The sequence below is a fragment of the Halostagnicola sp. A56 genome, from assembly GCF_000691505.1.
In the GTDB taxonomy this organism is placed as follows: Archaea; Halobacteriota; Halobacteria; order Halobacteriales; family Natrialbaceae; genus Halostagnicola.
The window spans coordinates 1-115,343 of the sequence record NZ_JMIP02000025.1 but is presented as its reverse complement, the minus strand read 5'-3'; the positions used below and the strand labels follow the sequence as shown (position 1 = coordinate 115,343).

The following is a 115,343-nucleotide window of genomic DNA, read 5'->3' as shown; positions in this document are numbered from 1 at the left end:
ATCTATGCTCTTCTACGAGAGTTGTTTCGTATGGAATAGAACATCATTGAACGGAATTTCATTTTGAGTTTTAGCCCCGGACTCAGCGTTATCATGGCAATGACATTTTCCGGAGAATGGATTGCTATTATTCTGTTAGAATTCGGTGTACCATACGGGGCATGGATTGGTGTCGGTATCGGAGTCATTGTTGTCTTTACCGTATTTGCAGCAGTGTACACTCGCCTTGATTCAGTCTACGGAGATAGACTGTAACTAGCACTCGTTCATTTAGTACCTATACTGACCGAACCGGAATATCCTCGATCTCCAGTTTTGACTCTACAGATCATGTGGGATCGGATAATCAGATTTTAAATTGTATCCAACTGTGAACGAGATGTCCTCGAGGACCGTGTTCGCGGACATCTGTATCCGCCACATATAGTGTCTCGCAAGCACCCCGTATATGATGAATTCCCCAATCATACAATAATACATTATTTCTCTTCTAACAATTATTTGTCTTTATCTATTGTCGGATCAATCAAGTAGTTAGAAAATGAGTGAGGATCATAATCCAACGGAACCAAGAGAGGACGAAAAAAGGAATTTGGGAGGAGACTAATGACCATGAACTTGTCGTGAAGTGTATCCAATCATTAGAAAGCATCGGCGTAGAGTATCTTGAGAAACTGCAATCACCGGTCGATGACGACTTCATGAGGGAACTTAATGATCAGTTTGAATTCCTTATCCAAAGTGCGAGTGAAGAGTACACCAGTCAGAAGTATCTTGGACCGCTCTGTGAGTCTCTTGGACAGCTGTCGCGATCTACATTTGTTCATACTGAGAATCAAGCGCAGACATCGATGTGGCTTCAATCCTTGAAAAATGTCTTTAAGCAGACTTACCCAGATAACGATCGAACAGAGGCTATAGGAAAGTCGGTCAAAGAAATCAATCGGACTGTAGTACTATCCTTGGAGCAGGAAACAGATATCGGGACTAACCATTACTGGATCTACTCTGGAGATATTGAGGACATAGCCAAAATCGGTGCTCGAAACGCTGCAATCTTTCCGTTACGGAAATGTCTGGGGGCGTATCGCTGGCATTTTATTGCGATGTCGAACGCTCTCATAGCTGATAGGCGGTATTTCCAAAGTCAGGTAAATTATACAGTCGCTGGGATTCATACCCAGTACAAATAGTTCGAGAAACGTCCTTTGACGGTTCTTCTCCGTGAAGGATATAATTCAGAATCTCTTGTTTGACATCTATTCTGTTAACCACAGAAGTATATGGACTCGTATACCAGCCAACGAGCGCCTCACCGAATTCTTCTCCCATCCCACGACCGGGTAACTGGTCTACTATTGATTCAGGCAGGCGAAAAGACGGTTGAAAATCCGTTCGTTCATCAACATCTACTGCTGCCGCAGGGACAGCAGCATTAGCTTCCTCAGCAATTGATTCGGAAGCGATGCGTTTAAGCTGTTCTTCAGAACGCTGGCGGACTTGGATATTATTAAGTTCATATGCAAATCCATCCCGAACTAACTCGTCCAACTGGCTATCGAGTAATTCTTCACATTAGATGAAAGTATATGATTTTATTTATTTATTTATATACAGATAGTTTGCAAAGTTATATATACTCTGCTCTCCCTAAACTACCTGTGGGATCAGCCAATGCTGGAAATACTCAGTTCGACCTCTGGCAAAGAATGGTACAGTCCACAGTATAACCAATAAAAGACAAGACAATGTCCGAATCAACCACTCAAGAAGCAAAAGACGTTACAGAGCATGAAACACTTGTTGACTGTGATGTTCACTTAGCGATACCACCTGGTGAACTTCAGGCGTATACAGCTGAACCATATAATAAGCGGCTTAGTTCAACTCGAATCACTAGTCCTCTCCCACGGGATGGGTGGGACCGTAGTCTTTTTGGGAAAATTGATCAAAAAGAAGAATTAGAGAATGTTTCTACTGCCGAGAGACTTCAAGAGTCACTAGTCGTCGAAGTCGCCACTATTCCAGCGTTCGACGTCCTCGATCGGTTCGTCGAAGAGGTAGTCCGTCGACTTCGAGAGGCGCTGGGAGAACGCCGCAGGTGAGGACGCGTTCTCGGTGAAATCAGTGCTCGAGAGGTTCTCCTGATCCATGTCTTCCGACCACAGCAGCTGAAACCGCGACTCGTTGACGCCGTAATCAGGGCCGTCCGCAGGGAGAGCTGTACTCGAGGTCGCATCTGATGAGTTGGCTGCTGCGGTGCCCATCAGTCCGATGGCGAGGCTACTCATAACGAGGAGGACGACGACGATCACCGGGCGGAGTGTAGCCATCGACAGGAAGTGAGGGAATGTCAGTTTCAATTGTGGCAGGTCTCAGAAGGGCTGCACACAACTGGAGAAGTCAAATCCCATCTGACTTCCAATGTTGTCGATGAGTTCGGGTGAGATGAGCGCGAGAACGATAATCCCAAACCCGAGCCCCGACATCACCAGCCTGAAATGCCCATTCTCGGTCGATTGTTCGGTCGGTTTCAGTCTGATGGGCTGAGCGAATCCAAACGTGACCAATTCAAAGAAGAGAAGCTCGAGTCGCGACTCTCCCAGCTTCGGCGCGGTGGCTCGTCGCTCTATCGATGTTCGATCAACCCCGTCGACGCATACGACCTTGCACGGATCACGAAGGAGTACTGGACGTGCCAGCCAGAGGAGTACGACGATATCTCGAGCGCGCTCGGGACGTTCCCGGTTGTCTCTCATGGGATCAGCGACGGTGTGCCAGCCACGCCAGATCCTGAGGATGTCGTTGGTGCGATGGACGACAGAAGTGAAGAAGCAGAGGACTGGGAATACTCCCTTGAGGATCTCGACTCGGACGAAACTGAGGAGGGAGACGATGTCTCATCAGTGCCCGCAGAAGACCGTCTTCCGGACACGTCGACGATGCACCAGTCGGTTATCGCCCCATCGACGATTGATTGGGAGACGACCTACGCCGTGATCAACGACGAAACGTTCGTCCGCACCTTCTGGATCGAACAGTTCCCCGAAGAGCCATCGGATGGACTCCTCGAGCGATTGCTCCTCGAGACCGAACTCAAGACGGATATCAGCATCCACCTCGATCCGTTCGATAGCCAGTCGGCGCAAGATATGATGGCCGACTGGATCTCGGATCTAAAGATCAACCAGCACGATTCGAACAGTCTCAGAGCCGAAGATCTCCAAGAGGACATCGACCAGGCGAAGTACATGCGGTCGCTCGTTCGGGCGAACAAAGCCTCGTTCTATCGCGGCGGCGTATTTATCCGCCTCGCTGCCGAGAGCCAGCAAGAACTTGAGAATCAAACAACTCGGTTACGCTCGATCATCAAAGACGCACCAGCCAACTGTACGCTGAAAGTCGCGAGTCGATGGCAAGAGCGAGGACTCGCGACTGTCTCACCGCTCGGACGGAACGAACTCGGTCGTGACCGAATGTCGACGCTGACGAACCAGGCCATCGGTGCGATGTTCCCGTTCTCGTCGAACTACCAGATGATGGACGACGGCATCGAATACGGCTATCACGGCCACAACGGCTCACCGATTCGAATCAATCCCTGGGAGCTCGAGACTGGTCACAGCGAACTCGTCGTTGGAATGCCCGGTGCGGGGAAGACGTTCGGCGGGATCTTGCGCCATCTGCGGATGATGAAACGGCGTAACGACACGATGCTCGTGCTTGTCGACCCCGTTGGTGGCTTCCGCGGGATCGCCGACGCGCTGAATGCCAAGACGATCACTGTCGGTGGCGACACGAAACTGAACCCACTCGAGATCCGCGAGACACCACAGCACGTTCTCGACTCGAGTGACGGCGTCTCTCCACTGTCGGCGAAGAAAGACGAGGTCTCCGCCGTGCTCGAAAACTTCCTCGAGGCGCGTGATATCGAACTGGGGACGGAGACGGGCGTCCTGTCGTATGTGATCGACGAAGCCTATCGGCAGGCTGGAATCGTCGAGGATGACGTCTCGACGCACACGTCGGAGAACTCACCGACGATGCAGGACGTCCATCGGATCCTCTGTGATATCGCCGAAAACCCAGATGACCACAACATTGCAGAGTCCGAATCCGCTCGCGAACGTGCTGCCCAGTATGCCGACGAACTCGCGATCGCCTTTCAGCCGTTCCGTGAGGGTGGCTCCTACGAAAATCTCTCTCACCACTCGGAGATCGATATCCTTGAGGGTGACAACAAGGTCGTCTATATCGATCTGGGTCAGATCGAGGGCAGTGCCTCAGGGATCGATCGCCAGACGTTCCTGATGCAGTTGCTGCTGTCGACGATCTACCAGCAGGCGAAAAACACCCAACGCAATGTGGAACTCGCAATCGACGAAGCCCACTATCTCTTCGACGATCAGGCCAACCTCGATTTCCTCGAGACGGCATTTCGTCACCAGCGCCATGCTGGGCTTCGAATGGTACTGCTCTCGCAGACCGCCCAGGAGTTCTACGAAACCGAGCAGGCCGAGAAGATCATCGGGATGGAACGTATGCAACTGAGGCACCGGCCTGTTTATTCGTGTTCCATGGAGGGAACTGATGGAACTCAGTGAAAATGAACTCACGGTATCACGTGAGCTTTCAGAACTCGACAAAGACGTATTAGCATTTACACAGATCCTCAACGCTTGCGACGTTAATTACGTCATTGTCAGTGGGTATGTCGCAATCCTCACTGGTCGATCTCGGTCAACAGAAGACATCGATGTAATTCTGGAGTCGCTGTCCGAAACGGAAACCAAGCAGTTGGTTGCCGAACTCAAAGACCGGGGCTACTGGGGAATGGCAATGCCACTTGATGAGATGTATTCAATGTTGAGCGACGGGAGCCGCATTCGAATTGCCGAGGATGGTGAGATGTATCCGAACTTCGAGACGTGGTTCGTCTCAAACGATGTCGAACGCGAGGCGCTTTCGAACCCACTCACCGTCACATTCGACGAGGGACAGATCGAGATCAGCTCGCTCGAACTGCAGATTGCGTACAAACTCCGACTCGCGAAAACTTATCACAAATACTACAGTTGCTTCTAACTGATCCTCCAAAATGGAGAAACTTAAAGCTAAGTCTATACTGACCTCGGTCTTTCACTACATAATGGCCTTTATCCAGCGTTTTTAGATGTTTATGTACTGAACTTTTTGATTTACCCGTATAGTTCGCTAAGTCAGTTACACCAGCTTGTCCAAGATGATCAAGAGCTTCGATAATTGTAAATAGGGTCTGATCAGACTTTACAATTCCTTGGTCAATGTGGTCAGTCATAACACTATAAACATTACAGGTACTCTATCTACTTAGTGTCCATGGCTCTAATCGTTCTTCATCTGATATATTGTTACAAATTCATTCGTTCCGATGGTCTCGTCTTCGGGCCCGTTCTGTCACGGGTAAAAGGATCAACTTCGATTATTTCGATGATCCCGACTCGGAAGAACTGCTTTGTCTCTGCAACTTCGGTCAGAAGCCGATTGCTGAACTTGCTCAGGCTTGAGGTAGTGTAGATCCTCTTTAGATTTACGGCTTTTTACTGTCGATTTATCATTGGGCGTATAGCTCGCTCTGTCTGCCGGAGTCTCGCGCACCCAACCTTGTGCATCAATCCTGCCAGCTTGAATCAGTTTGTTCAACTCGGTGTATGCCGACACTAATGCGGCATCGCCTTTGCCAACACTTGATGCATTAGTGTACCGTTCATCCAACTCGGCTAACCAGTCTTCAATATCGATTGCGTCTGCCTCTTCGAAGACCTTTGGCTCGCGGATATATCCATCGTACTCGAGAGTTGGTTCACCGTAATTCATCCACTGTCTAAACTCTCGAATCTTCGGGATGTAAGAATGCTCGTAAAATGGCTGAGCGAAAAATCGACACCCACAGCGAGGAGCTTAATGAGAAGATCCGCGATCAGTTCAACGAACTTGTCGACGAGGATGTTTCTCTTGAGGAATTAGAGGAGTTCTCACCGTTTCATTGGGTGCTCGAGTTCGCGACAGTCTATCGTGAAGGCGGCTTTGATGTCATCATTGGGAACCCACCGTGGGATGAGCTGAAGCCATACCGGACGGACTTCTTCCCAAAGTACGATACTGAGTTTCGTAGCCACCCACCTGGTGAAAAGGACAAGAAGGTGGAGGAGCTCTTAGAGAACCCTGAAATCGCTGCCGAATGGGAGAAGTTCCAGCATGACAAGGAACGGCAAGCGACCTATATCAACCAGAGTGGAGAATACGAGTACCAGACGCCAAGCGTAGAAGGACAACAGGTTGCACGGACGAACGACCTGTCCCTACTGTTCTTTGAGCGAGTCTATGATATCGTCAGAGACGGTGGTTATGTTTCACAGCTGCTTCCTGGTCCGTTCTTCAATGCCGCCGCTGGGAAGGATTTGCGAGTACATGCCTTGGAAGAGTCTGAGATTCAGAATATCATTGGATTTGAAAATCGCGGTATATTCTCCGATATAGACACTAGGTATAACTTCGAGACGACATTCCCGCCCGCTACGAGGTTCAGGGACAACTCCCCGACCTCAAAACGTGGTGGGACGACCTCGGAGACGTTCACTCGAAAGTCCTTCAGATGGTCGTCAAGCGCGTCTACGACAACCTCTCCACGCTCAAAGCACAGAAGGAGAACGGACGCGCTGTTGGGATGCTCAAGTGGAAACCGCCTCGGGAGTATCGGTCGCTCACCTACAACCAGTCCGGCTTCAAACTCAAGAATACGAGTGGTCGGCTTGTCTTGTGGTTGAGCAAAATCGGTGAGATACCGATTCACCTCCACCGAGACATCCCCGAGAATGCGACCATCAAACAGGTCACGGTCAAACGAGAACCCACGGGCGAGTGGTATGCCACGTTCGGCATCGACGTAGAGGAAGCCACGCCTGAAAAACCAGAGACGCCCGAGAAGGTCGTTGGTATCGACGTGGGGATTCTCAAGTACGCCCACGACACCGATGGGTACGCCATCGAAAGTCTCGACTTCGGCGACGAGMRMGCAGAGCCGACCAAAGAAGCCCAGTGTATCGATGGAGTTTTACGCTGTGTTTGTTGCCCGCAATACTTTTATATACATTCCGATTTGAAGTGTTAGCGCTCTTCGGATCCGAATTTGCTCATGGATCGGTCATATTGTCGTTATTCGTCGTAGGTCAGGTAACCCGCAGCGCAGTCGGACCGAGCGGATATATGCTTATGATGAGCAACCACCAGTATGTCGTAATGTTCAACCGCTGGTTCCTCGGGATCGCGAACGTAGTCGCGAATTACATTATGATCACTAGGTACGGCTTCACGGGAGCAGCAATTGCGTCCGCTCTCACACTCGCCCTAGTCAATCTGTTCCGTATCCTCGAGCTATGGAGTTTGGAACGGTACTACCCGTATACACGGAGATATTTCAAACCGATTTTAGCTGGCTTGGTGGTAGCAGTATTGATGGGTCCAATACGGACTGAGTTACTCAAATACGGGATTTCTCAGATACCACTGCTCGTATTTGGAGGCATCATCGGAACCGTGAGTTACGTCATTATCATCTATCCATCCGAATGCAGTCAGAACTCTACAGTGAGATGATGGAGCTGGCAAACTCGGCGTTCACTGCGATGATATCAGAATCTGACCGTTTACTGGAATTCATCCACGAGTGCGGTGACAGTCTGGAGCAAGCAGATAATCCATTCTTCGTCGCTGCGTGGTACTCGTTTGCCGCTCATGTCTTCAGAATGTTCGCTCCAGACGCGGACTCTACCAAAGAACTGGAGGAAGCTGCTCAACACTACGCAGAAGTACGTATGGAGTATGAAGAGGCACTCGAGAACTCCATCTACGAGATTGAGGAGTTCGAAATTCACGACGTTGACTTCCCGGACCTGATGAACGAGATCGCGGATAGCGACGGAGACCGTCGACTCACAGAGTAGAGTTCCCAACCTAAGATTGTTGATATCGATCTTCATAGAGGGACCGGAACAGAAATTAATCGTTTGGCCGTCCAATGATCTGATTAGAGAACCGACTTGCACCGGTCGATCGCCGGTGTTCTCGACGGTTACGGCCGTCGTTTCCCGCCCTTCGTTTATCACGACCGGTTCGTCGGCCGGCTCGAGTTCTCCCGGGACGATCTCACTCATTTTCGGTCACTCTCGATCCGATGAATGAAAAACGCTTGGTCATCACAGAGAGAATTATACGCACAATCAGTGTAAAGATACCCGTGTCTAACAATATTTGCCCACCCACTTCAAACACGAGTGCGTAATTGTACGTATTCTCGAGAACTCAAATACAAAGTCACTTAATCCGTATTAAGATCGTTCATTCCGCCAGATATAGTCGGATATAACGTATTCGTAAAAAACCTCGAGCGTCGAGTGCTTGCCTGACGTGTTTTTCCACATCAGCCGCAGAAGTCGGACGCGTGCACTGACCTGTCCGGACAGCGCTTGTGGGGAAAGCGCGGTTCGTCAGCGATCGGAAGCGTTCGAATTCGGCACACGGTCGGATTCGATTCGTTCCACAACGTTCACGGAAAGAAATTTGACGGTTGAACATCCGATATCCAAACAAGGGAATGGTCTTCAGATTCAAGTCGTAGATTCTTGCTTTCAGATACTGTTTGGTGAGACGCGAAATAGAGGCGATAGTGTTCAGTACCGACAACAGCACGGAGAATATCATTCGCGAATTCCTGACTGATAACTCCTTCATCGTTATGTTTTGCGAACACCACGTCTCCGTTGTCGGCTTCTCCTTCGAATTTCTGTACATTGGACTCGGACAACTCGACCCTTGAGCTGTGTTCTGTGTACGCTGTTTCATTACCGACAAGGTTCCGGTAGATGCGGCTAGCTGTCAGCCATCCGTGCTTGAATTGAATGACATCGCGTTCAAATTTCGAAACATCTTCGCTCCGTGTAAGTCCGAACCACCCTCCTTCAAAATTGTATTCCAGCATATGAGGTTCGCCTTCGAGTGATTTCTCAATCAAGAACGGTTCTTTTTCGGCGTCCTCTTTTAACTCTTTTTCCGCAATACTCTCTAACTCTGCGAGGAGGCGCTCTTTTTCTTTCTCGGTGAGATCGTAGTCAGCGCCATCATCGCTTTCACCCGAGCTGGCAGCGCCAACTGATGAAAGTGCGATGCTCGAGCCGAGAACCCCGTACCCTGTTCGTTTGAGAACGTTTCGTCGATTAAGATTGTCAGTCTTACGCGACATGCCATCTAATAGAGATAACCAATGGTACTTATAATTTTCTGCCACTTGTCCAGTGGTTACTTCCCGGAACACTCGTCGAAATAATCAACTCTACTCAAGTCAGCCGACGACCACGCGTTGATTTTGCGAGTAGTTTCTCGCTCGAGACGTTCCAACCGTCGTGACTCGGTCGGCAGATTCGTGATTTTTCTCAATCGATTTTCTCCGAACGGCCCTAAGACCTACTCAACACATGTTCATATTGACTCAAATGCCTGAAATCAACACTTTCAGAAAAGGCATGAGTCTGACTCACATGGGATAATCAATTGAATCTGTAGTTGGATAGAGCTTGGTCTCATCCGAGCCACTGCTAATATAGTGAAAAGCACCTATACTATACGTAGTAGTATACTACTATACTACCTACTAACTGTATTATTATTAAATAATAGTAATAAGTGTTGTAGTGTTGTTGTAGTTTTTTCGGAGTCGGATAGAGCCGTTTCCAACACAGCCCAATTCTATAGTGGCGGTAGGAGTCCTAACGCAGTGTTTTCACATTCTAAGCAATAGTCCTTTAGAGCCGTTCGGAGAAAAACAATGTGGGTTCAGCGGGGCTGTGATGCGTGGTTTCGGACGAATCGACGAGCGGAATCTGCTTTAGATCCTTCTCCCAACGAGTATTCTTGTTGAGATGAAAACTAGTTCGGAGTATTTTCGCGGCCACGAACAGTGTAGCCACTCAGACGCCACGCTAACCTAGAATGAGTGCTTCTCTACCCGATTCCGGTTTCCTTCTTCAACAGGGTAAGCGTATTGTCGGCTGTCACAATGGGCGAATGCTCGTACTCTCCGGTCAGTTCCACCTGTACGAGTAGATCGACTGCTCGCCAAATCGAGTACAGCAGACACGCGAACGCGAAGTAGAAGAACCGCAGTACGAAATTCTTCGATGTCGTCGCCGCCATGAATCGCTTGATACTCTTGTAGCCGCTCTCGATCTCCAGCGCGAACTATACTTGCAGATCGTTCCCGCTGGGATGAAACGATAGAGTACCGTGCATTGAGAGTATCAGTCTCAACTTCTGTTGTCCAAAGCAAATATCGCGGATAGCGCTTTATACATTTCTTGAGCCTGTGTTCGCGCGCAAGCGTTTCAACACGCTTCCACTGGAAGTACGATGGATTCCGCTGATATTGAGCTGGCCGGGTTCCTGTTCCTTCCCACGTCGCAAGATAAAACGCCGATTCAGATATTCATTGTACTTGGTGCGACTGGAATCTTCGCAGGGCTACTGACGTATTTCCTGACTCCGGAACAGTTCGTCGCTGCGAGTGTTGGCGAACGCGTGTATGCTGCGTGTGCCAGCCGAGAAACAACAATTGCCGAAGAATTGGGACTCCAAGGAGAATCCGTGTATATCCCACGCGAGGAGGGTGAAGCAACGCAACTATTTGTCCCGCTTGACGCCGATTACTCGCTTCCTGATGAACACCGAGGTCCACTCGTCCTCGAATCGGAGACACGCGGGCTTCTCGTTGAGACAACTGGTGGTGCGCTCTTCAAAGACTTCGAACAGACGGTCTCCGGAGAGCTTAGTACACGGCCAAATAACCTCGCGGTCCAACTCTGTGATGGCCTTGTTGATGGTTTCGAACTGGCAACGCGCGCAGAGCCAGATATCGATACAGAGAATCACCGAATCACGGTCGCGATTACAGAGAGCGCATACGGGGCAGTCGATCGGTTCGACCACCCCATCAGTTCTTTTCTCGCTGTTGGATTCGCAATTGGACTTGATCAACCAGTACGTCTCACCATCAACCGTGGGGGTGAACGATCGGACTGGCTAGTTACGTGTGAATACAACATCGATACAAAGAATTGATGGCGAGTGACTCGAGCTAGCTTTTTGTCTCTGATCTTAGCTCGCGGATTTCGGCCGCATCAGTATCTGGGAGTTCAACGCTGTTGACCACTTCTTCAATAATCGTTTCAGGTCTGATATCATTTAATTCGGCATCTACGACGGATCTGGTCCTACCTGGACGACAGCTGTCACTGTCATCGGTTCTGTTCCTAACTCGCTGCAGTCTAGCGACCCTCCCGCACCACTCGTCTGGTAGATTTGGCCAAACGAATAAGCAGTCGTCTCTCCGGGCGGTAACCGCGTCTCATGGTGATACGAGACTGTATCGTCGCGGCCTAACTTGGCGGCTGGTGCACCTTTCCACCGAAGTTCAGTGAGTAAGGAGGGAATCGTCCCCTTGTTCTTTATAACAACTGCGGCGTATTCATCCCAGACTGGCGAATTCTTGTCCCAGTCCATATCCGGATTCTCGGCCGCCCAGAGCACGTCGGTGATCGTGCACGCTGCATCGAGTGTGATTATCGTCGAGTCAATTGGATTATTACTCTCGGAATTCTCGAGGGCAGTGAGTTCGTACTCGCCAGTGGCGATATCGTCTTCATATCTGCCGAGGATCTCAAATCCAACTTCGGTGTCGCCCTCGAGACTGGCTTGATCAACTATCTCATCGTCCGGATCCCGGAGGGTGATGACTTCGGTTGCGCTCTCTTCAGTTACTGCGACCTCGAGTTTCTTGTCGTTCATTTCGACGTTCGCGAAGACCTCGCTGTCTTCGGTGTCGAGGCCAGAGCCGTCCTCTGTACTATTGTTCGGGGACTCTGAATCTGTGTTCGACGTGCAGCCTGCGAGCCCGACAGTACTGAGTCCGATGGTCGCAAGCACTGATCGGCGGGCGATACGACTCTCGTGAGTAGGGGTGTTATCGGTCATTGTTGTCTGTAAATCCAAGGAACGTGCCGCCAGACAGGTAGTCAAACCCGTAGACGGCCAGGGCAACTGGCAGGAACCACAAGAGCGTCACGAGCGCAAGTTGGACGAGCTGGGCGAACTTCGGATACGTCGGTGGAATCTTCGCTCTGTCTTCGGCTGCGGCATACATCGTCTCCGCATCCCACCAATCTGCAGCAACGTACCTCCCATCAACGAGTAGCGATGGCCGCTCCTCGAGATGGAGGCGAGCCATGCCACTGGCGTTGACGGAAGCCAACTGGTTGCCGACTTCGACGCGCCCAGTCGTCACTGGCTCGCCAGTTGCGGTTTCGGTAACTGCTGCTTCGACGACCGCCCCCGAAGAATTGGCCTCGAGCACGGTCAGTTCGAGATTCGTTTCGTGAACGATGCCTTCCTCCTCGAGCGAGACTGTGTCTGACTGGCCACGAACGATCCCGTGAACGGTCACTGAGTCGAACGAATCTGCTGCGAGGGATTCCGACTGCAGTGCAACGGACGTCGCGTTCACGTACTGATCGACTGGGGTAACGTCGATCTCATCACCGAGGGATGGTCCCTCGTGTACGCTATCGAGAGCAGATATCACAAGAGAGACGCAGCAATCTGGGGCAAGAAGCCGAATAAGAGAAGAGAACTTCCAGCCCGAAGATACCACTCGCGGGCCCGCTGTTCAAGCTGGTGAACGTGGCGTTCGATATATCGATCGACGAGTGTTCGAGAGATTCGTCCGTCACGAGCGTGAATCGAATCCCCATCGGTGTGATATCGAACTTCGACAGCGTCGGGCTCGTCCTCCAGGCTTACGACGACGATCTCCTTTATTGGGCCATGTACCTCGACTCGCCCGTCGAGTGCCTCACACACAGCCTCAAATCCTGAATCATCCGAGGTCAGTTTCCCTTTGCTCAGGAGAATTACCCGGCCCTATTCGATTTGTTGGATTTCACCCTCAGGTGTTTTGTTTGCCCGAAATTGTTAATTCATAATATTTCTTCCCAACGACATCACGAGAGAACTTCTTTAAGGAATCAACAGGAAGTGACTCAAATTCACATACTGTTTCTACAAAATCAGATTCCATCTGGAAGGTATTTTCAGTCACGTACGAAATGTCTCCAACGTCACGGGCCACGACAGGCAACCCACATGCAAGCGCCTCGAGCACTGCCCGAGGAACTCCCTCTGTAAGCGAGGGATGGACAAGGAAATCTGCTCCCCTGTAGTACTTGGGTATTTCGCTAGGTTCAACCGATCCGATAATCGTAACGCGGCCCTCGAATTTTGATGGAAGATGGAGTGATTTATGTTGCTTTCCCACGAAAGCAAACTGAAGATCGGGGCGCCTCTCTAGTATTTTGGGGATATTTCGTTCTACTGTTTCTTTTCCTTTTCTCCGGGTAAGTGATACACTGGACAAACTCACCGCAGTCAAGCGGTCTACCAGATTGCCTGACGATGCCTCGCCGGAGAAGGTAATCCGCGTAATGGCAAACGCGCACCTGATTGAGAACGGTGATGCGGACGAGTTGAGCAAACTAAAGCAGGAGAAAGCGGAAGCAGAGGCAAAGCAGGATGCACTTCGGGAGTGGATCAATGGCAACAGTCGTGGTAAGTAATGGATGAATTTGCACTTTCTCAAACGGAAACTGAGCAATTGTCAAACACTACAATGTCCTTGCTCAAGAAGTATCGCACCACTCACCCAGAGCTTGGGAGAGACGATCCCCTTGATAAAGTGATTGCCGTCTCCCTCCGTGAGAATATGCAAGGCAAAACGGTTGAACAAAATTCGCAAGACGTGGCCGAGGCTCAAGCAAAGCTCAAGGCCAAGATTCTTAGCAATCAGCGGTAACCCTTTTCTTACAGTCGCAAATGATGTTCAGTTCGGCCTCTCTTCAAGTATTGTCACGCAGAATCTCACAGAAGCAAACCAGTTTATTGACGACATCGAGGCAGGTGTCGCTAAGGTTAACGAGAAGACAACTGGACTCGAGTTACATGTTCCATTCGGAGGCTACAAGAACTCTTCAACGAATACGTATCGGGAACAGGGTGACGCGGGGCTTAATTTCTTCACGACCACGAAAACAGTCCATCTAAACTACTAACGTCAACTCGAAGCCATAAGGGCATAGTACACCGTCTCGAGATAAGCTAATTGCAGGCAAAGCTGAACGATTTGAGCCACTCGTCAGCTGTTTCGGCTTCCTCAGAGTTTACCATCAAGACGGTCAAGGATGAACAAAATCCGCTCAACGACTTCGATGTCGGAGGAGTCCGCAGACTACTACAATTTGCCCACGTCCTCGTCTTCCGCTGACCGGGTGAACAATCATGAATTGGGTGGTCCATAGAACTCTTGCTGTTTTCTCTAGATTATGTCACGGTCAGCAAGCTCTGTGATCATCTCGTCGTCATACCCGAATTCAGTGAGGATTTCTTTGGATTTTTCATCGATGGTCATAGCTTCCTAATTGTTCCCACATTTCATTCTCTTATGTTCCAATAGATTTATTATGAATAGCGGATTCTAATAGAACGGAGCGGATTGTTGGACATAGAGACGTAACTGTTTCCCGCTCCCACTTCTCCCCTTCCAGTCGGAACATCTCCGGTGACGTGAACGTCACCTTGCTGCTATGCTTCCCCAGTGACGGTTTATCAACCAATAATCTGCTTCAAAAGAGCGTTCTTCATCCTGTTCGGGTTTGGATTGATCAATCTCACAGTTCGGTGCCTATTGATACGTGATCTCACTCAATCTCTGTTTGTTGATTGACGCTCTATGGGCTCAGTAAATTTCATAGAACAACGCTCCTACAGAAATCATTCTACGTTTATAGTAAATTGCTCTTCGATAGAGATAAGCGCTCTCAGTGACCGATTCTTCGAATCACTTGCAGAACTTCAACAGTAATTGATAATTCCTCGACCAATTTCCAGCTCCATCGGTGAGAAGTCATTTCTAAGTTACTAGGGCTCACCCATCGAAGCCCAGACATGGTCGCAACGATAGCGATCATCAACACGAGTTCGACCAGACTCACCATCCCATATTTTTTGTTCAAGGAGGCAAGCCGCTCGTGATTGGTCTAAAAAGTGATTGACATAGCGTTGTGTGAACGGCCTCGGGGTCAAGTAGTTCGCGAATCTCCGATTCTCGTCATCACGGAGATCTTCGATTTCCGTACGACCCCGAGACACTCGCCTTGTTTCCTCTGTCGAACTTCCGTATCTTTGAACGGCTATTAACTACGTGTCACGATTGGGGGGTTTCATCCACATTGAGACGGAACAAAAACATCGGTTGCCTGTGGAAATGGTTTGTAGCATAGGGAGATTAGCATTGAATGGCGGTCAAGATGCAGTAGCAATTCGTGTCATACAACTCGAGTATATCACTGTTGAAATTCTATTATCCAGATCTATCTGAGCGTGAAATACACACACTACAGATGCGAACCGAGTAGAGTCGTCGGCACCGTTCACTAGGCGCGATAGAATATCCCTGTAGATGGCGAGGAAATGCCACAAATACTTATCCTTTCGAGGGGCACCTATTCACACATGTCCTCCATCGACGAAACCGTATTTAGCGAGCCTTCTGGCGGTCTCTTTGCACTGGTTCAGCTCTGTGGAGCATTCCTTCTCTCGGGTATCTATGTATATTACGTGATTATGGGAAATTCGACAGTGGGCAGTTGGGTGCTATTTGCGATAGTTGGGACTGCCTTGTCCGGAATCGCTGAGTCCCTTCCGAAATCCCGAGGACGAGCGGCTGGTGTTCTGCGACTCACAGCAATTTTCGTACAGGTGGGGCTTCTCGTTGCCCTCTTCTTCGCCCCTGAACTTCTCATCGGGTGAGAGTAGCAGTCGGACTGAATTCGGGCACCGCAACTCTTCTCCGAACTTGTCCCTGGCTAACTTAACAACCGAACACGTAGCCGGAGTTGACGGATCCTCAATAATCCATTCGACACTTCGAATCTGGTGTTTTATCTCCGGCCATGCCTTTTTCCCCCTCTCCGTGAGACCATAGTATCGCCCGACAGTCCGCCCTTCAGGAACCCGCAGCTCAACCACGTCTTTCTCCCGGAGTTCCGCCAGCGCTCGGGAAATGTGTGATCGATGGACATTGACGCTATCTGCAATCTCTTTTGGCGTAGCTCGAACTGTTCCAGCAAGCTGCTCAAGTGCACGCGACCGATACTTAGAGCTTAAAATGTAGTACTCCACCTTCTCAGGACCGTCAGTATCGCTCATCTTAGAAAGTACGGACCAGAAGCCCGTTGAAAGTGGTGGGTCGTACCAATCTCGTACCAAAACCTTATCCTATCCTGATGAGACTTCACGGGCATATGAGCGTGATTCCCAGAGAAACCCCTATTCACGTCCTGCACGTTGACGACGATCCGATGTTCAGCGATCTTGTAGCAAAGTACCTTGAGAAACTAAGTGAGAAGATCACGGTCCATACTGAAACCGACCCGCAAAACGGAATCGAACAGCTTGATAACGAGCCGATTGATTGCCAATGACCTTGCGGAAGAAGATTGTTAAGTTAGTCAAATCAGTCAATATTGCTGAAACCAAATTAGGTGGTTCTGGTTTCGCTCTGCCTGTATATGTATATTGAGAGGAGGTTGTTTTTGTTAGCGGTGACGTTGCTTGTTCCTTTGGTCTTGATGGTGATGATGAGGGAGCTAGTTGGTTATTATGTATAGCACTGTGACATCCACGACACATTGTTTTTATATTGGTTAGCTTGTGTGTTCCTCCCTTACTCTTCGGGACAATATGATGAGCATGCAATTCTGCATTTCCAGAGGGTCCACCTTTAGCACCGCAATTTTGGCAAGTATAATTATCTCGTTTGTAGACCGTCTTCCGTCGGGTGTCCCAGTCCGACGGATATCCCCCTTGCATATATCAATAATCGAACTAGTGGTTCATATTCCTTCTAATGCGAGTTCGCTAACATCACTATCGCCAATGTCTAAATCGAGGGATTCGATTCCAAATTGCTCGTCGACTTCGACTATCTGAGCTGCGAAGTTGTCGTAAATAGATGGATTCTCAATTTGCGCAGCTACCGCTTCGTGTGCTAACTGAAGCCCTGTCTTTCGATGCTCACGCTCATACCCGTAGCGATACAGTAATGAGCGGAAATACGGCTTTGTTGGTCTATCGGGTACAGAGTCTCTGTACTCTTCATCAAGCTCTGAAAGGGTGTTAAAATCAGAGGGATTTGGGAGTATTGAACGCTTGACCATCAAGACGAACAGGCCAAATCTGATATCATCTGGGTCGGCATCCGTTTCAATAGAATCTGCACTTAGCAGGTCGTCTATAGTGTGCCAAAACGTATCGCTAGCGAATCTAGTGAGATAGTCCTCGTATTCGTATCCACCCTCTTGCAGCGTACCCTGTTCTATGTGCTCGTAAATATCTTCGAGAAATTCGATGATATCATCCGGATTGTCCCGAGCGACAACTCCAAAATCATCGAAATAATCGTCCTCCAGTTGTTGAATGGGCCTAAGCGACATATGTTCACTCCTGCTAACTCGACAAATTCACCGGAAATCGGCCGCCTGCTGCCAATTCTCTCCTCGAGACGACCTGATCTTATATTCTTAGTTACACATTTAACATAAAACATCTATGGGTATATAAGATAAATTTATTACCAATGGAAACTACTATTGGAATGCAATGTCCACAACAGAAGCCACGAAAGACTTCCTCGCATCGCACCCACGACTACTCGGCGCGCTGTTCACGCTCGTGCTGCTGCTCGGGCAGGCAGGAATAGTAGCTGGGGGGACACACACTCAGGTAGGTCCGTAGGTTTTGGATAGGAGAAGACCGGTTACCTAATTCTTCATTACAAACTAACTAGTTGAAATTGATTGGGTACTTGATACTTAATCTACATATACCTCAATTTATTGGCAATGGGCCAATGCCATCGTTCCATTCCAACTTACCATCGATTAAAACGGGCAACTCGGTCCACTAGATAATGACTTTGATGGGCACTGTCTAGTTGAGTCAGTTTGAGAAGTGAGCAGGTCGTTGAGTTTCTTGTCCAAAGATGCTCGCAGACCTGCTCAGTGAGAGCTATGCGGCGGATTTAGAAGAATCTTGGGAGAACGAGCGGACGGCGACGCCCATCAGGGCGTTCGCCGTCCGCCTCCACGAAACAGGTTGTTCTCTTCGAGAGACAACAACGATTTTAGCTGAATTAGGCGTTGAACGCTCACATGGAGCGGTCTGGAATTGGGTACATCGGCTGGCTGACAGCGGGTGCGACCCGCCGACGGCGAAGCCGTCAAGGGTCGCAGTTGACGAGACTGCTGTCAAAATCAACGGCGAGTGGTCTTGGTTGTACGCTGCAATAGACACCGAGACGAAGCTGATTCTCGATGTCGCGTTGTTTGGTCGGCATGGCACCGATCCGGCAGCTGCGTTTCTGCATCGACTCGACGAGAAATACGATCTCTCCGACACCGTATTTCTCGTCGACCAGTTCGGCTATCGGACTGCCCTTGCTCGATTAGGATTGAGCGGTCGGGTCAACTACACCGAGCGAAACCTCATCGAAAAGTGGTTTCACACCCTCAAAATGCGGATCGACCGCTTCCATAATTCGTGGGTGGGCAGTCGGGCGAGCGTCCGCGAGTGGCTTGAACAGCTTATGCATTACTACAACCATCAAAGACCGCACCAAGCTCTGGACGGAAAGACGCCGATCGAGGAGGTGCAGAACTAGACAGTTCCCTTTGATGTATACTGTCTACAATATTAAGCGTGTTATGAGTTAGCCAAATCCAATCCTCTATCGTGGTTTCTTACAGCAATTGAAGTGTAATCACTTAAAACGCAAATATCGGCGCAATCTGTACGCGCCGGTTTGCGTAATGTTCGGCAGTTCATGGTCACATTTGGGAGGATGACCAGACTGCTGGTGTTGGCGATTGCCAACAAGACACTATTGTGTACAATCCACATTAAGTGTTTCTTCTTCCGTTGACAGAATTGTGCATAGATATTCGAATCTGTTCGAAGTTAATTGTTTAGAGGGCGCTTATAGGATGAAAGTCTGGCAAGTCCCCACGTATGGATGAAGAAGGGAGGTGTCAAAGGCTGACACTACTGGATCAGTTAGAATAATTTGTCTTATCAGAGTGGGATTGTGGGTTATGAGACTGACGCCAGTGGGTTCAAAGCGTTGATGAAGTTAGTGAAGGCGGTTGAATCTCAACCCGTGTTCTTGGCCTACGTGTTCGGAGCAATGGGACATGGGAAAACAGACTTCTCAGCCCTCATGTTGGAAGTATTCTACTTCATCTACCGTGACCAAGAGGTCATCACAGCGGCTAATATGAAGTCTGACGACATTGATATGGAGATTACCCGCTACTCTCGGTTGGTCAATATCCTTGAAGAACGACGAGAGAAGATGCAGGCTGGAGAAGACCTCCCGCCGTTTGTGATGATAATCGACGAGGCGGCACAGATTTTCACTGGAGTTGGAGCTGACCAACATCGTGCGAAACAGTTAGCGAAGGTCTTGAAATTGGCCCGGAAATCCAACGCACATATGTTCTTGATAGGTCAGGAGCTTTGAGGCGATCTATGTGGTTCCAAATCGTGCATTGATCTCTGAGGTTAGCAGAAAGTTATCAAATAGACACGAGGATGTTGAAGTCCGGACTGGTGCGTATTTCGATGATCCAGGTCTTGATAGTCCCGATGAGACCGAGCCTGATTCATTCTTAGTGGTTACGCCTGAACGATGCTCACGGCTCATCGATCCAGAGACTCGATATCAGATTGATCCAAGTCTGGTATTCCTTGACGAAGTGCAGAACGTAGAAGACGATCAGCGAGGGGTTCTGTTTGAGAGTATCATTGAGTCTTTGACTGAGTTTTACCCAGAGGCCCAGATCGTGGCTGCGGGACCCTACTTAGATAACCCAGCAAGTACGCTTCAATCGCTTACTGGTAGAGAGGTTGGAGAAGTCACGACAGCATTCACACCAATTCTCCAGCTCAAGACTACAATCCGGTTTATAAGTCAAAAAACATCGAGAGAATTCTTCGTGCGGCGGTACAGTCTTATCATTAGTAAAAGCGTTGACGAACTGCAGGCAAGCAATTCTCCCGACGCACTTGAGACAGCTTGGTCGTTTTGGAGAGTAACATTTGATCGCGTGCAAGAGTCACTCAAAACAGCGATCGAAGCCACCGACGGGGAAACGTACTCGGAGATCATCTCGAAGCTGACTGACATCCATCACTATGATATCATCTCACCACGTCGCCAAGGGGGTGTTGATGGATCAGATAGTGAGGGGGAATTCTTAGAACGGAAAGCCGAACTCGGAAGAACCATTGAATCCGAAGTCTCCGTGCTGACATTCGTGCTGACTGGCTGGGCGTTCCGTCGATACTGTGAGGGCACGCTCTCGGAAGAACAGTATCAGGACATCGCGACCACGACTGAGTCCCAGCGGAACTCGATAGCAGCCGTCGCGGACGTTTACTATGATACGATCCGTAGTGATGGCCGGTTGGGCTACTGGGTGAACTGGAACCTGAACGAGGCCATGGCTGAGACCATGGGGGTTGCAACCAGTGCACCCGCAGCATTGTCGTGGCTACTGTCGTTTTACTGTGCAGAACTGCTCCGCCTCGGATCCCAGTCCTTCGAGGGCGGTGAGCTTGCGCTCGGTGAACTACCCATACCGGTCTCGAAGGCAGTGGTCTCCGAATCGGACCGGATCCGTGAGGAACTGGAGTCGCTTCAGGAAGAATCGATTGCGGGGGCCCTCACCGATGCTGGAACGAATGTTGACGGGTTGATCGATGCGATAGTGCAGCTGCATGAAGAGGCCGAGGAGACGTATCAGGACCAACTACGTGAAGATATTCATGAAGCGGAACTCGACAATGAGGAGGTGAATGCGTTCAAGCAGTCTGTCCAGTCGAACTTCGTCGATAGTTGTACCGTGCGGACTGTGCTGCGTGATATCGGGATCATCGCAGATGGTTCGTCCGAGGAGGCGGTGGAGGCTGAGTCACGAGAACTTGGAACACTTCGCGTTCCCCGTCGTGCGCTTGTTTCTGTCGACGATATCCCGCTTCATCTGTCGATGCAACGGTATGTGAATCCGATAGAGGACAGTTACCGGGATGTACTCTTTGAGAATCTCGATGTTGGACGAGAGAGCGTCACCTCTCAGGAGGAAATGCTTGAACGTATCCGGGAATACGTCGATTCACGTGATGTTGCGGCGATACTGACGACACTCGGGTCTAGAGGGGAATCCGGCGACGAATGCTTCCAGTGTCCTGTGTCTGGATCCGATCCAATCCAGTGTCCAACTTGCGGATGGACGGGCGCACAGTCTGAAATTGAGAATACAGATAATGGATCCGTTTGCCCCGTTTGTGGCGAGTCTGTGGTGATCGAATAATTTCGAGAACGTCTTCGATAGACACTCAGCGGCTCCTATTCAGTACCGCCAGAAGAGTGATTGATCGCCATCACTGATCCCCGTCGGTAGCGACTGATTGAGTAGCAATTAGATTTGTGGGGGGATCGTCTTTTGTCGACTCGAGACAGGACCAGTTTTCTTGCCTCTCAGCACTTCAGCGCTGCATTAGCCATCATTTCTGTTGGAAAAGACTTCTCTAGAGGTCCTAAATTACCGAAGTAATAAGATAAGTTTAAGATAAGAGTGGGGTCGGAGGGCCCGCAGTCCTGCATTTATCGATAACACCCTTCCTAAATGTAACTCATGAACAATTGAATATCGAAAACTGATGTTTACTAGGGAGCCGCAGTTCAAAGCCATTCAGGATCAAATGGAGTGTTAAGACGAAAGTGACATAAAGTCCGATAGCAAGATAGAGAAAAATTTCCCCGCTCGTCAGAGCCGTGCTGATAACTGCCAGAGATAGCAGTATGAGAACTGAGATTCCGCCATAAAGGTTCTTCTCTGCCATACGTGAAGTGCTAACCCCTATCCCCTTATAGTATCTTGATTGAGACGCTCATCCCGTAATAGACCATGGATCTATATTAGTAGCTGTAACAATGTCACTATTAGTCCAATCTAAGCACAATGCCACCTCACAAAGCCTCAGTCAGTGTTATTGTTCCTACTTATAATCGACCAACCAAACTTAAATCCGCACTCAATAGCATAACGAATCAAACATTCAGTGATTTTGAAATTCTTGTTATCGATGATGCCTCACGAGTCCAAGCACTGACTCGAAATCGACTTGACCAGTATGATTCTCCAAGTCTTGCGTGAATCCCATTAGACTCGAGTCATTGTCGATCGCTGTAACCCCATCAACTCCCGTGAGAGTGGACTCGAGTTGAATAGCGTCTTCCGAGAAGTTATTACTGTCTGGTTCTTCTGTAACCTTGATTATTGTTTCTTGATCAAGGAAGGTGTCTTCATGATATAGTGCGATCCCATGTTCAACGCTCCCATCTGTATCGATGTTGTCGGCCTCAAAGGCAAGCGTTTCTCCTGGTTCTGCTGACGATGGATCCTCTACGTTTGAGGATTCATCATGTACCATGAAGCCATTGACACCGAGAATCGTTGTTTCACCGGTTACCTCGAGATTGCTATCGTCGTCAACGGTGAATCCGTTACCGTCTTCGTCGGTTGTTGCCACAAACGCGACGTATTGACCTGCCTCATTTGCATCATACGCCCCGGAGAATTCTCCGCTACTATTGAGCTCTATTGACTCAACTTCAAACTCAACATTGTTATTTAATTCAGCTATGCTATCTCGATCGAATGATGTGAGGAGTTCGCGATCGTCTATCGTTAATTGAATGTAATCAGTTGGTCACTGGGAGGTATTTCACTCGAGGTCATACTCGCATTCCAATCTTAAATTGTAGCTTCTGACCACCTATCATCTGTAACAGCTCTCTGTAACAGACATCTATAGTTACGTTTCAGCGAGGAGTTGGAAACGCTTGCAAGCGAACGTGCGGACCTTCATCTGTACATGCCAAGGGAACTCGAAGCTACCTCTATGGCGATTTGAGACTGTGTTCCTGTTTGCGTCAATACCTCAAGTCAAGCTATTAGACGTAATTGAGAACACGTCATCAAAGCATCCTTCCCATAATCAAGCTCATGATGGTACAGATTTATGAAAATTGAGCTGGCGATTCCTGTGGCTGCAATTCCGCTGAGAACGCGGCGTCGGTCGAGCGTCGGTTCACGTGAATTAGTTTGTGAGGTCATCTGTTATTTCTCCAATTCAGTTTTAACTTCTATACCCTATCTGAATTTCATCGTGCAGTTGGCCAATTCATCCAGCATAATTACGCCATTCATATAGGGTATAATCGTTCATGTTATACTACAACACACGTACCTCTGTGCGGGTATAAATAAGTTCTCATTACCGATCGCTTCGGCGACTCTATTGTGTAGATCTTCGCATTCGAGACCGATAGTTACTGAGTCTGTCCACGGTCTCTATGAGAAACCCGAGAGAACTTTCTTGAAGTTTTCTGTGTATTAGTGCCCATATTAGCCCATACACAGCCATAACCGGATTCGAACGGACAATCTCGTTCATCGACACCATCCCTCACGCGCGGTTCGGTCCGATACCGATACAACGCTTTTTGATAGCCTCTTCCACGAATGCAGGGGAAAATAGCAATCGTGTCGGAAAGTGGCTTTGAACCTCGAGGAGACGGTCGTGCTCGCTTCGCTCGGAACTGCGACTCCGCTGGTTCAAACTACTCGTGCTATGGATACCGCTCGCGGGTTTGCTCGTCGCAAAACATAGCGGGAGGTAGATTTGAACGAGAGAAGACCGGAGTGAAACGACGGTCTTCGCGTTGTTCAAATCTACTCTATACGATTCTCGAGGGTCACAATACTCGTCACTTCGCTTCTCGTTGTTGTTCGCCTCGAAAAATAGCGGGAGGTAGATTTGAACTACCGGTCTGCGGGTTATGAGCCCGCCGGAATCTCCTGGCTATCCCATCCCGCTATCACATCATATCGGGTTTGAAAGAAGCTCTGGAACCGGGATAGCTTATCTTCAAAATGTAGCTGTCTCACTAACTCAAGCTGGAACTCAAACTGGACATTGAAGGGTGAGATCGTAGTTGAATCCGATCGCCCTTCCTCAGTATTTCAACGACTAAACGACCAGCTATCAGATCCCAGCCACCCTCTGCTTCGAAATCATCCCTCCCGACCAATACGGATTGAGCATACCTTGCACCGTGCCTCGACAAGCCCTTCGGGTACAACTCCCGAAGAACATCTTCATGCCCCTCTGGACCCTTCGTAATAAGATCATCAGATAACTGTGTGGGCCATTCTAAATCCATGATTGATCCGACTTCTAATCCGCCACTTCGGTCGACGTGATAGAATTATTCAGCCATACTGGCGTCCAACACAACTCACCAGTAAAGAGATGATGGAAATAGAGCAAATGCAGAAAGGTGTAGGTCATAGAAGGTCTTTAGTCAGGAATAAGTATGGACCTATATTTGGCATATCTGGTGGTATATTCGCATTTGCAACATCTATTGGGTACGAAACTGGAAATATTCTCGGCACAATATTAGCTCTTCAAGCAATCTTTGGGTTCGGAAGCATACCGGTCTGGGGAACAATCGTCGTTGCATTAGCCATCCTCCTTCTCGTGCTTCCTGAGCTTTATGATAGACTTGAGAGTTTAATACTTATTCTTATTGCTGTAATGCTAATTGGTTTTGCGGGCACCCTTGCTATTGTCGGCTTCTCCCCTGCAAAGACAACAACTGGATTGACACCAAGTTTTCCCAGTCTTGAGAGTTTATTTCTAGCGGTTGCGATGATGTCAATATATTTCAGTCTCTATGGGGGGCTATACCAGAACTACCTTGTCAGAGAAAAAGACTATTAATTTCCTTTCGGGTTGTCTGTACCCAATACCGTTATTGATTGATAAACTGGCTCGTAACACTCTCATTATGCGACCATATATAAGATAAGTTATAATTTAAAAATGGACTATATAGATATCAATTCTAGCTACAATCTATATTTGTAATAATATAAAAATTTAATAATTAGAACATGTGACTGTTGGCTATGCCAATAGGAAATAGCAGTCGTCGTAACGCACTGAAACTGTTCGGAACTGTTGCGATGGGAGGTATCCTGTCTCTCGGAGCAACACCAGTCCAGGGAACAAAGGCTGTGAGTCGCCCTGTTCGGGCCAGAGGGGTGCGTACCATTCGTCGGATTCCCCAAGCGGATGGATATACTCGAGAAGTCAAATTCAAGGTTGAAGAAACTGATCCAATATCAGTTGATTCGAAAGATGAATCAATTATGATGAGTGTCGAATCCGGTAGTTATAACATTGCCCGAAGATGCCGAAAACTCTCTGAAAAAGGGCTTCTCAAACATCTCGGGAATGGGGTTTACATTATCACTGACCAAGGAGAGGCCTACCTCGCCGGCGATCTCGATACAGAAACCTGGACCGCTGTCTGTCGGAACAATAATAAAGATAGCTCAGCTACAGGTAATGTATCTAACTCGACTTAGGTGACATGTCGTGAACCAACGTCGGTCAGCCGCTTGGATGGAGCAACTCGACGATCGTATCCTCGAGCATCTGAGAGAGGAATCGTGGTCGTCTGTATCTGTAATGAGTTCAAGGGCAGTATTTCGTGCCTCAAAAGCTCGTATTCGCGAGAGGTGTGATATTCTTGCATCTGCTGGACTTATTTCACCAATTCACCACGATATGTATGAGATTACGAAGTGGGGTATGCTATACCTTGATGGGGAAATTGATGCCGAGAATCAATTGCAATAATTAGATTGTATACACTGCGGGGGTACCGAACTATATTGAAATGGATAAATAGAGGCAATTAGTTAGGATACGATAATATTCTACACGCTCGTGGCTGTATTGGAGAGTAGTTGGACGTGTGTTTACATCGAAGCGGCGATCGAACGAGAAAAGAGACGCCGCAAAGGCATAGACGATTGATTATCACTGACCGTTGACTACAATTCTGGCGGCCCAACGGCTCCTTTCACGATTTCCTTGGGTGGGAGCAAACACGGATCCTGCGGCCGTAGCGAACGTGACCTATTCTCTAATCACTCGAGTATCCGCTCGAGAGTTGTCGAACTACCGAAGTTGTGTTTCTACAGTTCGAGTTCGAGGAGGGACGAACGGATATCGGATGTTCAACCGTCAAATTTCTTTCCGTGAACGATTGAATATGCTCATGCTCACGCCTCGTGTACATCTTAGCAGCAGAGGCAACAGAATCAGGGAACTTTCGATCAATGTTTCCCTTGAGTCTTCGTCGACCCGTTTGTAGTCCGCTATTGGATCGTATCGCTTGCTTCCAGAGCACGGAGATATGACAAGGACGTTCATTACCATCGTCGCTATTACTGCAAGCAAGAGAGCCTTAGCATGAAACTCTTTGTATAGTCACCTAAGAAAACTATACCTATGAGACGAGGAGAAGACCTTGATCGATTCTATCAGCTAATAGGCGATCTCGAGGATCAAGTTGGAGGAAAACAGAAGCTCGAGGATTGCACTGGGCACATGGACTGGCCTGACCGTGGTGTCTACTTTTTCTTTGCTTCTGACGAAACTAGAGACTCGAGTGAGCAACTTCGAGTAACTCGTATTGGACCCACGCTGTTTCGGAGGAAAGCAGCACGTCACTCTGGAACCGTCTTCGAACTCATCGACTGGGTGGTCAGTCCCTCGATCAGCTTCAGTGAGCGGTCCTTATCGATTTCCTCCTGGGATTCGCGGACGTGTTCTTCGCGAACTTTCTCATCACCACGTTCATCCGCGAGGTCACCGGCACCGCGGAATAGGTCGATTGCCTTTCGTGCGTCTCCATGGCTTTGGGCTGCGAATGCCGACACGAGCGGTAGTACGTCGTCAGTTAAGGTATCGGACCGGAAGGCGTCACGACGGTTCTCGAGTATCTGGCGGAGCTGGTTAGCGTCGTAATCAGGGAAATAGATATCCCGTGGATTAAACGAACTCTCGGCACGACCGTCGATGTCCTCCATGAATTTTGGGTCGTTTGTCAGTGCTGCAACTGAGACTTGTCCCTCGATTTCGTTTGTATTACTCGCTCGCGATAACTGATAGAGGAGTTTTGAGTACGCGGGTTCGGTTACGCTCTGAGTGATTGAACGCTCGCCATTCTGGCCCTCGATCAATTGTCTCTTCCTCGAGGATCAATCCACAGTCCTCGCAACTTACTTCGCTCTCGTCAGAACTTCGAACAAGCGAACTTGATTCCGCACTCGGGGTTACGAACTCCATTCAGGCCGCTGCGTCCGGGTTTTCTTCTTCACTTGTTTTCTTCCTACTCTTGCTCTTTTTGCTGGGGAACACAATTTCTGAAGTTAATCTAGACGCTCGACTCGCAGACCATCTCCTTGGATCGGAAGACTCGCCTACACGTGCACTTCGTTCGTTAACAACGACACTTCTCCCTCTGGCTGTCTTTATGCCTTCTGCTGCAGCCCGGACCGTAGCTCTGATCCCTGTCGTGCGTCGTCTCCGAACTTCATTTGATCTATCCTTCAATTCTGACTTTTCACAAACAGCCTTTTTGATTCTTGGTCAAGTTAACCCGCTTGCATCCGTCGGTCTCATGACCGGCGGTGGAATGGCTGTTGTCACTGCTGAACTTATTCATTCGCTTGTTGGTCCCGTAACTTGGGTTCAATGGGCACTGTACATGGCACCCCCCGCAACTGCTCTATACCTACTCGGTGCTATTTCCATTTTCGCGCTCTATCCACTTGATTACGCAGATATTCCAGAACCGAAGGACAGAAATACCACTACTGGTTTCAACCGTGAACAACGAATTGTTGCCGCTGTGATGTCCGGGACAGTTCTCGCTTGGATCATCGGATCTTTTTTTACACAATAGACGGAGATTCCGAGTCTGCCTTTCTCCCATTCTGCGCATTTGAAGATGTGCTTGAGGAAAGTCTCCCGATCAATTTGTGTGTGCGCCTTCCACGGATCTTTGGGAGAGTCTGTGTTGCTCATTCTGACAGCTCGATTGTTTGTGAGGTGAACATATCACGGTATAATACTTTCGTATAGTTGGGAGGTAGATTGAGGGCCTGTGTTAGCTAAGGGTGCAAACCGACCAGTGATTTCGGGAGAGAGATGTGGAGGGTCGCATGAAGAAGCTCAATCAAAGGAAGTACTACGTAAACAGTAGTAAGGCACTTGAGCGAAATTCCAAGAAGTAGTTAATGATTTGTCTATGGATGATGCACTGTTAGACATTTTCATGTAATAAACATAATTATAACCGAGATCTCTGCTTCTGAGAATATCTGGCCGAAATTCTGTCACGCTCTTGACCGCGAGGACCTAACTAACGATGAGCGTTTCGAAGTCAATGCTGATCGTGTCGAGAATCGCGTGGAGCTTGATCAAATTCTAGACGAGGAGTTCGCACAGTATTCAACCGCCGAGGCTGTCGCACGGATGGAGGACGCCGGCGTCCCGGCCAGTCGCGTCCGCGACATGGAAGACGTATTCGAAAATCCACAAGTTCAGGCACGGAATATGCATCAGACCGTCGACCTCCCCACTATCGGATCCATGGAAATGGCAGGGAGTCCAATGCACTTCTCACGGACGCCGACCGTAATTGAGCGACACCCGCCGCTACTTGGCGAGCACACCAAAGAAATCCTCACTGAATTCGGGTATGACGACGAGATGATCACAGAGCTTGCTGACCGTGACATAATCTAGAGAAAACAGCAAGAGTTCTATGGACCACCCAATTCATGATTGTTCCAAATAGCGAAGAAGAAGTCCGAGAATCACTTTCCATTGTCTCCGAGACTCTGCGAGAGCTCGGCATCGAAGTCACTGAGACACCTACCATCGAAATTCAAAACATCGTCGCAAGCGTCGACTTCGGCACCCGGTTTAATCTTAACGCGACCGCCATCGGGCTTGGTCTCGAAGACGTCGAGTATGAGCCAGAGCAGTTTCCGGGATTAGTGTACCGTCTTGAGGACCCATCGGCGGTCGCACTCCTGTTTGGCAGTGGAAGAGCCGTTATCACTGGTGCAAAGACCACCGATGCAGTAGCCCACACAACGAACGCCGTTGAAACAAGACTCACAGACCTAGGCTTATTCCAGTAACTACGATCCCGACATTCACTTGCACTTGCTCTCGAGGGAATCGTCTACTCGTATGATCTGAGACGCTACTCGCATCTATGAGTGGGGTTGTTTGTGGACTTCCAGTCTGCTGATCCAGATGGGATCGGATAGGTGCGTCCCGTTCTTGGTTACCGTTCCAGATGTAGGGTGCGTTGACTATTGCCACATCCTCGAGGGACGTTTGTCTTCAGGTACAGTTAGGCAGTATGCATATGCACTGCTCAGTTATCGTTCAGTTCAACAAACGAGCCGTTCCCACAGCAACAAACTGATCTATTTCCTGCTCGAGTTAGCTTTCCACCAGGGAGTCGGAGCGCTGGATAGATCGCCCCACACTGTGCACATTGAATGGCGAAACTGGATTGACACCAAGTTTTCCCAGTCTTGAGAGTTTATTTCTAGCGGTTGCGATGATGTCAATATATTTCAGTCTCTATGGGGGGCTATACCAGAACTACCTTGTCAGAGAAAAAGACTATTCCAGAAGAGACCTCGGGGATGCAATATTTGATATCGTATCTGCAATGGTGGTTACTGGATTGCTTTACGCTATTATCTATATTACCTCTGCAGCTGTGCTAAATACAGCAGGAATTATCCCAAGCACCATGGCCGATATGGCTAGACAACTTGAACCACTAGCTGGGCAACATGCATCAATGTTATTTGGTATTGGTCTGCTCGCAGCAGGTATCTCTTCTGTCATTGTAAATGCTTTAGCTGGAGCTACACTGTTCGTTGATGGTGTTGGCCTCCCATCGGGTATGGAGACTGATGATACTACTGCATTTGGCCTGAGCCCAGTAAAGATCACAGCGATAGGCCTCCTAATCATCGGATGGCTGACTGCAGTCGTTCCTGTTGTTTTAGGAGCTAGTGCAATAGATACGATTATAATTGCTGCAACCTTCGCCATCATTGGACTGCCATATTTTGGGTATATGATTATTCGAATTGCGAATGATGAATCTATCATGGAAGAATATTCTAATACTATGACCCGAAATATACTCGCCATACTCGGATATTTGGTAACTGTGGGGATTGCCCTCAACTATCTATACCAGAATTTTATATAATAATTCGATCTGAAACTGGGCTATCCTCCGAAACTGTGCAACTTCCAGTAGGGGAATTCTATATCGCGAGCTACGGTTTATAAAAGTCTATTTTTGGAGTAGAACGTCTCTACCTTCAGACATCTTGTAGTAGCGAGTTTTTGAGACTCACTTCGTTAAACACCAGTTTAACCAAGTGAATTTATGTGAGTCGACACTGTACCCCACAAGTGAATGTCTGAATCCACTGATCGCCGGGCTGCTCGCGGGGGGAAGACCGTCGAGGAGGCGGTTTCGCGCTATCTCGGCTCGCTCGACTCGGGCGGTTCCCGGTCAACGATGCGGTCGCCGCTGAACGAGTTCGCTACGTTCTGTGATGAAGAGGGGATAGAGCGAGTCGACGCACTCGAGACGAACACGCTCCGCGAGTACGGGATGTACCTTCGCGAACGTGCCATTGACCAAGAGCTGGCAGCGTCGACGGCGAATACATATTTCAACTACGTGCGCGCGTTTCTTTCCTTTTGCGTCCGCGACGAGCTGTTAGACACGAACCCAGCGAATACCCAGCGTGCAGAAGAGTTTCTTCCCGAGGACAAAGGCGATCGTAACCGCCAGTTTTGGGATCCAGAAGACCGCCAGCAGCTCCGTCCGTGTATGGTACAATGTTTTGTTTTCTCTTTTTATCCAACCATTGTACAAATGAGTCAACCGTGTTATCCGGTTGGGTAATTAAGTCGTTGCTCGAGTTGTCTGGCCAAAGCTCACCAAACAGATTGCCTTGTCGTGGTATCTCAACCGTCTCTGGCAAGTCGTTAATCAACTCACGTCCCTCTCTGTCAAGATTACCCGCACTTGTCACATATCCCTCTGCCTTGGCTTGCTCAACCACCTCACTTCGGGGTATTGTATCGCCAGCCACTTTCCCTAAATATTTGCCACTTTCCACAGTGAGCCTATCAACTGCCTCGCTCATGTATTCATCAATAATAGTGCCCCGCCAACAAATATAATTATTAAAGTTACCATCAACATCATACCAAAACCACCATTACTACAAGCGCAAAGTATATAATTGTAAAAGCAATGCTACCGGCAATATTAAACTCTCTATTGTTGTCGTCTTGCATTTTAATCCATAGGTATACGGATGGATGCAAGTAGCAAACTACCCAAAGATTTAAGTAGTTGCGTCCCCAATAATAAGTTAGGTTGAGTGTGTTCTGCGTATCTTCTTCCGTCTCTGTTTCTGGTTCTGCGAGAGGGATTCCCCCGAGGTTAGCGAGAGTTCGACGGAGATCATCCGCTGTGAAATCTGCGATCTCTTCCATCTCCCAGTGGAATAACCGATCGCCACTGCCTCTGAAGAGTTCCTCTCGAATCCGATCAAACTGCCCGAAGTAGTACTCCTCGAGTAGCGGCAGGATCTCGTACCTCCAGGCGTCTAGAACCTCTGAGACGTTCTCAGGACCCATTAGGTATGAGTGACCAATCTGCTTTCCTTTCCCGAGATCCGGCGTATCTACGATCTGGTCATTGAGTTCACGAAGAGCCAAGATCGAAAGGGCAACCAAACTTCGGTAAGGATTCGAATCAGTTTGAGCCGTCTCCCGAACGTCCTCTAAGTCTTCGAAGTCATCGTAGTAGTCGATGAGAGCGGTGTAGTTTGGTGGGAACGAAATGAACCGGAATCGTCGTCGGAGAGCTGCGTCTACGAGTGCAATCGATCGGTCTGCCGTGTTCATCGTTCCAATAACGTAGAGGTTCGGAGGAACGGCGAACGATTCTCCAGAGTGAGCTAACGTAATTTCGACTTCGTCTTCCTCCCCAAGCCGTTTATCCGCCTCGAGTAGCGTAATCGTCTCTCCGAAGATAGAGTATTTTACAATAGTATGGTTGTAATTCGATGCCGGTGCATCGTTTATTACAGGATTGTTCCTGAAGAATACGCCCCGGCACAGTACCCAGCCCAGTTTCTAAGTATCTTAGACGGAGATTTACACGAAATCACCAACCGGATGGACTGTCTCCGGAGCCTCCAGCGTTCGAGATCAATCGGTCGGCGTAACTCTCCCACTAGACGGCGAAACACAGGCGTTCTATACAGAGGTTCCAAAGATATATGGGATCGAAACACGCAGATTTACGTGATGACGATTGACACGGTGAGACGAGTCGCGGTTCTCGGCGCGGGAAGCATGGGACACGGCATCGCGGAGGTCGCCGCGATCGGCGGCTACGAAGTTACGATGCGCGATATCGAAACAGATCTCGTACAGGACGGCTACGAGAACATCGAGTGGAGCGTCGAAAAGCTCGCGGAGAAGGGCAATTCGTTCTTCGATATCATAAGCGATACCCTCTGTTCGGATTTCTTTGAGTTCATCTTCTAAGTGATTGCGATCGGTGATTGTGTTCTCAGTCTTTTTCGGTAGTCCATGGCGCTCAATTATCTCTGTTAGTCGTTCTTCTGGGAGATATGCGAGCACCGTTTTGCCTAATGCAGTTGTGTGAAGATGGACGGACTGTCCCATGTAGGAATCAATGTTCACGGCGTTACTTCCTTGTTCGCGCAAGAGGAAAATACCACGACCGTTCTCTTCAACAAGTAGATTGACAAGTTCTCCTGTCTCCTCTGCGACTTTTTCGATTTCGGGTTGTGCAACATCGAACAGAATCTGTTTCTGTCGGGCGAACGCACCCAGATCGAGCAGTTGTAGGCCGAGTTCGTACGTCTGTCCGTTTTTCACGACATATCCCTCGTACTCAAGCGTCTGGAGGTGATTGTATGCACTGCTCTTTGGAAGATTAAGGTAGTTGGCTATCTCCGTCGTCGTAGACCCATCAAGCGATTTCAGTGCCTCGAGAATTCTAAACGTGGTACGAACAGTCTTAACATGCGTCCTATTCTCATTGTCTGAGGATTCCATATCATGGTTTAGAATTCGTAAACAAATAACTGTTATTCGTCTCTTGCGAACAGGTAGCCAGAAAATTAAACACTGGACGTAGAACTTATTAATTTCAACTGAACCAACTAGATCGTCCCGAGGCGAGCCGAGGGCTTCGTCGAAATGTTCGACACGACGGTGAAGCGAACAACACGAAACATCAAGTTCACCGTCTAACTGGCGGATAATCATCGTGAACCGGAGTAACGAGTAGAACGTGAACAACAGCTTATAGAAGCCAATCCTCGCGTGTGCGAAGACCATCTTCGTATCGTCGTTGAACGAGCGTCCACGATTTTTACAGCGATGTCGTTGATACACTCGAGGTCCTTCATGCTTGATCACTGATTCAGATCGGCAGCGCGATCACTCGAGGCTCTCACGGCACTCGCATTCTGGCAGAAGACTTCAATTGGGAACATATAGACTGATGCGTCAACAGCACCCATGTCTGCTACGCTTTCACAGCGCCACCTCTGTTCGACCCCCGCCGTACTTCCGGAGAGCGTTCATCATTAAGCGGTAGTAGATAGCGCGCGATATTAATTCAGTATACTTTTCATCGAATACTATCTGCACCAGTATATTACGTCCCTCTGGGAAATGCATCCATGTTTATTCCTGAACTATAACATATGTTAATTATGTGCGGCATCGTGAATCGTCAAAATCCGCCGATTTTGGGCTCAAACCACCGCTAATCCGAAGAAGCGTATCCATTTATTGATCATAACTATATTCGCGATGGTGTTGGATAATTATGTATTAATGAAGATAATATTCATGGTCTTTAGTAACACTAACTATATGCGAGTCGTATAAATAAGTAGATGATGGAAAAAAAGTGTTATGGGGCTCGCCAATCTGCTCAGAGGAAACAGGTTAAGGTAGATGGCGAGAAAAGTAGTTGTACGCCGCAATCGACACAGAATCGAAGCTATTCCTTGAAACCGACGTGTACAGGCGCCACAGAGTCAGTCCTGCGGCGCCGATTCTCCATTAAGTCACCGAGAAACACGAAATGGACGAGACAGTGTTTCTCGTCGATACTGGCGGCTACCTGACTGCCCTCACTCGCCACGAATGGCGTGATCACCTCAACTACAGCGACCGAAACAACGTCGAAAAGTGGTTTTAGACCGTCTCACTGCGAATAGATATCTATATAGTGATTTTACATTATGTAATTCAAATTTAGTTAATTATAATACCATCCAAAGGCAATAACTATATGCAATGTCGAAACATAATACCCGTCGAAGTGTGCTAAAAATCGTTGGAACAAAGATAAGCTGACCAAGCGAGAGCAAGCTGAAATAGAAGTTGTAGAAACTGTTGGACCTTACATGGCATCTGAGATTCTAGAGGAGATCGGAGAGCTCGCGGAGATAATGGCGGCAGAAGCGGAACACACAATGACAATAGATAGGCTGTCGGAAAATTTTGGAACTAAACCGGATCATCAACCGTATCAATAATCTCGACAGGTGGATCCATCACCACCTCCCACGTCGATCCATCAGAACCAGCGTTTCCAGCCCAGTAATCTCGGCCCTTAGAAATGATGTTACCAAACCAGCTCCCCCCTACCAAATCCATATCTCTTACTTCAAAATCCTCGCACTCCACCTCAACGATATCCACATCCCCACCCCTATGGGCCTGACCAAATTCAATAGCATCATCAAGCTCCTGAAACGCAAAGAAGCTCTGGAACCGGGATAGCTTATCTTCAAAATGTAGCTGTCTCACTAACTCAAGCTGGAACTCAAACTGGACATTGAAGGGTGAGATCGTAGTTGAATCCGATCGCCCTTCCTCAGGAAGCGCTTCACTTACCCAGAATCAGGTCTTACATTACAGGATTTTGAAGAAGAAGTGTCAACATCAAAATTCATCAAGAAGGCTCTCAATCACCAAGAACCAGTTCAATCTTTGCTCAATGGCATTCAGTATAAATTGGCAAAGATAGGTTCACAAGATCCACAGGCCGAGCGAGCTGAAGTATACCTATCCGAATTTTTTGAGTGGCAAGAAGCCCAAGATGGGCCATGGGCGGCATGCATCAATCTGATGGATGCTCATTATCCGTACGTCGCACAACCGGAGTTTGAAATTCATGAGGACGAACAACTCCGTTCACTTATTGGTTATTTTGAGTCAACAATGTCACAACAGATATTATCTGAAGGAGGAGGATGGTGGGCACTTACTGCGTTAGAGCATCTGTATGATGAGTGTATTAAACAGGTTGATGCTGCGGTTAGCACACTGCTTGAAAATTTAAAAGAGTACAATCAATACAACAACACGCTTATTATTGTTACAAGCGATCATGGAGAAGCGTTCGGAGAGTTTAGTCAAGTTTCGCCATCAGTGCGACTGTGTGATCACAGTTGGGGGGTTCACGAAGTCCAGACTCATGTTCCGAGTGATATGGATGGTCCAATCTACGGTGATCGGTCTGAAGAGTGGTGGATCGATACGCTCTATAACTTCTACACGACGATGGACCAGGATGAAGAGCCGATAAACCGACTGATGAATGCTGTGTGGGAACATGCCGATGCAATGGCAGAATATCAAGATCTTACCGGAAACTGGCAGGATATGGATTACGTCACCAAGGGAGTCGATATCGACGTATCCATCCATCCTGGTGCTGAACAGTTCTACGAAGAACAGGATGTCGACATCTAACAGTTTATTCGATAACTTGAAGATGTGATTTATATCAGATGAGGTCGCAAAGAGTTCTGATCTTACTTTTGGCGTTTGGGCCTCAATGTCCATCGGTCGCGATGAACTGTCCAATGTGGACCATCTATCTTCTAGAAGAAGTTAATCTCCACACTAATCCAACGGTCCCTATGAGTTAAGTATAACAACGGTTAGCTTTCCAGCGACAGTTGTGATTTAGTTCTAAAGTATGGGGAAGTTGGTGCATCAATTAACTCAAGACAAGAGATTTATCTTATAATTCTCGGAGTAACAGTCTAAGCATCGATCTCTAGCTGAAGTTGATGAAGCCTCGTGTTAAACTGGAGGAACGCGTAAATCGAGAACAGCTACTTTCTGAGCGCAACTTTCGAAAGAGCGAAAATCGTCTCGATCTTATCGTTGAACGTGCGGTCGCAATTCTTACAGAGATAACGCTGAAAGACCCATAGCTGCCGCTTTTGACCGTCCAGTCAGAACGCCAGCGAGGGCACGTAACACCGTTACACCATCGAACCTGCTCTAACAGGTCCGCTGCGACCGATTCCAATCCAAACACTTCGAGCCGAATCATACCGAATGGACACCGCTGACACGGTGTCTTTGCTCTCTTCGATTCTACAGTGATAGCTGAGCAGTATCAACAATCTCCTACAGAAGAGCGTTAAACAAAGATCTTATTAATAAGGGAAAATAAGTTTATTATGGAATGTCAATCACAACCAGTTAAGGTCGTCAGCCACACCCCTTAAACAGAGATATGACATTCCACACTATTTTATCAAATAATGATTTAAAATTGATGTATTTTTAAACAAAGTAGTTATAAAAATATACCTCTGATTAAAATTCATATATACAACATAAATACCTAATATTTATGTACCTATCGAATCCTCGAAGTCGCCACTGAGATCACGCAATCGGGTAGTACGAGAAATTCGTCGGTCACTTCGAATGAATTCATCCAGATCTACAGGCTGAGTAGATCGCGTGTCTCGGGGTCGTCCAGGACGCAAAACCTGTTATTGATGACGGGAGAAAAGGGGTTCTCAAATCACTTGACTTCAAAGATGCAAGGTAGGATTCCACGGGTCACCTGACCCGTGGTCGTTGACGACGGTTCACACTATAGCGCTCCATACGTTAGTAATCAACATTTTCACAGGACCAAATGTAACTCGTGTCGTGGCCACACCGAATCCATAGGCAATTAAACCCATTAGTATAACAAATTTCGCGTCTGAATTTTTCATGTCGAGAAGGAGTGTGAGTAATGTGAACGTCACGGACATCGTGCAAATAAAAATTCCTGATAGAAAACTCAGCAAAATAAAGAAGGGGTCAGCGAGTCCCATTACCGGGTCAATTGACGATGTAGCTCTAGAAATTCCAGCACGAATCCTCAAAGAGTATTCTCCTGAAGCTCGAATTTTCCCCAACATCGAGGACCAGCAGGAGGTCGCAGTGCTGAATAAAATTCTCCAGACACCACCATTAGCGACTGAAATTGAAGGTGCTTGGCGTACGGTCTTGTACAAGGAACTGGATCGAGGCCGAGATCGGGATAGATTCATCGAAGACGAATCCAAAGGGGACTATCCGGTCTATCAGGGAAAGAACATCCATCAATTCTGTTATGAGTCGACTTATGTCGACGACCTCGAACCCATCTCTTTGTGGAGTGTCGATGAGGATAACGAGGAGCTGAGCGCCAAGCGTCGCGTTCGAGAGAAGAACTTCCGTGCTCGGGACGATGCGATCAGCCTGAAGAAGGCTATCTACAACGAGTTCGCTGATGACCCTGAGTTCCGCCATCTCCCGGCAAGTTCGCAGAAGCGGTTCGTCAATCGGTTGCTAACAGAGGAATTCGACCGCCCCGAACTTTCTTTGGAGGACATCCGTCTCCATAGTTCCGAGTACCGGCTTGTACTTCGTGAGGTCGCTCGTGCAACCGACGAACGGACGCTCATTGCGGCTGTAATCCCACCGGGTGGAGTCGTCGTCCATACGCTGTACACGGTTCGGCCATTCGAAGCAAACCCTACCAAGGACGATCTTTCGGAACTCCCAATGCACAGTGCTTACAACCGTGTTTTCTCTGATAAGGGGCTTTTCGTCGCACTTGGGCTGATCAACAGTATCCCATTCGATTTCTTGATGCGGACAAAGGTCGATTCCCACGCCTCGAAGTACAAGTTTGAGGAGTCACAGGCTCCTCGTCTCACTGACGGCGACGACTGGTTCCACTACATCGCTGATCGAGCGGCGAAGCTCAACTGTTATGGTGTCTTGTTATCGATGATGCCTCACTACAACCGATTGATGATGTCGTCCGTGAAATTGGTGATGACCGGATAGAAAGTCACAGATTCAAAGAAAACAGGGGAGCAAACGTAGCCCGGAACTGGGGAATAAGCCAAGCTAAAGGGAAGTATATTGCCTTCCTCGATGATGATGACCGCTGGTTGCCTAGTAAACTAGAAAAACAAGTGTCATCACTCAGTGGCGATTCGTCAATTGGTCTTACGTATACGGGACAACAATTTGTCGATGAGGATGGAGAGACGATCGAGACAAAATCACCTACCACTTCTGGGGACATGACGCGTTATCTTCTAAAAGGTGGTTATGTAGGCGGATATTCCTCTGTAATGGTTAGAAAAGAATTGATCGAGTCTGTTGGAAAACCCGATCCCGAATTACCCATCCTACAAGATAGAGACTGGTGGCTAAAACTCTCGGAGGTATGCCGACGAGCGCAAGTCACACCAGATATGTCGAGAACACAGACAGTATTCGAAAGCGAGAGTACAGCAAGATGACTGAATACTAAAAATCTTCGACAGCTGTAATATTTCCTCACGCGTTACAAAATTCATTCCCTCTCCGTTTACGTGTTTACGCCGGGGGGATATCACCCAACAGTACCTCTCGTAATCAGTGGCGAGGTAATCACAGCCGCTAACACCAGCGTTAGCCATCTAAAGAAGAAAACGCAGCTTGACGGCCAGTAACCACTACTGAGGACCTCGTCGAGCGCCATATATGAGAGTCCTAATTAGGTATAGATAAATCGTTTGGTCAACCATCGCTTAGCAGTTCTATCACGATTCCTCCGACTTCATTTTTTGGAGGTTCTCGAGAAGTTCGCTGGTAGAACTGCTGCCGTCGAACGTTATTTTGCCTCGATACTCGTTCGGTTGGTCATCGGAATTGGACTCGTCCCATACCAGTAGTGTCGTGGGAACTACCTTAGAAGTCATCCATTTGGGCCGGGCTCGAGCAACAATTGGAATGAGCAGTAGACGGGACAGAGTGAAAATTCGAAGACAAAACTCCTTCCCGACACAGTTATAGATATGGATATGGTATGAATAGGTATGAGTGACACGGACACGCGGCGTGTCGGAGAACGAGGGCAGGTTACGCTCCCAAAGGATCTTCGAGAATCGTTTGGAATCGACGGTGGCGATGAAGTCGAGATCCGGGAAGAATCCGGAAAGATTGTAATCGAGAAACCAGTCTCCCGGGACGAACTTGCCGAAGGGTATCGTCGTCGGGCCGAACAGGCTCGCGAGTTGACCAACGAGATGGAAGGCACGTCACACGAAGCGAACGCGTATCTCGGCGATGCGCCGGAGTGGGAGTAGATGCACGTACGTCGTGGTGACATCGTCATCGTCGAGTTAGATCCGACGCGAGGATCTGAACAACGCGGAACGCGGCCGTGTCTGGTCGTGCAAAATGATATCGGAAACGAAAACGCACCGACGACAATTGTCGTCCCATTTACGACATCGTTCGGCGAGCAACTCTATCCGTTCGAGGTTGCTGTGTTAGCCGACGAATGTGCATTACAAGCGGAGACAGTAAAGGTGCCCGATTCCACGGCTGATAAGTGGGATGAGTATGTCGAAGACACCCCTGAAGTTGACTCAGTGAGTCACCTGATTCGACTCTCAGTTAAGAATCAGATTGATGGACGCACCGAGATTGATAGACAGCAAGCACCTGATTCGACAGACGGTGCCTTCTCCGGTGAGGTACTTACTACACTCCAAGGTATCCAGACAGGGATCGACGACTTGGAAGATCGGTTGACGGCACTCGAGGAAGTGGAGAGTGCGGAAGCGTCCTACGACTTGCAGAAGGCAATCTATGAGATACTGCCAGCGGATTCCGAATTACCTCACCCTATTGGAGTGGTTGATGAGATTCCGAAACCTGAGGATCCCGACGAGTTGGACGTTATGACTCCACAAGAGGTTGCACAAAAACTCGGGGCAAATATGGGTGAGGTTGAGGATACTCTCAAGGAGCTTGCTGAGACAACTGGACAAGTTCAAAGAAGTGACACTAACCACGATGGGAATCACTACTGGAAGAGGGGTGACAAATAATGAAGGATTCCGACTTTCGCCAAGTTTTAAAACGTGTGAGAAATGACAAGACTGAGGCAACTGCCAATCAGTACATCCCGAAGATTCGAGAGTTTAGACAGTGGATGAATTACGGTGAACCAACTCTCGAGTACGATGGATATATCCGCGAGCCAAAGTGCACTAGATAAACATTTGCAGAGTAACGTACCTAAGGAAGGTCGCAAGAAAGTCCTCTCCGGAAATGCTGCAGAATTATTTGATCTAGATATCTAATCATGAGCGAACACATAGTAGCGTCAGAGGATGAACTCGAACCTGGAGAGCGTCTTGTAGTTCAGATAAAAGGCCGAGAGGTTGCCATATTCAACCAGGAGGGAGACTACTATGCACATCTGAATTGGTGTACCCATCAGGGTGGGCCGATTTGTGAGGGGCCTCTTACTGGTACACGAAAAGCGTGCTTTGACCAAGAGACCCTAAAAACAACTTTTTCCTGGGGACGAACAGATTCTATCTTAAACTGCCCATGGCATGGTTGGGAATTCGATATTGAATCTGGTGAGTGTCTTTCCAGAAAAGGTGCTGATCTTTTAACCTTTCCAGTTTCTGTGAAAGATGGAGACATAGTAGTTGAAGTAACTGTTGAAGAATTCAATCAAGCAATCGAAAACGGTCATGTCAGCCTCGAGGGGAACGCGTCTGAAGGGATAAGTACAGCATCTAACGATCAGACCGAATCAAAAGTCGTTGACATTCAAGCGAGTCCGTCCAAGATCGCTGGAGGTGATGAATAATGCCATGCAATAAGAACGACTATGACATCGATAACGAGGTATTCGGAGTTAATAAAGAGGTGAAATTATGGATCTCTGATGGTGTTATAAAAGATGTAAGAGGATTGATTGAAATCGGCGGTGCTGGTGCAGCGGTTTATGGCCTTCTCGTCGAAAAGGGAGTCATTTCCGCAGGAGTTCTCGCAGGTCCTGTTGCTGCGGTCGTGGGTGCGATAATTATCGCGTACATGGGTTGGATTGGGATCGAAAACGACGGTTGCGGTGTCGTCATCGAAATGAACGTCAATCCAATAGCTCCCGTAACGACAACGCCGATCGTCTCTTCACAATAATTCTCGCTCCTTTTTTGGGTAGTACTGAACGAAAGTATATCTGAAGAAATATATTTATATAATATTTCTGTTTTGGAAATTGGGGCAACTATTATATATTATCTCTACAATTGTTTTCGTAATATCAGATCGTATCTATGGAAGATGAAATCAGACACTCTGAGCAGATCTGCGAGCGTCATAGCCAAGCTAGCTTTACGATCTGCTCGCTTCTCAAACCGCACTAACTAGACGGTGCCTGTGGAAATGATACAAACCCTCGAGAATTCATCCAAACTAAGCAGAAGATTGAGTACTAGACATCAACTGAGTTTATGTCACCCCGCTCAACGAGTGATGTTCGACAAGACCACCTCTGACACCGAATAAAATTAAGGCCTCAGCCCATACTGTGGCCATGATATCATTGAGATTTTTTAGCTATACTGGAGACACCCACACCCCTCGCAACGAGTGAAATTGGATCATGTTTACTCCCGAAATTTCCACTAGATCATGACTATAGTTTCCTCACAACGAAGAGTGGTAGTTGCTATCGTTTCGGAGGGCTCCCTCATTATTATATATCTATATATACAAGTAAAATCACCGTTATACGCCCAAATAGACACAATCTGTCTATAATTTCTTCTAATTTATATAGGGAATCTGTGGCGTAGTAATACTATTGCGCCCTATTTCACTCGGTGTCTGGGGTGAGTGTATAGCCACCACCTCAAATGAATCGAATCATGTACCGGTCAACAACCAATAAATGCCTGTTTTCACTCGGTTTCTGGTTCATAGTTTTATGCTCCCCACACTGAGACACGTCAACTATGGCGAACCCCAATCTCAGCAATTTCTCTGACGATGACCTCTTTGCAACAGGTAATATTTTCTCTCGACGCGAGCTCTTACGCGTTGGCCATGTCCCAGATCGTGATCGCATTGTCGGTCGAGACACTGAACTACAAAATGTCGGGCAAGCACTCGGTCAAGCAATAGCTGGTGGCCTACCCTCGAACATCGTTATCTACGGGAAAACGGGAACGGGAAAATCACTTGTTGCACGTCATGTTACACAGCGTGCCCGAGAACGGGCAACCGTGAACAATATTCAATTTAGTAACATCTACGTCGATTGTTCGGACGCTGATACAGAGACGCGCGTTGCTCGTGAAATAACGACTCAACTTGCAGATCAAACTGAGTCTGCACCGAATATTCCAGATCAAGGAATTGGCGCAAACGAATACTACCGCTATCCCTGGGATCTTCTCAAGAAAACTTCGATTCTGCAGTGTTCGTTCTTGACGAGCTTGATATGCTCGTTGGTCGACGAGATAAACAAGAGCCAGACAAACCCATGGCGATGCTCGAAAAGCAATTGATTTGATACGCGTTGCTGGCGAACTAGCAGAGCGGGAGGGTGACGATCACGTTCGCGAAGTCCACCAGTTTCTTCGCCTTTTCAGGCGCGTCTCTCAATTGTTCAAAATGCTCATCGTTTCTGATATTCTGTGCTAAGGTGAGTAATTCTCTCCCTCGTAGTTCAAGCCACGTTGTCCCGAGTTGACCCCGCTCAGTTTCGGTTGCGGGAATCCAATAGCAGTCTCCAATGTACTCTCTGCTCCCCTTAGACGCGAATGCAAATGCAGCCGTCTCTTCCGACAACGACGTCAAAGCCTCCTGAGCAGCAATCAGATACTTGGTCCCCAATGCGACGAAGACCAAATCGTAGCCTTCGGCAAAGATTTGCCGGAGGTCTTGAGGGATACTCTTCTCGCGACTGACAGCAGCTACCAACTCGTTGTTGGTCATTTTTTCTATGTTTAACTCGAATCTCTCTGCTCGTTTTCGAACTTGATCAATCTCGCTGAACGTGCACTCGCGATCATTATACCCGCTCAATGGTGATTTCTAGTGAATCCGTCATCCCGGAATTGGTCTCGGTGAACTCGGCCGTTCCCGAATCCTGAAGAGCACCGGTTTCGAATTTGATAGGCGAGCTAGTTTCGGTGCACGTGTTGGAACCCGAACATGGCTCCGTGAGGTCGTCGAAGCCGGAGACCTCTACCTGGACATCGAAGTTGACATCGTTCCCGTACTGGTCTTTCGCATTCACTGCAATATTCACGTACGGAGCTCCATCAAGGGTGTCGTCTTCAACACTGAACGTGTGGATCTCATCGGCTTCGAACTGCACGCCGTATTCGATACCTTCGTTCTGGTTGTCCTGTTCGGTGAACGTGAACTGAATGCTATCGACCTGCTGTTCGGTCTCCGTGGTCGCTTCGAAGCTCGCTTCACCATCTTCGTTCGTTGTCTGACTCGAGTCCCCGTTTCATTGAAAAAACCTTTTAATTTTTCAACACTTAATGGTAAGTCTGATTCATCGTACCAATCTTCAGAAGTTGCATGTCCTTCTCCATCGGATTTTTCAAGCTTTTCTTGGACATTTAGTAAGGTTACCTGAATCTCTTCTGATGTTTTTGGCAATGAAGTAACTGTTTTAGCGGATGCAAGTGCACGTTCTTCGTTGGAATCAACTGGGAGTAATACTCGGAACATACCTATGATAAAGTGTATAGCCAATAAAAAGTATTCGGATCCCCTTCTAAAATCCGGATCAGATACTGAATTTAGGACGCTTTATTCGGCTCTGGTGAATCGCTGGACTGCGGCGGCTTCGACCGTCAGAACTAGGGAGATGAAGCGGGAAACCACCGATGCCTATGTCGAAGATCTCCCGTTTCACGAGCAAAGTCGTTCAGTTAGCTCAAAATGCTGTTGGTGGCCGAGTATGCGGTGGTGTCGCTGCACTGTCTGCGGGTTTACCTGAAGAAGTCCTACCGAGAAGCGTTGGATCTGTTGAGCGAGATGCCACAGATACTCAAGGATATCGGCCTCAACGCGGCCGATCTTCCCGATCACTCGACGCTAGTAAAGGGGCTTGACAGAATCAAGACAGCACTCTGGTGAGTACTGCTGCACCTGTCGGCGCAGCTGCACGACACGAGCGGTCACGCCGCTATTGACGCGATGCTTTTGACCGTGAAAACGCGAGCAAACACTACTGTCGCCGGACGAATTACCGGGTTCAGACGCTCAAAGCAACAGCTCTCGTCGACACAGAAAGCCAAGCGATTCTGGACGTTCACTGTACGACCAAGAAACGCCACGACACACAGCTCGGCTGGCAGGTCGCTCGCCGCAATGCGGGTGACCTCGCCAGCCTCGCCGCCGACAAAGGCTACGGCTGGAGAGAATTACGCGAGAAACTCCGCAAAATGGCGTGAGACCGCTGATCAAACATCGTGGATTCCGGCCCATCGATCACGCGCACAACGCGCGGATCGATGGGCCTCGCTACCGTCAACGAGCGATGTGTGAGACCGTTTTCTCGACGATCAAGCGCACGCTCGGCGACGTCGTGCGTGCGCGAACTTGGTATGGTGAATTTCGTAAACTCATCTTGATGTGTATAGTTCACAACATCAAGCGATCTCTGAAACAGTGAAATCAAGCTACGTCTGGCGATTCACCATGGCCCTTTATTCGAACCGCTGTTGGAAGTTAGTCGACCTCTACGATCATGATATTCGATTAACAAATGAAACAAAATACTTTTCATTGATAGCCGAATACTGTCTTGTAGTGCGAGAGAACTCTTTCATATTCTTTTCTGATTTAAGAAATACAGTGCATGAGATCTGGAGTAGCGGTGACTTCTTCTTCGCTATTTGCACCAGTACAGACGATTTTTCCAGACCGGAAAATGAGTGCAGTAGCTTTTGGATCTTGTGTTCGATACACTAGTCCAGGAAATTGTTCAGGATCGTATTTGACTCCAGTAAGATCTTCACCTAACTGTTCGAGATCGACTTCTTGATCGATACCTGTTGACCCAACCACGTTTTCGATGGTAATTGACTCGGTTGGTGTAGTCATGTTACAATAGTCTCTCTAGTGAACCACTATCAAACCAACACTTCCAACTCATCATTGACTTCCGACTCTATATCAGACAGCTCAATGTACTACTCTTGGATAATTCTGGCTTTGGTTTCCGTCGAATCTCTGATGGTGAAGCGCTTGGATTCAGTCGAAGCGTCACTATGAGGGTCTAACCTGACGCCATATGACGATTCACTAGACTCAATTCTGCTACTTGGGGGACACCACCGTTTCCGGAGGTTCCGGAGGACACACCACTATTTCCGCAGGTTCCGCAGCCCCATAACATATTCTCATAGGTTATGGAAACTATGCTGATAGCTATTCCGTTACTCGAGCTATTAGACACGCTATCCCGCTATCACGTCCGTTTTAGTTTTCTACACGATGTCATCCGAGTTCCCCTGTTAGTTAATATTACATTCCTGATTGGGATAGATATTAGTTCTTTAATCTCATATATATTAAATGCACTATGAGTGAAATTACAAGTGCTGCTTCAAAGGCAGCAGGTGCGGTTAGTACAGCAGCGTTAGGTATTCAAATGGCAGGTCTCGACTGGACAGGGGCTATCCCTGACTCAGCAGGCGTGTTTCTCGGTGGTTGTGCTTTGATAGGTGCAGGAGTTATCGGGCATCAGGCTGCACAGACACTGATGTGAACTTTTAGAGGTGACTTTTAAATTTATGAGATATACAAAAATCACAAGACGGCTAGGGGGTATAGTACTAGCATTTATGCTAGTCTCTAGTGTATTCACTATGCCGTTAACGAGCTTAGGAGGTATCGCTGATTCCAACAATCAAATTAACACGAATAATGGAGTAGTGGCGGCTCAAGAGGATTCCGACGACGGAGGTGGGATATGTGAGAGTACCAATTGGTTCGTAGCTTCATCAATAACAGTTGACGCATACTGTGTTGTATCCGATTGGATAAACGACCCAGATGAGGCTAATACAGCCCTCGAAATGGAGGAAGCTGCGTATTCTCAACACGGACAAATTCAACAGACATGGCAAGATGCTGAGGGTGACTTAGTTGAGGATGAACGTTTTGATGATACACAGTGGTCAGCATACGAGGAAGGCGAAAAATCTGCCATAGAAGACCGATACAACGGAATTGGAGAAGATGAAGCCACGAGTAACGCTATAACTGCTGTATCAGGGCATTATGATACTCCATGGCAGGTTTTTGTTGGTGACTTAAATGAATCTGAACGTGGAGCACACAATGAGATTTGGTCGACTACATTTAATTGGGCACAATCGACACACACTGCCGAAGATACAGACTCCATATATCGTCGTCGACGAACGTTCCAATCGACGGCGGCTAACCCGATCAATAGCTATTTCCACACCGTCGTCGACTACTGGAGTACACCGATGAGCGACGACAATTCGCAGCCGAGCGACACCATGGCCGAGCGAAGCGTCGACTCGACGTGGAAGTATACGTTGCTCTTGAACGCCAACCGATGGCTCGTCACCGCCGGTCTCATGCTGTTCGTCTTCGTCGGATTGCTCGTCGCAAACCTGCTTAGTCCCGTCTCGCTCAGAACGCTCATCGAGGCGTCTGACCCCGTCGAGACGCTGTTTCAGGCGCTCGTCACCGCCTTGATCACCGGCGTCACGCTCGTCGTCTCGATCAACTCGCTGGTCCTCTCTCAGGAACTCGGGGCCGTCGCAGACCAACGCGAACGGCTCGAGGGATCGATGGAGTTTCGCAAGAACGTCGAGTCGTCGATCGATTCGCCGGTGAGTCCGCCGGAACCGTCGTCGTTCCTCCAGGCGATAGTCACGGCCTCCTCGAAGCGCGCTGAGGAGTTTCGCGACGCTGTTTCGGATAGCCGTGACGAGGAACTCGTCGAGCGGGTCGACGACTTCGTCGACAACCTGACGACGCACGCAGATTCCATCCGAAACGATCTCGAGGACGCACAGTTCGGAACGTACGCCGTCGTGAAGTCAGCGCTCGATTACAACTACTCGTGGAAAATTTTCCGCGCGCGCCGGATCAAGGAATCACACGCCGACTCGTTCACCGACGACGCGAGCGATGCCTACGATAAGTTACTCGAGTCGCTGAAGCTGTTCGGCATCACTCGCGAACACTTCAAGACGCTTTACTTCCAGTGGGAACTCATCAACCTCTCACGGGCGATGATGTACGTCGCGGTGCCGGCGCTGCTCGTCACCACCGCGATGTTGCTCTTTTTCGATGCGGCCGCTGCCAGCGGATCCGTCCTTGGAATCGACGTTCATGAAGAGTACTTGCCCTGCTGTGAGGTCTGAGTTTTCAATCGTTCCAGATTTGACCGACTCTGCGATCGACTCGAGTCTATCAGCGTTTTCTTCGTACAGGTGGACGATCTGCTCACACTTTACTTGATCTGTTGAAGAGATATCGCCCCGGATAAGATTAGCTCGTCTAAGGGCCTTTGTCCAATCCCGAACGATGGATCTTGCTACCCCCTCCGTGGGCCATCCCTGAATCTCGTCAGTCTGCTCAAGTCGATCTTGGATGTCCTTTGTTGCCTCTCCAATACCCCCATAAGGCTCTGCAGGGGATAACAGCTCAATTGACGGTTCAAACTCATATCCATACTCCTCTAGAAGCTCCCGTAGGTGGTGAGATTCCTTTGCGAGTAGACGGGCTAGTTCATCCGGGGATTTAGTGAAGTAGTGGCCTTGATTGAGAGAGAGCCGCTTATCGTAGAAGATCTTGTCCTCGTTTTCTCGGATTTCTCGAAGTTGCTCTTCGTGATCCAGGTTCTCGAGGAGGTCATCTTCCCTCTATCTCTGTAGACTCAACCTCTAGTAGGGGATATCACAGCTCTAGCTGTAGGAGGATGTCAATCTCACCGTAGATTATAACACAGGCATTAACGATTTTTCGATAAACTAGACATTATGGAAGTGTTGGTTTGGACACTATATGGCGAAATAAATGATGGCAGTACAGGCAATCACAACAAGGGCCACGAGAATGGAACAGAGTATGAGTAGTGACTTAAGATCGTGCTGATTGTGTTGATCCTCATTTGGCAATTCAGGTTCCGAGTATTCCAGAGAGACAGGGCTGTCGGGCGGTTCCGGCTTCGGTTGAGAGTTGTCCTCCGTAAGTGAGTCCAATATTGGTTTGATCCTATAAAACTCATCACCGCGCTCGATACAGTCTTCCTCCTCATTGTAATCGATGATGTTCTCCTCTTCTAAGATTTTGATGTGGTTCTGACGAAGCGAGACACGGACACTATTTCGATATTTGGTGCAATCGTCCCAGTCACCGTCTTCTAATTTCATTACCTCATCAACTAGGTGACTCAAATACACAGGGTCGTCTCGCGAGCCTAGCGCTTGTAAGAACATCCATCGCCGTGGATTTGCTAGCACCTCCATGATGACAGTCTCGTCATCGCCAATAGACTTAGACATTTGATTAGGTCCTCAAATCTATTATTTGTGCTATTAATAAATGTGTTTTGGATAGATATTACTAGAGAGAGTTGTTTTTATAAGAGATGGCCAATGGGCCCCGATATTTATCGATGCATTTCGATATAGTTCTCGAGGTGGCGCTTCTCCCTTCTGAGGTATTCTAGTTCGTCGAATTCATCGTTAGTCATATTGATCGTCCTCTGATTCTATTTGTTGGATGGCATACTCAACGAGGTTCGGTGAAGTCACATTGTATCGGCTTAGGATCTCGTGTGTATCCAAATCGCCATGGTACTCAAGGTGGTCGTTAACGAGGTTCTCAACCGCTTTTATTAACCAGTCGGAGTTCACCGATGGTTGTGCTTCGTCTTCGTGAATCGAATCATGGCAATTGCGACAAAGATAGCAACCCTGCTTCTCATCCCCATACCGCCAGTGATGGAAATCTAACTCCGGTTCGTTTCGCTTACAGAGTGGACAAGATTCAGGCTCATCCAAGAAGTCTGAGTCTATCGGCTCTCTGGGCTCTAATCCAGCAGCTGAAACTGCTTCATTCCAACTACCAAATCTCAGGGTATACGACCGGCCATAATATTCCCCGAACTCGTCCATTTGATCCCTCGTTGGTGGGGTCTTACGCGTTTTCTTGTTCAACTCCCGAATGGCTTCTAAGAGATCCTCGTCAGGAATCCGATTCAATGGGTCGCCACCCCCCGATCGGCTCGTAGCGACGGCCTCTCCTCGGGATAGTCAACTAACTTCGACCAGATCAAGAACCTACGGAGGTCTATCTCGAATCTATGATCCTTGGATAATATATGACTTTCAAAACACTCATGATCACAGTGATAGCCGGTGTGCTTGGATTTGCCTTCTTCGCTTGGTTCCAAATCGCTAACGAAACAACAGGTTTCTTCTAACTGAAAGCTATCCACCGTCGTCTCGAGGAAGTCGCTGATGGTCGGTGAATTCGATTCCATAATGTTGGTGGAGAAGTCGTCAAGGGTCGAGAAGGCGCTCGAATCCTTTTACATTCTTTCGGAGTCCATCGAAAATGACTCGAGTATTACCTGTCTGTGAGAATTCTTCGGCTTGCTCGGTCAGTATATACTGTCCAGAGTTCGTCTCTAAGAGATCGATTGTTTCGAGAAAACCAAATCGACGCTCAACGCCGGCTTGGTTCTGAGCGTTTGTTGTCTCCAAAACCCACTCTGTTAGCTCCTCCTCAGATGGATTCTTCTCGGCAATGTACTCAAGAGCGGATTCGAGATTCTCGAGACGAGTGTCCAGGTCCCCAAAATAACGGTCTGTCGTGAGACGTCTTCCGTCTCCCATATGTGATTAAATATTGGATAGAGTATAAAACATGGTTACATTTGACGCAGAAATACAGACACATTTGATGATAGGCCGTCCAGCATTCCCCAATAGAATTTAGAATTAATAAGAGATCTCGGTTATAATTATGTTTATTACATGAAAATGTCTAACAGTGCACGCAGCCTGAATCATACACTCGATTGTAATCTTGGTTTAGCGCCTTATCCGGATTGTAGGTCAATTTCCAGGCTCCATAACCTGACCGGAGTATTTCAATACAGCTGCGATGGGCAACGACTGACGGAGGGTCATCCGAGAAACTATTATTGAGATAGGTTTCAGTACCAGCGGAAAATGTATTCAGGTCGACAGCCCTGTTATCTTCGATCCGGTTGATTTGTGCGGGTGGTGTTTCGCTTGCGTAATACTGATCCGTGGTAATTTCACCAGACACCATCTCGAGTCCCCATTCTTTTGCTTCTACTTCTTCGGTTGTTAGATAGCCCCGGGAAGTCGAATTCCAATCTGGCCCGGCAATTGGCGATACACCAGCCGTCGAAAACCTCTCGAGCACTGATTTCACCGAGAACGCGTCCTCACCTGCGGCGTTCTCCCAGCGCCTCTCGAAGTCGACGGACTACCTCTTCGACGAACCGATCGAGGACGTCGAACGCTGGAATAGTGGCGACTTAGACGACTACGCCGCTGGTGATGAAGACACATCGGTCCACCCTGAGGCAGCAGCCCTCGAGGATGGACGCTTCATCAAAGATGCGCACGCCACTATCTTCACAGTCAATCCGTCGACGGTCCTCCAATCGGGGAATGAATCGACGACGTATATTGCACCAGATGGCGAGGTCCTCGCGATCTCCGATTACCGAGTTGAGGTGCCGGACGACAGCAAGAGCGGACCAGTACGCGAGGAATGGTCGCTCGAGGAGACCTCCCTCGAGAGTGTCGACCTCCAGGCCGACGGGCAAACAGTCGATTCAAACACAAGCCACCGGTCGACCCTCGAGTACAGTGGCCTGTCAGGAGGCCCAACACTGACAGTTGAAGCGGAAATCTCCGCTCAACTTCGTCAGGAGGAACGGACGTGTGACGAGTATAATCAAAGCACGGACTCCTGTGAGGGCTCGTGGGAGACAGCAATCAACCACCCCTCCGAACAGCTCACAGTAACTGACTCGCTCGAGACCACTGTCAACCGAGTCGACACTGCCGATGGAAACCAGACGGCGTTCGAAACCGACGAAAGCCGAACTGGTGCAGTCGTTTATCCAGGTACCGTCTGGTCAGGAATCGATATCGACGACGAGACACAGGTTCGCGGGAATTGGCGGTTCTATTCCGCAGGCGCAGACGGCTGGCACACGATGGTCTCACGCACCGAATCAGGCGCAACTCGAGCGAACTCCACCGTTCGTCCGGCACAGCTCTACGCGGTCCCCATGCAGGCAGAACCAGACGTATCGGGTGGTGTGACCGATACTGTCAAACCACCACTCGAGATCGAAGCAGCCTGGGGGAGTGAACACGAGGGGCCGTCCCTCGGTGACGAGATCGACGTTACCCCAGTCGATCAGTACGTAAACGCGACGTCCGTTGCACTGCAGCCGGAAGCCCTCCCAGCAGGCTCGTTTGACACAGTGACCGTTCACGGAATCGTTCGTGGACAGTCACAATCAGTCTCGCTCGAGGAGGAAGGCACCGTTCGCGAAACGAATCTCGAACTGACCGTGCTTGAGGCCAATTCTTCGGGAGCGGTCGTCGAAGCAACAGTCACCGAAAACGCAACTGGCGAACCAGTGACCAGTGGGCGGGTGGAAGTTGGCAACCAGTCGGCTCCCCTTAACGCCAGTGGCATGGCTCATCTCCATCTCGAGGAGCGGCCATCGTTACTCGTTGATGGAACGTACGTAGCCGCAGACTGGTGGGATGCGGAGACGATGTACGCTGAGGCCGACGACCGAGCAAAGATTCCACCGAAGTATCCGAAGTTCGCCCAGCTCGTCCAGCTAGCGCTTGTGACGCTCTTGTGGTTCCTGCCAGTTTCCTTGGCCGTCTACGGGTTTGACTACCTGTCTGACGGCACGTTCCTTGGACTTACAGACAACAATGACCGATAACACCCCTACTCACGAGAGTCGTATCGCCCGTCGATCAGTCCTTGCTACCATTGGACTCAGTACCGCCGGTCTTGCAGGCTGTACGTCGGACTCAGATTCAGAGCCCTCCAACAATAGTACAGAGGACGGCTCTGGACTCAACACCGAAGACAGTGAGGTCTTCGCGAACGTCGAGATGAACGACAAGAAGCTCGAGGTCGAAGTGACTGGGGAGAGTTCGACCGAAGTTATCACCCTTCGGGATCCGGATGGTGAGATAATCAATCAAGATAGTCTCGGGGATGACGATACCGAGGTCGCGTTTGAGATCCTCGGCAGATAACCCGGGAATCTGAATTATAGTGATTTCAAAGGGAACAAAACAGAATCACTCCCAAAAATCATCGAGACCTACGGCAAGGACAGTAAAAATCTGATTTACGCCGCGAGAAAGGACTTTGCGGAAAAGAGGGCAGTTCGCATCGCAGAGTCCAGAGAGGAACAGACGACTACTGCTGAAATCGACGATTTGGTGGACTTTCTCACCGAGTCGATTCACAAGAAATACTCCCTGATACGCTGCCTCAATAAAGGAATCGCGTACCATCATGGTATGGTACCAAAGATTGCAAGAGAAGAGATAGAGCAGATCTACGACAATTCTGCATCGCTCGATACTATTGTGACTACACCAACTTTGATGCAAGGAGTTAACCTATCTGCAGAGAAGATATTTTTAGTCAGCGCAAACCGTGGCTCGGATGAACTGACAGATTTTGAATTTAACAATTTGATTGGACGAGTCGGTAGGCACGTATCCAGAGGATCGCTCGTAGATAGTGAGAACTCTCCCAGGTACCGAGTTCAGGAGATCAGATATCCACATAAGAATACCATCTCATAACGAAGCAATATATTTTCCGTGGAAGTTACGTTACGGATTGCTGATCGATGATCGACGATGCTATATCCATTATTAGTCATCGATGACAGGAAGTCCTCGCATGACCGTGTCGCACTCGCCCACAAAGAGATCGAGACCTACGGTGCCTCGTACTACGAAACGCAGCTGGTCCGAGCTGTCGAACGTGTGCTGTCATCGCTCGAATTGGACCAGACCCCTCCCTCCCCCCGACATCGATGTGTAAAACCTCCCGTAGAGGAGAGGGACAAAAAGTAAAGATAGTCAAAACAGCCAAAAAACGATGAGAAACGACTCAAGAACTGTTCAGCCATCCGAATTATGGTCTAACTCAGAATCATCTTTTGTCTGACGAAGATTTATATAGTTTCCATTATAACCATATCCGCAATGAATCATTCTACGGGAGAAAGGCGCTGTGTTGTAGCTGAAGGTAAGTCATCGAAATGGTATGCCCCGAGATACTCTACCTGAGCAAGTGTCGTCGAACTTGTTGAGGCGTTCGTCGCCTCGAGCTCTCGCTCGGCAAGGAGATCGCGAAGCAAACGGTGAAGCATCGACTCAGTTCGATCGGAGTCAAAGGGAGGATACAGCGGATGCTCGTCGTCGAACGCTTCGGCATAGTGAAGCATCGACGTCCGTGTTGCGTCCGCTACGCCCCGGCGAATATCTGCACGGTCGTCATCAAGTTCGATATCACGTCGAATTGTCCGTGAAGGAGACCAGAAGCGGCGCTGAGTACACCAATAGAGCGCGAGTTTCCACCAAGCTGATTTTGAAGGAGACTCGATTGATCCTTGGAAATCAGGGTCATCAAGGCTATCGAAATCCCGCAATAGCGCATAGGTTTCACTCAGATACTTCCCAATATAGGAGCCAGCGGTCTTTTGCAGCGGGTTATCGTCATCGCCGTCGAAATCGATCTGTCCTTGCTCCTGGTGGAAGCGAACACGCTCGTCGACCCACTCCTCGGAATGGTCGTGATCACCGTAGCGATACCAGCTAACGAATCCCTCGTCAGTATTGAACTCAACGTCCTCGAGGTCATCGAGATCGTCGCGATAGACGAGCGGGTACGCGTCGACGATACTCCCCTGGCCAGTTCGTGTTTCGGTGTCCTTGTTCCACTGGTAGGAGAGTTCGGCTTTGTCACAAAGCCACGGCATGTCGTCCGTGTCGCGAGCCGGAGGATCGAAATAGAGGACGTGCAGATGCGGATAGCCACGAGACGTGAATTCGAGGACTTTCGCGTACTCAAGCTTCTGGCGAGGTCGCCCGGTAACATCGTCGTTTGGTCCGCGCCAGGCGTGTATATCTTCTCGACGGGTATTCCCCTTCGTCGACGGATCGGATTTGAGCCACTGATTCAGCGCGTGGAAGTTTTCGTTGATAGCCATAATGGCATCCCAGAGGCTATCGAATTTCTTTGGATCAGTGGTGAGCGTACAGAAAACGGCCGTATCAGCGTGTTCGGCTCCCCATTCGAGGGAGTCTTATACTTCGAAATGCGGACAGGTGCTAATGTCACTGACCCTGACCAGCAGATGGAAATTGAAACCAGCAACAATGAAACATTGACTGGTGGATTAATACTTTCAGACACAGATAATGTTCCACGTATCCATGCTGATAACCCTACACCCTTAGGAGATTCAGATGGCGATGTCAGTCTCTACGAGACCGAACACCGGGGCAGCATGGTCACCTCGGACGGAACTGTTGAAATCCAATTTGAAGACACGTCTGGATACGAAACTTCAGAAATTGATGTGCAAGTTACCAACGCTGATTCTGATGATGTGTCTGTCAGCCATGAGGATAACATTATTACTGCTGAAGTTGACGAAGAGGACCTTCAGGGCGATGATTTCGTCACCTTCCAAACGGTTGTAGAAACTGAGAACTCGTCTGAAACGTCTGGCACATATGTGCAGTTTTCGGACGAAATGTTCTCTACATTTGAGTATGTTGTTTTCAAAATACTCGGTGAAGAAACTAATATTGTTGATGGGCCGTATCTACCAATGCTCCGTTCAGAGATACAGTTTTCAAAAAGAGGGTTTGAGAATGATAACCTCGAACTCACTCTTCTTCGCCAATCCGCTTTTTTTGAAACATACTGTAGAATGAAGTTGGAGAGGTCTCGACAAACAGAATGGCGTCATTTAGATATTGAGAGTGTAGATATCCTTGGGAGTGAGGATATATGCCAATTAGAAAAAATACGGGACCTCAGGGGTGACTACGCCCATGATTGGCGAGTCTATCTTGGTCAGGATGATGACGTTCAACTTCGAAATATGTGTTCTAACGGGTTAGGTGTACTGGCACGACTCCACAAACGGGAGCTAGTGAAAGCATATGAAGATAATTGCTCTCAGCATATCTCTCAGCGGTATCCATCAGAATGGTCTGATAGAGCAACTGCGACACTTGAAGCGAATGCTACCGCAACCTTAGCAATTACTTGTGAAAATTGTAGCCATCAGTTTGTACCAGAGGAAGAAGATTTGAGATATTGTCCACAATGTGGAATACCGCATGATTATCTATCACGTTCACACCAAGACTAGCACAGAGAAGCACACTGAGAACCAAAATTAGAGACAGAACAGCACGTCTAGATTTGGTGGTCACAGCCACAGATTTGCGCCACAAACCAAAAAGGTGTCTGGTCACGTCGAGAGATAACCAACAGGTTCAACATGTGACCGGGGAATCTGTCAGGTATGCGTTTGACGCGTCAAGCATGGGGGTATTATATTCTTGTCGTGACTCTAGCAGCCCTCGGCGCCGTCTTTGCGAGACCCGTACTATTCGCAGGTTCAGCCTTAGTTGGCGTGTGGATGCTAACTCGACAGTATCTATTCGTTCACGAACTCACAAACGCACTGCAGACGATCTCAATGACCCAATCATCCTCGAAAACCAGCACCACAACTGGAAAATCGTCGACAGTTACTCTTGGTGCGAAACTCGAGGAATCAACTAAATTATATTTGGTCCTGGCGAACGGAGTTCCACCTGCTGCAGTCATCGATGAGCCACTACAGCTGACAATTGAAGGTGATACAGTACACAAGACACAGACGACCACCGTTCAGTGGCCGGTTGCTGGCGCCCACCAGTTTCGACCGGCGAGACTCACTGCCTCGAATGGACTTTTTTCGGAAACAATATCCCACGAATCATCGGCAACTGTGATAGTCGAGCCACCAACCCCCCGAAATATTCATATCGGCGCTGGGGGAACCCGTGTCTCACTCGTACAGGGAGAGCACGAGACAGGTCGAGTTGGATCCGGACTCGAACTAGCGGAGCTCCGCGAATATACTGCCGGTGACAGTGCAGGTCAAATCGATTGGAAGGCAACGGCTCGATTGGCAACGCCGCACGTGAGAACCTACAAAGCAGAGACAGACCGACCGACGATGATTGTCATTGACCACCGAGACCACCTCGCAATGGGCCCGGTAGGCGAGACAAAACTCGATTATCTTCGGGAAATTGGGCTTACAATCGCAGCAAGTGCACAGCAACTCGGTGATCCATTGGGATACATATCAGTTGGCAATGGCGGGATTACGAGTCGAATCCAACCAACTACAGGAGTAGAAGCATACACGAGAATCCGGCGCGAACTGCTTGAATTAGAACCGTCAGAACTCGCAGTCACAACACGATCCCAGCGAAGCACCCAAACTGGACTCGACACCAGAACGACTGAATTCACAGAGTTAGAATCGAGGTCCCAAAGAGGGGTATCAACAAGTCCGGATAGTGCGCTGGCAGTACTCACAAGCAGGGAAGACGAATTCGCACGCCAGCTCAGGCCCTTTTATGAAAAACAAATAGTCTACAAGACACGTATCCAGACAGATCCATTTGCCACCGCCGTCGAATCAGTGATCGTCAAACCAAGGAGAAACACGCACATGGTCCTGTGTACAGATGATTCAAATCCATCCAAACTGAAAGCGACAGTTCGATCGGCTCGAGCAAGGTTTTGAACTTTCAGAACGAGACTGGAGCGACTTAGATGTGTATCTGTACGACTCAGAGGCTCCGAGATATATGGGCGAAAAAACGAACACATCTGCTCTCAACTTCAACGGTAATTTTTATGAAGCTATAGCATACTATAAAGATGAGAACGTTGCTGTTGCACCAGATATCGGTAATATGTCTATGTACGAGCTACGTGTCCACGAAGACAAACTGGAGAAGGTTATAGAAGACCGAGACGGCAAGTACCAAGCTGCCGTTGAAACAGATTCACGTCGGAAGGATTACGCCACAGAGGATGCCGCTCGAGAGACAAACCGTATGATTCGGGACTTTGAGCGAGAGACACTTGCCGAAGGCGAACTTCCGAATTCACCGGTTCGAGAACACATTGAGGATACTGAACGGAAACGAGACGAAGAAGACCACGACCTCCGGGAAGGACAGTATCAGATTCCTGAACGTAGAGACAGTGGTTCTGATGGAGGTGATGAACAATGAGTGCAGACGCTCGTGAACGTCCAATAGAAGCCGAATTCAAAGAATTCGTAGATGGAAACCTCCCGGGTCAAGATGAGTCTCCACACTACTGGTGGACTGGACTTGTGACCGACGAACGAACGTTAAACCATCTCCATCAATGCGCTCTCCACTTGTCCCTGCTGACTGATAGATTCCGAGTTTTAGCCCCCTCTCGTGAATATAATCAGCAACAGCACTGATCCCATTCGGAAATGTTTCAGGATCCGCCTGAAGATTCCCAGTCGCATCACGTTCGGGTGCCATCCAGCAATCGTCAATACAGATATACTCGTAACCCACTTCTTTCATCCCGCTTTCCACCATCGCATCAGCGGTCTCCTTGATCAACCCCGCATTGATATCGCAGTAGAACGTATTCCAACTGTTCCATCCCATTGGTGGTGTTTCTGCCAATGTCTTGTCGGGATTCACACTTTTAGTGGTGTCGTCGGTGGCGGCAATCGTCGGATTTGCTAAAAAACAACTTGCACCCATTGCTGATCCCTTCATCATTGATCGGCGTGTTACCGGTGATTGAATGGAATCGTTCTTGTCGACTCCATTTGCTGTCTCACTGGAATTATCTATGTCTTCTTCTTCCATGATATCACTTCATTTGTGTGTCTGTGACACACAAGGTATAATGATAGATCACGCTTCGGATGCCGACTTCTTGAAAATCATCTGACTTAAAGAAGATAATGATGGAATTGAATGTCTCACCCTGATCGTACGTCGCAAGTTGTTCGAGAGGTTTCTCGAGATTCGATTTCACGCCAGAATTCCCCTCATTCCAGTATTTACACTCGCCGATGTAGATGACATCCCCTTCATCATTCCGTAGGCGAATATCAGAAGGTCCTCGTCCGGTTTCTGCCTCACGGGTGAGATTACCGTCGATACGTTGATCAACTCCAATGGTGATGACACTCCGATACCCCTCCTCATCAAGTTCGCTAAGATCACCAGCAGATAATCCAAGCCCCTCGCCGGCTTCGCCGATCATCTCCACCAATCGACTGAAACTATCGTAATCAAATTCGCCATCCACTAAGCTGGCAGTACTAGTTTCAGTACCCACATCATCGAAGAGAGCATTTAACGACCCTCTGAAGGCCTCGGCTGTCTCACCCGAGTCAAGCTGGTCTTGGATGAAACCCTCGATGCCCCTGAAGGAGCTCTGCCTTACTATACCTGACAGTGAGTCTGATGCAGTGTCATCCGATGCATGACTGATACCAGCCAAGAGTCCAGCGGCGGTCAGATATCTCCTGCTTCTTGGAAGGTCCTCATCCGAAGCTTGGTCAAACAACATCTGAAGTATTGCATTCACCTCCTCAATAGAGTCGGCCTTGATGTTTGAGAAAACAAGGGAATGGTCTTCAGATTCAAGTCGTAGACAGGTTCGGATTCCCAGCCATTAGGTGAGTTAAAAGTAACATAAGCACGATCGATGGCAGTTGGGGAATAATTGGCAAATCTCAACGTTTGAGAGATTTCCTCACCTGGAGCAATTGTTTCCCCGTTCTTACTGAGTGATACTACTGCGAAGGGCCTATTATTATTCGGGCTTCCACCACTGATACGGAATACTGCGAGACCGTGTGATGGAACCGATGCACTAATTAGACCGGCAGTCTGCCAGTTAGTCCCGTTCCAGAGATCGCGAGCAACATAGCATGGCGCCTCATCAAGTCCGACTGCCTGAGCACTGGTTGTGATTGTTGCCCTCCTGTCACTACGATTCAATAATCCTACTGCTCGATCACCGTTTGCGAGCTCTTTCGACCAGACTGAGCGCGAAAGACCGTCCTGACCGGTGGTCTGTTGAATCCGGACCGCTTGGTTACCTGCTGGATCTTGGTTGATTAGGTCCTCAAATCTATTATTTGTGCTATTAATAAATGTGTTTTGGATAGATATTACTAGAGAGAGTTGTTTTTATAAGAGATGGCCAATGGGCCCCGATATTTATCGATGGGTGTTTGTTTGTATATTACAGCCTTAATCGCCGGACGAGGCAACTATCTAAGGCGATTCACTCCCCCCTGGAAATTCGTAGGTAAACCGTAGTGAAGAGGACCATTCCTCCGACGAGTGGGACAACAGACAGTGGTGTCGAGTCAGTCGAATCTGGATCCAGCCCAGTATCATCGCTCAAGTTCGGTTCTATCGGACCGTCCGTGGAATTGTTGGTATCGGCGTTACTCTCATTGCTCGAGTTTTGATCGTCCACTGGCGGTGTTTCTTCGCTCGAGTTTGGAGTCTGATTTCCGGGAGTGGATTCGTTTTGATCATCACTCACATTTTCATCGAGGTCGGACTCAGAGTCATCGACTGGCGAATCTCTGTCGAACTTCCGTATCTTTGAACGGCTATTAACTACGTGTCACGATTGGGGGGTTTCATCCACATTGAGACGGAACAAAAACATCGGTTGCCTGTGGAAATGGTTTGTAGCATAGGGAGATTAGCATTGAAACTACGGCAACCAACCGACTTCCGTATCCTCGAGGTGCTCGAGGATACGGGCCGAAATGTTGCAACGAACTCGTCGACTTATACGGGCAAGAGCCGAAAGAACGCATCGAAGGGCTATCCGCTGGTACCGCTGAAGACCCACCACTGCGACGAGTTTCGCGCGTGGTGAGGACGAAACGACGACGAGTAACGACGATTGAACCCGTACAAAACGTCTCAGTCAGCTGCGTCGACGAACTCCATCCCTGTGATTTCGAAGCGAGCGCCACCGGCATCGCTTTCGGTCACGCTGATTTCCCACTCGTGTCCGTTGACGATTTGCTGGACGATCGAGAGCCCATAACCGGTCCCCCCATCACTCGTCGTATATCCGTACTCGAAAATACGATCATAAATTGACTCCGGAATTCCTACACCGGTATCCTCGATATACAGGCCCTCTCTCAATCGACCGATGTGGATGGTGACATCGTCTCCGGCGTGTTCGACCGCATTACTGAACAGGTTCTCGAAAAGTCCGTGCATATGACTTTCGTCGGCTTCGACTATCCCAGTCACCGCGTCGATGCGTAACTCGGCATTTGCAGTACTCACGTTCCGCCACGCCTCGGTAGCGCAACCCTCGATAACAACCGGTTCCAGGGTAGTGATTGCCTCGCCATCCCTTGTGAGGGAAGTTACGTCTTCGACGAGCGAATCGATTCGCTCGAGCGATACGATAATCTGCTCTAATTCTGGAATGTCGTGGTCTTCCTGGGCGATTTCTGCATGCCCCCGTGCTATTGAAAGTGGATTTCGAATATCGTGGGCGAGGATTTCCGAGCGAAATCTTCGCGACGATCGGCGTTGAGCAGGATGAAGTACATATCAATGATCGAAAACGGCTTTTCGGACTTCATCATCGCTCGAGCCATCGACTCGGTGATCGCCTCCATGTTGATGCCCCAGTAGTCGGACGTATCGAAGACCGCTTTCAGATTCTCGACCCGGTTTTCGATCTCGTTCTCGAGTTCTTCGGTCGTCTCGCACTCGGGTACCTCGAGGAAATTCATCCCGACCGTGTTGTCGTGGGTGGTCGATCCAGGCTCGATCCACACTACGTCCTCGAGGCGGTGTTTGGGGAGCATCCGGAGGAGTTCACGAGAGTCTTGGCCTTTCGGATCGAAATACGTGAAGCCGTATCCCGAATACGCCCACTGGACCATCATATTCAGGAGTTGAGTCGTCTTTCCGTAGCCAGTCGTCCCTGCAATCCAATTGTGCCGAAAGAGGGAGTCAAACCGAAGCGGAGCCTCACGAAAGCCAGTCTGTGGATCTTCTGTGTAGCCAACCCAGAGTGGGGCAGGTGCGTTGTACATCCCGGCTTCGAACATCTCTCGAACGTACGAGCCTGCAACCGTGCCTTCGTTGGCTGTTTCCGTGAGGATCGGTTTTCCACCAACACGGGTTGTGTCCTGGTCAGCGAGCTGGTATTGCTCACCAGCGGCTGATTGCTGGGCAGACGACAACCGAGTGCTCTTCGTGTTCTCTGTCTGGTCGTCACCGGATGCTTCATCGCCTGATGTGGACTCACTACTTTGGTCATCACTCGAGTCCTCTCCACCGTGTCCGAAGAACCGATCAAATACCATCGAATCCCTCCGGCTCTCGAGAAGAGCCATCAAGTGTGACTGCTGCCTGATCTGGAGCTTCTGGTGTCTGCTCCTCAATCAGCGGATCATCAGTTGTGTATTGAGACCCATCCGATGGAAGCCGGTCACCCCGCTGAGTGTAACGCCAGTCGATCTTTGGGGTTTCAATCTCCGCGTTGGGGATGTGTGCGACGCCGGCGAGTTCGTCGACAGTCATGATCATACGACGGTCGATCCACTCGCGATCGCGCATTCGATAGAGGAATCGCCGAAGTCGTTCAGCTCGTTTCCGTTCTTTGCGAGCTAGATGGTGTGCTCGATCAACGAGAACACGGCGTCATCGACGTTGTGTTTCACACGAAGTTCTCACAAAAGCCGTTAGGTCAATGTTGTCGTGGCTGTTGCAAAGAGGTGAATCAGGAATTCGCTCGTTTCGGGATCGACAGCAGCGTACAGCCAGAACTGTTGGTTGTTAATTCGGATCACCATCTCGTTGAGTGCGACGTGATCCGAACTCGCGCTATTGGCGGGCTGTAGATCGGCTTTCTGCACCCAGTCGTGGACGGCTTTCTGCGACCGTTTGACGCGGAACTCCCCCAATATTTCATATAGTATTCAAGAATGACAATTATGCACGATGAAGACGAATACCGACCTTCGTCAGCTGGGGCGGTGTTCGCTCTCGCTCCACAATGTCTAATTCAATCCAGTCGCTACGACCACTGAAGCGAGCGACTTTCGCCATAGACCAACTGAAATCACCTCGCCCATCCTTCAACCGTAACTAAACACGACCGGTCTGGCATATAACAGCTATTTATGCGTCCTTGGCATACATTCAGATGAGCGCAGAGGTGCTGCGTGGAGCCTGTGTGACCATGGCCCGCAAGCCCGGCGGTGCAAACCAAGGGGCGTGGAAGACGGACGTGGGAACAGGAAATGCACCTAATTTCTACATTCCCGAGAGCTGTGCTGCTAGCTTCTCATGTCCATTGTTCTGCAGGTACTGCACGACTGGTCGCACGGATCGATTGTTTTTACAATTCAGCCAGCTTTCTTGAGAGTTCCGTTTGCGACTCCAGGTGCCCTACTATCAGTCCGCTAAGATAGATGGGTTGGTTTCTCGCCAACCTTCAGGTGTCTTTATCTGCCGGGTGTCGAGTGGTAAACCGACGAAGAAGCTGTTCAATCTCGTTCTCCCGGTGGAGCAAATCGGGTGGGACGAACTCATCGTCGAACACCCGTGGATCGGCGATCATATTCCCGAGAACTGTTTGGTATCCTAAAAAGACTACTTGCAATTCCGAATGTTCTCGGCGACTATAGTATTTGATCAGGGGTGGGAGGGGATGAGGGGATCAGGGGTTCCAGTCAACTGTACTATTTGAACACTCTGACCGCAAAAGATACTGCAGTTGGTGGGCGAATCCGGTTTCTATTCGACGATGAATCCGCTCGCCAACTCTAAGACTTCCGAGCGGGAGCGCGGATCATCGAACGCCTCGGGGAACCCGATTTCGCCGTTGAGCTCTCGGAGGTACGAGGCGTGTCGCGCTTCCACGCTATGGATACTGAGTGCCGGTGGCACAAGTTCAGACGCATCGATATACGGTGCTGCGCCGGCGTACGCCGAGACACCAATATCCTCGAGCATGGCACCAGTGGCGATGAACTCTGCTGGGTCTTGAACAGCTGTCCCGAAGTCGAACTCGGGACTCTGGGCAGGTTCGCCACCTAATTGCCCCACTGTCTGGCTAAGGACTTCCGCGTGGGTTATTTCGTGGTCTCGAACGACGCGGAGTCGATTCACGACCTGATCCTGAATCGGCCCCCATCCCTCGAATTGTTGTTCGAGAGCCCCTTCGTCGATGTTTTCGAGACCGCGGGGCGATTCCACTAGGTTCGTCGTGTTACTGCGCAATAAAGATATGAATATGTTTCGTGAGTTGGAGCCGGGGAATATTTTCACCCGTATAAGTTGTTCTACGTTCCATATTGGAGTGTCATGTTTGGATTGTTCAAAGCGGATGATGACGAACCTGAGGTCACTATCAAACAGACTCCATCAGGTATTGAGGTCTCTGTGACGGGAACGAATGAGGATGAAACGGAGGAGGTGATGGATATCGCTAATCGGCAGTTTAGTTTGCTCGCTGCGGATTCAGTGTCTATTGAAGAAAGTGCGATAACCTTGCGACAGGACGATGATGGTGTGTATCGGTAGTTTGGTTGTTGGTAAGTGAGAGAATAATTGATTGACTCTATTTTGCTTGTGAGCACTCCAATAAGAGTTTCATTCTAACTTCTACTGTATTATATCCACAAATTCTCTGGCGAAACCTATTTAATTACTAAAACCATACAAATTTTGATAAAAGAATCCGAAGAAGGCGTCCTGCGACTTAGCCAAATCGGAGAGGAAGTTATCGCAGTTGTTTTACAACCGATGGGACGAGTTGATGGAGTCGATATTCAGCTCGTGTCGAGCAACCAAGGTATAGAGTTCAAGGTGGATGGTCCTCTGGGGAGTTCACTCAGCTCGTATCCAAACGATAATGGGTTCTACACTCGTGAAGACGGTATTGAGGAGCTAATTACGCCCGTTTTGAGCGTCCAGAAGGACAACGACATCGGTGGTGGCCCAAACCCCTGGCTCTACCTAATCGACGTATCTGATGTAGATCATCAGCGTCCAGGGGAACTCTCAAATGAGCAGGCACAAAATATGGGAGAAGAGTTGATCGCAATTGAGGTGGAGGAATGAGTTCATCTCCCACTGAGTTTCACGGACAATTGGTATTCCAGGCTTGCAGAGCCCGTGATTGAGTTGGTCTTCGTCCATTCCAGAGCCCCATGCTTCTTCGATAAACAAATTCCAAAGTATTCGAAATCTTATTTTCTCTGCTTTTGCGTCTCGCATACGTTCATACTCGGCACTTCTTTTCCTACTATATGCACCTGCGAGTATGAGGGATGGAATCACCGCGAGTGGCACTATAATCAAATTACTGAATGACAGGAAAGTGTTCTGAACCAGCACTATTACGGCCACAAGAAGACCAAAAGAGAAGGTAGAAAAAACGTAGATGAACGGCTCAATCCACTCGTGTAGTGCTATTAGCACCCGATTCCTACCACTTGGATAAAAAGTCGAAGTTACGAGTTTAGCGGCCAGAAATACGATTGTTGAATAAACTAAAAGACGGAATCCCCAACGAACCAAGCTAGATTCGGATGCACCCTGTAACAAAGGAAACGAAATTAGATTTTGCGCGACTAATGTTAAGGATTATTAACATGTACATGGAAGCAGAAATCGCAATGCCTGGGAATGAAAACAGCGATCCGACTCGACGAAAAGTTATCAAAGCGTCTGGAGGAGCTGTCGCTGCAGGAGTGGCATCACTCGCTGTTGTTGGTAGTGCTTCTGCAGCGAGTGATGAGATTGACTCAGGTGATATCGTCTCACTATGGAATGACTCGGGTGACGTCCCTACGTACGATAATCTGGATTTCGACGGGCGGCAAGAGTATCCTGATGGGACATCGGGTGAAGTCATCCAATCAACGCAGGCGTATCAACAGACGTGGTACCAAATCGATATTTATGGTGATGAGCGGTGGGCCGCTGAAGGCTTCGTCCGCTTTGAGCGGGATGCGTAACTGGTCCCAGTAGAATCGTCATATAGGCCGCTACGAATTTTATTATTACTCTCCGGTCGGTAGAAGTAGCAACACGATCGCTGCAAGGGGAAGGATCTAAAGCAGATTCCGCTCGTCGATTCGTCCGAAACCACGCATCACAGCCCCGCTGAACCCACTGTAGTCTCAACTTGCAAGGAACCCATTCTATATCGCGATATAGAATTTATATTCTGCATATCCGGGAGTAAATGGCTTCTACCCTCAGATATCCTGCAGTATCGCCCCTATACGATCCACTTTGTTAAACACCAGTTTAACCAAGTGATTTTATGTGGGTCGACACTGTACCCCACAAGTGAATGTCTGAATCCACTGATCGCCGGGCTGATCGCGGGGGGAAGTCCGTCGAGGAGGCGGTGTCGCGCTATCTCGGCTCGCTGGACTCGGGCGGCTCCCGGTCGACGATGCGATCGCCACTGAACGAGTTCGCGAACTTCTGTGATCAAGAGGGGGTACAGCGAGTCGACGCACTCGAGACGAATATGCTCCGGGAGTACGGGATGTATCTTCGCGAGCGTGCCATCGACCAAGAGTTGGCAGCGTCGACGGCGAACACATACTTCAACTACGTGCGCGCGTTTCTCTCCTTTTGCGTCCGCGACGAACTGTTAGACACGAATCCGGCGAACACACAGCGCGCAGAAGAGTTCCTCCCCGAGGACAAAGGCGATCGCAATCGTCAGTTTTGGGATCCAGAAGACCGCCAGCAGATCATCAACGCTCGCCAGTGAACATCGACACCTCGAGTCCGTCGGGTGGTCTCTCGAGTCCGTCGGGTGGTCTCTCGAGTCCATCGCCAGCCTCGTCTCGAGTGCCGGATCGCGTCAGTTCTGCTGGGTGAGAATCCAGAACGAAACTGGGAGGCTTGCCGCGACGAGTCCATACACGCCGCCCATGATCGGCTCGAGGCCGAGCGAGGGTTCGAGGAGGTACCCCGTCGCGAAGCCGATCGGATCACAGATCATCGCGAGGAGCAGTATTTGCTGGCCGAAGGGGCGGGATCGTAACCAGTAGAGCATTGGTAGTACGCGTGGCTTCTCAGTTGATACGAATATGTTTTATGCTCATGATTTCCCCGGAACCTAAATTGCTCATGCGAATCTATGGGAGGGGTTAGATCACGCAAATTTACTGTTCATCTTTCTCGAGTTCCTCGACAGCTAGCTCCCCAGCGAGATACGCTCGTCCGCGGTCGGATAGCCGGTAGATCCCGCCAGTTTCGTCGGTAGGAACCGTTGAGGAGTTCGTGACGAAGGTTGAATGGAAGGAGAAAACGCAGCTGCAGAACCGGATGCGGAAGGAAGTGACGGGAGAGTTGTATCGGTCCGAGATCGACATCTCGGGTGACGAGCGCCGAGAGCTAACCAATCGGGTCATCGAGCTCGCACGAAATCATTATCAATGAGTAAACGCCTCCAGCGCCGGTATCATATCGGTCAGACGGTCGTTCCCTACACGATCGATTGGTCCGAAAAGCGGGAGACCATGGAACTGTCGATCGACAAATCACTTGAACTGACCGTTACAGCTCCGATGACTGCGACGATAGCGGAAGTAGAGGAGGTACTCGAGTCCCGCCAAGAGTGGTTACTTCAGAAACTCTACGGGCTAAAAGAGCAGGAAGGACCCCCGTATTCGAAGGAGTACATGAGTGGGGAGAAGCTCCAGTACCGGGGGCGACAGTATCCGTTGGAGCTCGTTGAGGCGGATGTCCCTGAACCAACGTTGTCGTTCGATGAGCAGGCGTTCATCCTTCGCGTCCACCGCTTTGACGGAGACGTAGACGACGTGAGCGTTCGTCGAAAGCATCAAGCGGTCGTCGACTGGTTTATCCAGCGTGCGGAGGAGGAACTCCCAGGCCGAGTGTCACGCTTTGAATCACGGTTGGGGTTCGAAAATGTGCCAGTATGGGTCGGAGAAATCGACGGCCGATGGGGTGAGTACGACAACGGAACCGTTCGACTCAACTGGCGGTTAATCTTGGCACCTGTTCGGATCCAGGATTACGTTCTCGTTCACGAATTGGCCCACGCAGTGCATGCTGAACACTCCGGTGCGTTCTGGAATACGGTTGGTGCTCTTATTCCCGACTATGAAGAGCGCCGTGAATGGCTCAGGGTGAACGGGAACTCTCTGGCAATCTGATCTGTTTAGTTCTGTTCTGGGTGCGCGGCACCGTTTAATACTAACTGTCGTATCCAATGATTATCGGAGTTTAATCGAGGAGTGATTGAATCCGTTCGATTGCTGGTTCGATGTCACCGAATCTCGACGATCTCTTTGACGTGGTTCCTGAACTCATCGAGATGTTCCAATAGCCGACTCACGAATGAATCGCGGTTCCGTGCTGCGATACGACGAGAAGGACTTTCCTGCTGATGTTGCTACTCGAGATTCTTGCACGAGTATGAGCAGTGCAGGCCCATCCTTCTCAATACCGTTTCCGAACTTATCGAGGGAAATTAATGGACTAAAACGAGACTGAAGGTTTTCTAGTCTATGTGTTAGTCAGTAGTGGGATAACAACTGGGCATATGATATACAGAGATAGTGTAGGACAAACCATAAAAAATTATATGTTATGATGATAATTATATGGCAGAGATTTCGGGAATCCCGTATTCAATGATTTTTATTTATATGTGGATTGAATGAATGATTTTCAATAGGAGTTAGTGAGAATCGACGACTACAAGAAGGCGGTCTCGAATCTGGCTCAGACCACCCTCCGTGCCGTTTTGGGTGACATGGAACTCGACGACACGCTCAACAAACGTCAGGAGATCAACGCGAAGATTCGCAAGGAACTCGACGAGCCCACCGACGAGTGGGGGATCCGCGTCGAGAGCGTCGAGGTCCGCGAGGTCAACCCGTCCAAAGATGTCCAGCGCGCGATGGAACAACAGACCTCTGCCGAGCGAAAACGCCGCGCCATGATCCTCGAGGCCCAGGGTGAACGCCGCAGCGCCGTCGAGAAGGCCGAAGGTGACAAACAATCCGAGATCATCCGCGCGCAGGGTGAAAAACAGAGTCAGATCCTCGAGGCCCAGGGTGACTCGATTTCGACGGTCCTTCGCGCCCGGTCGGCTGAATCGATGGGCGAGCGAGCGGTTATCGACAAAGGGATGGACACCCTGACCGAGATCGGCCAGAGCGACTCCACGACGTTCGTGTTGCCCCAGGAACTCACTTCGAAGCATATGAGGTTCGCCTTCGAGTGATTTCTCAATCAAGAACGAGTCCGAATCCGCGTTGAGAAATAGGGAACTGTCTTCGATCATGGCCAAACATTGATCTCGTGCAAAAGAGTACCTCACAGTATATCTGTCGTCGTAGAGCGGATTTCCGTTGATGTATACCTCCCGTTCAGGAATCTCCCGAAGTACATCGTCTGAGAGGACTCCGAAAATCTGCATAAACGTTGTCGACTCCGTATAGTAGTCAGCGTCCACAGCTGAATCACCACCATCAGCTGATGGCTCTAATGCAAACATGCTGATGACGCTATCTTTGTCGACACGATCTCCACTGATCAGTTCGTTTGAATCCTTCACCCATCCCTCACTAGCATGGTAGTGGGCCACGAGTACTTCGGAGTCCGTACTGTGGAATAACAACCCCTTATCGGTCTTTTGTACTGGATGTAGCTGCTTTGACAGGGATGTGACATTCTCTTTAATTATATCCTCGTTTCCATCCTCTGCCCAAGATTGCTGATATACTCTTGAGAGCTCGAAGTTAGTTGTTAACTCATCCTCTGAGTCTAATCTATCTGTGAAGGTTCTCTTCAACTCCTCTATGAATCCACGCTCCGGAAAGGTGTCCGAGATCTAGCGACACGGTTTGCTTCCGCATCGAATCTCGAACAAAGTACTGAAATCGATAGCGTTCAAGCAACGATCCAAGGAACCAGTAATGACGACTAACAAGACCGTGACAATCGCAGTGACTGGTGCAGCAGGATATATTGGAAGCCGTGTTGTGGATCGCCTACAAGCGGAACATCCAGAGTGGTCAATTACGGCTATTGATAATTTCTACCGCGGAACAATCCGTCAAATCGGTGATGTTCCTGTACAGCACGTCGACATTCGTAATCAGGATCAATTAGAAGACACGCTTGCGGGTGCTGATATCGTCATGCATCTGGCTGCGCTTAGCGGTGTTGATGATTGTGAGGAGAACGCTGATTTAGCTCACGAGGTCAATGTTACCGCCACAAATACGATCGCCTGGTTCTGTCGCAAACACGGGGCTGGATTGATTTTCCCAGCGAGTATGGCAATAATCGGCGATCCAGAGAGTCGATGTCCTCTTGCAGGTCTTCGGCTCTGAGGCTGTTCGAATCGTGCTGGTTGATCTTCAGATCCGAAATCCAGTCGGCCATCATGTCCTGCGCCGATTGGCTATCGAACGGATCGAGGTGGATGCTGATATCCGTCTTGAGATCTGTCTCGAGGAGCAATCGCTCGAGGAGTCCATCCGATGGCTCTTCGGGGAACTGTTCGATCCAGAAGGTGCGGACGTACGTCTCGTCGTTGATTACAGCGTAGGTCGTCTCCCAGTCGATCGTCGACGGCGCGATAACCGACTGATGCATCGTCGACGTATCCGGAAGACGGTCTTCTTCGGACACTGATGAGACATCGTCTCCCTCCTCAGTTTCGTCCGAGTCGAGATCCTCGAGGGAGTATTCCCAGTCCTCTGCTTCTTCACTTATGTCGTTCATCGCACCAACGACATCCTCTGGATCCGGTGTGGTTGGCACACCGTCGCTAATCCCGTGGGAGACAACCGGGAACGTTCCGAGCGCGTTCGTGATATTGTCGTACTCCTCTGGCTGGCACGTCCAGTACTCCTTGGTGATCCGAGCGAGGTCGTATGCATCGACGGGGCTAATCGAACACCGATAGAGCGACGAGCCACCACGCCGAAGCTGGGCGAGTCGCGACTCGAGCTTCTCTTCTTTGAGTTGGTCGCGTCTGGATTCGCTCAGCCCGTCAGACTGAAACCGACCGAACAATCGACCGAGAACGGGCATATCAGCGAGGTAGGCCAGAACACTATCTCCGGTTTCGTCGAACTGTTCGATGTCACTATCGGTTACTGACGTGATGAGATAATACTCTCGAACGGTGGTCGTTTCAGAGTCTATATCCCCGTTTTCGTTCGTGTTGGAAGCGGCGTACTCCTCGAGAAGGCGTTTGAGAACTGGGCGTGAGCGAACGTCGGCGTCGCCAAGCCGGTGCTGGTGTTCGCGAACGACGTCGTCTTGATCCACCTCGCGGCTAGTGATATAGACCTTCACGGGGAAGTCGACAGTCGAATTCACGAACTCCGAAAGTGACTGGACGGCTTTTGCCCAGGCGTCGTCGTCCTCGAGGGCCATATTCGCCGGCTCGACTTTCATCGCGCCGACGAGTGCGCCATCGGTTCGTTCGATGGCGTGGGGATACACGCGGCTGAGGCGGGTCAAATACCGGACTTCGCTGTTGTCCTCCCCACCGTGCGTGTACTCCTTATTTTTGACCGCCCAGCCAAATCGAGCGACGAGCCACTCAGTAAGCCAGAGATAGTCTGGTTTGACTTTATGGAGGAAAAAGAGGAGGATCGTACACATACACCCGAATCCGAGGATTGGGATCGTGAGTGCGGATGGAACAAACGTTGCTGCGATGACGGTGACGAACGCGACTGTGAGAAACAGCATGAGTTCCCCAATCGTGTAGCCCTGGAAGAAGGCTGTCGTGCCGCCTAGCGATTGGTGAATTTTTCGGGCATTGTACTCGCTATCGGCTGTATTTGAGCTCATATAGATCACCACCTCGAGACCTTTTCTTTGGTGTTTCTGAGCCCTTGCTTGGCTTTGGTCGACGTTTTGCGGGTGACCTGTTTGGCATCAGCTTTGGCTTTATCGCGCATTCTGCCCGTGTCAGATTTCCTGAGGTTGTTATACTGGCGCGCATGGGATTTCGTCGAGTTCGCAGATTCGCCGAGTTGGTCGTCACTACCTGTGGAGGATATCTCTCCATCGGACGCACCATCGACTGGTTCGTGCTCACTATCACTACCCGAAGACTCCTCACCGGGTCCGAAGAACCGATCAAATACCATCGAATCCCTCCTGCTCTCGAGGAGAGCCATCAAAAGTGACTGCCGTCTCATCTGGTACAGCTGGTGTCTGCCCATCAACCGGCGATTCGTCAGATTGGTGTTGAGATCCATCCGACGGGAGCCGATCGCCACGTTGGGTGTATCGCCAGTCGATCTTCGGAGTCTCAATCTCTGCATTAGGGATGTGTGCGACGCCGGCGAGTTCGTCGACAGTCATGATCATACGGCGATCGATCCACTCGCGATCGCGCATCCGATAGAGGAATCGCCGAAGTCGTTCAGCTCGTTTCCGTTCTTTGCGATGCCAGACAGGGTTATCGTCGAGTCCCTGTTCCGTAATCGCGTTGTAGTACTTTCTGAACATCCCCGCGACACCGCGGGCTCGAGCCTCGGTTTCGTTCTTCTCTGAGGACGCAGCGAGAACTCGGATGTTCACGTGGAACGCCTGTTGACCCCGTTGCTGTTCGATCGTTTTGGCGGCCTGTTTGTCCTTCTCGCTCGCCGGTCGGGTTCGAGGGTTGAGCCACCCAACCGAGGTACCCTGCCGAAGTGCGTGCGCGAGTTCGTCGACGCTGTTATGCTTGAATCGGTCACCCTCGGTCCACGACTGTTTCGCAGGTCGAAAGACGACCTGCGTGACGACTGTACTGTCGTCGAGTGAGAGCATCTCGCTCGTGATTTCGCCGTACGGATCCGTCTCGAAGCCTTCGCTGTTGTGATGGCGGATCGGATAGTAGGGAATTTTCTCCATCTCGAGCCACGCGCCGGCGATATACTCGTCAGAATCGATAACCGGGAATGCGTGTCCCTCCTCGACAGGGAAAATCTCGCTGTTGGCGTAGTTATTGCCAACGCGACGGCGGAATTTGTCGGCGGCTGCCTCGGTAGCAGCATGCATGTAGAATTTGATCTTCCCTTGGTCGAACCAGACTTCAAAGGAGTGGTGATCACTCGTATTCTTCCCGCGGAAGTTCGTCGTCACGTCGTGAACTGACTGGAGGACGCCTGCCCCATCCACGACGCCGTCATTCTCTTTGTAGGGGCGAATCCGCAAGAGCGTGCCTGGTGTGTCCGATTGGTGTTGAACGAACGAGTCCTGCTCTTCAAACTCGAGTTGCGTCGCTTCGTACTGGGGCGATGAACCGAGCATTTTTGTGAAACGATCGAACGTAGTCATGGTCTTAGCTGTCATATTTGGGTCCAGTTGTTCGCTGTTCAGTTCCACCGTCAGTCTGGATCGGTGCCTCTTCGGTGTCTGTATCCAATTCGAGAGCCTGTTCGACGACTGCATCGAGGACCTCCGCTTTCGTGAGGTCCTCATCAAGAAGTTGACTCGCCGTCTCGGCGGTGATGTTGAGGCGGGTCGCAAGCGCGTTTTGCCGTGCTTCGGTCTCGACGAACTCCTCGAAGGCAAGCAATTCCGCAGGTTCGTCGCTAATTGCCTGCTCGAGGAAGGCCTGATCCTCTGGTTCGTAATCGATAACACGCTTCTCGAAGTCATCTGCGACTACATGCAGAGGGTACGTGCCGTGTTCTTCGACGCGAACGAGTGCTTGACTGTAGCCAAGGTCTTCCTTCCCGGCGTCGGCACCCCTGACGTACTGGCGCTGTTCTCTGGTGAGCCCGATTTTATCTGCCGTTGAGTCGTCGAGTTCGGGCAGTTTGTGGAAGACCTTGATCGGGCACATCCCAATGATCTTCTCGGCTTGCTCAGTTTCGTAGAACTCCTGGGCGGTCTGCGAGAGCAGTACCATTCGAAGCCCAGCATGGCGCTGGTGACGAAATGCCGTCTCGAGGAAGTCCAGATTCGCCTGATCGTCGAAGAGATAGTGCGCTTCGTCGATCGCGAGTTCGACGTTACGTTGGGTGTTTTTCGCCTGCTGGTAGATCGTCGATAGCAGCAGTTGCATCAGGAACGTCTGGCGATCGATACCCGAGGCACTGCCCTCGATCTGACCCAGGTCAATGTAGACGACCTTGTTATCACCCTCGAGGATATCGATCTCCGAGTGGTGAGAGAGGTTTTCGTAGGAGCCACCCTCGCGGAACGGCTGGAAGGCAATTGCGAGTTCATCGGCATATTGGGCAGCACGCTCACGAGCGGATTCGGATTCTGCGATGTTGTGTGCATCTGGGTTTTCAGCGATATCACAGAGGATCCGGTGGACGTCCTGCATCGTCGGTGAGTTCTCCGACGTGTGCGTCAAGACGTTGTCTTCGACGATGCCAGCCTGCCGATAGGCTTCGTCGATCACGTACGAGAGGACGCCCGTCTCCGTCCCCAGTTCGATATCACGCGCCTCGAGGAAGTTCTCGAGAACGGCGGAGACCTCGTCTTTCTTCGCCGAGAGGGGAGAGACGCCGTCATTCGAGTCGAGAACGTGCTGTGGTGTTTCGCGGATCTCGAGTGGATTTAGTTTCGTATCGCCACCGACGGTGATCGTCTTCGCATTCAGCGCGTCAGCAATCCCGCGAAAGCCCCCAACGGGATCGATGAGTACGAGCATCGTATCGTTACGCCGTTTCATCATCCGAAGATGGCGCAGAATCCCGCCGAACGTCTTTCCAGCTCCGGGCATTCCAACGACGAGTTCGCTATGACCGGTCTCGAGCTCCCAGGGATTGATTCGAATCGGGGAGCCGTTGTGGCCGTGATAGCCGTATTCGATGCCGTCGTCCATCATCTGGTAGTTCGACGAGAAGGGGAACATGGCCCCGATGGCCTGGTTCGTCAGCGTCGACATTCGATCGCGACCGAGTTCGTTCCGTCCGAGCGGTGAGACGGTTGCGAGTCCTCGCTCTTGCCATCGACTCGCGACTTTCAGCGTACAGTTGGCTGGTGCGTCTTTGATGATCGACCGTAGCCGAGTCGTCTGATTCTCGAGTTTTTGCTGACTCTCGGCAGCGAGACGAATGAATACGCCGCCCCGATAGAACGAGGCTTTGTTCGCCCGAACGAGCGAGCGCATATACTTCGCCTGGTCGATGTCCTCTTGCAGGTCTTCGGCTCTGAGGCTGTTCGAATCGTGCTGGTTGATCTTCAGATCTGAAATCCAGTCGGCCATCATGTCCTGCGCCGATTGGCTATCGAACGGATCAAGGTGGATGCTGATATCCGTCTTGAGCTCTGTCTCGAGGAGCAATCGCTCGAGGAGTCCATCCGATGGTTCTTCAGGAAACTGTTCGATCCAGAAGGTGCGGACGAACGTCTCGTCGTTGATCACGGCATAAGTCGTCTCCCAGTCGATCGTCGACGGCGCGATAACCGACTGATGCATCGTCGACGTATCCGGGAGACGGTCTTCTTCGGATACTGATGAGGTATCGTCTCCCTCCTCAGTTTCGTCTGAACCAAGATCCTCGAGGGAGTACTCCCAGTCCTCAGCTTTCTCACTGCTGGTGTCCGCCTTCCGTTGGGTCGCACTCGAGTCGTCCATCGCGCCGATGACATCCTCTGGATCCGGTGTTGCTGGCACACCGTCGCTGATCCCGTGAGAGACGACTGGAAACGTCCCAAGGGCGCTCGAGATATCGTCATACTCCTCTGGCTGGCACGTCCAGTATTCCTTGGTGATCCGAGCGAGGTCGTATGCGTCGACGGGGCTGATCGAACATCGATAGAGTGACGAGCCACCACGCCGAAGCTGGGCGAGTCGCGACTCGAGCTTCTCTTCTTTGAGTTGGTCGCGTCTGGAATCGCTCAGACCGTCAGACTGAAACCGACCGAACACTCGTCCGAGAACGGGCATTTCAGCGAGGTAGGCCAGAACACTATCTCCGGTTTCGTCGAACTGCTCGATGTCGCTGTCGGTCACTGCGGTGATGAGATAATACTCCCGAACTGTCGTCGTTTGAGAGTCCACATCCCCGTTTTCGTTCGTGTTGGAAGCGACGTACTCCTCGAGCAGGCGTTTGAGAACTGGGCGTGAGCGAACGTCGGCGTCGCCAAGCCGATTCTGGTGTTCGCGAACGACGTTATCCTGATCAACCTCGCGGCTGGTGATGTAGACCTTCACGGGGAAGTCGACAGTCGAATTCACGAACTCCGAGAGTGACTGGACAGCTTTTGCCCAGGCATCGTCGTCCTCGAGGGCCATGTTCGCCGGCTCGACTTTCATCGCCCCAACGAGTGCGCCGTCGGTTCGTTCGATGGCGTGGGGATACACGCGATTGAGGCGGGTCAGATAGCGTACTTCGCTGTTGTCCTCCCCACCGTGCGTGTATTCCTTGTTTTTGAGCGCCCAGCCGAATCGAACGACGAGCCACTCAGTGAGCCAGAGGTAGTCTGGTTTGACTTTATGGAGCAAAAAGAGGAGGATCGTGAGCATACACCCGAATCCGAGGATTGGGATCGTGAGTGCGGAGGGAACGAACGTCGCTGCGATGACGGTGACGAACGCGACTGTGAGAAACAACATGAGTTCGCCAATCGTGTAGCCTTGGAAGAAGGCTGTCGTACCACCTAACGACTGGTGGATTTTCCGTGCGTTGTACTCGCTATCGGCTATATTTGAACTCATAACGATTACCACCTTGAGACCTTTTCTTTCGTGTTTCTGAGTCCTTGCTTGGCTTTGGTCGACGTTTTTCGGGTGACCTGTTTGGCATCGTCTTTGGCTTTATCGCGCATCCGGCCCGTATCCGATTTGCGGAGGTTGTTATACTGGCGTGCATGGGATTTCGTCGAGTTCGCAGATTCGCCGAGCTTGTACGCTCTCGAGTTCCCGCCCCCGAGTTTCGTCTGTCCGTCTTTGGCCATCGGTCCGTACTTCCCGTTGGCGTAGCCCCGGTGGACGTTTCGAGCGCCACGCACGGTCTTTCCAGACGCAGCTTTTGCTTTGTGAGCACCGGCAGCGGCCGACGATGGGTTCGCAGCGGTGACGCTGTTTTGGGCAATGGTGCGAACTGCAGGGCTACTCCAATAGACGGTCATCACCATCGCGAGAACCGCGGCAGGGATCAGCGTCAGCCCAATAAATAGTGCGAACAGCTCATTTTGGCCAAGTGTCTGAATCCCACCGACTTCCCACCCAATGCGGAAGAGCAGCGCCGCCGGAATCCCAGCAAGGATGAGACCAGGATAAATCCCCGCTGCTCGACGAGCCATGTTTGCTGCTGGTGTGAATGGCCAGACTTCAAGTGCCCAGAGAACCCCCAGAAGCGGCATAGTGACCGTCAGCACGAATATGCCGATCCAGCGGAGCGCAACAACGAGTCCAGCAACGACTAAGAAGAAATTCGAGATGACAACCATCGCGAGGATTACAAATGTCCCTCCAAGAGTTGCTTGAATAAGTTCACCAAGACCCGCAGACATATCTTCGATTGGCGCGATCGTCGTCCCAATTGCGTCGACGAATTGCAGCGGGATTGAGACCAACGGGAACCAAACGAACGTTCCCATGAACACGATTCCGAGCCGTCTCAGGAGTCGCTTTCGGCGATAGTCACTCATCGACCCTGCACGGAGCCCGATGAACGCGAACGAGATAATTACCATCATAATCGCCAGAGGCATAATATACGCCAGATACACATCCTGATACAGACTTGCCCATGGCTCCCCATCTGGAGTTCCAACAACGATATACTGAGAGTCCGATTCCGGTGCTGGAACACCGACAACGGGCTCCAAAAGCGCTCCGTAGATCTCGTTTACCAGCCCAAGAATTGCGTCGGTGAACCTCTCAATAACGTTTTGAATCCCATCTTCGACTTGGTCCTGCATCCATGGCATTTAGTTCTCACCGCCAGTAGAATCCGAGTCAGTTGGACTGCCCTCCACAATCGTAAGGTCACACGACTGGTCACCACCGTATTCGATTTGCTGAGTATACGACGGATCTGGTCCTACCTGGACGACAGCTGTCACTGTCATCGGTTCTGTGCCTAATTCGCTGCAGTCTAGCGACCCTCCCGCACCACTCGTCTGGTAGATTTGGCCAAACGAATAAGCAGTCGTCTCTCCGGGCGGTAACCGCGTCTCATGGTGATACGAGACTGTATCGTCGCGGCCTAACTTGGCGGCTGGTGCACCTTTCCACCGAAGTTCAGTGAGTAAGGAGGGAATCGTTCCCTCGTTCTTTATAACAACTGCGGCGTATTCATCCCAGACTGGCGAATTCTTGTCCCAGTCCATATCCGGGTTCTCGGCCGCCCAGAGCACGTCGGTGATTGTGCACTCTGCATCAAGCGTGATCGTCGTCGAGTCGATCGGGTCGTCGCTTTCGCGACTCTCGAGGGCAACGAGTTTGTACTCGCCAGTGGCGATATCGTCTTCATATCTGCCGAGGATCTCAAATGCGACCTCGGTATCGTCATCCCCGAGACTATCTTGATTGATTATCTCACCATCCGGATCCCGAAGGGTGATAACTTCTCTCCAGCGAACCACTATCAAACCAACACTTCCAACTCATCAGCGGGCTCAAGCCAGATGAAAGCTTGAGGCTGCTCTTCACCCTCAACGTTCTACACTTTTTCGAACACATTCATCGAAGAATCCCCTCGCAAGGTCTGCGTTCCGGAAGCATATAGTACTCTGATTGGCACCAGGTACACAATGGCATACAACAATCTCGATACCGAACTGGTGAACTGCCTCCTCAATAATGGACGAGCAAGCCTTCGTAGTCTCGCCGAAGAGATGGATGTTTCCGTCACCACAGTATCTAACCATCTTTCCGAACTGGAAGAATCTGGTGTGATCGACGGCTACACACCAAAAATTGACTACAATAAGGTTGGGTATGATGTCACAGCGATCATGCAGTTGAAAGTCAAAGGAAGCGCCCTCACCGGAATCACCGAGACCATTCAAGATCATGACCAAATCGTCTCAGTCTACGAAGTCACGGGTGATTACGATATCGTGGCGATCGGCAAATTCCACGATACAGATGATATGAACGACCAGATTAAAACGCTGATCACAGACCCAGATATCCGCCAATCAAACACCAGCATCGTTCTCAACAGGGTTACTCGTCTTCGAGGTCGAGCCAGTCCACCGTCTTGCCGTCGCTGGTGTGGACGTAGGTGAGGATTCCGAGGTCGATACCCACGCTATTGCTTGAATCTAACTTGTCCAGTGCAGGTTTCTCGGGTAAGTCAGCATCGTCGGTTTCGAGACCGAACGAGACGAACCAGTCACCGGTCGTCTCTTTTTTGACCGTGACTTCTTTGATGTCCGCTTCGTCAGGGATCTCGCGGTGGGAGCGGATTTTGATGTCACCGATTTTGGAGAGCCAGAGTATCGCGTGTCGGCCACTCGTGTTTTTGAGTTCGAAGCCGGACTGCGAGTATGTCATACTCTTGAACTCCCTCGGTGACTTCCACTTGAGCTTCCCCACCTTGTTCCCGTTCTGTTTCTGCCCGGAGAGACTGTCGAGGTTCTGGTAGAACCGTGTGATGGTTCGTTGCAGAGCCTTCGAGTTGACTTCCGAGAAGACAGGGAACTCGTCTTTCCAGTCGGGAAGTCGGTAATGGTGTTTTTTTTGCCCAAAATAGTTGCAGGAGTTAGTGGATGATCTCGACGATATCGCCGTCAAGGAATTACAAGATACTCTCGACAATGTAGATGGAAGAAGCCGACATAACGACAATAGCAGCAATAGAAACCAGTCCAGACTGAGCCGCGTTCCGCGTGGTTTTCGCTAGGAATGCGGCCGGCCATCGAACTGTCCGGACAACGCGACTGAACGTGTCTCTTGGGCGCGATCACCGAGTTCGAAGATGAGGTGATCGTTGTGCTAGATGGAGCGCCGTACTTCTAAGCGTCGGCCGTCACGCTACCCGCATACTCTTCTGGCCGGCTTTGGTGAACCACTAGATGGCGTCGACTTCCGGGGTGAGATCCGGTGACTTGTGGTGTATTTTGGGACGATTTAGCCACAACCCGAAGGAATCAATGATAGCGGATAAATCGGACACTGCCACAGGTCCTCTAAAACCGCTCAGACCTACTGCAGTATGGCGATTCACCAAAGCCTTCTGGCCTAAATCCCGTTGAGGAGTACTGGTGACAACTGTAAACAGCTCCCAGAAATCGATTCTTTGAATAGTTCACTGAACTGATAATAGCGACCACTATCATTCAAAATTGAGTGGTTATTTCTAATGTATACTATAGTGGATACTGTGTCATATTCACCCCCCTCCATATCGCCAAGGGCATCTTACAGTTTCTCGACAGAGACAAAACACTGCGTAACGTCCAACGATATTAGAGTGGGAAATATAGCGTCCTTGTTCACCAGTTTATAATCATAACTGAAACATCACTTGGATAGGTTTTATCAATTACATATTTGAGACCATTCTTCTGGCTTATATTCTGTAATCTGCTGATGTGTCCTATGGGCCAGCCAATAGTCACTGGCTCAGAACATAATTCGTCCCGGATGAAACCTACGTTGAATTCTACCGGTCTGTACTGTGTTCGATCTTCGGTTAGAAGTCGACAGAACACTTCTACGCAATCGCTAAGCGGCTAAACGATGGAAGCGAATACGGTACGTCGATCATCAGGACGGTGCTATTATTATGAGCGGAACTCTTGCTTGAGTCATGGCTGAAAAGGACCAGGCGACGCTACCTGGCACGGAACCGAATCTACTCACACTTCCTACTCTCGAAAAGCACCTGTGGGCGGCTGCGGACAAACTCCGTGGAAGCATCGACTCGGCGGACTACAAGAACTACATTTTCGGGTTGTTGTTCCTCAAGCGGGCTAACGATCGGTTCGAGGAGGAAACCGAGGAAGTCGCCGAGGAACTCGGGATCCCGGTCGAAACAGCCAGAGACGACCGTGACCTCCACGAAGAGTTCTGGATCCCAGAGCGTTCTTCTTCCGTTGACAGAATTGTGCATAGATATTCGAATCTGTTCGAAGTTAATTGTTTAGAGGGCGCTTATAGGATGAAAGTCTGGCAAGTCCCCACGTATGGATGAAGAAGGGAGGTGTCAAAGGCTGACACTACTTGCAAGATGCTCTTGACAATGCAGACGTAAAGAAGCAGATACAACGGCTATTAGCGACAATAGCGTACAAAACCGGTGTCACGTAGACAGAACCAGACGAGTGGTACGATGTTTAGCGACGAACGATCTAGAACTGACTCGAGCGACTTGACATCGACGGGTCGTTTGAGCAGGTTGTAACTGACACCCACATCTCTATAAGAAAGTGGAAACTATAAGAAGACTAATGAGAATTCCAAAGAAAGTTCGCACAAATCTCCCCACCTTCGGTTTGTGCGATGTCTACTGACCCATCGCCAACGATAAGATATTCGTCGCCGAGTGTCGAATTCTCTCTGGTGATCTCGAGTGCACCTCGAAGCGAAAATCCTCGATTGAGTAATCGGGCCATCATTTCCCCCGTTTCGACGGCATGTTCGTTTATAACGTCGTTGTACGTACTCACTCCTCCGTATGCACCGCGTTGCGTGAGTGCAAGTCCCTGCTCATAAGAGCGACAAGCGTTCAGGAAGAAGACGCCGACATCGACAGAATCGAGCGTTCTTACGTCGAGGTCGCCGTCAAGACATTTGATGCCATCCTCAGTAGCATGGCCGATGTAGTGGACGAAGTCGTACCCGCCTTCGGTCAACAACTCTGCGAGACGATCCGAACTGACTCCGAATTCAGAGTCGATATCGAACGGAAGCATTTCACGGTTTCCATAGGTTTGGTCAAGAAAATCGTGTTCGTCGGTCATCCGTGCATCATTGCAAACGATGAGGATTTCGATCGATTCACGCAGTGAATCACGGGTTAGTTGGCTTTTGTACGCTTCTATCGACGCTTTTGATGCACCAAGCGGAATCTGCTCTCCAAACCATGCATGTTCGATCGACTCTTCGGTAACCGCTGGTTTGACGAACGAATTACTGTCCGTCGATAAATTGGCATTTTGCGTTCTGTATTCGCTTGCCGACCGGACGAACTGTGCCTCTTTCGGCTCGTGTTGTTCTACTGTTGGCTTTTGGTGAGCTTTGGTTTCACGAATGATTCCGAGTTCGTTGACAATGAACGGCAGTAGCTCGACGTTGCATGAGGGGGAACTCGCGGGGATCAAACCTACCGGAAACTAGATCGAGGTGGATCAAATGTTCTTCGCCTGTATCGAGGACGGGCTGATCACTGAACGATGGTTTCTGCCAGATAATCTCAGTCTATTGCAACAACTCAGTGTCATCAACTTTCCACCTGAGTAGCGCTGTCTAACTCGGTGAGGATACACTACAGGGGGAGAATGGAGGGAATCTGTTGTTGCCAACAAACCGATGATCACCATATCGCCACTCTTCCCGGACGCATCTTTCAGAGACATGTTCCATTCCACTCAGACTCGATTCGTGCGTCCGACAGTTTATATAGGAGGCCACGGCCAGACACCCCTATGTCCGGAGAACGAGACGATGATCTCCTGATCGCAGTGGCGTTGACTCGGTTTTCCGTCCAGTTCGAAGAGGCAGATCTCGAGTTGAGCGAGTACGCATGGCAGTTAGCCGCTGACCGGCTCATTGAGTATGATGTGGAACCGTGTACTGCGATTGAGGAACTGCAGATCGGAGACCACTAGTCGATGAATGGGTTTCAGCGGAGCCAGAATCGGGGGCAGTCAGTACGAAGGAGATAGTTGTGCTCTGTTTCTACCGGTTGGAATCCCAATAGTATAAGTGACTACCAGACAACAATCAAGATGGAAACTGCGCTTCAACCAGTCGCCAAGGGGCATGCGCTGAAATGCCCCGGGTGTGACAGCACCCGAGGCGCGGTTTCTAACCCCTCGATGGGTTCGAAACCATGTTTGCGTTAATTCTACCGAGATATAAACATCTCGCACGACGGCCGTACCGTTATCAACTAGCCGGTGCACCCAAGAAACTGCGAGTGGGGTGTCGATGAGCGACCAGCCACCAACAGAAGACGAGCGCGAGCCGTCGTTTTTGCCCCGCTGTCCACGGTGTGACACGCCGGTTACTCGAGTCACAAGCCGTGGGCCAACCGAGCACATCTGCTCGCCGTGTGGCTGCCAGGTTGGTTCACCTGACCTCTAAGTAATCGCTCGAGGCTAATTGATTACCCTCGAGTGGTTTCGTTTATGTTATCTCTGACAGGAGACAACTGTACAGTATGTACTTCCTCGAAAATCTGAGGAGGACAATTGTAGGTAGCGACAATAGGCGTGAACTACTGGCGTGATTGGGTACTGATGAAGACTTACTCCGGTGTAGTATTAGATTCATCGAGTAGAACAGTGACGGTATCCGGTGTCACAGCAATCCGAATACCTTCAATGGTGAATCTGAGTTCAGGATCCCCACTCGAGGTAGCGCACACTTGCTCGAGTGCCTCGATGTCGACGTAATCGTACAGCTGGTAGGAATCAGGATCGAGACCACATGCTTCCAGAGTGTCGACGATTTCGACGACTAGTTCGGTTGATTGTTCGTCTCTACTTGCCGATGATCGTTCCATGGTTTCAGTAATCTTCTCAGGATGGTCAATTGTTTTCTGATAAAGTGTTTGTGCTTCATCATTCGATAGTTCTTGATCCGCGTAATTATACTTTGATGGCGGATTATATGGTCCGTGAGGATCCATATAGTGGTTCCATAAGAAAAAACGATCATCATCCCGAGAGTCCAACCAGGATAGGGATCGTTCATTTATCTCTTCGGCCCGTGCGTAAAAGTCACCCTTCTTGAAAAAGAATTTGTTTAAAGCGGTCTGAGCTAGTGCCAAGAGCCGGTTTTGTCCCAAGAGTAAGTCGTCTTCAAAGGTATCAAATCCGCTGTCGAAGCCATATGCTCGTGAAACATACGGGTTCGAGTGAAAGGCCGCTGTTCGATATTCTGATAATTGATCCGCAATTGTACCTCTGGTGTAGCGATATCCGTTTGCTGCGAATATATCAGGATAAAATCCGCTCAATAACGAAGGAATTGCTTCTCTTGTGTGTGAACTCGGTGAAATTGCTGATTTATATGTTATTGATTTCTCAGAGAACTCATAGAGCGTAATGCCGGACCCATTGCGTTCGACGATGAGCCGGGTTTGTTCCCCGGTTTCCTGTGCGAGTTCTTCGACATCGTCCTTTCCGAGATGATACAGCCGCTCGCGTTCGCGAACCTGACCGCCGAGCGTGAGAAATCGTAGACTGAGTTGATACTCCCCGTCGACCTTGTCGAGATAGTCGTGTTTGACTAACGTCGTCACGTAGTGATGGACAGTACTCTTAGAGCGATCGAGCTCGTTCGCTATTTCCGTGACACCCGCCCGCTCCTTCTGGCGAATAACTTCGACGACATCCAGCGCAGACTCTACGGATTGGATCGTCTTTCCGCGGCCCCCGGGGGTTTCCTCTGGCATACTCGGTATCAGTATCCACGGATAGTTAAGTATGGCCACCTCCGGATATGGATTCGTTCAGTGCGGAATCAACGCAGTACTAAAACAGTAGTTATTGGCTCGCTTGATAGATTTGGTCAATAGCGCGTTGCACGTCAAGCGCTTGTTCTACGTTTGTCATTTCCGGTCGCTTATCGGACCTAACCGCGTCGAGAAACGTTTCCAACTCGTCTCGGTATGGATCGTTCGACGATACGATAACTTCGCTATTCACGAAATGATCACGGCGACCAGACCGCGTCTCGTACAGTTTGAGATCATTTCGCTGATCGACTTTTGGCTCAACTTCTTGCAAAGTATTTGTAATGTCGACCGTCATCCCTGCTTCTGTTCCTTGAATGCGATAACTGTGAGAAGACTCCATGTTGGCTGCCCACGCGACCTGAATGTTCGCAGTCATCCCAGAGTCAAACTCGCAAAACGCCGTGACAAAATCCTCAACATCGTACATCTTCCCTTGGTCGTCCTCGCCCCACATGTGGAGGTACGAGTAGTCGTCGTGCTGCCCGAAGTCCGAGCGGGATGTCGCCATCACATCAGTGATCGTCGGCCAATCAGTCCAGAAATAGAGCAAATTGAGCAAGTGTGCACCGACATCGATAAGCGCACCACCTCCTGCGATATCCTGTGACGTATACCACGTACCGCGGCCGGGAACGCCGCGCCGTCGAATGAATTGGGCATCGACATGAGTGATTTTACCCAGATACCCGTCTTCAACGTAGGATTTAGCGACCTGACAGACGTTCCGGTAGCGGTGATGATATCCAACCATGCAGATGTTACCTGTTCGGTTTGCCACTTCAGCGATGTTCTCCGCACTCTCTAAATTATGTGCGAGCGGCTTTTCGAGCAGAACATCGTGGCCAGCCGTGAGCGCCCCTGTAGCTGCTGTTTCATGGAATTTATTCGGGGTCGAAATGATAACTGCATCCAGATTCTGTTCGTATAGCTTTCGCGATCTCGCCGACTCTTCGAATGCAATTTGGAAATTGTTGGATGACGCGACGTGGATCGGCTCTGTAGTTATTCGCTTTCGTGGGCAGCGGAAACCGTTGGCTGAGTTACGCGAGGAGCGTGGCATTGGGCTTGAGGACGTGGCTCACGAATCCTCACTTCTTGAGGCAGACTTCATTCTCGAAACGCCTTGGGGCGACCCGGTCAATGTCATTTACGAGGAAGGGAAGATCGAAGTCGCCACAGGCGACGATACGACCCATGAGTATGTGCTTCAACTGCTAGAGACTGCCCGTTCTCGATGACGCTAACGGGCTGGATACTCCGCTGGATCGATTCAAGACGTGGAACCGGCAGGTACCCTGCCTATCAACAGTTCCGTGAAGCGTATCACGACTCAAACGAGGTTACTCGAGCTGGCCAAATCCAAAGTGTGAGCTGGGTCCTCGCTATACTCAGCTTTCACTTCATGAGGAACTACATCCAGGGGAACCAGTTTGGCATTCAATACTCCGTTATTTCAGTCACCTTCATTGGGTTGCTCGGCTTAGCAATGCAGAGCGAGTCGTCAAACTGGCTCGTTCGTGTTTTAGAGATATAGGTATTGATCCAGAAATAGAAGAAACAGATATTGAGCTTGTTGAATCAGGAACGTCAAATACACATTATGATCGAGTAGAGAACGTGAAGCAGTTGATTTCAAAGATTGAAACAGAGTACGAGAAAGGTGCTCCACTGCAGGTTGTTATAGACCGAGCAGAGGTACTTGGAATGGACCCAGGAAAAGTAGAACATGAAATCGACAAGTTGTATCAGAAGGGAGAGGCCTATGAACCACATGAAGACTGGGTAAGGACAACGTAATATCCGCCAAACTGTAACCGGAAATTTTCACTATTGGTGAGACTCCAAAGGGTATGGCTTCTAGATAGTTCACTAATTAGCCGGGGTAAGTGAACTGCCCACCTTCAAGGAGCAACCCGCTTTTGAGTTATGAGTTATATTAACCAACAGTTTATAATACTAGAGAGTTTTTGTTGGTTAACACCGAACAACCCGATCGCCGGGAACTCAAGGAGTTAAACGAAAACAGCGGCGAATAACACGAACCGCAGCATAGCTGTACTTCCGAGGTTTAGCTTCGGTAGTTGTTTTTCGATCAGAGAACGCCTTAGCTAAGGTATGGAGCCTGTTCGGTAATTCGCTGACTGATCAAACTCGTCGCTGGCTATCGATTATTCTGTCGGTGGAAGTGTGTCCCCTCAAATGCCTTCACCAGCCGATGTACTAGACGACGTACCTGTCACAAACATCCTTCGGTCGGCAAAGCGCCGCGTCCTCGCGGCGCTTGACCTGTCAGTTCTCGATGAGTGTATGGATACTGGGCCAGGTCGTGAGCCAAAGTATCCTCGTTCGCAGATGATGCGTGGGCTGCTGGTGTGTACCGCCAAAACGAAGTTCCAGTTCAGAGAACTTGAGGACTGTTTCGAGTCGGTTCTCGGGCGTCTCATCTGCGGATTTGCAGATGAGACGCCTGTGTTGAGCACGATCTGGGAGTTCTGGAACCGTATCCAACCGTTCATTCAGCGGCTGTTCGATCATCTTGTCCAGGTCCTCGGAAGTACAGCTATGACACCCTCTTCGTATGGTACAGTTCGTCTACAGTAGCATCATAAGTAATGCTAACTGATTGTGGCAGTAACTGTGATTAAACTGCACGAAGCGGTAGAACTACTGCTCTCTATTTGTCCAGAAATCAAAGCCGCGCCCCGGCGAAAAAACGTCAAGTCCGACGGTACGCTCGTCGCTTACGTTTTCGACACGGTGAGATTCGTTGCTCTCGAGCCAAACGGAATTGTTCGTAAGCGAACACCAACAGGAAAAGTATTATTTGGGAGTGTTTCTCAATCAGTCTTACTAAACTCCAGCATTCCAGTCACATTAATAATGGAGTGATCAATAGATTTTATTTTATTACTCATATCCAACTTGTTTATACGATTATAACAGTAGTTAGCAGTCTATATTGACGTTTTGTTAGTAGTATACCATCTATATCTGGTCAAAGAACACAATATTACTACTACAAATATATTACGTAATAGATAGTGGCTATGGTAATTATCATCACCTATTCATTAGGCGTATACAATCGCAACTATACCCCAATATATTTATACGTTATCGGCATTATGATTATATAACATACTAACTAATAATTCCAAATGTATTAATACCCATATACTGATTTTCCTGTTATGGTACGCTACTATGAGGATTTGGAAGTCGGAGAAATATACAAAACAGACAACTATACAGTCAGTAAAGAGAATATAATCACGTTCGCTGAACAATTCGACCCACAACCGTTTCACATCGATGAAGAAATTGCACAGGAATCGATAATATAGAACCCATATATTACATACGACTTACACACAACTCCTACTGAGTCGTTCTTTGTATGCTATATCTGATAGTACATGCAGAAAGTTCACGGAAGAAATACACGTTATTCGCAGAAACAATTACTCGGTACTTAGCAGCGACTTAGGGTATATGAGATGGGATACTCCCATAATATGACTAACGATACCCCTAACCGCTTTGACCTCGGTCGGCGACCTGTCCTCGGTGGACTCGCTGGAGCACTGATGACAGGTGCTGTCGGCACAGCGGCGGCGTCCGAAGACAAGCAGAACAGCGGAGACAACGGTATGTCAGGAGACACTCAAGAAGAGCAACCACCCGAAGCAGTTCCCGATGATTTCGGGAGCGATATTGATATCCTCAACTACGCTCTCACCCTTGAGTATCTCGAGGCAGCGTTCTATACCCGCGGTCTCGAAAACATCGACGAAGGGGCTCTCGAACAACAATTCGAGGGATGGGGGCCGATTCAGGATCAGGTCGTGAATCGACTCCGCGTCGTTCGAGACCACGAAATAACCCACGCGGACGACCGTCGTTGGCCCGCTCATCGAAGTCCCTGTCCTGCTCGCACTCGTCCATGTGGCACTGTACTTCCAGCGTGCGTTCGATTGGGACGGCTTTGAGACGGGGAAGATAGTTGATTCGACTAAGACAATCGTCTCAGACGACGACTAATCAACGGCAAATACATCATGAGTAAGGACACGACACGTATCGCGTTCGTCTGTGTACAGAACGCTGGACGTTCGCAGATGGCGTCTGCTTTCGCTGAGCGCGAGCGGAACGTCCGGGAGTTAGCCGAGTCCATCGAGATCACAACTGGTGGCACGCAGCCAGCCGATTCCGTCCACGATGAAGTGGTCGAGGTTATGCAAGAGAAAGATATCGACCTCCGTACTCGAACGCCTCGAGAGATCACACACGCCGATCTCCAAGACTGTGAATACGTAATTACAATGGGGTGTTCTGCAGAAGGAGTCTGTCCAGCCACATGGAGTGGTGAAAACCGTGATTGGGGACTTGCTGACCCCCACGGAAAGGATCTCGAGACGGTACGAGAGATCCGCGATGAAATCGAGAGCAGGGTCAATTCACTGTGCAACGAAATAACTGGTGAACAACAGACTGATAACTAAGCCACCTGTACTTACTGGTCTCTCTCGAAATTTGTTAGCCGCTGATGGTTTCAACAGAGCCGATTTCTACACTCTCCCCAGCCGACTCCCTCGCTCACAGGCCCACGGTGGTTCGAGAGACCGCCGATCTCTCGACATCAAGTGAACGCATCCCGTTCGCGGGCATCGCGAATCTCCGCTCAGTCACGAAACGGCAGGCCGTTTCGAAAGACTTCGCCGTTCGCTGTTCCGCGACGCTTCGCGTCGGTTCCCGTGACAGAGGACCTCGCACACCCTTCTGCACAGTTCATGTTCGCTTACCGTGCGTGAGCGCGCCGCCCGTTACTCGAGTGTGTTCGAGCGAGGTCGAAATCGAGTAGGTTCGAAATTCGAAATTCGATTTCGAGAATCGTACTGTTTCGTGGGGCTTATTACGATGTGCGAACTTCGGACGAACAAGACCAATGAGTACGAACACTGACGGCGAGTGCTGACGGCGATTCTGACGATTCTGCTCCTCTTACTCGTCTAGGTGGACTTGTTTTATTCTGTTCTGTCAAAACCATTTTATTCAGCGGTATTTGGGCGTGACGCACATGCACACTACAGGAGCGAACCAAAGTGCAGTTGCAGAAACATATATACAGTAAGCCATTTCCAAAAGTATGTATCCAAAGATGAATGGGAAAATTAATATATCCGTTGATATTCCCTTCTTCATCACAAGCATCGGTCTAATCTGGGGAGTAGAACCCGTCCGTAGAGCCCCGATGACACTCTCACTCTGGACTTTGGACCTTGTTATAAATGATTTGTCCCTACAAATTTGTGATGGTGGGGGGTGCTGGCTCCTCGGCATGATTTTGGGTTTGGTTTATACTATCGCCATTTCAACAGCTGTAGTGCTTATCTTCCGGCGAATTAGAAAGGATCTCATATAATCTTCGATCAGATTAGACGTGCTGTTCTGTCTCTAATTTTGGTTCTCAGTGTGCTTCTCTGTGCTAGTCTTGGTGTGAACGCTGTTTCTGCTACCGGCCCAGAACATAGTCTGTCGACGACTGTATCTGGGAGTAGTGCTAACGAGTCAGTTCCTCATCAAAACCCAGACGAATACGATGATGAAGTCGATGCCGGGAGTACTGCGTCATGGCTTGAAAATCAACTTTCCAACCGTCTTGAAGACAGTAGCATTGCACTCTCTGATGGCCAATACGAACTCGCACAAGAATTCGTTGATGAGGAGTACGAAGAGCAGTTTGAACAGTACGTTGACGTTGAGGAGAGCTCAGAAGGAACCGATGCAACTGCAGAAGGGAATAATTCACCGTCGGAACTCTTCAACGAATCTGGGCAAGAACAACAGCAGTATGCTACTCATCTCTCGGAGTATAACGAAACGCGCGAGGAATACGACGATGCTGTTGCGGCGGGCGATGACGAACGAGCACGCAATCTCGCTCGAGAGTTAAATGTACTAGCTGCGGAGATCGAAGATTCGAGTGGAGAGTTAGCTCACCTCTATGAAAATCTCTCCGTTGTGGTTGAGCGGGATTTTTCTGACTTACAGAACGCAAAGAGGGGGCTAAAACTCGGAATCTATCAGTCAGCAGGGACGACAACATGTGAAGGGCTTCCCGGCAGCCTCGGTTACGAAGCAAAGGATGCACAATCGTTCGCTGACTGGGGAGTTGACTTCCTTAAATACGATAACTGCGGAGACCATTATGGCCTGTCGGCGATTGAACGCTATACGAGAATGCACAATGCGCTTGAAGCCACCGATCGGGATATTCTTCTCAGTATCTGTGAGTGGGGAGATAACGATCCGTGGATGTGGGCGCCAGAAGTAGGTGGCAACCTCTGGCGGACGACCGGCGATATTAAGCCTCTCTGGAGCGCCCAGGAGGACCTATGGGGAAATGGCATTATCGATATCATTGACCAGAACGAACCGCTTGCTGAATACGCTGGCCCCGGTCGCTGGAATGATGCAGACATGCTTGTGATCGGCGTTGATCTTCCAGAGTATCCTAACCTAAACGACGTGGAGGACCGAACACACTTTGGTATGTGGGCACTGATGGCTTCTCCGCTCATAGCTGGGAATGACATTCGAAACATGTCCGATGAAACTCTCGATGTCCTCACTAACGAAGAAATAATCGCGATCAACCAAGATCCAGCAGGTAACCAAGCGGTCCGGATTCAACAGACCACCGGTCAGGACGGTCTTTCGATTCTGCAGGAACGGGACCGTCAACGACGTGAGTAATGACTCCCGGCCAAGTGAATCCGTAGATTCGCTCGAAGAAGTTAACCGACTGGCTTTCACCGGATTCAAAGACCAGTAGGAGGTCTCCGAGCTGGATTTCTCTCTCATCAACTCGGATGTGGGAAGCGTAAGGATAAGCGTCACTGTCGTCCAGAACCTCGATGTCGGGTTTAGACATAATCCTGAGTTGAGTGTGTGGTGGTATGTCGTTTTATACTCCTTGGCACTCGGAGAAGATACAGATTATCTTTGTATCGACAGACAGCGATAGGTATGGAAGCAACACGAGAAAGGGCTCTTAGCGAACGCGAGTTCGAACTATTGTTAGAAGGAGCCGGGCGGATATCAGATACCCAAAGACGTCTAGAGACACGAGCGGCTATCCTCCTCGGGGGACGTTTGGGACTCCGGCCAGGGGAAACGACGCACCTGTCTACGTCGTGGATTGACCCAGAGCGTCAGATGATTCAAATTCCTAAACAAGAAGATTGTACAAAGGGACGTGACGGTGGTATCTGTGGCTACTGTCGGCAAGCAGTGAAACAACGAATGGACCACAATCCCAAGAAGGACTTCCAAAGCTTTGCAGATCGCTATTGGCTCCCGAAAACAGAGGCCGCGTCTCGAACAGTGCCGTACCATTTTTCGTATCGAGTCCGAATCGCGATTGAGTTACTACTTAACGAACATGGCGGTTGGCCATATTCGTTCTCGACCTTACAACGACGGCTGGAGACTGCCCTTGAACTGTCTCCAGAACTGTCCGACGACGCAACCTCGTTACACGGACTACGTGCCACAGCAGCGTCGTACCATGCAGGAAGAGGCTTGGATCTCCCCGCACTCCGAGCAATGTTCGGTTGGGAGGACATCACGACTGCACGTCAATATCTGAATGTCGATGGAGCGATGACCCGGCGAGCGCTGGACAGTATTCATCAGTAAAGCTGGACCCACTGATGAACGGAAACCAGGCGTAGCGCTAATTCAGTAGTTATTCCATCGGCCCTACATCCCTAAGATGAGCGTATTTTTCAGCAACCTTTTCGAAAAAGCCAGTCGGTTAACTTCTTCGAGCGAATCTACGGATTCACTTGGCCGGGAGTCATTACTCACGTCGTTGACGGTCCCGTTCCTGCAGAATTTCACGAGTTCGACTTATTGGCATAGGGGATTAATGGCGGGAAATTCGCTATTGCTCCACGCCGTGAACAAACAAGCTTCTTCGTCGACGATGACACCGTCCGCACTATCACCCTCTACCGATACCAGTACCAGGGCGGGTGGCAGCCGATCGTGGTTGATGAGCGACGAGATCCACTTGAGGACACTCCTCTCTCCCAATCTGTAGCTCTTTGTGATGACGGTGAGCAGGTGATCGAGGAACTACTACTGACAAACTCTCTAGAGGAGGAGCAGGAGTATGAGCACATCCAGGAGTTCCTTACGTCTGCTGGCTATCAGTCTGAATTGGTTCCATCCGTCGATGAAGTTCTCGGGGAGTGATACTGTCCTTCCCGAGTAGAACTACCGCACTAATGCTTTAGCGCAGATGTTAGACCTCAGCCATCAATATATGGATAGGGGTTATCAGGCTGCCCGCGGTCGAGAAGTTCGTCCAACGTCTTGACGAAGGAGTCCGCTCCTTGGTCGGCATACTGGTCCCGCATTGATTCGGCTACCTCACGCCACGAAATGCTATGAATCTGGTACCATTCCGCCGGCTGAAGTAGGTCGGCAAACATGTGGCCAAAATCTTCGTAGTGATGATCGCAGAGCGGGGCGAGGTTTTTCAGCTCCCGAGAGTCGCCGTACCTCGGCGGTACCATCCGTTTCACATACTCCGCATCGTTACTGCACGCGATACACTGTCCGTCGTGTTCTTCGAGTGCTTCTTCCCGCTGATGTTGTGTGACGTTCTTGATATCGTCTTTCGGTGTCGGTTCGTACCCTCGTGCGCGGATGTGCTGATCGCGACCGATGGAGGGATATTCGTCACAGACGGAGCACTTCTTTCGACCACCATCACGCCATGATTTGCAATTCGGCCAGGATGACTTCGACTCATCCCCTTCGTCGAGTACTTCGGCAGTCAACGTTTCACCGCACTCGCAGGTATAAGGTTCCGGATGAATTCGCGTTAGTCCGTGTGACTCGGCGGTTAGCAAGACGAACACCAGATGATTTGTCCGATTATGGTGTCGATTTCCAGGCTCCGTCAACGAAGCGAGTTCCGCTCCCTCGTTCACTTCTGATTCAATCATCCGAAGATCCCGTTCACTGAGATCCAACGGATCTGTTGACTCGTACTCGTTTAGCGTTAGATCAACACTCTCTGAACTATCGGAATCGAACAGCGGGGATGGAACTGACTGGCTCATTAGTCCGTAGTCTGTTCCTCAAATGCAAGTTCTCCTGATTGCATCTCGGTTCGTAGGTCAGCTAATCGCTTATTGTCAAAGCCGGGATGTCGCCAATAATCCGGCCCAGTTACGGGTCCTGTGTGCTCTGAGACTTGCTCGAGAATCGTCTGGGAAAGACCTGAGAACGAATACTCTTCACCATTATGGAGCCATTTGACACCATCGCTTCGGCCGGTTTTGCCAGTAATCTCACACCGCCAGAAGTGTTCAGATGAATCGTATGGCTGGTCCGCCTCAGCTGGTACCTTTGATTCATCGAAGACGAGCTGATCACCTGGATCTAACATTTTTTCGGCTAAGAGTAGGTTGATAAGGGCGCGTTTCGAATATCTTCGACCAGGAGACCTGCAGCTTCTGAAATCCGTGACGGATTCTGAATCAGTGAAATCAAAGACGATAAGTTATATCTCTTGGACACGGTCAACCACTGGCTGCATGTACAAGTTTTCTCGTATTATCAGCACCGATTTTCGACACTATAGCAGTTCTGTACGCTGGCGATAATTGTACTACGACGGTGAGAATCATCTCAGTAGATTACGGATGTCTTTAGCTGCCTTGTAGGTTCGATCTCCCCCCAGAGACGCAGCTAGTCGAACAAGTATACTGGGTGACCAAGGCCTGTATAACAACGCTCGAAGAAGATAGTATCTCGCCTCCGAGTACTTGCCTCTATAGAGTGCTGATTTTCCAATGCTTTCTAAAAATGTGCTTTTGAAGTACATCTGGAATCTCACACCTTCATTCCTTGCTAAATCCTTGTGTTTGTCGTAGATCCTGGGGTAGGCAATATCGCGCAATTCTTCGTATCGGTCTCCGATCTGCTTGTAGTCGCTCCCGACGGATCGCACGCGTCGACACTGGGAGACCGTCGAACGAATCATCGAGAAGGTGGAGTGATTATGGACGAGGTGGAGTGATTATGGACGAATTTGGGAAAGAATATATCGTACCCCGTTTCGAACTGAGGAATAGATGAGTACCTGGATTATCCTGGCGAAGGCCGCGACTGTCCTCAACGTCGTGTTGTTGCTCGGGCTTGGCTACATCTGGGGGCGCAACTACCTCACGTTCAGATCGAAGCACACGCTCGGCCTCCTCGTCTTCGCCCTGTTTCTGGTACTCGAGAACGGGCTCGTGCTGTTTTACTATCTGGTTGACCCGACCCTTTCGGCGTGGTGGCACGACCAGTCGAACGTGCCGCTACTCGTTTGGCGGACCCAGATGGCGATCAACCTCGCCCAAACGGTTGGTCTGTCCTTTTTGCTCTGGATCTCTCTCGACTGAGGTCTCATAACCATCCGTTCCGTTCGATTGCATTCTCCGCGTTCGTTGTGTTCTCTGTTTCCGTTTGGTGGCGACGATTGGTCTTGTATGGTTTCTCCGTTGACTCATCCTTCGTCTTGTTTGGATTCTCTTTTGAATCGTCCTGTTGGTAAGTCTCATCACTCATGCTCCGAACACCTGTTTACCGCCTGTGATTTTGTCGATGAAATTGAACAGGAGAAGCCCCGCAGCGACAATACTCCCGAACGAAAACAAAACACCAGAGACAATGTATACTGGACTCCATTCTTCTCCAGATGGCGGTCCCTCTACCACTGATTCCGTTGTACCAACATGGGTCCAGCGTCCGTCTACACTGAAACTATATTTAGGTGCTTCGTCAACATCAATTTCAATCGTATTCCTCCCCTCTTCAAGACTGAAATCGTGGTATTCTCCCTGCCCTCCAGTCAGTTCAGTATACGTACCAGAGGTCGGTCTATCCGCCTCGAACACAGCTTCAAACTTTCCATCATCAGTCTCGTAGTAATCGACCAATCTCACAGAGTCTGAAAATTCGTATTCATAATCCTCTACCTCATTTGTCTCATTGCCCTCTTGCGCCGAGACCTCAACGGAGAACAACCCGAAGAGAAGTCCAGCGACAAGCAGAATCGTTACCATTGTATGCTAAGTCCATCTCTTTTGCAAGAGATTCAATCGACATACCGTTTTGCTGCTGGATAATGTCAATCAGTTCAAAAGCAGTCTTGAGAGTTTTGAGTTGACGGCCGGAAGACGTATTATTGACCATATTATATAATCACAATAGGGGTATATACATATTGTGAATCTCGATATTTCTACTCGTATCCTTAAACAACCTCGCTCTGAAGCGCTCTAGCTCCGTTATTTCCAAACGCAGTCGATTCACGATATGTGTCGATATAATCGGTCATCTGGGATACTCGCTCATATTTTGACTGTAATATATACTACTCTTGCTGTTCTGTTGCCTTGTTGAATGCAAGACGGCGTCTGGATAGGGTCAATTTCCACAGGATCAAAGCGTCGGAGACGAGTTTTTGAACTCAGAAGATGCAGTAATCACTACTCACGGTGGCTGCTGAAGCGTCAAAACTATCGTATCTTGCTCCATTGGTCCAGTGACGACGGCAATGCCTCTTCCGGATACATCCGGAGAAGGGGGAGCAGGCGGCGAACCCTTAACTCGCCGCCTGCGTCAGGTTACGCACGATGCACTTCCGTGTCAGCTCCCGGAACTGGCCGTGCCAGCTTCGGGAGCGGAGCTTCTCGCCGTCGTCTTCCTTCAGCTGCGAGAAGCCGGTTTCACTCATCCAGTGCTGGTTGTAGTCCTCGTTCATTCGAGCGTTGTGGGACTTCTGTAACGGTTTCTGTTCTCTGTGCTTGATCAACGCGCGTTGAGTCGGAGCGGCATTCCTCACGAAACTCTCCACACGAGTAGTTCGCCTCGCTGTCGGGCATTTATTGGTTCTTGTTGTCTATCCGGATGGGATCCCACAGAATACGTTCCTTTTGATCGAAAGTGCGTTTTTTGCCCTTATCGTCCTATCTGTTATTCGAATCAAAGCTGGAGTTGAAGCAACAGTAGTCAGTATCATCGCACTAATTATCTTGTTTGGCAGTAGCTGGGTTGGGTACCAAACTGGTTCACTGTGGCTTACTGCTGGACTCGGTATTGGAACGCTATCGATCGGGCTCTATCTCGGTCATCGACACGTACTCGTTTCGCTTGGAATCGTCCCGGGAAGTGAATCTAACGACAAAACGGACACGGAAACACCACAATCAACAGATGAGTGAACAAGCCGCCACAACCGATACGGAGCGTAATGACGAACCTGTCAACCAGTCAGTTTCCCCTGAAGATCGTCTCGAACTCGAGGCACAACTCGAGATTCTCCAGGCTGAGAACGAACGACTTCGGAACGAGTATACTCGCTCGAGACAGTCACACTATCGAAAGACGGCGTACGGTCTCTTCATCGTTGGAGCCATTGGACTTCTCTGTAGTGGGCTCTTCCCGAGTTCACGTCAGATATTCATTGTACTTGGTGCGACTGGAATCTTCGCAGGGCTACTGACGTATTTCCTGACTCCGGAACAGTTCGTCGCTGCGAGTGTTGGCGAACGCGTGTATGCTGCGTGTGCCAGCCGAGAAAGGCAATCGACCTATTCCGCGGTGCCGGTGACCTCGCGGATGAACGTGGTGATGAGAAAGTTCGCGAAGAACACGTCCGCGAATCCCAGGAGGAAATCGATAAGGACCGCTCACTGAAGCTGATCGAGGGACTGACCACCCAGAAGAAGATATCTCTCTACGCGACCGCTTCAGTCGCCCATTTCTCCAATTGGTCCGGGAGTTCCGTTCCGAGCCCGGTCGGTTTCAAGGTCTACCAGTGGATTACCGAAGAAATCGATGCTGACCAGATGACACGGGAGACCTATGTCAAGTACGTCAAAGAACTCTCTACGTATGGCCTCATCTCGACGTCCCGGAAGAGTCGAGGCCGTGGTGGTGGAATGTACATGGAGTTCACGTTCACGGGAGACCCCGAAGCGATGATGAGTCGAATCGTCGACGATACTCGTCTGGAAGCGATTGCCAATCAGGAGGATCTCCTTCAGTCCGTTGTCAACGCCCAGTTGAAGGAGTTTCACAATCAGTGATTTTGCGGGCGGTTTCAGAAGGTTCTCTCGGGGACACCCCCCGTCTTCGATGTGTAAACTCGAATCCAATCCTATAGGGACTTGACCCGATTTTCGTGATCGACGAGTTCAGGTTTCGCACAGAGTTGAGATCGGTGCTCACATCTCCATTGAGTACCATTAGAATTACCTGCGTTTGTCCCGAGTGTTGAATACCCTCCCCCCGTCATCGAAGTGTAAATAGGTGAGAGGTGGGGTAGGAGAAATATGGATAAAACCGTTTATAGCAAGTATAGAGTGTGAACAACAACGATATCGAGAAGAACAACGGTCTCAGTGAGCGACTGAGTCATTACTCGGTTTATCGAAGTAACCTTCTCCAAACCTCGTAGAATGATTCATTGCGGATATGGTTATAATGGAAACTATATAAATCTTCGTCAGACAAAAGATGATTCTGAGTTAGACCATAATTCGGATGGCTGAACAGTTCTTGAACCACTCTACGCTCGCGGTGTGTCCCTCTCGAGGCCGCTCTCGAACTCAATCCCTCGATTCCGCCGCCTGAACTGTGTTCTGTTGAGTTAGAACACTATTTAGAAAATAGTATTCTCTATTATAGAACGATAGCATTCATACACAGAATACTGTGTGGTGGATGTTGACTAGCTGATATCTGCGTGTCCGTACTAACTGTTCTAACCGACGGCTGCCGGAACTATACGCCAAGTATTCGCTATTCTATGCTATTGTGTCACGACCATCCGTCACTCGTCGAACCCTCATCTATTACGATTGTACAGGCGTAAAATATTGGCCACATTGGATGCTCGAATACGGTTTCACGCTCGCCTGTGATTTCCGAATGAACCTCTGCGTTCTCTTTTAGCAGAATCTATTTTGAGAATGAGAACAACCACTTCGTAATTAGAAACGCACCTTCGAATAGGGTGTGAAACACCGTCCACGCTCGCGATCGAATCACCCCTGCCATTGGATCCCGACTCGTCTCGAGCACACCGAACGATTTTATTTCCCTCGGGCGAAACGACTCCTATGGAAACAAATACCGTGCTTGGCCGGTTCGAAGAACGCGACTAACTCTTCTTCGACCAACTTTACTCTGTTACCACCCACGACGAAACAGGCCGAGCACAAGAGAATCTTGATGCTGGAGATATTGTAGATCTCGACACTGAAACGCGATTCGTTGGCCTCAGTGGACCAATTCGACTATATGTACAAGTCGACTGCCCAGCAACGATCGAAGTAGGGCTAAAGTCAATTCGTATATCTCTCAGGAGCGAAGCACCAGTTAAGCTGGGAATGAGGTCACTTCACGAGCATCCCGCAGAGACTATTACCACTACACCCGACATCGATTCGCTGATGAAAGCGGTCTCGGCGTTTCCATCGGCGCTTAAAACGACGAGTGCAGAACGTGCTTGGCCGACACTCAGGGGACATCCACCACTCATCGAACTGGGTGACGAACTGCACATTCCAGAAGGGATTGACCAACCAGAGAACGAGGTCCAAATAACGATTCCACCCAAGTATCGAAACCTGTTCCACGCTGCTCCGCTCGCGTTTTATCTTGGAGCGACTGTTCGTCCAGGGACAGAACCCCGACTCAAAACTGCTGAGTTCGATTATATGCTCCCCTCCGGATGATTCACTGACTCTCGCAGTGCGTAACGGATAAACTCACTACGGCTGTTGAATCCGCGCTCGCGCCACGTCTCATCGATGACTTCGCGGAATGACTGGGAAATTCGAAGGTTGATCCGCTCAATCTCAGGATCACCGTTGTTTGCTTCAGCTTCCTAACTTCCTCACCTTTCAGGGAATCGATAGTCTGAGGGCCTGAACATCTGGCGCTCCCCTAAGGACCACATCTACCACATGCCATGTTATAGCCCCTTAGGATCCCGAAATAACCCATTATGAGAATTCGGGACATGTCTGCCTGACAGGCTCGTCCACATATTGCAGGGTTCTCAGCCAGCCGAATTTGGAAGCAACACAGAATCATCTGGACGAGCCGCCGGACTCGTTGACCAGAGGAGCAACAATATCGGACAGGAGGGTAAATGAAGTTCTGTCCAGCCAATACGATACGAAAGAACGGACAGGAACCCCCTCCTTCGCGGGTGTCAGCACCTCATCGAACGTCAGAATTGACGACAATTTTCCCAACTAGCAAAAAGATTCTTGTCGATTGTTGGTGGAGATTCTCATGAAAGTTCCAATGCAAAAATACATCGAAGGTGGCTTCTATGCGTTGAGTCCGTTATGAGCGATCCACGTTTTACTGCGAGATATTCGCATTTTCACTGAAAACAAGGTTCGTTAGTTTTATTAGATATTGAAAAAGATTTAACGTTAATGGGAACAGATCCGATACCAACACCCTCCATCGAAGACCTCCAAGATGATCCAATGGCGGACGAAGCATTGTCGATTTTCCGACGGAGACAGCTTCTTCGCCCGCAACACGTCCCTCAGAAGGATCGAATTGTGGGTCGGGACCACGAAATCGAAACCGTCGAAACGCTGTTAAAACCAGCAGCGTTCGGAAATCCACCGGAGAGCGGCTTTCTGTTCGGAAAGACAGGAACGGGCAAATCTCTCGTCGCTAAACACGTCACTGGCCGTGCTCGAGGAATCGCACAGATACAGGAGACCGAGCTAACAGCGGCCTACGTCGACTGCGATCAGTACAACACGGAAACGCGAGCAGCTCGAAAGATGGCCTTCGAGGTGCGCGATTCGATCGACCCTGACCGCTACATCCCAAAAGAAGGAGTCGGTACGAGTCGATACTACGACTCACTGTGGGGGAGTGATGGGCTGTTACATAAATCGGATTCGATGATCGTTATTTTAGACGAGATTGACAAGCTTGGGGATGACACCGCGGAGATCCTATCGAAGCTTTCGAGATCAGAGGAGGCAGGGAAGACGGGCTGTTACATCTCGGTCGTTGCGATTAGCAATAAGACGGATTACACGGATGGCCCTGACGAACGTGTCGCCTCGAGTTTTCAGGACGATCCGATAATTTTCCCACCGTATAATGCCACGCAACTGCAGGCGATCCTCGAGCGGCGGAAAGACGCCTTCAAAGAAGGCGTTCTCGAGGAAGGAGTGATCGAATTAGCATCTGCGCTCGCCGCTCGAGATCACGGCGATGCGCGTCGGGCGCTGGATATTCTTCGATCGGCTGGAAAGCTGGCCGAAAAAGGTAATAGTAATCAGGTGAACGAAGAACACATTGTTCTTATGGGCGTCTCTCTTACACTCGATCAAATTATTGACAGAGGTGTATTTGTAATTATATCTGTTATTTCATTCTCAATATTGACAATTCTGTCCATAGAATTATTATCGAGATTGCTGTTTGATTTCGAATCAAAATTTGCTACACTGCTCGCAGCAGGCGCGAGTATTTGTGGCGTCTCAGCGGTTGTCGCCGTCGCTGGAAGTATTAAAGCAAAAGAAGAACACATTGCATATGCGGCGGCGACTGTGCTACTATTTGACTCCATCACCTTGATATTTTATCCGATCATAGGACAAATTCTTAACCTTCCTGCACAGGTCTTCGGAATGTGGGCGGGAGTTAGTATGTTCAGTACTGGGCCAGCTGTCGCAGCTGGGTTTACTCACTCTGATACTGCTGGGCAATGGGCAACACTTACAAAATTAACACGTAACTCTCTCATTGGTCTCATAACGGTTATATATACTATATATTATGCGCGGAAACAGATGCTCACTGAGGGGAAGAGTGCAAATAGAATACAGTGGCGAGAACTCTGGCAGAGGTTTCCTAAATTCATTATTGGTTTTATTGCACTAATATTCATTACGAGTATTGGTTTTCTTTCCCCTCGAGAAATTCATTCTATTGAAAATGCGTATGAGTGGTTATTTTTACTCGCGTTCGTTGGGTTCGTTCGTCGCGCGGCATTTCTACCACGCTGCTGAAGATGAGACTGACTGTGGCGGTGAATCTCCACCTCATTTGCGGATGAAGTCAATCGCGTATTCGAAGCTCACGACCGAGTATCTTGACGCCGCAATAGGACTAGAACAGCAGATAGGTGACCGGTGTTGTCCCGTATTAGAGAATCTCCTATGTTTGGAAAGGACCCAAGGTTAATAGCCATATAAAGGAGTATACACACCAATCTTTTTGAGGGGATTAGCTAACGGTTTCTGCACTCACCTGATGATGTTGTTGGGCGCTGACATCGATCACGTGGATAGAGAGGAATCGATCATTTGGTCTCCCATCCGGCCGGCGATAGATGCGTGAATACGGGGTATCACTCATTTCATCCTCCAATTCGAAGTCTCCCTCGAGTTCATCTAACCTCTCATCTATCTTCTCCCACACGCTTCGGATGCCGACTTCTTGAAAATCATCTGACTTAAAGAAGATAATGATGGAATTGAATGTCTCACCCTGATCGTACGTCGGCCGACCGTCGTCCACTCCTGGGCGCTGTCCCACTTCTCGGCCTCGATCGAACCGTCGGACACGTCGCAATAGAATCGGATCAGACCGTTGTCGAGGATTAGTGTATCCTCAAAATTATGCATCGGGTCGAAGACGAGCGAGTCCCCATCAACAACGCGACAATCGCCTATGTCGTCATCTGCATACTCAACTTCATAGATGAGTGTATCGCCATTTTCGATAGCATACCGGTCAACAGCGCCGATTGCTGTTTCAACTGTTTCCATAGATGACGCCGGAACGGCTTGCCCCGTTTCAGGAGTGAACCAGCGGGCCTTCGAAGCCTCTGCTGGAATCGAAATGTACGCCTCGAGGCTGTTCCCAAACTCATGGTCTGCCTCTCTTTCGTTGATTTCGATAGCCCTGAAGACAGAGCCCTGTGATCCAACTCGAGAGAGCGTGACTGGCACAGAATGATGGTCATCTCCCTTAGGTTGTGATAACGTGACGTCTCTGTCAACACTCGATGCCGCGTAATACCCTCCCAAATCCGGTTGTGCGGGGATACTAACTGACACTGGACTGAACGCTGGGTCAGAGAGTAGTTCTTGTGCCTCGACGGCCCGCAGTCGCCCATTAGCCCCGTCGATTGTAATCGTGAAGCCAATGCTCTTTGTTGGCCCCGTGACCGTCTCTGCAGAGCCTTGACTTTGCAGTATGGACTGTTCGGCCACATCAGGACTTGCAGACACATCAATCGGGCCAATCTCTTCACCTTCGAACTCAAGATTGTAGATGTTCATCCGATTTGCTCCTCCACGACCGCCTCGGCTCTGTTATCCATGATTTTGTTGAACTCTCGGCTGTTGAGATCCATGTCCACACGCAACCGAAGCGTTTCGAGCGCGTTCCGGGTGCTCTTGATCTCCTCGAGGATTTTCCGCAGGGTCTCGTGTTGACTCTGTTGTCCACCTTCAGAGGAGGATTCGGCATTGTTGCCGAGAATCGCATCGACCTCCTCCGCGTCTATTTCGCTACTCGATGTATCCAGATCCTGCTGCAACGACGCCATGTCTGCGCCCGCCGAATTCGACGGTGTCTCGACGTCCAGACCTTTCTCCTCCAGTTCGGCGTAGATTGATTCGATTTGCTCGGCTTCCTCACGTTGGGCCTCGAGGTCAGCCTGAGCGACATCGGCCACTAACTCGGAGTCGAAATCTGTGATCTCCTCGGCGTTCTGCAGTTCCTTTCGTTCGTCTTTCAGACTCGAAATCTGACTCTCGAGTTCTTCGACTTGCTGCCACTCTCCGTGCGATGTCGCTCCGCTGCTCAGTTGCTCGATCTCGCTTTGAAGATCGGAAATCTCGGAGTTCATCTCCCACTGAGTTTCACGGACAATTGGTATTCCAGGCTTGCAGAGCCCGTGATGCTTCAGCTGAAAAAATACTCGGGGATCTAGTCAAATTACAGCCATTTTCGGACGTTGAGTACCCAGATATTGGTCGAACTGGGTTTGAACGACTCCCGTTCGATTCCATCAATCAAGATTGCGATGAAAGGGCATTAGCGCTCTGTGGGCAGTTAACAGGGGCTCGATTCCGCAAAGAATCGCTTGGGGAAGAGATTGAAGTGTACGATCCCGGGCAAAGTCAACGCATCACAGCTCAGCCAATTTCTGAAAAGACAGCGGATCTGCTCACGACGACTCCAGAGACGGTATTGGTTCGTGGTTCAATGCCAACATATCAACAAGTGTTCGAAGAGATTCAAGCTGCCGAGCCCGCGGGTGGGAGACTAAGTGAGATCTCATTTGACTCTGATTTCATGCTCTGGCTATTTTGGCAGTACAGCACAGGTCAGTCAATCTCGGATTTGAGTCCGATTTCCTTGACGAGTGCAGAGCTATCGCTCGAAGACAAACTGGAAGCGGACTACGACTATTCGGTCACGAAACGTAATCGACTCTCCGTGAATAGAGATGAGGCGATCGAGGAGATTCTCGATCTCATCGATTCGCGGTTTACTGTCGGGAAAGACCTGGCTGAAGAACACGGTGTCTCCTTCCTGCAGATCACGACGTTTTACCTCAACTCTCTCCACCACTTCCTCTGGGACGACGAAGCCACCCTACGCGGATGGCAGATCGTCGACGAACACGTCGGCGACTTCCTCGAAGGTGATTGTAACCTGGTGTTGATGAGTGATCACGGTTCGACCGAGATTGAGACGGTTTTCAACGTCAACTCCTGGCTCGAGCAGGAGGGATATCTCACTCTCGATACAGGCATCTCGGAGTACCTCTACAAAGCAGGGATCACCACGGATCGACTGATCAAACTCGCCTATCTGTTCCGGATTCCGGGACTGGCTGAACGTCTCGTCCCCGATCGACTACTCAATCTCATTCCGAACGAAAACCGTGAGCTGCAGCGTGAAGCAAAAACGGACGCCTTTCAAATGAAAGAATCCGGGTGAAAATACTGCTCTACCCTGCCTAAGCGAAGACTGCTAACTCCGGTGACTCCAGCTCCCATTCGCAGGCTTCACCAGCAAATAAATCGTTCTCGTCGATGAGAAATACCAAATCGATCCGCTGGAAGTGTGATGAATTGGTTTGAGGGATACTGCTTGATGAGGGGAGAACACTCAATTATTCATGGTATCTATTACCATACGGAATGGCGGCATTCTACCGAGGCGGCGAGGAACGGGTCAACGTCTTTGAGGTCGATGAGAGGTATCTGTTCAAGCATTATTTTGACAACGAGGAGGTGTTCGATCGCCTCAAGCACTACTACAACAACCAGCATTATCGCTTCGAAGTCCCTCCGGACGAATTTACCCAGCTCCGATCGTTCCTCAGTGATCAAGGATACGGGCTAGTCATCATCGATACGATCGAAGAATTCGTCGTCGTGGTGCAAAAATACACGACCCATCCCGACAACATTTTTAAACAGTCCGTGATCCAGCGCAGCGTCAGTAACTACAATTGTTTCTTGCTCACAGACCAAGCAGCGGTCGAACAGGCAACCCGTGACCAGTCAGTGCTTGGTATCCCTGAACCAAAAACTGCAGCAATAGCTACGATTGTAGGATTCGCTGAAGTGATTGTTGGGGCATCAGTTGCTGCAGAGGCTAGCCTTATGACTAAGTTTTATGTTACAATTCTTGTAGCATCCCAAGCGATTTTCTTTGCCGCTCCTGCACCCATGATGATGGAAATGTTTGATGATATACCAATACGCTTCCTCGATCTTGTTGTCCTCTTTGTGCTTAGAACCATAGTGTTAATTCCTGTAGCCGCTGGCGTGACGCATGCATTCATTCTATTAGGGATAATTCCTATATGATCAATCATGGTTGTCGGCAGTAGTAGATTGGGTCCTCACCAGCCTCAAATATATCGTTGATACTGGCCTCGTCAATCTTGGCGAGCGGGCCGCCATCCGGAACCTAATCGACTCATATCGAATAGGTTCTGTGGAGTGACGACATCTCGTTGAACTACAGTTCAGAATTCACATCAGCTAAACGGGCATCAACATAGACGGCAATGCTCATAACACGTGATGTGTTCGTCGTCAAAACACCTATTTGAATGCTTGGTGGCAGTGCTTGCGTTCTACTCAACCGGTACGATTTCCTGCTGACCGCAGGGGTCGTGCCAGTCGTCCTGTACGATCCGCGAAACACCTACGAACCGCTCGAGATCATACAGAATTAACGACGGAATCGAGAAGTAGAGCAAGGATGTTTAAGTTATCGGTCTTAGACAATACGTACAACCGCCGTACCCAAATCGAGTGAACAAACGATGTATGTGAGAGCTGTGGCTCTGAGCACCTCCACGCACACAAGTATTTCTTGTGCTGTGTCTTTGACTTGTTGTCCAATTACTAACTTTGAACGAGGAGGCAATCTAGGACAGAAGATGCTCAAGGTCAGAGATGCAGTCTGTGATGCGATCGTATATCTAGTTGTCGTCTTCAATGGATAACCGAAGTTCTATCTCATCAGCTGCATTGATTACTGGCCCAACATACTTCTCTCGAAACTCCTCTTTAGTCGTCTGACTAATAGGGCCATTAATACTTATTGCTCCGATTTGGTCATTTTTAGGATCTGATATATTCAAAGAATTGATGGCGAGTGACTCGAGCTAGCTTTTTGTCTCTGATCTTAGCTCGCGGATTTCGGCCGCATCAGTATCTGGGAGTTCAACGCTGTTGACCACTTCTTCAATAATCGTTTCAGGTCTGATATCATTTAATTCGGCATCTGTATTCAAGATGAGACGGTGTGAGAGGACTGATTTCGCGAGTTCTTTCACATCACCGGGAATTGCATAATCACGTCCGTAAATAGCTGCCCGAGCCTTCACACCATCAAGAAATGTGATGCTTGCGCGTGGTGATGCCCCGTGAATGATCTGTGGGTGCTCGCGAGTCGCTTCGACAAGGTCTAAGATATACTGTTTAACGGGCTCTGCTGTGTAGACATCCATTGCTTTCGACCGTGCATCGATGATCTCGGGGATCGTAACCGCCTGTGTGATGTCGTCAGGGCCAAGCCCAGGGTTCTCATCGAACCGCTCGAGCAATTCTTTCTCATCAGTTCGCGCAGGAACATCAACAGGAAATTTGAATTGAAATCGATCCCGCTGTGCTTCCGGTAGTTCGAACACGCCTTCCATCTCAATTGGATTCTGGGTTGCAACGACAATGAAGGGGTCTGGTAGCGGGAGTGTTTCACCCTCGATAGTGACCTGTCGTTCTTGCATCGCCTCGAGGAGTGCGCTTTGTGTTTTTGGAGTCGCTCGATTGATCTCATCTGCAACGACAACGTTTGCAAAGATCGGGCCACGTTGAAGTTCGAATTCGCCCCGGTTTTCACGATAGATATGCGTTCCAGTAATGTCCGCTGGGAGAACATCAGGCGTCATCTGGATTCGTTGATAGTCGAGGTCCGTGCTGCTTGCAAACAGATTTGCAATAGTAGTTTTACCAACGCCGGGTACTCCCTCGAGAAGAAGATGGCCACGAGTCAATAATGCAATCGTGAGATGCTCAATCGCTGTGTCGTTACCAACGAGTACCTTTTCGGCTTCGGTTCGAATCGCAGTATAGATCGCTTCTGGATCGCTATCGGTTTGATCCATCTGCTCTGTCTCTGCCATTAGTCCCCCTTTTTGAGGGAGTCGTGTTAAGGGCTTGTATCACCCGCTGGACTCTCTCCTCATCCCATTCTGGATGTTTGCGACGGAGGTACGCCGCTCGCTCTGCAGTAGACAGGCTGCTTGTGCCATTTTTCGCCGCAGATTTTGTAGAGCGAGATAATCGGTTAAAGACTTGTCTAGCAAGCGAAGGAAGAGTTCCGTTGGCGATGAACCCAACAACAGCCACCGTCGCAATTCCTACAGAGACGCGCGTTGCTCGTGAAATAACGACTCAACTTGCAGATCAAACTGAGTCTGCACCGAATATTCCAGATCAAGGAATTGGCGCAAACGAATACTACCGCTATCCCTGGGATCTTCTCAAGACCCGTGATGTGTGTATTATTCTCCTTGATGAGATTGATATACTTCGTGAAGACGATGTGCTTATGCAACTCTCTTGAGCAGAGGAAACTAGGAAGACTGATTGCTATCTTGGAGTCATCTCTATCAGTAACAAAATTGAGTTCCGAGATCGGCTCAGTGAGCGTATTGATTCAAGCCTTCAAGATGAAAACATCATTTTCCAGCCATATGATGCTGACCAATTACGCACTATTCTCGAGAACCGCCGTGACGCCTTCAAACAGGACGTTCTCAAAGATGGTGTCATTCCGAAAGTTGCAGCACTCGCAGCTCGAGAACATGGGGATGCACGAAAAGCAATCAATATCCTACAGAAGGCTGGTGAATTGGCTGAGCGCGAGAACGACACTCACGTGACCGAAGAGCATGTGGAACGTGGCCAGCAAAAAGCCGAAGTTCAACGGTTTCAAGAACTCGTTTCAGGGTCCACACCTCATGTTACGTATCTTTTGCGGGCGTTAGCGAAACTCACAGAGAACCGGGAAGGGAATGCGTTCTCCACACATGAGATTTATCAGGTCTATCAAAGTATTGCAACTGCTGCAGGGAGCGATCAATTGAGCCGAGACCGTGTCTATCGGCTTCTCAAAGAGCAGTCATTCCTTGGCGTTACCGAGTCCCGACACACGGGCGACGGTCACAGTGAGGGGAGTTACCTCGAACATCGACTTATGCGTGGAACCGACGTTGTATTGAAGGCTCTCTCGGATTGATCAATATCGGAGAGTAGATGTAGTGATAGGTTGAAGCTCTGTTGAAATTCTATTTTCAGGTCTATGTTAGCGTGAAATACGCGCACACTATAGATGCTAACTGTACACCCAATATCACCATCGATAAATACAGTTTTTTCGGTCAGATGGTTCTCTCGAATCTGCTCACCGACTCGGAATAATCACCAAGCAACATAGAATGTTCGCGATGAGACAAACGGCCGTCAACTCGAGGGTGAGCCGCGGTCAGCGGTACTCGGTCAGACGGCGGGCGAGTGTAACTGTGACAACCACGAGTACGAGTCCGACGAGTCCATACACGAACGACGAGAGGTAGGTGTCCGTGAGCCAGATCATCACTCCTGATCCGCCACCTGTACCCAATATATGTAAAACGGTTGTACCACGTTCATCGATGCGATCCTCAATATATGATGTCAAGACAAACTCGTAGATGAGTAACGCAAATCCAACTATGACGCCGATACAAAGGGCGGCTACTGAATTATACACTACTAATATATGATGTATACGCGCTGGATTTATTTTTCTATTTCAACAGGAATCGACCCTGTTCGGCATCTAATTCATTTCTCTGTTCACTGTTCCGCGTCGGCTGGCACTCGAGGCGTCGCTGAGTCAAAAACAGACGACCGAAACAGCGAAAACTGGATGCAGGCGAAAAAGATGAAATTCGTCGAGAGATGGGCCCGATTACGAACGTCGAAACGGAGTGGATTCTTTCGGGAAAAAGCGATTGGATCGGGCCGGAGTTTGCAGCAACGCTCTCACAGCATCCGCTCGATTCGATCGAAACAGAATTTCCCCACTTCGTTCGGTCGGTGGAGTCCCCGAAGGGGCCCGAACGGCCGAGAGACCGCCATCCCGTTTTCTACGGCTGCTACGACTGGCACTCGTCGGTCCATAGCCACTGGGCGTTGCTCCGTCAGCTTCGGCTGTTCGACGATCATCCAGCGGCGGCCGAGATCACGGCGAGCATCGACGCTCGAGTTACCGCCGACAACGTCGCTCGAGAGGTCGACTGTTTCGAGGCGAACGAATCCTTCGAAAAACCGTACGGCTGGGCGTGGTTGCTACATCTTGCGGCGGAACTGCACCTGTGGAATAGCGGCCAAGCGGCTGCCTGGCGGGAAGTTATCGAACCGCTGGAACAGAAAATCGTCTCCCTCGTCGAATCCGAATTTCTCACACAAGACCGTCCGTTCAGAGTCGGAACGCACCAGAACTCCGCGTTCTCAAACCCGGCGGCGAAGACGAAGATCCTGCGTTTTCGTTTTTTCGCAATGCTGTTTTCAACCAGCCTTTCGACTGGGCTCGTGTTTTTCGGTCCCTCTGAGGCACTGTTCTATTATGATGCCGGACCGCTATTCCTCGGGACCGAAGTGGGCAGTGGGTCCATCATTCCTAGCGCAGTGTAGTGTACGATGCTCCATTGGAATTTCCTATGGTCAGCATACCTACTGGTCGGTGTAATGACCGCGTATCCCTCCTGTGAAGCACATTGTTGGTGAAGAGCCTCCTAGTGGTTTCGACGTAACATGAAATTCTTTGAGCGAAGGTCAGTCGCCGATCCGAGTCGTTCTGGAGTCGACTTTGCGGTCACCGCTGGCGCCGATTTCAGCCACCAACAATGACCGTAATAAGAGCATTCGTTCTATTACGGTACCTGCGCTGACCTGCAGTACACCGATAGTATAAATCACCACTCGTATAGATCGCTTCGAGTTAGTCGAAACTGTTTTACGAGATTTTTTGAAACGCGTATAAAGCATGGAGATACACGCCAATGGCCCGAGGTGAACGGTGATACTACAATCGAAATACTCGAAGAGAAGATTACTGAAACCGAGCGACAGCTATTGATCAACTTGTATGACGGAGAAATTCGATATCTTGACGATCAGCTAAGGATATTCTTTAACGGATTGAAAGAACGTAACCTTTTGAAGGCAAGTCTTGTCATAATTACAGCAGATCACGGAGATGCGTTCGGCGAACACGGCTATTTCACGCACCCGCGACACCTTCACGAGTCACTACTTCACGTGCCGCTGTTGGTGTCCCCACCTGGTGAACCGATCGGTGAGACGGTTGAGACCCCCGTGAGTACGCTCGATATCGTCCCGACAATCCTCGAATACGCTGGTCTCTCGAACGACGAGTTGCCCGGTACTCCGCTCGTAACCGAAAACGGGCTTCTGGAACGAGGGGAAGACGATTTCGTCTACTCGAGTGCAACCGGCGAGGACGAACACGAAGGAGCCCGCCGATTCGCAGCCCGAGGAACGCGGTGGAAAGCGATACTAGAACGAGATATCACATCTGGTAAAATTCTCAATGAGCAGATATTTGATCTTCACGAGGATCCAAAAGAATACGAAGAACTACTGCCATCGGAAACAGAGCGTTTGCCATTACGCGGATTACCTTCTCCGGCGAGGCATCGTCAGGCAATCTGGTAGACCGCTTGACTGCGGTGAGTTTGTCCAGTGTATCGTCCGACAACTCGAACGACTCACTCATACTGGACACCTTCCAAAAACTCAGAAAGGACCTCACGGAAGGCTCGAGCGAGCTTACCGTTGGACCGGAATCTATCGACTTCAGGTGTAACTTCTTTGAGGCTTGATACTTCCGATGGGGTAAATACGACATCCCCCGGCCAATATGAACTACTCTCCCAATCAACCGCTTCTACCTCGAAAGAGGTAGGATCTACCTGTCCATGCAAAACCGCATGACGGCACCAATCTTTGAAAGCCGAGTTGTGAGAGAGGCGAGTATCTGGTTGAGGTTTACCCGCTTGCTCGAAACACTCTTGCAAGATTTGGTACTCATGGTGTTGCAGATTTACCCGAACGGTACTTGTGTTTGAATCCAGCCGATTTGAGAACACTTGCTCACTCATTGATATAATCCTCGCTCAGTAGTCTGACCATGACGCCTCGTGGTACTCGCCGACCCTCACCGAACCTCTCCGCTGTGGCCTTACGTAGAGCATCTAACTCTTCGGATGTAAGGCGAATTGTGGTTTGATTATTAGACATAGTTTGATTTAATCGAAGTAAATGGGAGTGACTTCGAGACACTCGCAAAAGAGTTGGAAAAGAATGCAATGAGGTGTCAAACCGAAGCTCGAAAATTGGAGCGAGATTCATCAGCATTCTGCCAACGCAACGTTCTGAAATCAACAACGTACGTAAGAGCGCAAGAAAACATCTCTATCCACCTCTCTCGACCTGAATGTCTTCGCTCTTGAGTCCGATAGAATCGACACTCACGAAAGCAGGGTTGGTCCTGATCGGTCTCTGACTCGAGTATAGGTCAAACCTTCAGAAATACTAACGTTATTGGTGGTAGCCATATTAGAATTATCGAAGGTGGGTGAAAAGAGGAATGGAGAACGGAAAGATATACAAAACGGTGCATGGGGCGTTGAACCGACTCGATGAATTAACCGATCCAATTCGGTTAGATCGGGAGAAACACGATATCGATGCATATCTGTTCGCCGTAGAACGCATGGCTAAATCTGCCATGAAGAAAGACGAACTCCGGGAAGCCCATCGACTTCTCGACTTACGAGGCAGTATCGATGGTTCGGACGGGGAAGGTCGAAATGTAGAGATTCCTCGATCCGATGCTCTCCGGCTGTCGGTGACGCTCCACTCGTATCGCGAGAAGCTTCTGGACAACGGTGATGAGGTCAGTGCGTCGGATGTGGAACGCTCTGTCACCATTATTGATCAGAAACTCGAGCAGCGATCCGCCGAAATGGGGAGCGAAGACCAGTAGGACATCCTGTAGTTGGTCGATCATCCGTGTGGTCTTGGAGGTGGTTCCTCCGGCCTCGACCCCAAGGTTTGCGTGCGTAGAACCCTACTCGAGAGGGTGTGGCGTTGCACCAAGCCGTGTAAAAGCGCTCGCCAGTGGCGCGGGGCCCTGCATCAGATTGTGTTCTCCGGTTCCCCTGCCAGATAGCTGTGGTAGCTATCTGGAGTAGGTATCTGTAACAAATCTCTGTAACAGATTTCTGTACATGGTGCCCTCTGTGGGTTCTGTAGAAATCACAATCCACCGAATAATCACTATGAATTACTGTAGCAGATGTCTGTATGTGATAGAATAAAACCGCTGGGGGGCGAGTCTCGAGGACGTTCGCTTCCACAACAGGAACGAAGTCGGTCGATTCGGTGTGCTGTCGAGAACAATGGAAAACGATAGCAGACGGAGGAAACGGCACGTATCTCGAGAGGTCCATATATCGAAACAAATATCTTCCGAATGTCTACCATAGCCAACTCGACGCTTACGAATAGGTAGAATTACCGGCGATTAGTTTCTAAAAGGCACGACGGGATTCGAACCACGGTCGCAGCAAGCTGCTCCCTGATTCGAACCCATCGCGGTCCGTTCGACCGCCTCGCCGATGCTCGGCGTTCTCACGGGCACGATGGGTAGCGATGATCCAGCGGATTGCGACGCTCTTTGTGTCATTCATGGGTTTAGAGATCAGGGAGGAATTTGCTGCGCTGGTCAGCCTGTTCGCGATCAGAGCGGCGGTCGTAGTGGCGATCGAGAATATCCTCGCTCGCGTTGAGCCGGTCTCTGACGATTCGCCGTGGCGCATCCTCTCGACGATAATAGGTTACCCGACCACTGCGGACATCGTGTGGAGATCGGGACGACGGGCACTTGCTCGCCTGATCGAGCTCGGTGGCGTCGCACTCTTCGGGATCGCGATCGTGAGGACACGGTTCGCCGCGCCAACAGGGTCGAGTGACCCTATACAGTGACTTTCGAATCGCGTTGCCAGACAGACGACCGTACCTAGACGTAAGCAGGGGTTCGCGCCCGTGATCATCGGTCACATCGTCACGATGGTACTCGATGTAATCGGAGATGTACCGAGCCGCGATCTCACTAATTCGGTTCCAGCGAGTTCCTTTGTCCTGATTTTTGAGTGGCGTACCCGTCTCCGGACGGTGGACGAAGTGAATTGCCGGACCAGAAAGGCGAGGGTGCGATCCATCGAGATCGAGATCTTGGAGATCAAGTCCACGAACCGCGCCCGTACGCGCGCCCGTTTCCCAGAGTAGCAACAGGATAATACGAGCCGAATACGCTTCCGCGTCGGTGGGTGGAAGTTACGATGCTGGTCGCTGGGAGGAGATTACGATTCCGCGTCGCCGGGATACTGGTAGGTCTTATCGCCCGCGTTCACCGAGTCGAATTCCGTTCGCATTCCGATCGGGATCGTCTCGGATTTGCCGATGACCATGTAGCCGCCGTCGACGAGCGAGTCTCGGATCGTCTCGAAAATCGGCGTCTTGTGCTCGTCGTTGATGTAGATGAGGATGTTCCGACAGACGACCATATCGAAGCCGGACTTCGATCTGCCGTTGATCAGGTCGTGGCGTTCGAACTCGACGAGTTTTCGAATCGTCCTGGCGACTTTGACGGAGTCCTCCTGTTTCGTGATGTACTGGGTCGGGCGCTCGAGAAAGTCCAGCTGACTCGAGACGTCGTCGACCACACTACTGAATGATTACCACGATTTGAAAGATATCCACAGACAGGAAATCTCGCACGCAACAGAACGGACTCAGCAACTCGAGACACAAGGCTATGTTTTTGAAGTTGAACGGAGACTCCACCACTATCTTTCAGGCCTCTACACTCTTCTCCAACAGCAAAGGACGCTTCAAAACGGGGTTGGTCAATCGTTTGGGGAGGATTTGCAGCAGGTGAAAAACGAATATATGAGGAAAGAGTCATCGAGAACAGTTCTGGGTCTGCGGCACTATGCACAGCATGAGAACGTCTTACCGTTACAAGCACGGACATCAAAATTAGAACGGACCAAGTCTCTCGTTGTCATGGTCGATGACCTTCATCGAGAAGACGATGACCGTGATTTCGAACAGCATTTTGGCCACATTACCAAGCCATACTTTGACCCGACTAAGTGGGTGATTGATAATTGGCCTGACGTAGAGCAATTCTTTGAGGATACTATCGAAGTTATGGAACAACAAGCAGAGGAGGAAATCGAAGAACTAGAGCAACTTAGCGAAGAGGCCGACGAACGATTTGCACAGCTGGCTGAGGATTACAGAGAGCTACAGGAGGAATAGCAGTAGCTACGGTCATCACATCCGTCGTTGCACTCATGTACCGCATAACTAATAGTGGACATCGCCACGATTCCCCAATAATGTCCCCTCCATCGAGTACCGTTCTATACAAATACTAAAAATCACTTCGCATCATCCATCTCACTTTTCTCCTTCAACTCATCATGATACTGAATACACTTCTCACCGATATCCTCGTAGAACTCGCTTTTGACAGCTTCCTGAAGGTGAGGCCCCCAGACCTGATCAGCCGAGAGAGTGGGAAGATTATGATGTAGATCAGTTGGATAGCCTAATTCAGCGGTCTTTGGGATCAATGCTTGACTCATATGAGCTGACGGCTCATAGAAATCTGAAATCAGCCGGTCCTCAACCAGTTTTTGGGCCTCAATTAAGTCTTCATACTGATCAAGAATACAACCAGCGAGTTTCAGATACCTATAGATCCATCGAGCACCCTCTTCCTCCCCACTGCTTACTGTCCGGTCATAGAATTCAACGACATTCTCAAAGACCAAAGATAACATCTCGTCATCATCACGATACAAGTATATGCCAACAAGCAGGTAGTCGATAAAGAACTCCCGAACTCTGGAATCTGGTCGATGATTATCTGTATCTCTTACTTCCTGAAATAGTATCGCAAAGAAATCAGAAGTCAACTGCTCTATCAAATCATCTTTCTCAAGATACTCTGTCTCAATATCATTAACGAAAATAAAGGGTTTCTACAGGCGGAGTAGGCCGAGTGCCTCAGGGCTTGACCTCGAGGCGGTTCACTACCGCTTCCGAGAGTTGAGGAAATCTCGAGCATAGTCAGAAGCCAATTGAGTATTCGAGGTTAATTCGTCGACCAGATCTTGTGTCCCTCGGCGAACCGCATCATGGCTCGACATTGCTGGTTCCCACCCGAGACTCGAGAGTTTCTCGATAGAGAGGCGCATCTTCGGAACATCACCAGTCCAGCCGCGATCGCCACCAGTGTACGAATAGCTAGAAGTCACAGCGGGCAAGGTAACACAACCAAGTTACTCGACGAATGATAGTCCTAA

The 115,343-nt window shown here is 49.7% G+C and carries 98 protein-coding genes, 1 tRNA gene and 37 pseudogenes (1 of these 136 running past the window's edge); 74 read left to right on the top strand and 62 right to left on the bottom strand.

Annotated elements, in window-relative coordinates; all coding sequences use genetic code 11:
* On the top strand, positions 1-67 hold the 3' end of the coding sequence (locus EL22_RS14660; RefSeq protein WP_050052175.1) for an ABC transporter substrate-binding protein. 419 nt of this gene lie to the left of the window's left edge; 67 of the gene's 486 nt are visible here — the last part of the coding sequence; the start codon falls outside the window, past its left edge; the stop codon is at positions 65-67.
* Positions 68-1,119: 1,052 nt separating this feature from the next.
* Here EL22_RS14660 and EL22_RS17510 read toward each other — a convergent pair.
* Positions 1,120-1,551, bottom strand: a complete 432-nt coding sequence (locus EL22_RS17510) for a hypothetical protein (RefSeq protein ID WP_156184183.1) — start codon at positions 1,549-1,551, stop codon at positions 1,120-1,122.
* Between the two features lie 449 nt (positions 1,552-2,000).
* Positions 2,001-2,333 (bottom strand): hypothetical protein, encoded by a 333-nt coding sequence (locus tag EL22_RS14650; protein WP_156184182.1) that lies wholly within the window; start codon positions 2,331-2,333, stop codon positions 2,001-2,003.
* A gap of 165 nt (positions 2,334-2,498) precedes the next feature.
* Here EL22_RS14650 and EL22_RS14645 point away from each other — a divergent pair.
* Positions 2,499-4,559 (top strand): annotated as a pseudogene (locus EL22_RS14645) (VirB4 family type IV secretion system protein); the annotation flags it as partial.
* A 31-nt stretch (positions 4,560-4,590) separates the two neighbouring features.
* Positions 4,591-5,085 carry a hypothetical protein gene (locus tag EL22_RS14640; RefSeq protein WP_231587992.1) on the top strand — a complete coding sequence of 165 codons (495 nt, stop codon included), beginning with the start codon at positions 4,591-4,593 and terminating at the stop codon, positions 5,083-5,085.
* On the opposite strand, the gene EL22_RS19445 is transcribed toward EL22_RS14640, so the two are convergent.
* Both EL22_RS19445 and EL22_RS17505 read right to left on the bottom strand, forming a co-directional pair.
* Positions 5,009-5,317: a helix-turn-helix domain-containing protein gene (locus EL22_RS19445; RefSeq protein WP_082146831.1), complete on the bottom strand. Its 309-nt coding sequence runs from the start codon at positions 5,315-5,317 to the stop codon at positions 5,009-5,011. The two genes, EL22_RS14640 and EL22_RS19445, sit on opposite strands and share 77 nt — an antisense overlap.
* Positions 5,318-5,451: 134 nt before the next feature.
* A complete protein-coding gene (locus EL22_RS17505; RefSeq protein ID WP_156184181.1) occupies positions 5,452-5,856 on the bottom strand; it encodes a hypothetical protein in 405 nt (134 codons plus the stop codon).
* Positions 5,857-5,903: 47 nt separating this feature from the next.
* Here EL22_RS17505 and EL22_RS19440 point away from each other — a divergent pair.
* The 4 genes and pseudogenes from EL22_RS19440 to EL22_RS18215 form a co-directional block, all read left to right on the top strand.
* Positions 5,904-6,497: pseudogene (locus EL22_RS19440) on the top strand (Eco57I restriction-modification methylase domain-containing protein); the annotation flags it as partial.
* A gap of 41 nt (positions 6,498-6,538) precedes the next feature.
* Positions 6,539-7,051 (top strand): annotated as a pseudogene (locus EL22_RS18745) (RNA-guided endonuclease InsQ/TnpB family protein); the annotation flags it as partial.
* A gap of 26 nt (positions 7,052-7,077) precedes the next feature.
* Positions 7,078-7,635: a polysaccharide biosynthesis C-terminal domain-containing protein gene (locus EL22_RS19435; RefSeq protein WP_082146830.1), complete on the top strand. Its 558-nt coding sequence runs from the start codon at positions 7,078-7,080 to the stop codon at positions 7,633-7,635.
* Complete coding sequence (locus EL22_RS18215) at positions 7,608-7,982, top strand: hypothetical protein (RefSeq protein ID WP_197075963.1); 375 nt, start codon at positions 7,608-7,610, stop codon at positions 7,980-7,982. Before EL22_RS19435 ends, EL22_RS18215 begins: the two co-directional genes overlap by 28 nt.
* Before the next feature lie 87 nt (positions 7,983-8,069).
* Here the strand turns inward: EL22_RS18215 and EL22_RS16490 are convergent.
* The 3 genes and pseudogenes from EL22_RS16490 to EL22_RS18740 all read right to left on the bottom strand — a co-directional run.
* Positions 8,070-8,192: pseudogene (locus EL22_RS16490) on the bottom strand (urease subunit beta); the annotation flags it as partial.
* A 392-nt stretch (positions 8,193-8,584) separates the two neighbouring features.
* Positions 8,585-9,349 (bottom strand): hypothetical protein, encoded by a 765-nt coding sequence (locus EL22_RS14620; RefSeq protein ID WP_050052170.1) that lies wholly within the window; start codon positions 9,347-9,349, stop codon positions 8,585-8,587.
* A gap of 686 nt (positions 9,350-10,035) precedes the next feature.
* Positions 10,036-10,263: pseudogene (locus tag EL22_RS18740) on the bottom strand (transposase); the annotation flags it as partial.
* A gap of 177 nt (positions 10,264-10,440) precedes the next feature.
* Here EL22_RS18740 and EL22_RS14610 point away from each other — a divergent pair.
* On the top strand, positions 10,441-11,148 hold the full coding sequence (locus tag EL22_RS14610; protein ID WP_050052168.1) for a hypothetical protein: 708 nt from the start codon (positions 10,441-10,443) through the stop codon (positions 11,146-11,148).
* A gap of 135 nt (positions 11,149-11,283) precedes the next feature.
* Here EL22_RS14610 and EL22_RS14605 read toward each other — a convergent pair whose 3' ends face one another.
* The 3 genes from EL22_RS14605 to EL22_RS16485 all read right to left on the bottom strand — a co-directional run bounded on the left by EL22_RS14605 (position 11,284) and on the right by EL22_RS16485 (position 13,498).
* Complete coding sequence (locus EL22_RS14605) at positions 11,284-12,060, bottom strand: hypothetical protein (RefSeq protein ID WP_231587991.1); 777 nt, start codon at positions 12,058-12,060, stop codon at positions 11,284-11,286.
* On the bottom strand, positions 12,050-12,667 hold the full coding sequence (locus EL22_RS14600; protein WP_343123196.1) for a hypothetical protein: 618 nt from the start codon (positions 12,665-12,667) through the stop codon (positions 12,050-12,052). The genes EL22_RS14605 and EL22_RS14600 overlap by 11 nt, the downstream gene beginning before the upstream one ends.
* A 363-nt stretch (positions 12,668-13,030) precedes the next feature.
* Complete coding sequence (locus EL22_RS16485; RefSeq protein ID WP_197075938.1) at positions 13,031-13,498, bottom strand: glycosyltransferase family 4 protein; 468 nt, start codon at positions 13,496-13,498, stop codon at positions 13,031-13,033.
* 28 nt (positions 13,499-13,526) lie between these two features.
* Here EL22_RS16485 and EL22_RS18210 point away from each other — a divergent pair, with 28 nt between their 5' ends.
* The 5 genes and pseudogenes from EL22_RS18210 (at position 13,527) to EL22_RS18200 (ending at position 16,619) form a co-directional block, all read left to right on the top strand.
* The gene (locus tag EL22_RS18210) at positions 13,527-13,697 is read left to right on the top strand and encodes a hypothetical protein (protein WP_197075937.1); all 171 of its coding nucleotides are present in this window, start codon (positions 13,527-13,529) and stop codon (positions 13,695-13,697) included.
* Complete coding sequence (locus tag EL22_RS18205; protein WP_050052166.1) at positions 13,697-13,933, top strand: hypothetical protein; 237 nt, start codon at positions 13,697-13,699, stop codon at positions 13,931-13,933. The genes EL22_RS18210 and EL22_RS18205 overlap by 1 nt, the downstream gene beginning before the upstream one ends.
* 7 nt (positions 13,934-13,940) lie before the next feature.
* Positions 13,941-14,189: pseudogene (locus EL22_RS16480) on the top strand (aldehyde dehydrogenase family protein); the annotation flags it as partial.
* A 1,459-nt stretch (positions 14,190-15,648) separates the two neighbouring features.
* Positions 15,649-15,945, top strand: a complete 297-nt coding sequence (locus EL22_RS19430) for a hypothetical protein (protein ID WP_050050963.1) — start codon at positions 15,649-15,651, stop codon at positions 15,943-15,945.
* A 494-nt stretch (positions 15,946-16,439) separates the two neighbouring features.
* Positions 16,440-16,619 carry a hypothetical protein gene (locus EL22_RS18200; RefSeq protein ID WP_197075962.1) on the top strand — a complete coding sequence of 60 codons (180 nt, stop codon included), beginning with the start codon at positions 16,440-16,442 and terminating at the stop codon, positions 16,617-16,619.
* Here EL22_RS18200 and EL22_RS16475 read toward each other — a convergent pair.
* Positions 16,546-17,007: an HNH endonuclease gene (locus EL22_RS16475; RefSeq protein WP_082146828.1), complete on the bottom strand. Its 462-nt coding sequence runs from the start codon at positions 17,005-17,007 to the stop codon at positions 16,546-16,548. The two genes, EL22_RS18200 and EL22_RS16475, sit on opposite strands and share 74 nt — an antisense overlap.
* A gap of 23 nt (positions 17,008-17,030) precedes the next feature.
* Positions 17,031-17,630, bottom strand: coding sequence for a hypothetical protein (locus EL22_RS14575; protein WP_050052164.1), 600 nt, complete (start codon positions 17,628-17,630; stop codon positions 17,031-17,033).
* A 548-nt stretch (positions 17,631-18,178) separates the two neighbouring features.
* Between EL22_RS14575 and EL22_RS14570 the strand changes: the two genes are divergently transcribed.
* From EL22_RS14570 to EL22_RS19425, 4 genes are all read left to right on the top strand, one after another.
* On the top strand, positions 18,179-18,856 hold the full coding sequence (locus EL22_RS14570) for an IS6 family transposase (RefSeq protein ID WP_050052163.1): 678 nt from the start codon (positions 18,179-18,181) through the stop codon (positions 18,854-18,856).
* A gap of 462 nt (positions 18,857-19,318) precedes the next feature.
* Entirely contained in the window at positions 19,319-19,714 is a 396-nt protein-coding gene (locus EL22_RS14565; RefSeq protein ID WP_231587990.1) for a hypothetical protein, read from the top strand.
* A 10-nt stretch (positions 19,715-19,724) separates the two neighbouring features.
* The gene (locus EL22_RS14560; RefSeq protein ID WP_343123195.1) at positions 19,725-21,566 is read left to right on the top strand and encodes a hypothetical protein; all 1,842 of its coding nucleotides are present in this window, start codon (positions 19,725-19,727) and stop codon (positions 21,564-21,566) included.
* A gap of 651 nt (positions 21,567-22,217) precedes the next feature.
* Positions 22,218-22,412 (top strand): glycosyltransferase, encoded by a 195-nt coding sequence (locus EL22_RS19425; protein WP_082146827.1) that lies wholly within the window; start codon positions 22,218-22,220, stop codon positions 22,410-22,412.
* Here EL22_RS19425 and EL22_RS18195 read toward each other — a convergent pair.
* Positions 22,336-22,788 (bottom strand): hypothetical protein, encoded by a 453-nt coding sequence (locus EL22_RS18195; RefSeq protein ID WP_050052161.1) that lies wholly within the window; start codon positions 22,786-22,788, stop codon positions 22,336-22,338. The two genes, EL22_RS19425 and EL22_RS18195, sit on opposite strands and share 77 nt — an antisense overlap.
* Before the next feature lie 1,275 nt (positions 22,789-24,063).
* Positions 24,064-24,138: transfer RNA gene (locus EL22_RS14550), tRNA-Met, on the bottom strand.
* 435 nt (positions 24,139-24,573) lie between these two features.
* Between EL22_RS14550 and EL22_RS16460 the strand changes: the two genes are divergently transcribed.
* Positions 24,574-25,047, top strand: a complete 474-nt coding sequence (locus tag EL22_RS16460; RefSeq protein ID WP_082146825.1) for a divalent metal cation transporter — start codon at positions 24,574-24,576, stop codon at positions 25,045-25,047.
* 188 nt (positions 25,048-25,235) lie between these two features.
* Positions 25,236-25,697: a hypothetical protein gene (locus EL22_RS18190; protein ID WP_197075936.1), complete on the top strand. Its 462-nt coding sequence runs from the start codon at positions 25,236-25,238 to the stop codon at positions 25,695-25,697.
* 1,167 nt (positions 25,698-26,864) lie between these two features.
* Here the strand turns inward: EL22_RS18190 and EL22_RS14545 are convergent.
* Positions 26,865-27,314, bottom strand: a pseudogene (locus EL22_RS14545) (cell division control protein Cdc6); the annotation flags it as partial.
* 1 nt (position 27,315) lies between these two features.
* A pseudogene (locus tag EL22_RS16445) lies at positions 27,316-27,468 on the bottom strand (TFIIB-type zinc ribbon-containing protein); the annotation flags it as partial.
* A gap of 49 nt (positions 27,469-27,517) precedes the next feature.
* Here EL22_RS16445 and EL22_RS16440 point away from each other — a divergent pair.
* The 5 genes and pseudogenes from EL22_RS16440 (at position 27,518) to EL22_RS14525 (ending at position 31,144) form a co-directional block, all read left to right on the top strand.
* Positions 27,518-28,087, top strand: coding sequence for an anion permease (locus tag EL22_RS16440; RefSeq protein WP_231587989.1), 570 nt, complete (start codon positions 27,518-27,520; stop codon positions 28,085-28,087).
* Between the two features lie 377 nt (positions 28,088-28,464).
* Positions 28,465-28,932 (top strand): CoA transferase, encoded by a 468-nt coding sequence (locus tag EL22_RS14540; RefSeq protein ID WP_082146823.1) that lies wholly within the window; start codon positions 28,465-28,467, stop codon positions 28,930-28,932.
* Between the two features lie 50 nt (positions 28,933-28,982).
* Positions 28,983-29,333 (top strand): annotated as a pseudogene (locus tag EL22_RS14535) (TATA-box-binding protein); the annotation flags it as partial.
* 365 nt (positions 29,334-29,698) lie between these two features.
* Positions 29,699-30,433, top strand: a complete 735-nt coding sequence (locus EL22_RS16435; RefSeq protein WP_197075935.1) for a divalent metal cation transporter — start codon at positions 29,699-29,701, stop codon at positions 30,431-30,433.
* A 213-nt stretch (positions 30,434-30,646) separates the two neighbouring features.
* On the top strand, positions 30,647-31,144 hold the full coding sequence (locus EL22_RS14525) for a phage integrase SAM-like domain-containing protein (protein ID WP_050052158.1): 498 nt from the start codon (positions 30,647-30,649) through the stop codon (positions 31,142-31,144).
* 302 nt (positions 31,145-31,446) lie between these two features.
* Here EL22_RS14525 and EL22_RS14520 read toward each other — a convergent pair whose 3' ends face one another.
* Positions 31,447-32,157, bottom strand: a complete 711-nt coding sequence (locus EL22_RS14520; protein ID WP_050052157.1) for a hypothetical protein — start codon at positions 32,155-32,157, stop codon at positions 31,447-31,449.
* Positions 32,158-32,562: 405 nt separating this feature from the next.
* Here EL22_RS14520 and EL22_RS14515 point away from each other — a divergent pair.
* A pseudogene (locus EL22_RS14515) lies at positions 32,563-32,739 on the top strand (3-hydroxyacyl-CoA dehydrogenase NAD-binding domain-containing protein); the annotation flags it as partial.
* Between the two features lie 15 nt (positions 32,740-32,754).
* Here EL22_RS14515 and EL22_RS16430 read toward each other — a convergent pair.
* Both EL22_RS16430 and EL22_RS18735 read right to left on the bottom strand, forming a co-directional pair.
* Positions 32,755-33,342: pseudogene (locus EL22_RS16430) on the bottom strand (IclR family transcriptional regulator); the annotation flags it as partial.
* A gap of 75 nt (positions 33,343-33,417) precedes the next feature.
* Positions 33,418-33,726, bottom strand: a pseudogene (locus tag EL22_RS18735) (IS1595 family transposase); the annotation flags it as partial.
* A 512-nt stretch (positions 33,727-34,238) separates the two neighbouring features.
* On the opposite strand from EL22_RS18735, the pseudogene EL22_RS18730 reads away from it, so the two are divergent.
* Positions 34,239-34,498, top strand: a pseudogene (locus EL22_RS18730) (IS6 family transposase); the annotation flags it as partial.
* A gap of 314 nt (positions 34,499-34,812) precedes the next feature.
* Here EL22_RS18730 and EL22_RS14510 read toward each other — a convergent pair.
* On the bottom strand, positions 34,813-35,115 hold the full coding sequence (locus tag EL22_RS14510) for a hypothetical protein (RefSeq protein WP_050052155.1): 303 nt from the start codon (positions 35,113-35,115) through the stop codon (positions 34,813-34,815).
* Between the two features lie 126 nt (positions 35,116-35,241).
* Between EL22_RS14510 and EL22_RS16425 the strand changes: the two genes are divergently transcribed.
* A complete protein-coding gene (locus tag EL22_RS16425) occupies positions 35,242-36,063 on the top strand; it encodes a sulfatase-like hydrolase/transferase (RefSeq protein ID WP_197075934.1) in 822 nt (273 codons plus the stop codon).
* Positions 36,064-36,365: 302 nt separating this feature from the next.
* On the opposite strand, the pseudogene EL22_RS16420 reads toward EL22_RS16425, so the two are convergent.
* Positions 36,366-36,655: pseudogene (locus EL22_RS16420) on the bottom strand (transposase); the annotation flags it as partial.
* A 704-nt stretch (positions 36,656-37,359) separates the two neighbouring features.
* On the opposite strand from EL22_RS16420, the gene EL22_RS14500 reads away from it, so the two are divergent.
* The gene (locus EL22_RS14500; RefSeq protein ID WP_197075933.1) at positions 37,360-38,442 is read left to right on the top strand and encodes a hypothetical protein; all 1,083 of its coding nucleotides are present in this window, start codon (positions 37,360-37,362) and stop codon (positions 38,440-38,442) included.
* On the top strand, positions 38,361-38,906 hold the full coding sequence (locus EL22_RS19420) for a glycosyltransferase family A protein (protein WP_082146818.1): 546 nt from the start codon (positions 38,361-38,363) through the stop codon (positions 38,904-38,906). The genes EL22_RS14500 and EL22_RS19420 overlap by 82 nt, the downstream gene beginning before the upstream one ends.
* A 282-nt stretch (positions 38,907-39,188) precedes the next feature.
* Here the strand turns inward: EL22_RS19420 and EL22_RS18725 are convergent, their stop codons facing one another.
* A complete protein-coding gene (locus EL22_RS18725; protein ID WP_231587987.1) occupies positions 39,189-39,347 on the bottom strand; it encodes a DUF5786 family protein in 159 nt (52 codons plus the stop codon).
* Between the two features lie 117 nt (positions 39,348-39,464).
* On the opposite strand from EL22_RS18725, the gene EL22_RS14495 reads away from it, so the two are divergent.
* The 5 genes and pseudogenes from EL22_RS14495 (at position 39,465) to EL22_RS16400 (ending at position 42,965) form a co-directional block, all read left to right on the top strand.
* Positions 39,465-39,734, top strand: coding sequence for an AbrB/MazE/SpoVT family DNA-binding domain-containing protein (locus EL22_RS14495; protein ID WP_050050638.1), 270 nt, complete (start codon positions 39,465-39,467; stop codon positions 39,732-39,734).
* Positions 39,735-39,956, top strand: a pseudogene (locus EL22_RS19185) (type II toxin-antitoxin system PemK/MazF family toxin); the annotation flags it as partial.
* 785 nt (positions 39,957-40,741) lie between these two features.
* Positions 40,742-41,260 carry a Rieske (2Fe-2S) protein gene (locus EL22_RS16405; protein ID WP_082146817.1) on the top strand — a complete coding sequence of 173 codons (519 nt, stop codon included), beginning with the start codon at positions 40,742-40,744 and terminating at the stop codon, positions 41,258-41,260.
* Positions 41,260-41,592 (top strand): hypothetical protein, encoded by a 333-nt coding sequence (locus EL22_RS14485; RefSeq protein WP_050052153.1) that lies wholly within the window; start codon positions 41,260-41,262, stop codon positions 41,590-41,592. Before EL22_RS16405 ends, EL22_RS14485 begins: the two co-directional genes overlap by 1 nt.
* An 818-nt stretch (positions 41,593-42,410) precedes the next feature.
* Positions 42,411-42,965 carry an AAA family ATPase gene (locus tag EL22_RS16400; RefSeq protein ID WP_197075932.1) on the top strand — a complete coding sequence of 185 codons (555 nt, stop codon included), beginning with the start codon at positions 42,411-42,413 and terminating at the stop codon, positions 42,963-42,965.
* 22 nt (positions 42,966-42,987) lie between these two features.
* Here the strand turns inward: EL22_RS16400 and EL22_RS14480 are convergent, their stop codons facing one another.
* On the bottom strand, positions 42,988-43,395 hold the full coding sequence (locus EL22_RS14480) for a hypothetical protein (RefSeq protein ID WP_197075931.1): 408 nt from the start codon (positions 43,393-43,395) through the stop codon (positions 42,988-42,990).
* Between the two features lie 76 nt (positions 43,396-43,471).
* Positions 43,472-43,780 carry a hypothetical protein gene (locus EL22_RS14475; protein WP_050052152.1) on the bottom strand — a complete coding sequence of 103 codons (309 nt, stop codon included), beginning with the start codon at positions 43,778-43,780 and terminating at the stop codon, positions 43,472-43,474.
* Between the two features lie 529 nt (positions 43,781-44,309).
* Between EL22_RS14475 and EL22_RS14470 the strand changes: the two are divergent.
* A pseudogene (locus EL22_RS14470) lies at positions 44,310-45,094 on the top strand (IS5 family transposase).
* A gap of 206 nt (positions 45,095-45,300) precedes the next feature.
* On the opposite strand, the pseudogene EL22_RS16395 reads toward EL22_RS14470, so the two are convergent.
* Positions 45,301-45,525, bottom strand: a pseudogene (locus EL22_RS16395) (TATA-box-binding protein); the annotation flags it as partial.
* Positions 45,526-46,922: 1,397 nt separating this feature from the next.
* On the opposite strand from EL22_RS16395, the gene EL22_RS14460 reads away from it, so the two are divergent.
* On the top strand, positions 46,923-47,831 hold the full coding sequence (locus tag EL22_RS14460) for a hypothetical protein (protein ID WP_231587985.1): 909 nt from the start codon (positions 46,923-46,925) through the stop codon (positions 47,829-47,831).
* A gap of 639 nt (positions 47,832-48,470) precedes the next feature.
* Here the strand turns inward: EL22_RS14460 and EL22_RS14455 are convergent.
* The 4 genes from EL22_RS14455 to EL22_RS17480 form a co-directional block, all read right to left on the bottom strand.
* Entirely contained in the window at positions 48,471-48,938 is a 468-nt protein-coding gene (locus EL22_RS14455; protein WP_156184175.1) for a hypothetical protein, read from the bottom strand.
* Positions 48,939-49,157: 219 nt separating this feature from the next.
* Complete coding sequence (locus EL22_RS17485) at positions 49,158-49,676, bottom strand: homing endonuclease associated repeat-containing protein (RefSeq protein WP_255349674.1); 519 nt, start codon at positions 49,674-49,676, stop codon at positions 49,158-49,160.
* 300 nt (positions 49,677-49,976) lie between these two features.
* Positions 49,977-50,312, bottom strand: coding sequence for a hypothetical protein (locus EL22_RS14450; protein ID WP_050052150.1), 336 nt, complete (start codon positions 50,310-50,312; stop codon positions 49,977-49,979).
* Positions 50,313-50,463: 151 nt separating this feature from the next.
* Complete coding sequence (locus EL22_RS17480) at positions 50,464-50,880, bottom strand: hypothetical protein (protein WP_156184173.1); 417 nt, start codon at positions 50,878-50,880, stop codon at positions 50,464-50,466.
* Positions 50,881-51,187: 307 nt separating this feature from the next.
* On the opposite strand from EL22_RS17480, the gene EL22_RS14445 reads away from it, so the two are divergent.
* The 4 genes and pseudogenes from EL22_RS14445 to EL22_RS19415 form a co-directional block, all read left to right on the top strand.
* Positions 51,188-52,429 carry a hypothetical protein gene (locus EL22_RS14445; RefSeq protein ID WP_231587984.1) on the top strand — a complete coding sequence of 414 codons (1,242 nt, stop codon included), beginning with the start codon at positions 51,188-51,190 and terminating at the stop codon, positions 52,427-52,429.
* Positions 52,419-52,751 (top strand): hypothetical protein, encoded by a 333-nt coding sequence (locus tag EL22_RS16390; RefSeq protein WP_197075929.1) that lies wholly within the window; start codon positions 52,419-52,421, stop codon positions 52,749-52,751. Before EL22_RS14445 ends, EL22_RS16390 begins: the two co-directional genes overlap by 11 nt.
* A gap of 189 nt (positions 52,752-52,940) precedes the next feature.
* A complete protein-coding gene (locus tag EL22_RS18715; RefSeq protein WP_231587983.1) occupies positions 52,941-53,312 on the top strand; it encodes a hypothetical protein in 372 nt (123 codons plus the stop codon).
* A gap of 72 nt (positions 53,313-53,384) precedes the next feature.
* A pseudogene (locus EL22_RS19415) lies at positions 53,385-53,588 on the top strand (hypothetical protein); the annotation flags it as partial.
* Positions 53,589-53,725: 137 nt separating this feature from the next.
* Here EL22_RS19415 and EL22_RS14435 read toward each other — a convergent pair.
* Positions 53,726-54,727: a hypothetical protein gene (locus tag EL22_RS14435; protein ID WP_050052147.1), complete on the bottom strand. Its 1,002-nt coding sequence runs from the start codon at positions 54,725-54,727 to the stop codon at positions 53,726-53,728.
* Here EL22_RS14435 and EL22_RS17475 point away from each other — a divergent pair.
* The 3 genes from EL22_RS17475 (at position 54,704) to EL22_RS14430 (ending at position 57,836) form a co-directional block, all read left to right on the top strand.
* Positions 54,704-55,903 carry a hypothetical protein gene (locus EL22_RS17475; RefSeq protein WP_156184172.1) on the top strand — a complete coding sequence of 400 codons (1,200 nt, stop codon included), beginning with the start codon at positions 54,704-54,706 and terminating at the stop codon, positions 55,901-55,903. The two genes, EL22_RS14435 and EL22_RS17475, sit on opposite strands and share 24 nt — an antisense overlap.
* A 333-nt stretch (positions 55,904-56,236) precedes the next feature.
* A complete protein-coding gene (locus tag EL22_RS17470) occupies positions 56,237-57,340 on the top strand; it encodes a DUF58 domain-containing protein (RefSeq protein WP_197075928.1) in 1,104 nt (367 codons plus the stop codon).
* A gap of 64 nt (positions 57,341-57,404) precedes the next feature.
* Positions 57,405-57,836 (top strand): hypothetical protein, encoded by a 432-nt coding sequence (locus EL22_RS14430; RefSeq protein ID WP_231587982.1) that lies wholly within the window; start codon positions 57,405-57,407, stop codon positions 57,834-57,836.
* 36 nt (positions 57,837-57,872) lie between these two features.
* On the opposite strand, the gene EL22_RS14425 is transcribed toward EL22_RS14430, so the two are convergent.
* Genes EL22_RS14425 through EL22_RS18180 form a run of 3 tightly spaced genes read right to left on the bottom strand, consistent with a single transcriptional unit; the run spans position 57,873 to position 59,690 of the window.
* On the bottom strand, positions 57,873-58,460 hold the full coding sequence (locus EL22_RS14425) for an alpha-galactosidase (RefSeq protein WP_231587981.1): 588 nt from the start codon (positions 58,458-58,460) through the stop codon (positions 57,873-57,875).
* 4 nt (positions 58,461-58,464) lie between these two features.
* Positions 58,465-59,172, bottom strand: a complete 708-nt coding sequence (locus EL22_RS14420; RefSeq protein ID WP_050052145.1) for a hypothetical protein — start codon at positions 59,170-59,172, stop codon at positions 58,465-58,467.
* A 14-nt stretch (positions 59,173-59,186) separates the two neighbouring features.
* A complete protein-coding gene (locus tag EL22_RS18180; protein ID WP_255349678.1) occupies positions 59,187-59,690 on the bottom strand; it encodes a hypothetical protein in 504 nt (167 codons plus the stop codon).
* 643 nt (positions 59,691-60,333) lie between these two features.
* Here EL22_RS18180 and EL22_RS17465 point away from each other — a divergent pair.
* Positions 60,334-60,465, top strand: a pseudogene (locus EL22_RS17465) (ArsR family transcriptional regulator); the annotation flags it as partial.
* Positions 60,466-60,554: 89 nt separating this feature from the next.
* Here EL22_RS17465 and EL22_RS14415 read toward each other — a convergent pair.
* The 5 genes and pseudogenes from EL22_RS14415 to EL22_RS14400 all read right to left on the bottom strand — a co-directional run.
* The gene (locus tag EL22_RS14415; RefSeq protein WP_156184170.1) at positions 60,555-60,932 is read right to left on the bottom strand and encodes a sensor histidine kinase KdpD; all 378 of its coding nucleotides are present in this window, start codon (positions 60,930-60,932) and stop codon (positions 60,555-60,557) included.
* A 227-nt stretch (positions 60,933-61,159) separates the two neighbouring features.
* Positions 61,160-61,969: pseudogene (locus EL22_RS14410) on the bottom strand (hypothetical protein); the annotation flags it as partial.
* A complete protein-coding gene (locus EL22_RS17460) occupies positions 61,959-62,186 on the bottom strand; it encodes a hypothetical protein (protein ID WP_394298911.1) in 228 nt (75 codons plus the stop codon). The gene EL22_RS17460 and the pseudogene EL22_RS14410, both read right to left, overlap by 11 nt.
* A gap of 51 nt (positions 62,187-62,237) precedes the next feature.
* Positions 62,238-62,714: pseudogene (locus EL22_RS14405) on the bottom strand (IS6 family transposase); the annotation flags it as partial.
* Positions 62,715-63,404: 690 nt separating this feature from the next.
* Positions 63,405-63,854, bottom strand: a pseudogene (locus tag EL22_RS14400) (ferritin-like domain-containing protein); the annotation flags it as partial.
* 483 nt (positions 63,855-64,337) lie between these two features.
* Between EL22_RS14400 and EL22_RS14390 the strand changes: the two are divergent.
* From EL22_RS14390 to EL22_RS14380, 3 genes are all read left to right on the top strand, one after another.
* Positions 64,338-64,733 carry a hypothetical protein gene (locus EL22_RS14390; protein ID WP_156184168.1) on the top strand — a complete coding sequence of 132 codons (396 nt, stop codon included), beginning with the start codon at positions 64,338-64,340 and terminating at the stop codon, positions 64,731-64,733.
* A gap of 533 nt (positions 64,734-65,266) precedes the next feature.
* The gene (locus EL22_RS14385; protein WP_197075927.1) at positions 65,267-65,632 is read left to right on the top strand and encodes a hypothetical protein; all 366 of its coding nucleotides are present in this window, start codon (positions 65,267-65,269) and stop codon (positions 65,630-65,632) included.
* 341 nt (positions 65,633-65,973) lie between these two features.
* The gene (locus tag EL22_RS14380; RefSeq protein WP_050052139.1) at positions 65,974-66,405 is read left to right on the top strand and encodes a phage integrase SAM-like domain-containing protein; all 432 of its coding nucleotides are present in this window, start codon (positions 65,974-65,976) and stop codon (positions 66,403-66,405) included.
* Positions 66,406-66,498: 93 nt separating this feature from the next.
* Here the strand turns inward: EL22_RS14380 and EL22_RS14375 are convergent, their stop codons facing one another.
* Complete coding sequence (locus EL22_RS14375) at positions 66,499-66,693, bottom strand: hypothetical protein (RefSeq protein ID WP_050052138.1); 195 nt, start codon at positions 66,691-66,693, stop codon at positions 66,499-66,501.
* Positions 66,694-67,159: 466 nt separating this feature from the next.
* Between EL22_RS14375 and EL22_RS14370 the strand changes: the two genes are divergently transcribed.
* The 3 genes and pseudogenes from EL22_RS14370 to EL22_RS16365 all read left to right on the top strand — a co-directional run.
* Positions 67,160-67,819, top strand: coding sequence for a M48 family metallopeptidase (locus tag EL22_RS14370; protein ID WP_231587978.1), 660 nt, complete (start codon positions 67,160-67,162; stop codon positions 67,817-67,819).
* A 530-nt stretch (positions 67,820-68,349) separates the two neighbouring features.
* A pseudogene (locus EL22_RS14365) lies at positions 68,350-68,883 on the top strand (SPFH domain-containing protein); the annotation flags it as partial.
* Between the two features lie 706 nt (positions 68,884-69,589).
* Positions 69,590-69,976: pseudogene (locus EL22_RS16365) on the top strand (NAD-dependent epimerase/dehydratase family protein); the annotation flags it as partial.
* Between the two features lies 1 nt (position 69,977).
* Here EL22_RS16365 and EL22_RS14360 read toward each other — a convergent pair.
* The 6 genes and pseudogenes from EL22_RS14360 to EL22_RS14335 all read right to left on the bottom strand — a co-directional run.
* A pseudogene (locus EL22_RS14360) lies at positions 69,978-71,486 on the bottom strand (conjugal transfer protein); the annotation flags it as partial.
* A gap of 5 nt (positions 71,487-71,491) precedes the next feature.
* Positions 71,492-71,788 carry a hypothetical protein gene (locus EL22_RS19410; protein ID WP_050052136.1) on the bottom strand — a complete coding sequence of 99 codons (297 nt, stop codon included), beginning with the start codon at positions 71,786-71,788 and terminating at the stop codon, positions 71,492-71,494.
* Positions 71,778-72,965, bottom strand: coding sequence for a hypothetical protein (locus EL22_RS14350; protein ID WP_050052135.1), 1,188 nt, complete (start codon positions 72,963-72,965; stop codon positions 71,778-71,780). The genes EL22_RS19410 and EL22_RS14350 overlap by 11 nt, the downstream gene beginning before the upstream one ends.
* Positions 72,966-72,969: 4 nt before the next feature.
* On the bottom strand, positions 72,970-76,308 hold the full coding sequence (locus EL22_RS14345) for a VirB4 family type IV secretion system protein (RefSeq protein WP_050052134.1): 3,339 nt from the start codon (positions 76,306-76,308) through the stop codon (positions 72,970-72,972).
* Between the two features lie 5 nt (positions 76,309-76,313).
* Positions 76,314-77,525, bottom strand: coding sequence for a hypothetical protein (locus EL22_RS14340; RefSeq protein WP_050052133.1), 1,212 nt, complete (start codon positions 77,523-77,525; stop codon positions 76,314-76,316).
* Entirely contained in the window at positions 77,526-78,188 is a 663-nt protein-coding gene (locus EL22_RS14335) for a hypothetical protein (protein ID WP_050052132.1), read from the bottom strand.
* A gap of 162 nt (positions 78,189-78,350) precedes the next feature.
* On the opposite strand from EL22_RS14335, the gene lrp reads away from it, so the two are divergent.
* Positions 78,351-78,830: an HTH-type transcriptional regulator Lrp gene (gene lrp, locus EL22_RS16360; protein WP_082146813.1), complete on the top strand. Its 480-nt coding sequence runs from the start codon at positions 78,351-78,353 to the stop codon at positions 78,828-78,830.
* On the opposite strand, the pseudogene EL22_RS14325 reads toward lrp, so the two are convergent.
* Positions 78,772-79,281: pseudogene (locus EL22_RS14325) on the bottom strand (RNA-guided endonuclease InsQ/TnpB family protein); the annotation flags it as partial. The gene lrp and the pseudogene EL22_RS14325 overlap by 59 nt on opposite strands.
* A gap of 123 nt (positions 79,282-79,404) precedes the next feature.
* Here EL22_RS14325 and EL22_RS17450 point away from each other — a divergent pair.
* Both EL22_RS17450 and EL22_RS14320 read left to right on the top strand, forming a co-directional pair.
* Positions 79,405-79,560, top strand: a pseudogene (locus EL22_RS17450) (IS630 family transposase); the annotation flags it as partial.
* 796 nt (positions 79,561-80,356) lie between these two features.
* Entirely contained in the window at positions 80,357-80,740 is a 384-nt protein-coding gene (locus EL22_RS14320) for a type I restriction-modification system subunit M N-terminal domain-containing protein (protein WP_050052130.1), read from the top strand.
* A 289-nt stretch (positions 80,741-81,029) separates the two neighbouring features.
* Here the strand turns inward: EL22_RS14320 and EL22_RS17445 are convergent.
* A pseudogene (locus EL22_RS17445) lies at positions 81,030-81,680 on the bottom strand (hypothetical protein); the annotation flags it as partial.
* A gap of 513 nt (positions 81,681-82,193) precedes the next feature.
* Between EL22_RS17445 and EL22_RS14310 the strand changes: the two are divergent.
* Entirely contained in the window at positions 82,194-82,376 is a 183-nt protein-coding gene (locus EL22_RS14310) for a hypothetical protein (RefSeq protein WP_050052128.1), read from the top strand.
* Between the two features lie 641 nt (positions 82,377-83,017).
* Here EL22_RS14310 and EL22_RS18695 read toward each other — a convergent pair.
* On the bottom strand, positions 83,018-84,169 hold the full coding sequence (locus tag EL22_RS18695) for a helix-turn-helix domain-containing protein (RefSeq protein ID WP_082146812.1): 1,152 nt from the start codon (positions 84,167-84,169) through the stop codon (positions 83,018-83,020).
* A 91-nt stretch (positions 84,170-84,260) separates the two neighbouring features.
* A complete protein-coding gene (locus EL22_RS14300; protein ID WP_082146811.1) occupies positions 84,261-85,292 on the bottom strand; it encodes a Gfo/Idh/MocA family protein in 1,032 nt (343 codons plus the stop codon).
* Between EL22_RS14300 and EL22_RS17435 the strand changes: the two genes are divergently transcribed.
* Both EL22_RS17435 and EL22_RS19175 read left to right on the top strand, forming a co-directional pair.
* Positions 85,264-85,470 (top strand): hypothetical protein, encoded by a 207-nt coding sequence (locus EL22_RS17435; protein ID WP_156184166.1) that lies wholly within the window; start codon positions 85,264-85,266, stop codon positions 85,468-85,470. The genes EL22_RS14300 and EL22_RS17435 overlap by 29 nt on opposite strands.
* A gap of 133 nt (positions 85,471-85,603) precedes the next feature.
* Positions 85,604-86,029 carry a hypothetical protein gene (locus EL22_RS19175; protein WP_343123198.1) on the top strand — a complete coding sequence of 142 codons (426 nt, stop codon included), beginning with the start codon at positions 85,604-85,606 and terminating at the stop codon, positions 86,027-86,029.
* 867 nt (positions 86,030-86,896) lie between these two features.
* Here the strand turns inward: EL22_RS19175 and EL22_RS18690 are convergent.
* Positions 86,897-87,025 (bottom strand): annotated as a pseudogene (locus EL22_RS18690) (cupin domain-containing protein); the annotation flags it as partial.
* Here EL22_RS18690 and EL22_RS18685 point away from each other — a divergent pair.
* The 7 genes and pseudogenes from EL22_RS18685 to EL22_RS18665 form a co-directional block, all read left to right on the top strand.
* A pseudogene (locus tag EL22_RS18685) lies at positions 87,026-87,121 on the top strand (universal stress protein); the annotation flags it as partial. It lies immediately after the preceding pseudogene.
* A gap of 608 nt (positions 87,122-87,729) precedes the next feature.
* A pseudogene (locus EL22_RS19170) lies at positions 87,730-88,065 on the top strand (ferritin-like domain-containing protein); the annotation flags it as partial.
* 61 nt (positions 88,066-88,126) lie between these two features.
* Positions 88,127-88,273 (top strand): annotated as a pseudogene (locus tag EL22_RS18675) (arsenical-resistance protein); the annotation flags it as partial.
* Positions 88,274-88,290: 17 nt separating this feature from the next.
* Positions 88,291-88,734, top strand: a complete 444-nt coding sequence (locus EL22_RS14280; RefSeq protein ID WP_050052124.1) for a low molecular weight phosphatase family protein — start codon at positions 88,291-88,293, stop codon at positions 88,732-88,734.
* A gap of 994 nt (positions 88,735-89,728) precedes the next feature.
* Positions 89,729-90,988 (top strand): glycoside hydrolase family 27 protein, encoded by a 1,260-nt coding sequence (locus EL22_RS18670; RefSeq protein ID WP_231587977.1) that lies wholly within the window; start codon positions 89,729-89,731, stop codon positions 90,986-90,988.
* Between the two features lie 273 nt (positions 90,989-91,261).
* Positions 91,262-91,933 (top strand): site-specific integrase, encoded by a 672-nt coding sequence (locus EL22_RS16335; protein ID WP_082146810.1) that lies wholly within the window; start codon positions 91,262-91,264, stop codon positions 91,931-91,933.
* Between the two features lie 351 nt (positions 91,934-92,284).
* Positions 92,285-92,494, top strand: a complete 210-nt coding sequence (locus EL22_RS18665) for a hypothetical protein (RefSeq protein ID WP_231587976.1) — start codon at positions 92,285-92,287, stop codon at positions 92,492-92,494.
* A 56-nt stretch (positions 92,495-92,550) separates the two neighbouring features.
* Here EL22_RS18665 and EL22_RS17415 read toward each other — a convergent pair whose 3' ends face one another.
* On the bottom strand, positions 92,551-93,369 hold the full coding sequence (locus tag EL22_RS17415) for a hypothetical protein (protein WP_156184163.1): 819 nt from the start codon (positions 93,367-93,369) through the stop codon (positions 92,551-92,553).
* A gap of 1,017 nt (positions 93,370-94,386) precedes the next feature.
* On the opposite strand from EL22_RS17415, the gene EL22_RS14250 reads away from it, so the two are divergent.
* A complete protein-coding gene (locus EL22_RS14250; protein WP_050052120.1) occupies positions 94,387-94,698 on the top strand; it encodes a hypothetical protein in 312 nt (103 codons plus the stop codon).
* A 162-nt stretch (positions 94,699-94,860) separates the two neighbouring features.
* Here the strand turns inward: EL22_RS14250 and EL22_RS14245 are convergent, their stop codons facing one another.
* Both EL22_RS14245 and EL22_RS14240 read right to left on the bottom strand, forming a co-directional pair.
* A complete protein-coding gene (locus EL22_RS14245; RefSeq protein ID WP_050052119.1) occupies positions 94,861-95,361 on the bottom strand; it encodes a hypothetical protein in 501 nt (166 codons plus the stop codon).
* Positions 95,362-95,903: 542 nt separating this feature from the next.
* Positions 95,904-96,174 (bottom strand): annotated as a pseudogene (locus EL22_RS14240) (transposase); the annotation flags it as partial.
* 702 nt (positions 96,175-96,876) lie between these two features.
* On the opposite strand from EL22_RS14240, the pseudogene EL22_RS14235 reads away from it, so the two are divergent.
* Positions 96,877-97,389 (top strand): annotated as a pseudogene (locus EL22_RS14235) (cell division control protein Cdc6); the annotation flags it as partial.
* A 1,631-nt stretch (positions 97,390-99,020) separates the two neighbouring features.
* On the opposite strand, the gene EL22_RS16325 reads toward EL22_RS14235, so the two are convergent.
* Positions 99,021-99,155, bottom strand: coding sequence for a ribbon-helix-helix domain-containing protein (locus tag EL22_RS16325; RefSeq protein ID WP_255349677.1), 135 nt, complete (start codon positions 99,153-99,155; stop codon positions 99,021-99,023).
* Positions 99,156-99,756: 601 nt separating this feature from the next.
* Between EL22_RS16325 and EL22_RS16320 the strand changes: the two genes are divergently transcribed.
* On the top strand, positions 99,757-101,361 hold the full coding sequence (locus EL22_RS16320) for a putative sulfate exporter family transporter (RefSeq protein ID WP_082146808.1): 1,605 nt from the start codon (positions 99,757-99,759) through the stop codon (positions 101,359-101,361).
* A gap of 396 nt (positions 101,362-101,757) precedes the next feature.
* On the opposite strand, the gene EL22_RS14225 is transcribed toward EL22_RS16320, so the two are convergent.
* A complete protein-coding gene (locus EL22_RS14225) occupies positions 101,758-102,639 on the bottom strand; it encodes a hypothetical protein (protein ID WP_050052117.1) in 882 nt (293 codons plus the stop codon).
* On the bottom strand, positions 102,636-103,211 hold the full coding sequence (locus EL22_RS14220; RefSeq protein ID WP_050052116.1) for a hypothetical protein: 576 nt from the start codon (positions 103,209-103,211) through the stop codon (positions 102,636-102,638). The genes EL22_RS14225 and EL22_RS14220 overlap by 4 nt, the downstream gene beginning before the upstream one ends.
* A gap of 23 nt (positions 103,212-103,234) precedes the next feature.
* Between EL22_RS14220 and EL22_RS17405 the strand changes: the two genes are divergently transcribed.
* Together EL22_RS17405 and EL22_RS14210 are read left to right on the top strand one after the other, a co-directional pair.
* Entirely contained in the window at positions 103,235-104,311 is a 1,077-nt protein-coding gene (locus EL22_RS17405) for an alkaline phosphatase family protein (protein WP_197075925.1), read from the top strand.
* A 203-nt stretch (positions 104,312-104,514) separates the two neighbouring features.
* Positions 104,515-105,189, top strand: a complete 675-nt coding sequence (locus EL22_RS14210) for a hypothetical protein (RefSeq protein WP_050052114.1) — start codon at positions 104,515-104,517, stop codon at positions 105,187-105,189.
* Between the two features lie 623 nt (positions 105,190-105,812).
* On the opposite strand, the gene EL22_RS19405 is transcribed toward EL22_RS14210, so the two are convergent.
* Positions 105,813-105,974, bottom strand: a complete 162-nt coding sequence (locus tag EL22_RS19405; RefSeq protein WP_197075924.1) for an IclR family transcriptional regulator C-terminal domain-containing protein — start codon at positions 105,972-105,974, stop codon at positions 105,813-105,815.
* A 24-nt stretch (positions 105,975-105,998) separates the two neighbouring features.
* The gene (locus EL22_RS14205) at positions 105,999-107,015 is read right to left on the bottom strand and encodes a MoxR family ATPase (RefSeq protein WP_050052113.1); all 1,017 of its coding nucleotides are present in this window, start codon (positions 107,013-107,015) and stop codon (positions 105,999-106,001) included.
* A gap of 206 nt (positions 107,016-107,221) precedes the next feature.
* On the opposite strand from EL22_RS14205, the gene EL22_RS18165 reads away from it, so the two are divergent.
* The 5 genes and pseudogenes from EL22_RS18165 to EL22_RS14185 all read left to right on the top strand — a co-directional run bounded on the left by EL22_RS18165 (position 107,222) and on the right by EL22_RS14185 (position 111,949).
* Positions 107,222-107,458, top strand: coding sequence for a hypothetical protein (locus EL22_RS18165; protein WP_197075923.1), 237 nt, complete (start codon positions 107,222-107,224; stop codon positions 107,456-107,458).
* Positions 107,459-107,476: 18 nt separating this feature from the next.
* Positions 107,477-108,133: pseudogene (locus EL22_RS19400) on the top strand (Cdc6/Cdc18 family protein); the annotation flags it as partial.
* Positions 108,134-108,837: 704 nt separating this feature from the next.
* Positions 108,838-109,572, top strand: coding sequence for a DUF2891 family protein (locus EL22_RS14195; protein WP_082146806.1), 735 nt, complete (start codon positions 108,838-108,840; stop codon positions 109,570-109,572).
* A gap of 378 nt (positions 109,573-109,950) precedes the next feature.
* On the top strand, positions 109,951-110,616 hold the full coding sequence (locus tag EL22_RS14190; RefSeq protein WP_050052111.1) for a sulfatase-like hydrolase/transferase: 666 nt from the start codon (positions 109,951-109,953) through the stop codon (positions 110,614-110,616).
* Positions 110,617-111,550: 934 nt separating this feature from the next.
* The gene (locus EL22_RS14185) at positions 111,551-111,949 is read left to right on the top strand and encodes a hypothetical protein (protein ID WP_050052110.1); all 399 of its coding nucleotides are present in this window, start codon (positions 111,551-111,553) and stop codon (positions 111,947-111,949) included.
* Between the two features lie 710 nt (positions 111,950-112,659).
* Here EL22_RS14185 and EL22_RS19395 read toward each other — a convergent pair.
* Positions 112,660-113,265, bottom strand: a pseudogene (locus tag EL22_RS19395) (site-specific integrase); the annotation flags it as partial.
* Between the two features lie 62 nt (positions 113,266-113,327).
* The gene (locus tag EL22_RS14170) at positions 113,328-113,690 is read right to left on the bottom strand and encodes a CheR family methyltransferase (RefSeq protein WP_050052107.1); all 363 of its coding nucleotides are present in this window, start codon (positions 113,688-113,690) and stop codon (positions 113,328-113,330) included.
* 22 nt (positions 113,691-113,712) lie between these two features.
* On the opposite strand from EL22_RS14170, the gene EL22_RS14165 reads away from it, so the two are divergent.
* On the top strand, positions 113,713-114,291 hold the full coding sequence (locus EL22_RS14165) for a hypothetical protein (protein ID WP_050052106.1): 579 nt from the start codon (positions 113,713-113,715) through the stop codon (positions 114,289-114,291).
* A 122-nt stretch (positions 114,292-114,413) separates the two neighbouring features.
* Here the strand turns inward: EL22_RS14165 and EL22_RS14160 are convergent, their stop codons facing one another.
* Together EL22_RS14160 and EL22_RS18655 are read right to left on the bottom strand one after the other, a co-directional pair.
* The gene (locus EL22_RS14160) at positions 114,414-114,965 is read right to left on the bottom strand and encodes a hypothetical protein (protein ID WP_156184159.1); all 552 of its coding nucleotides are present in this window, start codon (positions 114,963-114,965) and stop codon (positions 114,414-114,416) included.
* 105 nt (positions 114,966-115,070) lie between these two features.
* Positions 115,071-115,295: pseudogene (locus EL22_RS18655) on the bottom strand (hypothetical protein); the annotation flags it as partial.
* Positions 115,296-115,343: the final 48 nt, after the last annotated feature.

Bases quoted from the DNA above. Each gene is read 5' to 3' on its own strand.
- EL22_RS14300 (WP_082146811.1), bottom strand. From the start codon at position 85,292: ATGCCACGCTCCTCGCGTAACTCAGCCAACGGTTTCCGCTGCCCACGA.
- EL22_RS16335 (WP_082146810.1), top strand. From the start codon at position 91,262: ATGGAAGCAACACGAGAAAGGGCTCTTAGCGAACGCGAGTTCGAACTA.
- EL22_RS14225 (WP_050052117.1), bottom strand. From the start codon at position 102,639: ATGAACATCTACAATCTTGAGTTCGAAGGTGAAGAGATTGGCCCGATT.
- EL22_RS14605 (WP_231587991.1), bottom strand. From the start codon at position 12,060: ATGACCGATAACACCCCTACTCACGAGAGTCGTATCGCCCGCCGATCA.
- EL22_RS14460 (WP_231587985.1), top strand. From the start codon at position 46,923: ATGAGCGACGACAATTCGCAGCCGAGCGACACCATGGCCGAGCGAAGC.
- EL22_RS14640 (WP_231587992.1), top strand. From the start codon at position 4,591: ATGGAACTCAGTGAAAATGAACTCACGGTATCACGTGAGCTTTCAGAA.
- EL22_RS19410 (WP_050052136.1), bottom strand. From the start codon at position 71,788: ATGGTATTTGATCGGTTCTTCGGACCCGGTGAGGAGTCTTCGGGTAGT.
- EL22_RS14350 (WP_050052135.1), bottom strand. From the start codon at position 72,965: ATGACTACGTTCGATCGTTTCACAAAAATGCTCGGTTCATCGCCCCAG.
- EL22_RS16475 (WP_082146828.1), bottom strand. From the start codon at position 17,007: ATGCAAGGGGGATATCCGTCGGACTGGGACACCCGACGGAAGACGGTC.
- EL22_RS14375 (WP_050052138.1), bottom strand. From the start codon at position 66,693: ATGCTCTACTGGTTACGATCCCGCCCCTTCGGCCAGCAAATACTGCTC.
- EL22_RS14430 (WP_231587982.1), top strand. From the start codon at position 57,405: ATGGGCGAAAAAACGAACACATCTGCTCTCAACTTCAACGGTAATTTT.
- EL22_RS16320 (WP_082146808.1), top strand. From the start codon at position 99,757: ATGGGAACAGATCCGATACCAACACCCTCCATCGAAGACCTCCAAGAT.
- EL22_RS16390 (WP_197075929.1), top strand. From the start codon at position 52,419: ATGACCGATAACACCCCTACTCACGAGAGTCGTATCGCCCGTCGATCA.
- EL22_RS14195 (WP_082146806.1), top strand. From the start codon at position 108,838: ATGGGCCCGATTACGAACGTCGAAACGGAGTGGATTCTTTCGGGAAAA.
- EL22_RS18165 (WP_197075923.1), top strand. From the start codon at position 107,222: ATGAACCCAACAACAGCCACCGTCGCAATTCCTACAGAGACGCGCGTT.
- EL22_RS14575 (WP_050052164.1), bottom strand. From the start codon at position 17,630: ATGTCGCTTAGGCCCATTCAACAACTGGAGGACGATTATTTCGATGAT.
- EL22_RS17460 (WP_394298911.1), bottom strand. From the start codon at position 62,186: ATGACTGTCGACGAACTCGCCGGCGTCGCACACATCCCCAACGCGGAG.
- EL22_RS14310 (WP_050052128.1), top strand. From the start codon at position 82,194: ATGTCCGGAGAACGAGACGATGATCTCCTGATCGCAGTGGCGTTGACT.
- EL22_RS14320 (WP_050052130.1), top strand. From the start codon at position 80,357: ATGGCTGAAAAGGACCAGGCGACGCTACCTGGCACGGAACCGAATCTA.
- EL22_RS14340 (WP_050052133.1), bottom strand. From the start codon at position 77,525: ATGCCATGGATGCAGGACCAAGTCGAAGATGGGATTCAAAACGTTATT.
- EL22_RS14380 (WP_050052139.1), top strand. From the start codon at position 65,974: ATGTCTGAATCCACTGATCGCCGGGCTGATCGCGGGGGGAAGTCCGTC.
- EL22_RS14450 (WP_050052150.1), bottom strand. From the start codon at position 50,312: ATGGGAGACGGAAGACGTCTCACGACAGACCGTTATTTTGGGGACCTG.
- EL22_RS18200 (WP_197075962.1), top strand. From the start codon at position 16,440: ATGAGCGTGATTCCCAGAGAAACCCCTATTCACGTCCTGCACGTTGAC.
- EL22_RS19430 (WP_050050963.1), top strand. From the start codon at position 15,649: ATGTCCTCCATCGACGAAACCGTATTTAGCGAGCCTTCTGGCGGTCTC.
- EL22_RS14205 (WP_050052113.1), bottom strand. From the start codon at position 107,015: ATGGCAGAGACAGAGCAGATGGATCAAACCGATAGCGATCCAGAAGCG.
- EL22_RS14565 (WP_231587990.1), top strand. From the start codon at position 19,319: ATGAAGTTAGTGAAGGCGGTTGAATCTCAACCCGTGTTCTTGGCCTAC.
- EL22_RS14425 (WP_231587981.1), bottom strand. From the start codon at position 58,460: ATGGAAGAAGAAGACATAGATAATTCCAGTGAGACAGCAAATGGAGTC.
- EL22_RS14385 (WP_197075927.1), top strand. From the start codon at position 65,267: ATGTACATGGAAGCAGAAATCGCAATGCCTGGGAATGAAAACAGCGAT.
- EL22_RS17415 (WP_156184163.1), bottom strand. From the start codon at position 93,369: ATGAGCCAGTCAGTTCCATCCCCGCTGTTCGATTCCGATAGTTCAGAG.
- EL22_RS14250 (WP_050052120.1), top strand. From the start codon at position 94,387: ATGAGTACCTGGATTATCCTGGCGAAGGCCGCGACTGTCCTCAACGTC.
- EL22_RS14210 (WP_050052114.1), top strand. From the start codon at position 104,515: ATGGCGGCATTCTACCGAGGCGGCGAGGAACGGGTCAACGTCTTTGAG.
- EL22_RS18725 (WP_231587987.1), bottom strand. From the start codon at position 39,347: ATGACTTCTAAGGTAGTTCCCACGACACTACTGGTATGGGACGAGTCC.
- EL22_RS16460 (WP_082146825.1), top strand. From the start codon at position 24,574: ATGATGGAAATAGAGCAAATGCAGAAAGGTGTAGGTCATAGAAGGTCT.
- EL22_RS14435 (WP_050052147.1), bottom strand. From the start codon at position 54,727: ATGGCTATCAACGAAAACTTCCACGCGCTGAATCAGTGGCTCAAATCC.
- EL22_RS18215 (WP_197075963.1), top strand. From the start codon at position 7,608: ATGCAGTCAGAACTCTACAGTGAGATGATGGAGCTGGCAAACTCGGCG.
- EL22_RS16405 (WP_082146817.1), top strand. From the start codon at position 40,742: ATGAGCGAACACATAGTAGCGTCAGAGGATGAACTCGAACCTGGAGAG.
- EL22_RS14245 (WP_050052119.1), bottom strand. From the start codon at position 95,361: ATGGTAACGATTCTGCTTGTCGCTGGACTTCTCTTCGGGTTGTTCTCC.
- EL22_RS14420 (WP_050052145.1), bottom strand. From the start codon at position 59,172: ATGTTGTTTGACCAAGCTTCGGATGAGGACCTTCCAAGAAGCAGGAGA.
- EL22_RS18695 (WP_082146812.1), bottom strand. From the start codon at position 84,169: ATGCCAGAGGAAACCCCCGGGGGCCGCGGAAAGACGATCCAATCCGTA.
- EL22_RS18205 (WP_050052166.1), top strand. From the start codon at position 13,697: ATGGATGAATTTGCACTTTCTCAAACGGAAACTGAGCAATTGTCAAAC.
- EL22_RS14520 (WP_050052157.1), bottom strand. From the start codon at position 32,157: ATGAACACGGCAGACCGATCGATTGCACTCGTAGACGCAGCTCTCCGA.
- EL22_RS14370 (WP_231587978.1), top strand. From the start codon at position 67,160: ATGGAACTGTCGATCGACAAATCACTTGAACTGACCGTTACAGCTCCG.
- EL22_RS17470 (WP_197075928.1), top strand. From the start codon at position 56,237: ATGACCCAATCATCCTCGAAAACCAGCACCACAACTGGAAAATCGTCG.
- EL22_RS19445 (WP_082146831.1), bottom strand. From the start codon at position 5,317: ATGACTGACCACATTGACCAAGGAATTGTAAAGTCTGATCAGACCCTA.
- EL22_RS14220 (WP_050052116.1), bottom strand. From the start codon at position 103,211: ATGAACTCCGAGATTTCCGATCTTCAAAGCGAGATCGAGCAACTGAGC.
- EL22_RS14650 (WP_156184182.1), bottom strand. From the start codon at position 2,333: ATGGCTACACTCCGCCCGGTGATCGTCGTCGTCCTCCTCGTTATGAGT.
- EL22_RS14185 (WP_050052110.1), top strand. From the start codon at position 111,551: ATGGAGAACGGAAAGATATACAAAACGGTGCATGGGGCGTTGAACCGA.
- EL22_RS16400 (WP_197075932.1), top strand. From the start codon at position 42,411: ATGGCGAACCCCAATCTCAGCAATTTCTCTGACGATGACCTCTTTGCA.
- EL22_RS14495 (WP_050050638.1), top strand. From the start codon at position 39,465: ATGAGTGACACGGACACGCGGCGTGTCGGAGAACGAGGGCAGGTTACG.
- EL22_RS14280 (WP_050052124.1), top strand. From the start codon at position 88,291: ATGAGTAAGGACACGACACGTATCGCGTTCGTCTGTGTACAGAACGCT.
- EL22_RS19425 (WP_082146827.1), top strand. From the start codon at position 22,218: ATGCCACCTCACAAAGCCTCAGTCAGTGTTATTGTTCCTACTTATAAT.
- EL22_RS14345 (WP_050052134.1), bottom strand. From the start codon at position 76,308: ATGAGTTCAAATATAGCCGATAGCGAGTACAACGCACGGAAAATCCAC.
- EL22_RS14570 (WP_050052163.1), top strand. From the start codon at position 18,179: ATGCTCGCAGACCTGCTCAGTGAGAGCTATGCGGCGGATTTAGAAGAA.
- EL22_RS14525 (WP_050052158.1), top strand. From the start codon at position 30,647: ATGTCTGAATCCACTGATCGCCGGGCTGCTCGCGGGGGGAAGACCGTC.
- lrp (WP_082146813.1), top strand. From the start codon at position 78,351: ATGGCATACAACAATCTCGATACCGAACTGGTGAACTGCCTCCTCAAT.
- EL22_RS14480 (WP_197075931.1), bottom strand. From the start codon at position 43,395: ATGACCAACAACGAGTTGGTAGCTGCTGTCAGTCGCGAGAAGAGTATC.
- EL22_RS14485 (WP_050052153.1), top strand. From the start codon at position 41,260: ATGCCATGCAATAAGAACGACTATGACATCGATAACGAGGTATTCGGA.
- EL22_RS14610 (WP_050052168.1), top strand. From the start codon at position 10,441: ATGGATTCCGCTGATATTGAGCTGGCCGGGTTCCTGTTCCTTCCCACG.
- EL22_RS14455 (WP_156184175.1), bottom strand. From the start codon at position 48,938: ATGGAGGTGCTAGCAAATCCACGGCGATGGATGTTCTTACAAGCGCTA.
- EL22_RS18190 (WP_197075936.1), top strand. From the start codon at position 25,236: ATGCCAATAGGAAATAGCAGTCGTCGTAACGCACTGAAACTGTTCGGA.
- EL22_RS17505 (WP_156184181.1), bottom strand. From the start codon at position 5,856: ATGAATTACGGTGAACCAACTCTCGAGTACGATGGATATATCCGCGAG.